The organism is Idiomarina fontislapidosi, assembly GCF_003226255.1.
GTDB classification, from domain to species: Bacteria; Pseudomonadota; Gammaproteobacteria; order Enterobacterales; family Alteromonadaceae; genus Idiomarina; species Idiomarina fontislapidosi.
In genome coordinates this window covers 1-88,476 of the sequence record NZ_QJST01000011.1, presented here as the reverse complement: position 1 = coordinate 88,476, position 88,476 = coordinate 1, and the positions used below count along the sequence as shown (strand labels likewise).

Annotated in this window: 71 protein-coding genes, 2 tRNA genes and 1 other RNA gene; 41 read left to right on the top strand and 33 right to left on the bottom strand. The window is 48.0% G+C overall.

All coding sequences use genetic code 11. The annotated features are described in order from the left end of the window. Positions 1–83: 83 nt before the first annotated feature. Positions 84–1,589: a PP2C family protein-serine/threonine phosphatase gene (locus DFP83_RS11050; protein ID WP_241971631.1), complete on the top strand. Its 1,506-nt coding sequence runs from the start codon at positions 84–86 to the stop codon at positions 1,587–1,589. On the opposite strand, the gene yciH is transcribed toward DFP83_RS11050, so the two are convergent. From yciH to DFP83_RS11035, 3 genes are all read right to left on the bottom strand, one after another. After that, a complete protein-coding gene (gene yciH / locus DFP83_RS11045) occupies positions 1,570–1,905 on the bottom strand; it encodes a stress response translation initiation inhibitor YciH (protein ID WP_110575695.1) in 336 nt (111 codons plus the stop codon). The two genes, DFP83_RS11050 and yciH, sit on opposite strands and share 20 nt — an antisense overlap. A gap of 6 nt (positions 1,906–1,911) precedes the next feature. Then, positions 1,912–2,613, bottom strand: a complete 702-nt coding sequence (locus tag DFP83_RS11040; protein WP_241971632.1) for a hypothetical protein — start codon at positions 2,611–2,613, stop codon at positions 1,912–1,914. An 85-nt stretch (positions 2,614–2,698) separates the two neighbouring features. Beyond that, a complete protein-coding gene (locus DFP83_RS11035) occupies positions 2,699–3,379 on the bottom strand; it encodes a sensor histidine kinase (RefSeq protein WP_110575691.1) in 681 nt (226 codons plus the stop codon). 100 nt (positions 3,380–3,479) lie between these two features. On the opposite strand from DFP83_RS11035, the gene cysB reads away from it, so the two are divergent. After that, complete coding sequence (cysB, locus tag DFP83_RS11030; protein ID WP_110575689.1) at positions 3,480–4,454, top strand: HTH-type transcriptional regulator CysB; 975 nt, start codon at positions 3,480–3,482, stop codon at positions 4,452–4,454. A 25-nt stretch (positions 4,455–4,479) separates the two neighbouring features. Here cysB and DFP83_RS11025 read toward each other — a convergent pair whose 3' ends face one another. From DFP83_RS11025 to pabB, 3 genes are all read right to left on the bottom strand, one after another. Then, the gene (locus DFP83_RS11025) at positions 4,480–5,853 is read right to left on the bottom strand and encodes an L-serine ammonia-lyase (protein WP_110575687.1); all 1,374 of its coding nucleotides are present in this window, start codon (positions 5,851–5,853) and stop codon (positions 4,480–4,482) included. A gap of 124 nt (positions 5,854–5,977) precedes the next feature. Then, positions 5,978–6,589, bottom strand: a complete 612-nt coding sequence (locus DFP83_RS11020) for a CoA pyrophosphatase (protein WP_110575685.1) — start codon at positions 6,587–6,589, stop codon at positions 5,978–5,980. Next, positions 6,582–8,009, bottom strand: coding sequence for an aminodeoxychorismate synthase component I (pabB, locus tag DFP83_RS11015; RefSeq protein ID WP_110575683.1), 1,428 nt, complete (start codon positions 8,007–8,009; stop codon positions 6,582–6,584). The genes DFP83_RS11020 and pabB overlap by 8 nt, the downstream gene beginning before the upstream one ends. 182 nt (positions 8,010–8,191) lie before the next feature. Here pabB and DFP83_RS11010 point away from each other — a divergent pair, with 182 nt between their 5' ends. After that, positions 8,192–9,715, top strand: coding sequence for a fumarate hydratase (locus DFP83_RS11010; RefSeq protein WP_110575681.1), 1,524 nt, complete (start codon positions 8,192–8,194; stop codon positions 9,713–9,715). A gap of 2 nt (positions 9,716–9,717) precedes the next feature. Beyond that, complete coding sequence (gene rmuC, locus DFP83_RS11005) at positions 9,718–11,025, top strand: DNA recombination protein RmuC (RefSeq protein ID WP_110575680.1); 1,308 nt, start codon at positions 9,718–9,720, stop codon at positions 11,023–11,025. On the opposite strand, the gene DFP83_RS11000 is transcribed toward rmuC, so the two are convergent. Together DFP83_RS11000 and cysZ are read right to left on the bottom strand one after the other, a co-directional pair. Then, positions 10,970–11,323: a hypothetical protein gene (locus DFP83_RS11000; RefSeq protein ID WP_110575679.1), complete on the bottom strand. Its 354-nt coding sequence runs from the start codon at positions 11,321–11,323 to the stop codon at positions 10,970–10,972. The two genes, rmuC and DFP83_RS11000, sit on opposite strands and share 56 nt — an antisense overlap. 71 nt (positions 11,324–11,394) lie before the next feature. Continuing rightward, positions 11,395–12,147 carry a sulfate transporter CysZ gene (gene cysZ / locus DFP83_RS10995; protein WP_110575678.1) on the bottom strand — a complete coding sequence of 251 codons (753 nt, stop codon included), beginning with the start codon at positions 12,145–12,147 and terminating at the stop codon, positions 11,395–11,397. A gap of 152 nt (positions 12,148–12,299) precedes the next feature. Between cysZ and smc the strand changes: the two genes are divergently transcribed. From smc to ligA, 3 genes are read left to right on the top strand one after another with little or no spacing between them, the layout of a single operon-like run. Further along, positions 12,300–15,785, top strand: coding sequence for a chromosome segregation protein SMC (gene smc / locus DFP83_RS10990; protein WP_110575676.1), 3,486 nt, complete (start codon positions 12,300–12,302; stop codon positions 15,783–15,785). A gap of 18 nt (positions 15,786–15,803) precedes the next feature. Further along, positions 15,804–16,676, top strand: coding sequence for a cell division protein ZipA (gene zipA, locus DFP83_RS10985; RefSeq protein ID WP_110575674.1), 873 nt, complete (start codon positions 15,804–15,806; stop codon positions 16,674–16,676). Between the two features lie 18 nt (positions 16,677–16,694). Further along, positions 16,695–18,719, top strand: coding sequence for an NAD-dependent DNA ligase LigA (ligA, locus tag DFP83_RS10980; RefSeq protein WP_110575672.1), 2,025 nt, complete (start codon positions 16,695–16,697; stop codon positions 18,717–18,719). A gap of 28 nt (positions 18,720–18,747) precedes the next feature. Here the strand turns inward: ligA and DFP83_RS10975 are convergent, their stop codons facing one another. The 3 genes from DFP83_RS10975 to gloB form a co-directional block, all read right to left on the bottom strand. Beyond that, a complete protein-coding gene (locus DFP83_RS10975; protein WP_241971633.1) occupies positions 18,748–19,269 on the bottom strand; it encodes a hypothetical protein in 522 nt (173 codons plus the stop codon). A 117-nt stretch (positions 19,270–19,386) separates the two neighbouring features. After that, positions 19,387–21,009: a LysM peptidoglycan-binding domain-containing protein gene (locus DFP83_RS10970; RefSeq protein WP_110575670.1), complete on the bottom strand. Its 1,623-nt coding sequence runs from the start codon at positions 21,007–21,009 to the stop codon at positions 19,387–19,389. A 49-nt stretch (positions 21,010–21,058) separates the two neighbouring features. Then, positions 21,059–21,817, bottom strand: coding sequence for a hydroxyacylglutathione hydrolase (gene gloB / locus DFP83_RS10965; protein ID WP_110575668.1), 759 nt, complete (start codon positions 21,815–21,817; stop codon positions 21,059–21,061). A gap of 59 nt (positions 21,818–21,876) precedes the next feature. On the opposite strand from gloB, the gene DFP83_RS10960 reads away from it, so the two are divergent. Then, positions 21,877–22,647: a class I SAM-dependent methyltransferase gene (locus DFP83_RS10960; protein WP_110575665.1), complete on the top strand. Its 771-nt coding sequence runs from the start codon at positions 21,877–21,879 to the stop codon at positions 22,645–22,647. Between the two features lie 2 nt (positions 22,648–22,649). Then, entirely contained in the window at positions 22,650–23,045 is a 396-nt protein-coding gene (locus tag DFP83_RS10955) for a rhodanese-like domain-containing protein (RefSeq protein WP_110575663.1), read from the top strand. Positions 23,046–23,054: 9 nt separating this feature from the next. On the opposite strand, the gene rnhA is transcribed toward DFP83_RS10955, so the two are convergent. Next, the gene (gene rnhA / locus DFP83_RS10950; RefSeq protein WP_110575661.1) at positions 23,055–23,519 is read right to left on the bottom strand and encodes a ribonuclease HI; all 465 of its coding nucleotides are present in this window, start codon (positions 23,517–23,519) and stop codon (positions 23,055–23,057) included. A gap of 53 nt (positions 23,520–23,572) precedes the next feature. Here rnhA and dnaQ point away from each other — a divergent pair, with 53 nt between their 5' ends. From dnaQ to tilS, 9 genes are all read left to right on the top strand, one after another. Then, positions 23,573–24,283 carry a DNA polymerase III subunit epsilon gene (dnaQ, locus tag DFP83_RS10945; protein ID WP_110575659.1) on the top strand — a complete coding sequence of 237 codons (711 nt, stop codon included), beginning with the start codon at positions 23,573–23,575 and terminating at the stop codon, positions 24,281–24,283. Then, positions 24,268–25,572, top strand: a complete 1,305-nt coding sequence (locus tag DFP83_RS10940) for a TIGR03503 family protein (RefSeq protein WP_241971634.1) — start codon at positions 24,268–24,270, stop codon at positions 25,570–25,572. The genes dnaQ and DFP83_RS10940 overlap by 16 nt, the downstream gene beginning before the upstream one ends. Positions 25,573–25,711: 139 nt before the next feature. Further along, a tRNA-Asp gene (locus DFP83_RS10935) sits at positions 25,712–25,788 on the top strand. Positions 25,789–25,814: 26 nt separating this feature from the next. Continuing rightward, positions 25,815–25,891, top strand: a tRNA-Asp gene (locus DFP83_RS10930). Between the two features lie 169 nt (positions 25,892–26,060). Then, positions 26,061–28,250, top strand: coding sequence for a M3 family metallopeptidase (locus tag DFP83_RS10925; protein WP_110575657.1), 2,190 nt, complete (start codon positions 26,061–26,063; stop codon positions 28,248–28,250). 99 nt (positions 28,251–28,349) lie between these two features. Beyond that, a complete protein-coding gene (locus DFP83_RS10920; RefSeq protein ID WP_110575655.1) occupies positions 28,350–29,642 on the top strand; it encodes an NAD(P)/FAD-dependent oxidoreductase in 1,293 nt (430 codons plus the stop codon). Positions 29,643–29,717: 75 nt separating this feature from the next. Next, positions 29,718–33,197 (top strand): DNA polymerase III subunit alpha, encoded by a 3,480-nt coding sequence (gene dnaE / locus DFP83_RS10915; protein WP_110575653.1) that lies wholly within the window; start codon positions 29,718–29,720, stop codon positions 33,195–33,197. Between the two features lie 15 nt (positions 33,198–33,212). Then, complete coding sequence (gene accA, locus DFP83_RS10910) at positions 33,213–34,169, top strand: acetyl-CoA carboxylase carboxyl transferase subunit alpha (protein WP_110575651.1); 957 nt, start codon at positions 33,213–33,215, stop codon at positions 34,167–34,169. Positions 34,170–34,178: 9 nt separating this feature from the next. Next, positions 34,179–35,513 (top strand): tRNA lysidine(34) synthetase TilS, encoded by a 1,335-nt coding sequence (gene tilS / locus DFP83_RS10905; protein WP_110575649.1) that lies wholly within the window; start codon positions 34,179–34,181, stop codon positions 35,511–35,513. Here the strand turns inward: tilS and DFP83_RS10900 are convergent. Further along, positions 35,494–36,426 (bottom strand): GGDEF domain-containing protein, encoded by a 933-nt coding sequence (locus tag DFP83_RS10900; RefSeq protein WP_110575647.1) that lies wholly within the window; start codon positions 36,424–36,426, stop codon positions 35,494–35,496. The two genes, tilS and DFP83_RS10900, sit on opposite strands and share 20 nt — an antisense overlap. A 154-nt stretch (positions 36,427–36,580) precedes the next feature. Between DFP83_RS10900 and DFP83_RS10895 the strand changes: the two genes are divergently transcribed. From DFP83_RS10895 to DFP83_RS10860, 8 genes are all read left to right on the top strand, one after another. After that, positions 36,581–38,545 carry a monovalent cation:proton antiporter family protein gene (locus DFP83_RS10895; RefSeq protein ID WP_110575645.1) on the top strand — a complete coding sequence of 655 codons (1,965 nt, stop codon included), beginning with the start codon at positions 36,581–36,583 and terminating at the stop codon, positions 38,543–38,545. A gap of 150 nt (positions 38,546–38,695) precedes the next feature. Next, positions 38,696–39,961 (top strand): efflux RND transporter periplasmic adaptor subunit, encoded by a 1,266-nt coding sequence (locus DFP83_RS10890; RefSeq protein ID WP_110575643.1) that lies wholly within the window; start codon positions 38,696–38,698, stop codon positions 39,959–39,961. A 12-nt stretch (positions 39,962–39,973) separates the two neighbouring features. Beyond that, a complete protein-coding gene (locus tag DFP83_RS10885) occupies positions 39,974–43,153 on the top strand; it encodes an efflux RND transporter permease subunit (protein ID WP_110575641.1) in 3,180 nt (1,059 codons plus the stop codon). Positions 43,154–43,310: 157 nt separating this feature from the next. Next, positions 43,311–44,030 carry a DUF599 domain-containing protein gene (locus DFP83_RS10880; protein ID WP_110575639.1) on the top strand — a complete coding sequence of 240 codons (720 nt, stop codon included), beginning with the start codon at positions 43,311–43,313 and terminating at the stop codon, positions 44,028–44,030. Positions 44,031–44,034: 4 nt separating this feature from the next. Beyond that, a complete protein-coding gene (gene astE / locus DFP83_RS10875; RefSeq protein WP_110575697.1) occupies positions 44,035–45,066 on the top strand; it encodes a succinylglutamate desuccinylase in 1,032 nt (343 codons plus the stop codon). A gap of 145 nt (positions 45,067–45,211) precedes the next feature. Then, positions 45,212–46,399, top strand: coding sequence for a thiamine pyrophosphate-dependent dehydrogenase E1 component subunit alpha (locus DFP83_RS10870; protein WP_110575637.1), 1,188 nt, complete (start codon positions 45,212–45,214; stop codon positions 46,397–46,399). After that, the gene (locus tag DFP83_RS10865) at positions 46,399–47,376 is read left to right on the top strand and encodes an alpha-ketoacid dehydrogenase subunit beta (protein ID WP_110575635.1); all 978 of its coding nucleotides are present in this window, start codon (positions 46,399–46,401) and stop codon (positions 47,374–47,376) included. Before DFP83_RS10870 ends, DFP83_RS10865 begins: the two co-directional genes overlap by 1 nt. Positions 47,377–47,387: 11 nt before the next feature. Further along, entirely contained in the window at positions 47,388–48,938 is a 1,551-nt protein-coding gene (locus DFP83_RS10860) for a dihydrolipoyllysine-residue acetyltransferase (RefSeq protein ID WP_110575633.1), read from the top strand. A 51-nt stretch (positions 48,939–48,989) separates the two neighbouring features. Here DFP83_RS10860 and DFP83_RS10855 read toward each other — a convergent pair whose 3' ends face one another. Further along, complete coding sequence (locus DFP83_RS10855) at positions 48,990–49,883, bottom strand: DMT family transporter (protein WP_110575631.1); 894 nt, start codon at positions 49,881–49,883, stop codon at positions 48,990–48,992. A gap of 94 nt (positions 49,884–49,977) precedes the next feature. On the opposite strand from DFP83_RS10855, the gene DFP83_RS10850 reads away from it, so the two are divergent. Beyond that, the gene (locus tag DFP83_RS10850; RefSeq protein ID WP_110575629.1) at positions 49,978–50,394 is read left to right on the top strand and encodes a VOC family protein; all 417 of its coding nucleotides are present in this window, start codon (positions 49,978–49,980) and stop codon (positions 50,392–50,394) included. Positions 50,395–50,473: 79 nt separating this feature from the next. After that, positions 50,474–51,778: a methyl-accepting chemotaxis protein gene (locus DFP83_RS13850; protein ID WP_110575627.1), complete on the top strand. Its 1,305-nt coding sequence runs from the start codon at positions 50,474–50,476 to the stop codon at positions 51,776–51,778. On the opposite strand, the gene DFP83_RS10840 is transcribed toward DFP83_RS13850, so the two are convergent. Continuing rightward, entirely contained in the window at positions 51,775–53,346 is a 1,572-nt protein-coding gene (locus DFP83_RS10840; RefSeq protein ID WP_110575625.1) for an AbgT family transporter, read from the bottom strand. The genes DFP83_RS13850 and DFP83_RS10840 overlap by 4 nt on opposite strands. A gap of 98 nt (positions 53,347–53,444) precedes the next feature. On the opposite strand from DFP83_RS10840, the gene rnhB reads away from it, so the two are divergent. The 4 genes from rnhB (at position 53,445) to DFP83_RS10820 (ending at position 58,025) form a co-directional block, all read left to right on the top strand. Beyond that, positions 53,445–54,011, top strand: a complete 567-nt coding sequence (gene rnhB / locus DFP83_RS10835; protein WP_110575623.1) for a ribonuclease HII — start codon at positions 53,445–53,447, stop codon at positions 54,009–54,011. Between the two features lie 66 nt (positions 54,012–54,077). Then, positions 54,078–55,022, top strand: coding sequence for an isopenicillin N synthase family dioxygenase (locus DFP83_RS10830; protein WP_110575621.1), 945 nt, complete (start codon positions 54,078–54,080; stop codon positions 55,020–55,022). Continuing rightward, positions 55,019–56,794 carry a 5'-nucleotidase C-terminal domain-containing protein gene (locus DFP83_RS10825; protein WP_110575619.1) on the top strand — a complete coding sequence of 592 codons (1,776 nt, stop codon included), beginning with the start codon at positions 55,019–55,021 and terminating at the stop codon, positions 56,792–56,794. The genes DFP83_RS10830 and DFP83_RS10825 overlap by 4 nt, the downstream gene beginning before the upstream one ends. Positions 56,795–56,804: 10 nt before the next feature. Next, positions 56,805–58,025: a multidrug effflux MFS transporter gene (locus DFP83_RS10820; RefSeq protein WP_110575617.1), complete on the top strand. Its 1,221-nt coding sequence runs from the start codon at positions 56,805–56,807 to the stop codon at positions 58,023–58,025. Between the two features lie 73 nt (positions 58,026–58,098). On the opposite strand, the gene fadE is transcribed toward DFP83_RS10820, so the two are convergent. Further along, entirely contained in the window at positions 58,099–60,561 is a 2,463-nt protein-coding gene (gene fadE / locus DFP83_RS10815; protein ID WP_110575615.1) for an acyl-CoA dehydrogenase FadE, read from the bottom strand. Between the two features lie 174 nt (positions 60,562–60,735). Here fadE and DFP83_RS10810 point away from each other — a divergent pair, with 174 nt between their 5' ends. Next, positions 60,736–61,470, top strand: coding sequence for a DUF3108 domain-containing protein (locus tag DFP83_RS10810; protein ID WP_110575613.1), 735 nt, complete (start codon positions 60,736–60,738; stop codon positions 61,468–61,470). On the opposite strand, the gene purN is transcribed toward DFP83_RS10810, so the two are convergent. From purN to DFP83_RS10795, 3 genes are all read right to left on the bottom strand, one after another. After that, positions 61,467–62,108 (bottom strand): phosphoribosylglycinamide formyltransferase, encoded by a 642-nt coding sequence (gene purN / locus DFP83_RS10805; RefSeq protein ID WP_110575611.1) that lies wholly within the window; start codon positions 62,106–62,108, stop codon positions 61,467–61,469. The genes DFP83_RS10810 and purN overlap by 4 nt on opposite strands. Positions 62,109–62,118: 10 nt before the next feature. After that, complete coding sequence (gene purM, locus DFP83_RS10800; protein ID WP_110575609.1) at positions 62,119–63,174, bottom strand: phosphoribosylformylglycinamidine cyclo-ligase; 1,056 nt, start codon at positions 63,172–63,174, stop codon at positions 62,119–62,121. A gap of 92 nt (positions 63,175–63,266) precedes the next feature. Further along, a complete protein-coding gene (locus DFP83_RS10795) occupies positions 63,267–64,718 on the bottom strand; it encodes a TrkH family potassium uptake protein (RefSeq protein WP_110575608.1) in 1,452 nt (483 codons plus the stop codon). Between the two features lie 146 nt (positions 64,719–64,864). Here DFP83_RS10795 and DFP83_RS10790 point away from each other — a divergent pair, with 146 nt between their 5' ends. Next, the gene (locus DFP83_RS10790; protein ID WP_110575606.1) at positions 64,865–65,998 is read left to right on the top strand and encodes a peptidase C39 family protein; all 1,134 of its coding nucleotides are present in this window, start codon (positions 64,865–64,867) and stop codon (positions 65,996–65,998) included. On the opposite strand, the gene DFP83_RS10785 is transcribed toward DFP83_RS10790, so the two are convergent. Next, positions 65,995–67,815, bottom strand: coding sequence for a choice-of-anchor I family protein (locus DFP83_RS10785; RefSeq protein ID WP_110575604.1), 1,821 nt, complete (start codon positions 67,813–67,815; stop codon positions 65,995–65,997). The genes DFP83_RS10790 and DFP83_RS10785 overlap by 4 nt on opposite strands. 203 nt (positions 67,816–68,018) lie before the next feature. Between DFP83_RS10785 and DFP83_RS10780 the strand changes: the two genes are divergently transcribed. The 5 genes from DFP83_RS10780 to DFP83_RS13545 all read left to right on the top strand — a co-directional run bounded on the left by DFP83_RS10780 (position 68,019) and on the right by DFP83_RS13545 (position 70,891). Beyond that, the gene (locus DFP83_RS10780; RefSeq protein WP_110575602.1) at positions 68,019–69,131 is read left to right on the top strand and encodes an NADH:flavin oxidoreductase; all 1,113 of its coding nucleotides are present in this window, start codon (positions 68,019–68,021) and stop codon (positions 69,129–69,131) included. A 9-nt stretch (positions 69,132–69,140) separates the two neighbouring features. Further along, on the top strand, positions 69,141–69,794 hold the full coding sequence (gene elbB / locus DFP83_RS10775) for an isoprenoid biosynthesis glyoxalase ElbB (protein ID WP_110575599.1): 654 nt from the start codon (positions 69,141–69,143) through the stop codon (positions 69,792–69,794). A gap of 104 nt (positions 69,795–69,898) precedes the next feature. Next, positions 69,899–70,258, top strand: a transfer-messenger RNA (tmRNA) gene (gene ssrA, locus DFP83_RS10770). A gap of 113 nt (positions 70,259–70,371) precedes the next feature. After that, positions 70,372–70,653 (top strand): hypothetical protein, encoded by a 282-nt coding sequence (locus DFP83_RS13550; RefSeq protein WP_181416407.1) that lies wholly within the window; start codon positions 70,372–70,374, stop codon positions 70,651–70,653. 7 nt (positions 70,654–70,660) lie between these two features. Further along, positions 70,661–70,891 (top strand): hypothetical protein, encoded by a 231-nt coding sequence (locus tag DFP83_RS13545; RefSeq protein WP_181416406.1) that lies wholly within the window; start codon positions 70,661–70,663, stop codon positions 70,889–70,891. Positions 70,892–71,001: 110 nt separating this feature from the next. Here the strand turns inward: DFP83_RS13545 and DFP83_RS10760 are convergent, their stop codons facing one another. Beyond that, a complete protein-coding gene (locus DFP83_RS10760; RefSeq protein WP_110575597.1) occupies positions 71,002–73,593 on the bottom strand; it encodes an Ig-like domain-containing protein in 2,592 nt (863 codons plus the stop codon). A gap of 388 nt (positions 73,594–73,981) precedes the next feature. On the opposite strand from DFP83_RS10760, the gene DFP83_RS10755 reads away from it, so the two are divergent. Further along, complete coding sequence (locus DFP83_RS10755; protein WP_241971635.1) at positions 73,982–74,341, top strand: site-specific integrase; 360 nt, start codon at positions 73,982–73,984, stop codon at positions 74,339–74,341. Positions 74,342–74,378: 37 nt separating this feature from the next. Here the strand turns inward: DFP83_RS10755 and DFP83_RS10750 are convergent, their stop codons facing one another. Continuing rightward, positions 74,379–74,807 (bottom strand): hypothetical protein, encoded by a 429-nt coding sequence (locus tag DFP83_RS10750; protein ID WP_110575595.1) that lies wholly within the window; start codon positions 74,805–74,807, stop codon positions 74,379–74,381. Between the two features lie 161 nt (positions 74,808–74,968). Between DFP83_RS10750 and bamE the strand changes: the two genes are divergently transcribed. Next, positions 74,969–75,337, top strand: a complete 369-nt coding sequence (gene bamE / locus DFP83_RS10745) for an outer membrane protein assembly factor BamE domain-containing protein (protein ID WP_110575593.1) — start codon at positions 74,969–74,971, stop codon at positions 75,335–75,337. Between the two features lie 56 nt (positions 75,338–75,393). Here the strand turns inward: bamE and DFP83_RS10740 are convergent, their stop codons facing one another. From DFP83_RS10740 to DFP83_RS10685, 11 genes are all read right to left on the bottom strand, one after another. After that, on the bottom strand, positions 75,394–76,395 hold the full coding sequence (locus tag DFP83_RS10740; RefSeq protein WP_110575591.1) for an SEC-C metal-binding domain-containing protein: 1,002 nt from the start codon (positions 76,393–76,395) through the stop codon (positions 75,394–75,396). Positions 76,396–76,401: 6 nt separating this feature from the next. Next, entirely contained in the window at positions 76,402–77,160 is a 759-nt protein-coding gene (locus DFP83_RS10735) for a hypothetical protein (RefSeq protein ID WP_126753157.1), read from the bottom strand. Positions 77,161–77,280: 120 nt separating this feature from the next. After that, positions 77,281–78,063, bottom strand: coding sequence for a M48 family metallopeptidase (locus DFP83_RS10730; RefSeq protein WP_110575588.1), 783 nt, complete (start codon positions 78,061–78,063; stop codon positions 77,281–77,283). Positions 78,064–78,066: 3 nt separating this feature from the next. Beyond that, positions 78,067–81,351: a type I restriction endonuclease subunit R gene (locus tag DFP83_RS10725; RefSeq protein WP_110575585.1), complete on the bottom strand. Its 3,285-nt coding sequence runs from the start codon at positions 81,349–81,351 to the stop codon at positions 78,067–78,069. 17 nt (positions 81,352–81,368) lie between these two features. Continuing rightward, positions 81,369–82,385 carry a virulence RhuM family protein gene (locus DFP83_RS10720; protein ID WP_110575583.1) on the bottom strand — a complete coding sequence of 339 codons (1,017 nt, stop codon included), beginning with the start codon at positions 82,383–82,385 and terminating at the stop codon, positions 81,369–81,371. A gap of 42 nt (positions 82,386–82,427) precedes the next feature. Next, positions 82,428–83,159 (bottom strand): hypothetical protein, encoded by a 732-nt coding sequence (locus DFP83_RS10715; protein WP_110575581.1) that lies wholly within the window; start codon positions 83,157–83,159, stop codon positions 82,428–82,430. 43 nt (positions 83,160–83,202) lie between these two features. Then, the gene (locus DFP83_RS10710) at positions 83,203–84,426 is read right to left on the bottom strand and encodes a restriction endonuclease subunit S (RefSeq protein WP_110575579.1); all 1,224 of its coding nucleotides are present in this window, start codon (positions 84,424–84,426) and stop codon (positions 83,203–83,205) included. Between the two features lie 77 nt (positions 84,427–84,503). Beyond that, the gene (gene dinD, locus DFP83_RS10705; protein ID WP_110575576.1) at positions 84,504–85,364 is read right to left on the bottom strand and encodes a DNA damage-inducible protein D; all 861 of its coding nucleotides are present in this window, start codon (positions 85,362–85,364) and stop codon (positions 84,504–84,506) included. 2 nt (positions 85,365–85,366) lie between these two features. Next, on the bottom strand, positions 85,367–86,914 hold the full coding sequence (locus DFP83_RS10700) for a type I restriction-modification system subunit M (RefSeq protein ID WP_110575574.1): 1,548 nt from the start codon (positions 86,912–86,914) through the stop codon (positions 85,367–85,369). 1 nt (position 86,915) lies between these two features. Continuing rightward, positions 86,916–87,284, bottom strand: coding sequence for a restriction endonuclease subunit S (locus tag DFP83_RS13765; RefSeq protein WP_157981550.1), 369 nt, complete (start codon positions 87,282–87,284; stop codon positions 86,916–86,918). 583 nt (positions 87,285–87,867) lie between these two features. After that, on the bottom strand, positions 87,868–88,476 hold a 609-nt coding region (locus tag DFP83_RS10685), incomplete at its 5' end, for an IS30 family transposase (RefSeq protein ID WP_110575568.1).

Sequence of the window (88,476 nt, the reverse complement as noted above, 5' to 3'; positions counted from 1 at the left end):
TTTAAAGCGGCATCCATGTCGAAATTGGTTTTGGTCATATGTCATCTCTTTTTTTGCTTAGTTTAACGAAATGACACAGAATTATGAACACTACCCCACGACTCAAAGCTATGTCTGGCAATATTCACCTGCCTATTATCTTTTTAACTGCGTTGGATTCGCAAGATACGCTGTTACAGTGTTTGAAGGTGGGTGGCGATGATTTTTTGAGTATTCCGTTTGAACCCGTGGTGTTGCAAGCAAAAGTTAACGCCCATGCGCGTGTGCGGGAGCTCAGTTATTCATTGGTTCAAAAAAATCGTGCTTTAGCTTGGCACTCTGCGCGGATGGAGCGCGAGCAAAACGTGGTCCAGCATATGCTAGAAAATGCGTTGGCTGAAAACCAACTGGACTTCCCTTTTATCCGCAGTTATCTGCGGCCAACCAGTAATTTTAATGGCGATGTCTGCCTGGGGCGGGTAGGTCCATTTGGCAACTACTACTTGTTCTTGGGTGATTTTACCGGACATGGCCTTGCGCCAGCAACGGGGGCGCTTCCCGTTGCCCAAGCATTTTTTAGTATGGCTGAACGTGGTTTATCGGTCGGCGATATGGTGACTGAGTTTAATAGTCGGTTGTATAAAGTCCTGCCGGACGATATGTTTTGTGCAGCACTGGTCGTCGAAATGTCTGCAAACGGCGACAGAATTAGCTGTTGGAGCGGTGGTATGCCGGATGCATTATTACTCGATGGACAAGGGCAACTGCAGCACCCTATTAAGCCCCAACATATGGCGCTTGGCATTTTGCCGCGCTCGCAGTTTAATAGCCAACTCGAGCACTATTTTGTCAGTCCGGGTCAACGGCTGGTGATGTTTACTGACGGTGTCGTTGAGGCATGCAACAATCAAGATGAAATGATCGGTGAAGCGCGCTTTGCTGACTGGGTAACCGAAATGCTGGATACAGGTTGCTCTGAGGCGCAATTTAAAGCAATCGTAGAGCGGATTGTCGACTTCACCGGAGAGGTACCGTTAAACGATGATTTATCACTGGTGTGTTTAAAGTGCCAACCCACGCGACTCGAGCCAATAGCTAAACCTTTAAATGACTACCACCTGCCTTTTCAGTTACGAGTGGTTCTGACAGAAGATGACATTCAGAATCGCGATCCGATGCAACGGATGGTGGATTCGCTGACTAAATTGGATGCTTTGCAGCCGCACAAAACGTCGTTATACCTGCTTTTTGCTGAGAGTTTTAATAATTTGCTCGAGCATTCAGTGTTGGGTATGCAATCAAAACTAAAACAGCAAGAGAGTTTTGAACGGTATTACGAGGAGCGGCAATCACGCATTGAGCGCCTGCAAGGGCTCGAAATTTACTTCGATATCAATTATCAACCCGACGTGCAAAAACTGTCGTTTACTTTATCGTCAAACACTGAACATCGTTTTGACGGACGTCACAATGCCAAAGCATCCGAAGTATCAGAGGAGACCTTTGGACGGGGGCTTAACCTTATTACTCAAGTGGCTGATAAAGTCGAATGGCGCGACAATGGCTCGTTGCTGTTCGTAAGTTATACGCTCAGCCGCCCGCTCGCTTAACTCGGTAACCTTGGTCAATGAGCCATGTTTCGATGATGTCACGTTGGTCGCCTTGGAGCTCAATGACATAATCTTTCACGGAACCGCCAACGCCACATTGCTGTTTGAGCTTTTTAGCTATCTGCTTTAGCTCATCGTGCGGAAGGGCAAGTCCTTTAACCAAAGTCACACCTTTACCCTTACGTCCTTTAGTTTCGCGTTGTAACCGCACGATACCATCACCTTCAGGTACCTGTTCAGGCTCTGGCTCAGCATCAATACGTCCTTGGTCGGTGCTATAAACCATTTGTGAGAGTTTGTCTTTCCAATCTGCCATGCCGATCTACCACTTTTTCTTCGGTTGGAATAATTCTTCAAGTTCGTCGCTTTTTCGCTTACGCGCGTCATTACTGTTAGCGTCGCGCAACTCACTAGTAATTTGCTCTAGCGAAGCTTTGATTTTTTCATGTCTTTGCTGGGTATAGTCATCACTGTAGGTATGCTCATCAATAGTGCGCAAGGCTTTTTCATAATACTGACGCGCCGAGCCTAACATATTACTATTGTATGCGTTTTCACCCCGTTTAATTAAGGTTTCTACGCTTATCTTAAGCTGTAATTTTTGTAAGCGCTGATCCTCTAAGTTATATACTTGAGTGTCAACTCGGCCTTTCGCGTGTTCGCTCCGCAATGCACTGCGCAAGCGCTTCAGCGCATTAATCATGGCAATAATTTGTTTATCGTTTTGCGGGAGTTCAAAGTCTTCAGATATAAGCGATGTATCGTTTAAATCGAGTCCCTTCAGGCGTGTTTCATATTCACTGATACGATCTTTAAGTGCATCCGATGGCATGACTTCATTCATGCTTACCAGTAGTTCTTTAGCACGCGTATTCAACAACGCGTAGACAGATTTTCCGATCGGAAAATACCCAGTAATGTTGATGAGGTCCTCGACCTGATCAAGCACTGCGCGAATTTTAGCAAAGCGCTGTCTGCGCTCTAAATTTTGTTTCTGGCGATACTGCTGTACTGCACTGATCATGACGGTCATCAGTACAAGCAATATTATCAGCGATATTATTATTGTATAAACCATAGTTTGAGTCTGTCGCTACTATCTTATGCCATTAGGGTAGGTATAGGGTAAAACGACTACCGCCTAACGAACTAGAGTTCTCCAGTTTAATAAAGCCTTGCTGTCCTTTGTACTCGTGTGCCTCGGCTATTAACTTGGCAAAAAAGAGCCCAAGCCCTGTACGGCTACCTTTCATATCAGAGTAGCGCGGTTGTTGCTCGTTCAACATAAGCAATGAATCGGGGTAACCCGGGCCATTATCCTCTATCGTAATGGAACACCCACGATCTTCAACTCGTTTAGCCTCTATCATAAGCTTATCGGCGGTGTAGCGCATAGCATTAATGAACACATCGTTTAAAACTTGTGTGATTAGGCTTCTATCGCCAAAGAAAAATAAGTCATCTGGAAGGTTAACCGTAACGTCGATACCACGACTTTTGCTGTAAAAGCGGTTGTTCATTACGAGTTCTTCAACCACTTCATCCAGGAAGTTCTGCTCGCTCTCAATTTCAAGCAGGTCTTGTTGGCGATATAAAGCTAGCAATTGTACAAGGTTGGTATTAATGCGCTGTGCTTCATAATGCATATGCGCCAGTTCTTGCTGAGTGTCAGTATCTACTACTTTATGAGAGACGTCCTCAAGCTGTTGTACAAGTAACCCCAAAGAATTTTTCATGTCGTGAACAGACACTGCAAGTAAAGTGGAAAAATCAATGGACGGTTTGGACATGATTGCCTCTATCGATTATTTAAGAATGCGTTTGGCATAGGATTTAAATTTAATATATTATTTTTTTATATTAAACGGCAGCAAATAAGGTCTGCTTACTATGAAGCTACAGCAATTGCGTTACATTGTCGAAGTACTGAATCACAATTTGAACGTGTCCTCCACTGCGGAAAGCTTGTTCACCTCGCAACCGGGAATAAGTAAGCAAGTTAGGATGCTCGAAGACGAACTGGGTGTACAGATCTTTGGTCGTACGGGTAAGCATCTCACACATGTCACGCCTGCAGGTCAAGAAGTTATCAATATTGCGCAACAAGTGTTAGAACAAGTTCAAGCGATCAAAGCGGTTGCTGCTGAGCACACTCAACCCGACTGTGGCAAACTCAATATTGCAACAACGCATACGCAGGCGCGTTATGCCTTACCCCGTGTGATTAAACGCTTTATTGAGCAGTATCCTAAGGTGTCGCTGCATATGCACCAAGGATCTCCATCACAAATCAGTGAGGCGGCAGCAAAAGGTAAGGCCGATTTTGCCATAGCAACTGAAGCGCTACACCTTTATCAAGATTTGATCATGTTGCCGTGTTATCACTGGAACCGCTCTATCATAGTGCCTAAAGACCATCCGCTGGCACAAATCGATAAACTGTCGATTCACGATATCGCACAGCATCCTATCGTGACCTATGTACACGGGTTTACGGGTCGCTCAGAACTCGACAAAGCGTTTAATACAGCAGGTGAAGAACCGCAAATCGTCTTCACTGCGACAGACGCAGACGTGATTAAGACGTATGTCCGAATGGGAATTGGTATTGGCGTGGTGGCAACCATGGCCTATGACGCAGAAGAAGACACTGATTTAATCGCCTTACCTGCGGCACACTTGTTTGATCCAAGTACGACAAAAATCGGTTTTCGCCGAGGTTCGTTCTTGCGCACGTATATGTTTGATTTTATCGAGAACTTCGCTCCGCACCTGACTAAATCAAGAGTCGAAGAAGCGATGCAGTTGCGCAGTCATGAAGAAATTGAGAAGTTGTTTTCTGATATCGAGCTACCGACGTTATAAGTCGGTAGCCCAATAGCCAGTGCGGTTAGCACTCGATAATGTTAACCGCTAAACCACCACGAGCGGTTTCTTTATACTTAGTTTTCATATCATTACCGGTTTCCCACATCGTCTTGATCACTTTATCAAGAGAGACCTTGTGATCACCGGTGCCACGCATTGCTAAGCGTGCGGCATTAATCGCCTTAATTGCACCCATTGCATTACGTTCAATACAAGGCACTTGCACCAAGCCGCCTACTGGGTCGCAGGTCAGGCCTAAGTTGTGCTCCATGCCAATTTCTGCTGCGTTTTCGACATTAAGTGCTGAGCCGCCCATGTACTCGGCAAGACCCGCCGCAGCCATTGAACATGCAACGCCGACTTCACCTTGACAGCCCACTTCGGCACCAGAAATCGAGGCATTTTTCTTATACAAAATACCAATCGCGGCAGAGGTCAATAAGAAGCGCACAACGGAGTCTTCATCTAAGGTTTCGATGAATTTATCAGCGTAGCTCATGACCGCAGGAACGATACCTGCTGCACCGTTAGTTGGTGCGGTGACAATACGGCCGCCCGCGGCGTTTTCTTCGTTTACAGCAAGGGCAAATAAATCCACCCAATCCATAAACTGCATCGGCTCTGTTGATTTCTCTTTCTTCAGGCGCTGATACAAACACGAAGCGCGGCGTCTTACTTTAAGACCGCCTGGCAAGATACCTTCGGTATTAATGCCATTCTCGATGCTTTGTTGCATCGTACGCCAGATTTTCATCAAGCCTGAACGAATTTCATCTTCGCTTCTAAATACTTTCTCGTTTGCCATCATCAGCGAGCTGATGCGCATCCCAGTATCCTTGGTGTGCTGAAGTAACTCAGCAGCCGTATCAAACGGGTAGGGGATGGGCTTGTCCGATTGTTCAATCGCTTCTTCTAGGGTTTCATCAAAATCAGCATCACGGACGATAAAGCCGCCACCAATTGAGTAGTAGAGGTCTTTATAAATGACCTCACCCTGCTTCATTAACCTTAGTTCCATCGCGTTGGCATGCTTGGGCATGGTCTTGCGACGGTGAAATGTAATCGCACCCTCGTTCGGAAAGTACACTTCTTTTTCTTTCAATAGAACGAGCTTTTCCGACTTGCGTGTTTGCTCAAGAAAGTTTTCTACGTTATCGGTATCAACGGTTTCAGGTAGTTCGCCAGCAAGTCCTAAGATAACCGCTTTACCAGTACCATGACCTTTACCGGTTTGTCCTAACGAGCCAAAAAGCTCAACTTCAATGCCATCAGCGTCATTAAGAACGCCTTTTTCCTTGGCTGCTTCTAAAAAATAATAGGCAGCTTTCATCGGGCCGACCGTATGCGAGCTCGATGGACCGATTCCTATTTTATAGATATCAAAAACACTGATCATACATCTGACCCATTGGTTAATTCGAGATTCCACTCATTGTCGCATGCTTGCCACCCACTCTGGCAAGTAAAATCGCGGAATAAGTTAGAAATGAGAAGTATAGCTTAGCTGCCACTGTTTATCGTTAATTGAGTGGACTTACCTGTTGCTTGAGTTCTGGCTGGAGATGCTCGGCAAGTTCACGCAGAATACCGGCTGTCGCGCCCCAAATATTGCGGTGTTGCCAAGGAATGAAGTAAACGCGGTCATAGATAAACTTGCGAATACGATAGGCATAATGGTTGTAAGGATCGAGCACATCGGCAAGCGGAACTTCAAAGATTTCGGCGACTTCACTGGGTTGGCGGCGTAACGCATACTCGACTTTTGCAAAGCCGATGAAAGGGCGAATATTGTAGTAGCTCAGAACGGGGTAGTCTTGTAGGCGCCCAACCACCTCAATATCGTTTCTACTTAAGCCGATCTCTTCTTCAGTTTCACGTAACGCCGTTTCAAGTAAATGTCGGTCCGATTGATCAAAACGCCCCCCAGGAAAGCTTATTTGTCCTGCATGCTTACGCAGTGTTTTTGCGCGCTGAGTGAGCAATAATGATAAGCCATGCGGACGTTCAACCAGTAAAATCATGACGGCTGCAGGTCGTAGCTTTTGTTTCAGAACATTATCGACTCGGCGCTCGATTTTGGGCGAAGGCTGCAAGTTAAAGCGACGCAAGAATTCACTGCGAGTTTTAATCATGCGGAGACTCCAACGTTGGTAGAATACGCGCAACCTTGTCAAAGGTCTCTTGGTACTCTTCTTGCCCATTCGAGTCGTAGACTAAGCCGCCACCCGCCCAACAATGTAAAGTATTGCGTTCAGCGACCAAGGTGCGAATGGTAATGCTGCTATCGCTGGCGCCGGTAATCGATACATAGCCGATAGAGCCGCAGTAGGCATTACGACGATGAGGTTCGAGTTCTTCGATGATCTCCATGGCACGGACCTTAGGTGCACCGGTAATGGAACCGCCGGGAAACGCGCCGCCCCATAATAGGAAGGTATCGCTTTGTTGCTTCAACTGACCCTCAATGGTCGAAACCAAATGATGCACCGCAGGGAAACTTTCAATCGCAAAGAGTTTGGGTACTTTTACTGAGCCTGCTTGGCAGTGTTTACTGAGGTCGTTACGCAATAAATCAACGATCATTAGGTTTTCCGCGCGATCCTTTTCGGCATGCGCAAGTGCTTGGCGGTTAGCGTCATCTTGTTCTGCGGAGGTGCTCCGTGGGCGGGTACCCTTAATCGGTTTAGTCTCCACGTAGCCGGTAGCTGAAACCGAAATAAACCGCTCTGGCGATACACTCAACAAACAGCTTGTTGGTAAACGCATAAATGCGCTGAATGGAGCTCGGTTACTGTCTCTGAGTCGCAGGTAGGCGAGCCACTCTGAGCCAGAGTACTGAGCAGTAAAACGTTGCGCAAGATTGATTTGGTAACAGTCGCCCGCCGCAAGGTACGCTTTAACCGCATCAAAGCGTGCTAAATACTCCTGAGCCGACATGTTGCTTTGCCATGAGCTCATGAGTTTAAATGACTCGGATTGATGACTCACCGGCGTGAGCCAAGCGTGCTGTTGCTCAGCAAACTCCTCGGCGGGTGCGAGTAAAAAGACGCGTTTCTCGTGTTTATCAATAATGAGTGAATTTAGGTAGACCCCAAATACCGCGTCATCGGTTGCATATTCGGCCGCATTGAGTGTGGGCAGGCGCTCCAGTTGACGGCCAAGGTCGTATCCCATTAATCCTGCGAGTCCGCCGCAAAAGGGCAGTTCTGAGCTATCGCCGTTCACCTCAACTTGTTGTTGCAGTTGTTGATGAATCTGACTGGCAGCACCGATGAATGAGTTATCCGTGCAGGCAAGCTCAAGGCGTGTGTTCTTCGCCACTTTACTCAGCGTTGTCGTGTGCTCGCGAGCGGATAAAATATACTCGGGATGTTTCAGCAATAGGTGATAACGACTGTTGGGGTGTTCAAACGCTGCTGAGTCTAACCACAGGCTATAATCGGTCTGCTCTATCGTAGCAAAACGTTGTGTTACCCAATGATCCCACTCTTCAGCGCTTGCAGACTGTTTTGGAATACGTTGATCGGTTAATTCACGAAGTGTCAGTTGCACGGTGTCGTCTACCCCAAAAATTTACGGCTCTAGCTTACTCTAATCGCAGTATACCATAGCCATTAGACCAATCGTCTCTAGTCATGACGATTCGAAAACGCTATTATGAGCGGCACTATTCTGCCGCGTTAAATGCCTGTTTGCGGCGATATTAACATCATAGCTAAGCTGAGGTGCAGTGAATGGCCATCATTCGTCAAAGTGATTTTATCGACAGTATTGCAGACTCGTTGCAGTACATTTCTTACTACCATCCTATCGACTTTATTCAAGCGCTCGATGAAGCTTATCAGCGCGAAAAAAGCGAAGCCGCGAAGAACGCGATTGCACAAGTATTGACGAACTCGCGTATGTCGGCGCAAGGGCACCGTCCGATTTGCCAAGACACCGGTATCGTAACCTGTTTTGTTAAGGTTGGTATGGGCGTGCAATGGGATAAAACGGATATGACGGTGCAGCAAATGGTCGACGAAGGTACTCGCCGCGCGTACACCAATCCTGAAAACCCGTTGCGAGCATCAATCGTTGCCGATCCAGCTGGCGCACGTAAAAACACCGGCGATAACACCCCTGCTGTGGTGCATTTAGATATGGTGCCAGGCGATAAAGTAGAAGTAATGATCGCGGCGAAAGGTGGCGGTTCAGAAAACAAATCAAAAATGGCGATGCTTAACCCAAGTGATTCTATTGCTGACTGGGTTGTTGAAACGTTACCGAAACTCGGTGCGGGTTGGTGTCCGCCGGGTATGCTGGGTATTGGTGTGGGCGGTACCGCAGAAAAATCGGCAGTGCTGGCTAAAGAGTCACTGATGGACCCTGTTGATATCCACGAACTCATTGAGCGCGGCCCACAGAACGCGGAAGAAGAACTGCGATTAGAGATCTTTAACCGAGTGAATGCGTTGGGTATCGGCGCGCAAGGTTTGGGTGGTGTTACTACGGTGTTAGATGTGAAAATTAAATCACTACCGACGCACGCCGCTTCAAAACCCGTGACGTTAATTCCAAACTGTGCCGCAACGCGTCACGCGCACTTTACATTGGATGGCACCGGTCCTGCGGACTTAACGCCACCAAAATTAGAAGATTGGCCACAAGTGACCTTTGAATTGGGCGACGATGCACGCCGCGTCAACTTAGACGAAGTCACCAAAGAAGATATTCAAGAATGGAAGATGGGCGAGACGGTTCTGTTGTCGGGTAAATTATTAACAGGACGTGATGCAGCCCATAAACGTATTAAAGAAATGCTAGCAAACGGTGAAGAGCTACCGGTTGATTTTAATAACCGCTTTATCTATTACGTCGGTCCGGTTGACCCCGTAGGTGATGAGGTGGTGGGTCCTGCCGGTCCGACTACATCAACGCGGATGGATAAATTCACCGACATGATGCTTGAAGAGGCCGGTATTATCGGCATGATCGGTAAAGCTGAACGTGGTCCGGAAGCGGTTGAAAGCATTCGCAAGCACAAGGCCGTTTATTTGATGGCTGTGGGCGGGGCGGCATACTTGGTCGCAAAAGCGATCAAGAAAGCGCGTGTGGTCGGCTTCGAAGACTTGGGAATGGAAGCTATCTACGAGTTTGAAGTCGAGGATATGCCAGTCACCGTGGCCGTCGACAGTGATGGACACAATGCTCACGAGCAAGGTCCTGCGATTTGGAAAGTGAAAATTGCAGAGCTTGATGAGAAGCTAGGAGCGTAATCGTGTTGCACGACATGATGACGATGAGCACCACCATTTGGGTGGTGCTTTTGTTTGTAGTGACGGTAATCGGTGTGGTTTTCGCAGTATTGTGGCGTGCTAGCGTAACGCGTGCCAATACGTTAGCGGACACCCTAGAAACGCAAACAGAGCAACTTGATCAGTTGCGCGAGCGCTTACACTACACCGAGTCGCAGTGGCAAACCCTTCGTGCAACGGCGGCACAGGAACGGCGGGCGAGTGAGGATAAACTGCGTACCTTGGAGGCGGCAGAACAACGCATGTCGCAGCAGTTTGAGAATTTAGCCAACCGGATTTTTGAACAGCGTTCGAATCAAATGCAGCAACAGCACCAACAGAGCCTGCAAGCAACGCTCGCGCCTTTCAAACAACAACTCGAAAGCTTTAAGCAGCAAGTACAGCAACAACATAGCGATGAGACCAAAGAACGCGCGGCATTGCGCAGTGAACTGTTGTCATTAAAGACACTGAACCAACAGATGGCGCAAGAGGCGGATGCACTGACGCGAGCGTTAAAAGGTGATAACAAACACCAAGGCAACTGGGGTGAGGTAGTGCTTGAGCGCATCTTGCAACAGTCTGGTTTGCGGGAGGGACATGAGTACGATACCCAATCGTCGTTTGCGGATGATGATGGCAAGCGGCTGCGTCCCGATGTCATTGTGCATCTACCTAACGAACGCGATGTCGTGATTGATTCAAAAGTCAGTTTATCGGCTTATGAACGCTACTTTAATAGCGATGATGAAGCGGTCCGCAAGCAAGCGCTGAGCGAACATGTGCAGTCGCTTCGGCAACACATCAAGCAATTAGGCAAAAAGAACTATCAGCAATTACAGGGCATCAAGACGCTGGATTATGTCCTACTTTTTGTACCTATTGAGCCGGCATTTTTGTTGGCTGTCGATAAAGACCCTGAGCTAATAAAGCTGGCGCTGGATGAGCAAATCATGTTGGTAAGCCCGACCAACTTACTCGTTGCCTTACGCACGATTCATAATATTTGGCAGTATGAGCACCAAAACCAAAATGCGCAGTTTATCGCCGCAGAGGCCGGTAAGCTGTACGATAAGTTTGTAGGCTTTGTCGAGGACCTCGATAAAATCGGCACAAGTATCCAAACCCTTGAACAGCGTTATCAAGATGCAACCAAAAAGCTGAGCCAAGGGCGTGGCAATCTACTCACACGCGTTGAGAAGTTTCGTGCAATGGGTGTGCAAACCAGCAAACAACTCAGTGCAACGACGCTTCACAAAGACGCGGAAAGTGAGGAGGCAGCGGATGATTAATGGTCACTTGACCACATATCCATTGCTGCCGCTGAAGACGCACTGGCATCAGCACATGTTGTAGGCTGTTCAATTGTAAGCGTACGCACAGCATATCGTGGCTCTGGCTATGTTGTAATAGTTTGATCGCTGACGCAAAGCGTTGCTGATCGATAGGCGAAAATTGCTTTAGCCACTGCGCTGCATCAGCCAATTTAGCGCGATTGCGGCGTTTCGATGAGCCCTCAGCAGGGCTGCTAATCAGAATGATATTGCTGGTTGGCAAATAGAGATAAGTATAAAGTGCGTTGCTATTCATCTGTTGCGGCTCCGAAATAACGTCTCGTTATTGTGACGAAGCCGCACCGCCTTAAACAGACGCGAAAAGTGTTATAAAACGTCCGAATTCAACGCTTTAGCTCGGTAGTGATCAACCCACATAGCGGTCGCCCCAGCGATAGCAACAGGCATGATAACGAGATTGATAAACGGTAGCATGGTGATGATGGTAATCGCCATTCCGAAACTTAATGAGCGGAACTTTTGCGCCCGCAATTCAAATCGCATGCGACCAAAATCGAGTTTGTGATTATCGAACGCGTAATCCATGTATTGAATCGCAAGCATCCAGCACACCCACAAGAACCAGATGATTTGACCTATCACTGGAACAACGAGCGATAATAAAAAGAAGCCAATCGCGCGGGGTAGATAGTAAGCAAGTTTTTGGAACTCTCGACCGACGGTGCGTGGAATATCTTTTACCAACCCCATGACACCCTCATCGCCTAATGGCTGACCCGATTCATACTGCTCGACTTTCTCGGCAAGCAAGCCATTAAAAGGCGCTGCAATGATATTGGTTATCGCCGTAAAAATAAATGCGAATAGTCCGAGTATAAACAATACCGTGAGTGGCCAGATGAGGTATTCAAGCCACTGAAAGTAACTCGGCAATAGCCCCATAAGCTGATCAATCCAACCGCTAGTACGGCTCATTAGCCAGCTAAAGGCAGCGGCAAATAGAACAAAGTTAATTAAAATCGGACCGACCACAAACCGTTTAAGGCCTTTGGTGGTCATTAACTGAAACCCGCGAAGCAAATAGGCGAAACCTGAATCGCTAAAGACTGCTTTTTGCATTGAGTAACCTTTGTAGAGTTGATGTATAGTACTAGGATAATGCTAAAACGCCTGTTTTGCAGTGGCTAAATTGTTACAAAACTCAAATGAATCTGCTAGAGTTTCTCACTCATGCTTAAACGCACTCGCGCGATGGATACAACGACAATAAAATGCGCCTGAAACATATAAAACTGGCTGGTTTCAAATCGTTTGTCGATGCCACCAAAGTACCTTTTCCCGATCAAATGACGTGTGTTGTCGGTCCTAATGGATGCGGCAAGTCGAACGTCATTGATGCAGTGCGTTGGGTGCTCGGTGAGAGTTCGGCAAAAAACTTACGCGGCGACGCGATGACCGATGTCATTTTTAATGGTTCAAATGCCCGTAAACCTGTATCCCAAGCCAGTGTCGAATTGGTATTTGATAATACCAGTGGACGTATTCAAGGTGAGTTCGCATCCTACAAAGAAATCTCGGTCAAACGACAAGTCAATCGAGACGGTCAATCAAACTACTTCCTCAATAACAGTAAATGTCGGCGACGCGATATTACTGATTTATTTCTCGGTACCGGGCTGGGCCCGCGCAGCTACGCCATCATAGAGCAGGGCATGATCTCTCGCTTAATTGAGTCAAAACCGCAAGAGTTGCGTGTGTTTATTGAGGAAGCCGCGGGTATTTCTAAGTATAAAGAGCGTCGTAAAGAGACCGAGAGCCGCATGTTGCACACGCGTGAAAACCTCGAACGAATCAGCGATGTGCGCGAAGAACTGGGGCAGCAATTACAAAAGCTACAGCGGCAAGCCGCTGCAGCGCAGCGCTATAAAGAACTGAAATCACAAGAGCGTGAATTTAAAGCGTTGTTGTTGAGTAGCCGGTGGTGGCAGTTAAACGAAAAGCAAAACCAATTGCGCGAAAAACGAAATCAGTACCGGCTAGAGCTGGATCGTTGGCAAACTGAACAGACCGGCGAAGAAAAAGGCGTTATCACGCTCCGAGAGCAGGCTGAGGAGTTAAAGCAGAGGGTCGAGCACGCACAGCAATCGGTCTATGAGTGCAATCACCAGATCATGCGAATAGAGCAGGCGATGCAACATCAACGGCAACTTGAGCAACAGCGTGAAGCGCGTGTTGCCCAGTTAACACAGGAGCGTGAACAGCTTACTGAACATGATGCCGAGGATAGCCAACGTAAGGAAGAACTGGCACACAGAATTGCTGAGCTGGCGCCAGAGTTGGAACGACTCGAAGCGCAGCTCGAGATCGCCACAACGCGTCACGAAGAAGCCCGTGAACAATTGCAACAGGTTGAGCTGCATGAGCAACACACTCAGCGACAATTGCGTGAGGTCGAACAGCAAAAACAACGCAATGAATTAGCACAACAACAAGCGCAACAGACGATTGACCATAGTCGCGAGACCCTTGCGGAAATTGCTGAACAAAGCGAACAAGTGCGCGAACAAGCGCGCGAGGTCGGTATTCAGCAACAACAGGATGAGCTGGGCGATATTCAGCAACAGATGACGCAAAGTGAAGCCGAACTAAAGCGTGCGGCACACGCCTACGAAGCGGCACAGCAAAGCTTGCATAACTGCCAAACACAGATGCAACGCTTGCAAAGCGAGCAGCAGAGTCTACAAACCCGTGCGGACGTATTGCGCGAGTGGTTAGCGGGTGAAGATGGCACCATCAACGAGCCGGTGCGGCAGTGGGCGGCTGAGCGGCAATTACGCACTGTCGCCGAATTACTCAAAGTCGACCCCGCCTGGCGTGATGCCGCCGAAGCCTGGTTAGCGCCATGGCTTAATAGCTACTGGGCGGAGCATAATGCCGAGGTTGATGACTTGCCCAATGGAGCAATGTTAGCGCTCCCCGATGGTTCTGTACGCCTGCCTTCAGACGTCACCGGGTTAGCGACCTTCGTGTCGGGTACTGTGCGCGATTGGCCACTGGTTCAACGCTGCCTTGTCGGCGACTCGATTGCTCACTGTCAGCAGCTGTTACGCCAACACCCACAGGCAATCGCGGCCCTGACACAAGCGGGTGACATTGTGATGCATGGCTTCGTTCAGCGTGCGGGCGAGCAGAGTCAATCGGGTCTGCTGCATCGACAGGCTGAATTAGCGCAATTAGAACAGGATCATCACAGGCTGGTTGCGCAGGTTAAAGAAGTGGCCGACGAGCACGCTCAATTGGTGCAACAAGTGGAAGCCGCTAAACAAGCCAAACAGATCGCTGAGCAAACCTATAATGAGCAGCGCGAGACATGGGTGCGAGCGCAACAACAGTTGGATAACGCGCAACAGCAACAAGCACGCCTTGATAAAACCTTGCAGCAGCTTGCTGATAAGTCGTCGCAGGTTAACGCGAAGCTCGAGACTGCCGAGCAACAAGCGATGATATGTGAGTCGACAGCCGATGAGCTCGAACTGCAACTCGAACAATTAGCGTCTGAACTTAACCAATCACAACGGAGCGCGGTAGAGCGGCAACAGCGCGAATGTGAGCAGCAAGAACAGAGTGTGCGCACGCAACTGGAACAGCAACGACTGCAGTTAACCAACGCACAAGAGCAACAAACTCAGCTGCAACGAATGGCACAGCGGCAAAGTCAGAGACTCGAGGTTATTGCAGACGAGTTGAAGACGCTGGCTGAACAAAACGCCGATAGCGACGAGCCGCAGCAAGCACAATTAGAAGATTTGTTGGCGCAGCGTGAGGAGCGCAGCGAGGTTCTGCAAGGTACCCGCGATGCGCTCGCCCAAGTTGAGCAAGATATCCACGAATTAAGCCAAGGGCGTTCGCAATTACAGCTTAAAATCGATCGCACACAACAAGCATTACAAGGGATCGACATCGAACAAGCGAAGCTTGAGGAACGCACGCAAAGCGTGCTCGAACAACTGTCGCAAACACAAAAGACCTTGAAAGAAAGTTTGCCTAAACTTCATGAGGCGGTTGATGCGGGCACTTCGATGAGTCAGCTCGAACAGGACTACGCGCAGCAGCTTGAGCGCACGACACAACAAGTCAGTCGTTTGGGCGCTATTAATTTAGCCGCAATTGAAGAAGCGGAAACGCAAAAACAACGTAAAGACTATCTCGACGAGCAATATGATGATTTATCGTCAGCGTTAGAAACGCTAGAAGCGGCGATACAGAAAATTGACCGCGAGACGCGGCAACGGTTTAAAACGACATTCGATGCAGTGAACAGTGATTTACAAAAGTTGTTCCCGAAGGTGTTTGGTGGCGGCTCAGCATCGTTAGAGTTAACAGATAGTGACTTGTTAGAGACCGGGGTGACAATTATGGCGCAGCCACCCGGTAAAAAGAATAGCACGATCCATCTACTCAGCGGTGGAGAAAAAGCGTTGACCGCTTTATCATTAGTATTTGCCATTTTTAGGCTCAATCCAGCTCCGTTCTGCTTGCTTGATGAAGTGGATGCGCCATTGGATGATGCTAACGTGGGGCGATTCTGTCGCCTAGTTAGGGAAATGTCAGAAACAGTTCAATTTATTTATATAAGCCATAATAAAGTTGCGATGGAAATGGCAACGCATTTGGCGGGTGTAACCATGCAAGAAGCCGGCGTATCGCGACTCGTCGCTGTCGATATCGAACAAGCTGTGGCGATGACCGAAGCATAATAATAAAGGAAGTATGACATGAGCAATTTACAGATAACACTCAGTATTATTGGAGTATTGCTGATTGCTGGCATTATTGCCCACGGCTTATGGACGATGCGGCGGAATAACAGCATCTACAAACAAGCGCAAAGCGAGGTTGCAGAAAAACGGCACCAGCAACAGTCGAGTGATGACTTTGATGCGGATGGTATTGGCGCGGTCAAAACCATAAAAGCGACCCGCGATGAGCCTAAAACGACACCGACACAAGCTGCGCAAATGTCAATGGACCTTGATTTAGAGAGTGATGATGAGCAGACGCCACTGCCTTCAATGCGCGTTGACACGCATGATGAACCGGCGCCCGCAGCCGCGTCGCCGGTCACTGAAGACAGTGCACAAGAACTCGATGAGGAAGCGCCCGAATCAGTGGAAGCGCCGACTTCTGAGCCAGTAAACGCCGAAGCCGCAGCGGAAGAAGACGAAACAAAACCACAGCCTCCGCAAGACGTTATCTCGTTGTTCGTGAAAGGCAATGTGCAAGGCGCGCTGCTATTGCAAATGATGACCGAACTTGGGTGTAAGTTTGGCGAGATGGGGATCTTCCACCGTTACGAACACACTAATGGCACAGGTACGTTAATTTTCTCAGTCGCCAACATGTTTAATCCAGGCACCTTTGACCTTGATAACATCGAACAATTTGAGACCGACGGTGTGGCATTGTTCATGACCTTGCCGATTAATTATGACGGCCAACAGGCGTTTAATATGATGCTCAACGCCGCCAAAAAGCTCGCGACAGAAATCCCACAAGGGCAGGTGCTCGATGGTTCGCGTCAATTATTGACACGCCAGTCGATCCAGCAAGCACACCAAAAAGTACGTCAATACGAAACTAAGCATTAAAGAGACAAACAAAAAGATATGAGCCATCCATCGAACGTAGCGCAGCGCATGCGTGAGCTAGAGCAACAGCTTACGCAATATAACAAAGAATATTACGAATTGGATGAACCAAGTATTCCTGATAGCGAATACGATAAATTATTTCGCGAACTGCAGACACTTGAAGCGAATAACCCTGAGTTAAAAAGCGAACACTCACCGACTGAAAAAGTCGGCAGCAAGCCTCTCGATGCGTTCACTTCGGTGACTCATGAACTACCGATGCTGTCGTTGGATAACGCGTTTAACAGCGAAGAGTTTGCTGCCTTTGCTGAGCGTATTCAGCAACGCGTTGATAGCTCGGTGGCATGGGCGTTTTGTTGCGAGCCTAAACTAGATGGTTTGGCTGTCAGTATTTTATACCAAAACGGTAAGCTAGTGAGAGCGGCGACCCGTGGTGACGGCTACTCAGGTGAAGACATCACCGCAAACGTAAAAACCATCAAGAACGTACCGCTGCAGTTGAGCGCAGAAGCGCCTGATCGCGTTGAAGTGCGTGGTGAAGTATTCATGATGACGGACGCATTCGAGCGCTTTAATGAGACAGCACGTAAGCGTGATGAAAAAGTATTTGCGAACCCTCGCAATGCCGCCGCAGGCAGCCTACGTCAGCTCGACTCCCGTATTACGGCAAAACGTCCACTGCATTTTTATGCTTACAGTCTAGGGGTGGTGAGTGAGCACGACCACGATCGTCTCGCTGACTCACATTATGACCGTTTGCAGCAGCTCAGCGAGTGGGGCTTGCCGATCAATGACGAAGTGAAACGAGTCGAGTCGGTTGAGGCGTGTGAAGCTTATTATCAAGCCATGCTCGAGAAACGCGATCGTTTACGTTATGAGATCGATGGCATTGTTTACAAAGTTGATTCGATTCGTATGCAGACTGAGCTGGGCTTTGTTGCGCGTGCGCCGCGCTGGGCGATTGCACGGAAGTTTCCTGCGCAAGAACAACTGACGCGTATTACAGGTGTCGATTTCCAAGTGGGTCGTACGGGGGCTATCACACCGGTTGCTCGTCTTGAGCCCGTCTCGGTGGGCGGGGTCACGGTATCCAACGCAACGCTACACAACGCCGATGAAATCGCGCGTTTGGGCGTCATGATTGGCGACACGGTCAGTATTCGACGTGCAGGGGACGTGATTCCTCAGGTCGTCAACGTGATTGAAAGCGAGCGCCCCGCTGACGCCCAAATCATTCAATTCCCGGCGCGTTGCCCGGTATGTGACTCCGAGGTCGAACGTATTGAGGGTGAGGCGGTGGCGCGGTGCAGCGGAGGATTGATTTGTGCTGCGCAGCGTAAAGAAGCGATTAAACATTTTGCATCGCGTAAAGCGATGGATGTCGATGGTCTAGGCGACAAGCTGGTGGAGCAATTAGTCGATAAAGAGTGGGTGAAGTCACCGGCTGACTTGTATGAATTAAAAACGCCGGTGATAGCATCGCTGCCTCGCATGGGGATGAAATCGGCGCAAAACTTGGTGAATGCTATCGCGAAAACGCGTGAAACGAGCTTACCGCGTTTCATCTATGCGTTAGGGATTCGTGAAGTCGGGGAAGCGACTGCTAATAATTTAGCGCATCACTTTGGTACTTTTGACGCGCTGCAACAGGCAAATGTTGAGGCATTACAAGCCGTTGATGATGTCGGTAAAGTTGTTGCCGAGCATATTGTCGCATTCTTCCGTGAAGCCCATAACCAAGAGGTTGTTGAGCAATTACGTCGGTGGATTAGTTTTCCAGAGGGCGAAGCGGTTGGGCCTAAGAGCGATCGATTAGCGGGACAGACATTTGTGTTAACGGGTACATTGACCGAAATGACGCGAGATGAGGCGAAAAAGGCATTAGAAGCGCTAGGGGCAAAAGTCAGCGGTTCGGTGTCGAAAAAAACATCGGCAGTGTTCGCCGGGGATAATGCCGGCTCTAAACTGGCGAAAGCAGAAAGTTTAGGCGTCCCAGTGAAAACAGAACAAGAGTTGATCGCGCTTATCCAAGCAGGTTAATCAATAGCCCCACGCGAGGTGCGGCGGACTATTGGCTCCGCCGTATGCTCAAATCTTTAATTAAACCGCTTCCCTTTATCTCATTAATACCATTCTCGTCGAACTCGAACTTAAGCGTAGGATGTGTGGTATCAACAATATAAGAACGGTCATCTAGTTCAAATACTAAATGTTTATAGGGCTTGTCGGCATCGAAACTTCCGCGCGGGTAAACACTCAATGTGTGAGTACCTATCGTAAGATCAAACGATTTAAAAAAGCCGTTTGCGAACTCTGCGACGTATATCAGCCCCTCATCATTGACGATTACGTTGAGAATGTAATTGGGGGGCACTTCATTGGTTCGCAGCTGTGCTTCACCCGCTTTAAAGATATGTGTATCGAAATGTTTTACATAGGCAAAACCAAAGTCGATCGACTCTTTGCGACCCGACGGATATGTCAATTCGCCTTTTCCTTCTGCTCGCCAGTCAGCAGCATTAGCTGAGCTCGGAACGGCGGCAAACGACAGGGTTACAACGAACAATAAAGAAAACACAAAACGCATCATTAAATCGACCTATCGAAAAGAATAAGTTGTTAGTATCGAATTAATTGCACAGTGAATCAATACCTCAATATATATAAAATAGGCGCACTTTGAATGCGCCTATGACTATGTAAACATTCAAGAATTTACGTTAACCACGTCAACTTTCAGTGTAAGCCGTTGCCCCGGTTGTAAATAACTGCTGCGGCTGATGTTATTCCACTGCTCGATCTGAGCAATACTCACATTAAAGCGGTTAGCAATGCGTGCTAAAGAATCGCCACTGCGTACTTGATAAACAATCGTGCGAAGTATGCCTGTTGATTTTTGTGCGCTATTACCTTCCTGCCAAATAACCAGTTTTTGACCCGGACGTAAATAATCGCCTGGCGCCATTGAATTCCAACTTGCAAGCTCTCTAACACCGACATCAAAGGCACGCGAAATATCCCAAAGGGTATCGCCTGACTGGACTTGATAGTTCACCTTTGATTTGCCGTATTGCTTGCTTTGTTTGGCGATACGGCGCTGGTTAGATGATAAGGTGTACTGCTCTAAATCCTTTGTCGCAACAGGGATCAGCAAGTAATCACCGCTGCGGATCAGCGCACCATTAAGCTCATTCACACTTTGAATGACATCCACCGAGGTATTGTACTTTTTCGCAATCGTTAACAGACTCTCACCCGAGCGGATTTTGTGTCGTTTCCAACTTAGCCAATCACTTGGATCGGTCTTTTGGATAGCACTTTCAAAGATGCTGGCGTTGGGTTGCGGAAGTAGCAAACGGTGAGGACCATCCGGTGCCGTCGCCCAACGATTATAAGCTGAGTTATAGCGATGTAGGGTTTCCAACGGGAGTTCAGCCATGTCCGCTGCGAGTGCCAGATCAATTTGACCAGGTACCTCGATTACGTTCAGTTGCGGTTGATTCTCGATCGGGTACCAAACGATGCCATATTCATCGGTGTTTGCCAGAATATCTGCTAACGCGAGTAACTTCGGTACATAGGCGCGCGTTTCGCGGGGTAAATCTAAGTTCCAGAAATCCGTTGGTTCGCCTTTACGTTTATTTCGACGAATTGCCGCCGCAACGCGCCCTTCGCCCGAATTATACGCAGCGATGGCGTGTAACCAATTACCATCAAAGTAATCGTGCAGGGCTTCTAAATAATCGAGCGCCGCTTGAGTGGCAGCATAGACGTCTCTGCGACCGTCATACCACCAATCAATCTTAAGACCATAGTGGCGCGCAGTGGAAGGAATAAACTGCCACACACCGGATGCACTGCCGTGGCTGTATGCGAAAGGGTCAAAGGCACTTTCGACAATCGGCAGTAAAGCAAATTCCATTGGCATTCCGCGGCGATCAATTTCTTCCACAATTAAGTGCAAAAAGGGTTCAGCGCGTTTACCAACTCGCTCAAGATACTCGGGGTGGCTGAGAAACCAGTTGCGTTGTGAGTTTACACGCGCATTATCTGGGACTTCAAACGCCAGTTGTAAACGAATGCGTTGCCACAGGTCGTCGATTGGAACTGGCTTCTTTGCTTCCTTTTTGGGCTCATCAGGCGTTACTTCGACAGGAACGGGTTGTAACTCGTCGATGTTAAGCGGTGCCGAGGCAACGACTTCGGCCTGTTGATTATTAACATTCACAGGCTCGTCAGGATTGAATAGCGAGGTCATTTGGCAGCCCGAGAGCGTTAGCAGAGAAGCGCTCAGCACTGAACTCGTTAAAAGTTTATAACGTACATTCATGGTCAGTTTCTTTAATAATGTTATAATATAACGTGGATATACTACGTGACTACGCGTTATCTTTCCACTCTCTGATCACGGCGAAGACATTCTCTGATCCCTCGATATCTTGCTCAGCATACTCACTGGCGGCGCGACGGACCGGTGTTTGGTCAAACCGTAAAAACGGGTTAATTGCTAACTCGAGTTGCAGCGTCGAAGGCACTGTAATTTGGTCGTCCTGACGCATGAGTTTCACTTTTTCTAAATAGCTTCTTAAAACTGCATTATCGGGTTCGACAAGCGTGGCAAAGGTTAAGTTCGCTTGAGTGTACTCGTGCGCGCAAAAAACGCGCGTCTCACCCGGTAGGCGACGTAATTTATCAAGCGAAGCCACGAACATGTCGGGCGTTCCCTCAAACATCCGCCCACAGCCGCCAGAAAACAGCGTGTCGCCGCAAAATAACGCCGTATTGGCATAAAAGCTAATATGGTCAAGAGTATGTCCCGGTGTTGCGAACACATCAAAGGTCAAGCCCGCCAAGTTAACGCGGTCACCTTCTGATACCGCATAGTCGATACCGCCGATAGCCGGGTTATCTGGACCGTAGCATGTAGCCGGATAACGCGCCTTCAAGGCGTCAAGGCCACCGGTATGATCATGATGGTGATGCGTAATGAGGTAGCCAGCAATATGTTTATTATTCGACTCAAGCCACTCGAGGACCGGTTTTTCATCGCCCGGGTCGACGACAATGACACGATCGTCGCTGGATTCAATAAGCCAAATATAATTATCGTTAAACGCTTTAACTGGATGTACTCGCATACTCTTGGTTTCCTCGCTATGATTATGCGTAGACGCTAGCCTAACACAAAGGTCGACCCTTGTTTATTCAACCCGCGTATCGTCGTACGGCGATGCAAGAGCCCGAAAGTTGGCAACAACTCGCAAATGGACACTTAATAAAAGCCTGTGTGCAACAGCAGTTGGATGACTCGCGTAGCCATTGTCTTAACGGCGTTACCCTTACTTTAGGCAACTTAGCGCAACAATTAAATGTGAGCCGTTTTACTCTAGGTAAGCCTCTTCATATTTGCCAAGCCCCCCGACCCGCGATAGAGGGGCGCAAGGTGAGGGCGCATTACACGCACTTGCCGATAAAAAATGAGGCTATCGATACGCTCGTTTGCCCGTTTGTTTTAGATTTTGCCTCCGACCCACATCAAATCCTACGTGAACTATTACGTGTGTTGGCTGATGATGGAACCTTAATTTTGGCGGGCTTTAATCCATTAAGCCCGGCTATATTAAGTGGGTTATGGCGTAGTAAAAGTCACCCGTTTCCGTGGCAAGGGCGTTATTTTAGCAATGCTCGGGTCAAAGATTGGTTATCGTTGCTGGGCTTTAGGGTTGAACGACAACGCTATTTTATTGAGCATTTTTTAACGCAGCAGACGACAGAGACGGGCGGTCAAAGTGAGTGGCTCTGCCAACGTTGCCCTTGGTTAAGCGCTGGGTACTGGCTGGTTGCTAAGAAGTCATGCTATATAAAGCCACAGACCCACAAATTAAAGAAAGAACGACTAAACTTGACACAGGCGCTGCCTGCGGCGAGAGTAAAACAATCTGCAAATTGGCATTTTGAAGAGAGGTAACTATGGTAATCGATGCTAAAAAGCTTTGTCAGACAGCAAAAAACAATGTAAATGAAGTCACAACCGAACAACTGCAACATGCATTACGGGACGGTGCTCGCATCATTGATGTGCGTGAACCCGCTGAATATACACAAGGCCATATTCGTGAGGCGGTTAATATGCCACGTGGTGTATTAGAGATGCAGCTCAATCAGCATCCTGATGTCGCTGGCTACGATGATGCATTAGAGCGTATTGCAGAAAAACCACTGTACTTAATTTGTCGCACCGGTGGACGTTCAGCGCTTGCGGCCGAGAGTCTGCAACGTATGGGCTTTACCCAAGTCTACAGCGTTGACGGTGGCATGAATGCCTGGCAAGAGGAAAAACGTCCAGTCGTGGCCGGAGAAGAATAAGCACCGAGTTTATTCGGCGCTAAAACCTGCATCCACTGAGGTCGGGTTTTGTTCTGCTGCGGCGCGTGCAAGCTCGTCGCAGCGTTCATTTTGTGGGTGCCCCGCGTGACCTTTCACCCATTCCCAAGTGACATTGTGGCGCGCAATTGCCTGATCCAGCTGCTGCCAAAGGTCCACGTTTTTCACAGCTTTTTTATTCGATGTACGCCAACCATTGCGCTTCCATTTGTGGATCCACTGTTCAATACCTTGCTTTACATATTGACTGTCGGTCGTCAGAATAATGTCGCAGGCTCGGGTCAACGTTTGCAAGCCTTTTATGCATGCGAGTAGCTCCATGCGGTTGTTGGTTGTACATTGGAAACCACCGCTCAGTTCTTTATGGTGTTTCCCATATTCGAGTACCACACCATAACCACCTGGACCTGGATTACCCAAACATGAGCCATCTGTGAAAATATGTACTTTAGCCATGCCGCTCACTGTATATTGAACCTAAACCGCGATTATATCAGGAATCGAACACTATGCGTCAGATCGTTTTAGATACGGAAACCACAGGTATTAACCCGGACGAAGGACACCGCATCATTGAGATTGGCTGCGTTGAGCTGATTGACCGAAAGCCAACGGGAAATCATTTTCATGTTTATATTAATCCCGAGCGTGTGGTCGAGGACGAAGCTATTGCGGTACACGGTATTACGAATGAATATTTGGCTGATAAACCCGTTTTTGCGCAAGTCGCCGATGCCTTTATTGATTTTATCAAAGGAGCACAGCTAGTTATTCATAACGCGCCGTTTGACGTAGGCCATATGGACGCGGAATTTAGACGCCTTGGTAAGATGTATGGTAAAACCTATGATTACTGCGATGTGCTGGACTCACTACAATTAGCACGCGAGATGCGTCCTGGCCAGCGCAACAGTCTAGACGCTTTGTGCAAAGCGTTTTATGTTGACAACTCAGCACGTGAGCTACACGGCGCATTACTTGATGCTGAGATCTTAGCCGATGTCTACTTAGCCATGACCGGTGGGCAAACGGCGTTGAAACTGCATAATCAGAACCAAGAGAACGAAAATAAAGAGCCCGGCCAAATTGATCATCAAGCGATAAAAAATCGCCCCGAGCTAAAGGTTTTGCGCGCTTCAGCCGATGAAGAGGAACAACATCAACAACGTTTGGCGATTGTAAAATCTGAAGGTGGCGCTTGCTTGTGGCTCGATTCGTAATAATTGCATTTCTCGGATTCTTATCAGTATTTAGTGATTGTTCGTTAGCACAATCATCGAATGCAAAGGGTCAAACGGCTGAACAAACGTCGCAGCTAAATCTGATAAATGACCCTATGGCGAATCGTCTTCCTATCGAGGGCCAACGGTTTCGTATCGATGAGAATATTGACGAAATCACCTTGTTATTTTTTCGCGAGCGCGGCAGTTCTCCTCTCATCCTAATAAAACCTGATGGCAGTAAATGGTACGAGGCACGTCATCCAATCGAACAAGTGACCTGGTACACCAATGAAAACTTCGACATGATTCGCATCAAAGAACCGATGCCAGGTCCTTGGCAGGTCGCTGGACGAGTAGATGAAGAAAATGATGCGGTTATTGTGTCGGATGTTAAATTTAAAGCTGAACCATTGCCGTCTCCACTATATGAAAACGAACATATTAAGGTCGAGGGCACGCTTTATAATGGTGACTCTCCTGTAAAGACAGCGCGGTTTCATGAGACTGTTATTCTCGAAGTCTTATTTATAAGCACGAATAATGCAGATTTTGATAACTTCGGTGTTGATCCAAAGCGGATTGGTGAGTTCTCTGACAATGGCCGAGGCTATGATGAGTATTCAGGGGATGGTACTTTCACCAGTCGCTTTAAGCTAAATATCACACCAGGTGAGTACCTGCCGACATATGAGCTCACGACGCCGCTCTATGACCGCTCTTATGAAACTGAACCTGTCGTCATAGAGGCAAGTCCGGTTAAATTCGAAATGAAGCTGGCCAAGCAAGCCGAGCAAGATCATAAGTTAATCATCGACATCGATGATCAGCGAGTCGCACTTAAAAGCTTCGCTCTAAATGGTAAGGTCGACTTCCCCAACGGCGAAGAGAGAACATTTTCGTTATCGGAGGTGAACAAGAGTAAAGTCAGTGTGCCGATAGCAAACTTAGATTACGGCAAGCACTTAATCGACATGTCTGTCTTTGCGACTAACCAGCAGGGTCGCGAATTTGAATTGGTGATAGACGATTACAGTTTCATTGCCAACCGACCATCACCTCAACCGCTCTCGCAAGCTGAACAGTTAGCCGCGAAAAGATCAGCACTTGAGCAAGAGCGACTTGAGAAACAACGTCAGCGTGATGAACAAGACTCACAGCTCATAGCCAATATTATCGCGATCGTGTCGATAAACCTTGTTTTAGTGATATTTGGGGTGGGGATTATTTGGTACCTCAGAAAGCGTTCACGGGTTCCAAAGACCCCAAGCAAAGGCAAAAATGATTAAAAAGCGTCTGATTTGAACATTTAACAGTCAAACGAACGGAAAAATACAAAAATCTTTAAAAAAAGGGTTGACTGAATCGGTGGTCACTCGTAATATTCACGCCGCGTTGAGGGGGCAGCCCCCAACACAGTGACTTAGTGGAGCGGTAGTTCAGTTGGTTAGAATGCCGGCCTGTCACGCCGGAGGTCGCGGGTTCGAGTCCCGTCCGCTCCGCCATTAAGTCACGCACACTCTGAGAATGTGGAGCGGTAGTTCAGTTGGTTAGAATGCCGGCCTGTCACGCCGGAGGTCGCGGGTTCGAGTCCCGTCCGCTCCGCCACTTCTCAAAAATTAAAGTCCCATCAGGGGCTTTTTTTTTGCCTAAAATTTGCCTTCCCCTGCGCTAATCGAAAAAAAACGCCTTTTGAGCGTTAGATACTTGCTCCTGTTACAATATAACCATAAAGTAAACGCAATAAGACGACACAATAACAAGTTAGGAGATAACTATGCGTAAAACGCTCGTAGCCGTTGCTATCGGTACAGCGCTATCGCTTGCTGCATGCAGCGATGCTGAACAACAGAATCAGCAAAACACTCAACAAGCCGAAACCGCACAAGCGGAACAAGCGGGTAAAGATGTCAGCCAACAAAACCCATTTTTTGAGGCAAGCCCGCTGCAATATCAAGCACCTGACTTTGACGCAATTAAGTTCGAACATTTCGAGCCTGCGTTTGAGCGTGGCATGAAAGAGCACATGGAAGAAATCCAAGCGATTGCTTCTAACAGCGAAGAGCCGACGTTTGAAAACACGATCGTAGCGATGGAGAAGTCGGGCGCTATCCTTAATCGCGTGAGCGCGGTGTTCTTCAACTTGTCATCATCGAACAGCGACGATCAAATCCGTGATCTGCAAGTAGAGCTTGCGCCGAAAATGTCAGCGCATAGCGACAACATTTCATTAAACGCTGATTTGTTCGCTCGCATCAAGACGCTTTATGACAAGCGCGACTCACTTGATTTAGATACCGCTTCTTTGCGCCTATTAGAAGACACATATAAAAGCTTCGTACGTTCTGGTGCGCAGTTAAGTGATGCGGACAAACAGAAAATCCGTGACATCAACGAACAGTTATCGAGCTTGACCACTGAGTTCCGTAATAACTTGATGAACTTAACGCAAGAGAACGTGATTTACGTTCAAGACGAAGCCGAATTAGCGGGTCTGAGCGACAGTCGCATTCGTTCACTGGCAAACGCTGCTGAGAGCCGTGACCATAAAGGTGAATACGCTATCGTATTAACCAATACGACTCGCCAGTCGATCCTTGCCGAGTTAGAGAATCGCGAGTTACGTCAGCGTGTTTGGGAAGCGTCAGCAAACCGTGGTACCGGCAACACTGAGACGGACCAACGTCCACTGGTTAAAAAGCTTGTTGACTTACGCGCGCAAAAAGCCGATTTACTGGGTTATGACAGCTGGGGTGACTACACCTTAGAAACAAACATGGCAGGTAACCCTGAAGCTGCACAAGACATGCTACGCGACCTAGTGCCAGCGGTTGTGTCTAACGTTGAACGTGAAGCTGAAGAAATACAAGCAGCGATTGATGCCGATGGCAAAGACTTTGAATTGAAGCCGTGGGATTGGTTCTACTACGCTGAGAAAGTACGTGAAGCAAAATACGCAATTGATGGCGACGAAGTAAAACAATACTTCGAGTTCAACCGTGTATTAAAAGACGGTGTGTTCTATGCAATGAATCAATTGTTCGGCATCTCATTCGAAGAGCGTAATGATATCCCTGTATATCACCCAGACGTTGAAGTTTATGAAGTGTTCGACGTTGATGGTTCAAGCATTGGCTTGTTCTACGCTGATTACTATGCACGTGACAGCAAACGTGGCGGTGCTTGGATGAGCTCGTTCCGTAGCCAATCTGAGTTGCTTAATCAAAAGCCTGTTATTTTGAACAACATGAACATCACCAAGGCACCTGAAGGTGAACCGACCTTATTGAGCTTTGATGAAGTTTCGACCATGTTCCACGAAATGGGTCACGCGCTGCACGGCATGTTCTCTGATGTGAAATACCCATCACAAGCTGGTACCAGTGTGCCACGCGATTATGTTGAGTTCCCATCAACGTTCCAAGAAGACTGGACATTGAACCCGAAAGTGATTGCTAACTACGCAAAACACTACGAGACGGGTGAGCAAATCCCTCAGGAACTGCTCGACAAAGTATTGGCAGCACGTAACTTCAACCAAGGTTTTGATACGTTAGAATACGTCGCGGCTGCGTTGCTTGACCTTGAGTACCACACGGTATCAGCAGGTGATGATATTGGTGATGTCGTTGAGTTTGAGCAAACTGCGTTGGAAGAAAACGGTGTTGCAGTTGAAGCGGTGCCACCACGTTACCGTTCAACCTATTTCGCGCACGTTTTTGCAGGCGGCTACTCTGCGGGTTACTACGCGTACATGTGGAGTGAAGTGTTGGCGGCTGATGCATTCAAATACATGAATGACAACGGCGGTTTGTCACTCGAAAATGGTCAAGCCTTCCGTCGTGAGATTTTGTCACAAGGTAGCAGCAAAGATCCGATGCAGCAGTACATCGATTGGCGCGGTCAAAAACCAACCGTTGAAGCATTGCTTGAGCGTCGTGGTTTGACGGAACCAAAAGTTGACTAAAAACATTTAGTAAATCTTTAATCGATTGCTGTAAATAAAAGCCACTAGCGTTATCATCGCTGGTGGCTTTTTCATTTATTGGCAAGGACATTACACGCGATGGCAGAGAAAATTGTCGTAGTCGGAGGCGGTGCAGGTGGTTTAGAGTTGGCAACCCAATTAGGCAAGCAGTTGGGGCGCTCGGGAAAGGCAGAAGTTTTGCTGGTCGATAGGAACAGCACTCATGTATGGAAGCCGTTGTTACACGAAGTGGCTTCGGGCGCACTGGATTCTCGGTTAGCAGAATTGGATTACCGCGGACAAGGCGCGCGCTCAGGTTTTCGTTTTATCGTCGGAACCATAGCGTCGGTGGATAAAGAGAGCAAAACCATCACGCTCGCCGCGATAGAAGAAGAGGGCGAAGAAGTACTTGCCCCGCGCACCTTAAAATACGACAAACTCATTTTATCGGTCGGTAGTGTCACCGCTGATTTCGGCACGCCGGGTGTGTCCGAACATTGTTATTTCCTTGATTCAACGGCGCAAGCCGATGCCTTCCATCATCACCTACTCAATGAATTCTTACGCGTGAACCAAGCGCTTGAAGACGGCCATGACGTTACGCTTGATGTCGCTATTGTCGGCGGCGGAGCCACGGGTGTCGAGCTCGCAGCGGAACTTGTGCACTCAGTCTCACTGCTATCCATTTATGGGTTAGGGCACTTAACCCGTGAACGGCTTAATATTACCTTAGTCGAAGCAGGCAAGCGGTTGTTGCCGGCGTTACCGGAGCGTTTATCGCAGTCGGTACATAAGAAACTGAACAAGCTCGGGATTAAGGTCGTATTGGGTAATCCTGCAAAAGAGGCGCAGAAAGGGCAACTGCTCCTTAATGATGGCGAAACGATTAAAGGCGATTTGATGGTTTGGGCTGCGGGGGTTCGTGCACCGGACTTTTTATCGAAACTCGGGCTACCAACGCGCAAGAATAATCAGGTCGAAGTCGATAAATTCCTACAAGCAAAAGGTGCAGACTCAATCTACGCGATTGGTGATTGTGCCGCCTGTGCGTTGGATGACGAGCGTTTTGTACCGCCGCGTGCGCAGTCTGCACACCAAATGGCAGAATGCTTAAATACGAACATTCGCCGAATGCAAAAAGGCAAAGCCCCTAAGCCTTTCAAGTATAAAGATCGAGGCTCGCTGGTGTCATTAAGTCGCTTCTCGGCAGTAGGTAACTTAATGCAAAGTAAGAGCTTATCGATGTCAATTGAGGGAACCCTAGCGCGCTATGCTTACGCAAGTTTATATCGCATGCATCAGCGCGCTTTACACGGTTGGTGGAAGATGCTGTTGATTATCGCGGTAGATAAGCTGAATCATGCAGTGAAACCGCGTTTAAAACTGCACTAAGCATGTACTTGGCTAGCACGATAAGGCAGAATATTGGCTTAATGTTTAGCATGCAGTTTATCAATTAGGCGTTTAATGGCAGCAGATACCCCTTTTGTTCATTTAAGAATTCACAGTGATTTCTCGATGGTGGATGGGCTTACTAAAGTGAAGCCCATTTGTCAGCGTGTGGCTGATATGAATATGCCCGCGATGGCGCTCACCGACCAAATGAACTTTTGTGGGTTGGTACAATATTACGGAGCCGCTCATAGCCAAGGACTGAAACCGCTGATTGGCGCGGACTTGTGGGTGTGGGGTGAGTATCCCGAGGGTGAAATCTTTCGCCTGACCGCGCTCGCAATGAATAATGAGGGTTATCAGCAGATCATTCAATTGATCTCGAAAGCTTACTTACGGGGTCATGTACAGGGCAAACCCGTCATTGATAAAGCCTGGTTAGCAGAACATAACGAAGGCATTATTCTGCTTTCTGGCGCGCGCGAGGGCGATATTGGTCGCGCTTTATTAAAAGGGCATCAAGGGCCTTTAGAAGAAAGCCTCGCGTTTTATAAGCGGTATTTTCCCGATCGTTTTTACCTCGAGTTGATTCGCACTGGACGAGCCGAAGAGGAAGCCTACCTTCACAGTGCCGTGGTGTTGGCTGCCGAGCATGAGTTACCGGTAGTAGCGACTAACGAAGTCGTATTTCTAGAAGAAGAAAATTTCGAAGCCCATGAAATCCGCGTTGCAATTCATGATGGTTATCAGCTGGGTGACAAACGACGTCCGAAAAAGTATTCGCCGCAGCAGTACTTGCGCAGCGCCGAAGAAATGCACGAGCTGTTTGCCGACTTACCCGAGGCGCTAGAAAATACTGTTGAAATTGCTAAGCGCTGTAACGTGACTATTCGCTTGGGCGAATATTTCCTGCCCGAGTTTCCAACCGGTGACTTAACCGAGGGAGACTACCTCGTTAAGGTTTCCCGTGAAGGCTTAGAAGAACGGCTTGAGTTTTTATTTCCAGACGAAGCAGAGCGCCAAGCAAAACGCCCACCCTATGATGAACGTCTACAAACCGAGCTCGATGTTATCAATCAAATGGGATTCCCTGGCTACTTTCTTATCGTCATGGAATTTATTCAATGGAGTAAGGATAACAACATTCCAGTAGGTCCGGGACGAGGTTCGGGTGCCGGCTCACTGGTTGCTTACGCACTCAAAATCACCGATCTGGACCCACTCGAATTCGACTTACTCTTTGAACGTTTCTTGAACCCTGAGCGGGTATCCATGCCCGACTTTGATGTCGACTTTTGTATGGATCGTCGAGACGAGGTGATTGATCACGTTGCCGAACTCTATGGTCGCGATGCGGTATCACAGATTATTACCTTTGGTACTATGGCGGCTAAAGCATCGATTCGAGATGTTGGTCGTGTGCTGGGTCATCCTTATGGGTTTGTTGATGGGATCTCGAAGTTGGTGCCTGGCGATCCAGGTATGACCTTGGCAAAAGCCTTTGAACAGGTGCCTGAACTCGGCGAACGTTATGATGCCGATGAAGAAGTCAAAGAATTAATCGATTTCGCCCGTATTCTCGAGGGCGTGACACGTAACGCAGGTAAACACGCCGGCGGCGTAGTGATTTCGCCAACCACCATCACTGATTTTGCCGCATTGTACTGTGATGATGAGGGTAAAAACCCGGTTACCCAGTTTGATAAAAACGACGTCGAGTCGGCCGGTCTAGTAAAGTTCGACTTCCTCGGTTTGCGCACCTTGACCATTATTCAGTGGGCACTGGATATGGTCAACGCTCGCAAAAAAGAGGCCGGTGAGCCGCTAATCGATATTAATGCGATCAGTCTGACCGACAAAAAATGTTTTGATGTGCTGAAACGCGCCGAGACAACGGCGGTTTTCCAGCTTGAATCGGCAGGTATGAAAAAGCTGATTTTGCGGCTGTTACCGGATAGCTTCGAAGATATTATCGCTTTGGTTGCTTTGTTCCGTCCCGGTCCACTTGAATCGGGCATGGTTGATAACTTTATCGACCGTAAGCACGGACGCGAAGAAGTATCCTATCCCGATGCAACGTACCAACACGAGTGTCTTGAGCCTATTCTTGAACCGACTTATGGTGTCATCCTCTACCAAGAGCAGGTAATGCAGGTGGCACAGGTGATGGCTGGCTACTCATTAGGTGGCGCCGACTTGTTACGCCGTGCCATGGGTAAGAAGAAGCCAGAAGAAATGGCGAAGCAGCGTGAAGTGTTCCGTGAGGGCGCGCACAAGAACAATATTGATCCCGAGTTGGCGATGAAGATCTTCGACTTGGTAGAGAAGTTTGCGGGGTACGGTTTTAACAAATCGCATTCAGCCGCATACGCTTTGGTGTCATACCAAACGTTGTGGATGAAAACGCACTATCCTGCCGAGTTTATGGCTGCCGTGATGTCGGCGGATATGGATAACACGGACAAAATTGTTACCTTAGCCGATGAATGTGAACGCATGGGCTTAGTGTTACTGCCGCCGGACGTGAATAAAGGGGTGTACAAGTTTACAGTCGATGATGAGCAGCGCGTAGTCTATGGTATTGGTGCCATTAAAGGGGTCGGTGAGGCGCCAATTGAAGCCATTCTAGAAGCGCGTAACGAAGGTGGGCCATTTACCGACCTGTTTGATTTCTGCTGCCGTGTCGATTTAAAGAAGCTTAATAAACGCGTGCTTGAACGTTTAATTCGTGCTGGCGCACTCGATAATTTAGGTCCGCACCGTGCGAGTTTAATGGCATCGCTCGACAAAGCGATGCGTCAAGCGGTTCAGCACCGTCAAGCCGAGAGTATCGGACAAGCTGATATGTTCGGTGTGTTAACCACTGAACCTGATGCGGTTGAACACGAATTTGAGAGAGTTCGACCATGGCCAGAAGCCGTGTGGTTAGAAGGTGAACGTGAGACGTTGGGATTATACCTGACCGGTCACCCAATTAATCGTTTTAGAAAAGAGTTGCAGCATTATGTGGTGGGAACGCTGGCAAACGTTAATGAAACCCGCAAGAATGAATACGTGGGGGTCGCTGGGTTGGTGATCGATGTGCGTGTGATCACTAATAAGCGTGGTCAGCGGTTTGCGATTGTTACCTTAGACGATAAAAGCGCACGTATGGACGTGATGCTGTATAGTAACGAATACGAAAGTCATCAACATTTGCTCGAAAAAGACAGAATTTTGTGGGCAAAAGGTGAGGTACGATTTGATAACTTCTCTGGCAGTAATAGAATGGTCGCTAGAGAAGTAATGACAATTGAGCAGGCACGTGCCAGTTTCGTAAAATATCTGGCGATCACCGTGACCGGTGAGCAGATTGAAAAGGGAATGATCAAGCGTCTCAGCGAAGTGATGCGTCCCTCTGCACAAGGCACTTGCCCAGTAAAAATTCATTACCGAGGTGAACATGCGTTCGCATCGATGAACGTTGGGGCTCAATGGTATGTTGAGCCAACCGATGAACTGATACATCATTTACAGGATCTACTGGGTGAACAGTGGGTCACGCTCGAGTTTTAGAGGAAACATTAAATAATGAGCCTAAACTTTTTGGATTTTGAACAACCGATAGCCGAACTCGAAGCCCAAATTGAAGAACTAAAAAATGTTGGCGAACGTGGTGAGCTCGATATAAATATCGAAGAAGAGCTCAAAAGGCTTAAGCAGAAAAGCAAAGAGCTGACCGAAAAGATATTTTCGGAGCTTGGCGCTTGGCAAGTCGCGCAATTAGCGCGTCATCCGCTGCGTCCTTATACCTTGGATTACATCAAACGCATTTTTACTGAGTTCGATGAAATGGCGGGCGATCGTGCTTACGCTAACGACGAAGCTATTATTGGTGGTGTCGCGCGTCTTGATGGCAAGCCCGTGATGGTCATTGGTCAGCAAAAGGGGCGCGAGACTAAAGATAAAATCCGCCGCAACTTTGGTATGCCAAAGCCAGAAGGGTACCGTAAAGCCTTGCGCTTAATGGAAACGGCAGAACGTTTTAATATGCCCATTATTACCTTCATCGATACACCCGGGGCTTATCCAGGTATCGGTGCAGAGGAACGCGGTCAGAGTGAAGCGATTGCACGTAACCTTAAAGTGATGGCGCGATTGAGCGTACCTATCGTCTGTACGGTAATTGGTGAGGGCGGTTCCGGCGGTGCACTCGCAATTGGCGTGGGCGATCGGGTAAACATGTTGCAGTACAGTACCTATTCAGTAATCTCGCCAGAGGGCTGTGCCTCGATTTTGTGGAAGAGTGCTTCGAAAGCACCATTGGCTGCAGAGGCGATGGGCGTGACCGCAGATAAGAGTAAAGCATTAGGTTTGATCGACACCATCATTCCAGAGCCGTTAGGCGGCGCGCATCGCAATATGGATGAAATGGCTGCGCGCTTAAAAGCGCAATTAAACTCGGACTTAAGCGATCTGATCGGTCTTAACAAAGAACAACTGCTCGACCAACGCTATCAGAAGCTTATGTCATTTGGTTATTGCTAATCGCTGACTATGATCACCGAAACGCTGTATTCTAAATTTCAGCGCAGTATACAGCGACTTAATCTAACGCCTGGGCAGCAACTGGTTGTTGCCTTGGGCGGCGGTGCCGACTCTCAAACGGTACTCGATTGTTTGAACCGCTTTCGGCAAAACAATCCCCAATACCGCTACTTTGCGATCCATCTTGATCACCATTTCCATCCTGATTCACCGGCGTGGGCAAAGACCATTAAACAGAGTGTCGAAGCCTATGGCATTGCTGGGCACTTTGAAGATCTGACCTTTGCGCCGCAAAGCCGTGTATCTAAAGAGGCGATGGGGCGTGAACGCCGCTATCAACGTTTAGCCGAACTGACCGACGACAATGCGGTGATTTTGTTGGGCCAGCATCGCAACGATCAGATCGAAACGTTTCTACTGCAACTCAAACGTGGCAGTGGTCCGCGTGGGCTTGCCTCAATGGCAGAAGTGCAACCCTTCGTTGGCCAACGCAAGTTAGTGCGACCACTACTCGAGGTTAGCAAGAATGAGATCCTCGCATATGCTCATGCGAATCAGCTGATTTGGATCGAAGACGATACTAATTATGATACCCAGATTGAGCGCAATTATTTACGTCACGAGGTGGTGCCTCAACTCGAGCAACGTTGGCCACAATTTGGTCATAGCGTTTTACGCTCAGCATCACTGTGTGCCGAGCAAGATGCTCTGCTCGATGAGCTGTTAGCGGGGCGACTCAAACAGGCTTGGGTTAGGCACGCATGGTTGGGCACCGGGCTCGATTTGACCGAATTGAGTGGTTGTTCGGAGCCGTTGCAGCGTGCTGCCATACGGTATTGGCTTAGTTACTATACTGAATGCTCACGGATGCCCACGCAGGCTCAACTCAAAGAGATTCGACAGCAAGCGCTTTATGCAGCAATCGATGCTAACGTGGAGGTATGCTTGGGTTCTGCGAGTGTGTACACCTTTGACAACGCATTATGGTGGTTTCAGCATAGCGCCCAAGCCTCCGTGCTATCAGCCAGTGGTGCTTCGCTTGCTGAACCCTGGGGCTGTGTAAGATGGCAAACGCGAGAGAATGGCAAAATCGATAAGCCGATTGAATTGACGGATGTTGCCCAATTACTGACCTCACTTAAGTCAACAAAACTCTACCAGCCAAAAAGGCAGGGTGGAAAACCGTTACGCGCCTGGCTCAAGCAATCGCGAGTGCCTTGGTGGTTGCGCGATACGCTTCCCGTGCTTATCTGTGCCGAGTGGCTTTGGCTACCCATGTGTGGTTGGTTAACGGATTCAGCAACCAAAGACAACCCGCCGCTCACTATAACCGTTGATCATTAGGTAGATTGACCTGAGCGTCTAGACTGTCAAAAATATGTCGAGCGCCGCCAGCGTGTTTGGCAATGTACATATTGTCATCGACCTGATTTAATACCTGCTCAACACTCAAGTAAGGTTGCAAACGCACCGACCCCGCACTGAGTGTAATACCGTACTTACTTATCAATGAGTGATTACAGAGGCGTTGTTGCATGCGCTTAAAAATATCATGCGTAAGGCGCAGCTCGGTGTGCGGCATAATGAGCAAAAACTCGTCGCCGCCAAACCGTATTACGAAATGATCCGGATCAACTTCTTCGCTTATAAGCGATGCGATTTCCTGTAAAATTTCATCACCCACTTCGTGTCCTTCGCGGTCGTTGACGTGTTTAAAGTTGTCTAAATCAACCATCATCACTGTATGCTGCTGTTGATGTGCCGATTTAATTAGCTTAGTCAGTCGTGGTTCTATAATGGTTCGGTTATATAGCTGTGTCAGTGGATCGCGCGATGCGAGTTGGCTCATATGTTGAAATGCCAACAAGTTACGCAACGGAAAAACCAGATGCGCGTGCACTTTTTTAAGTCGCAGTTTTTGTAGAAACGATAACGGCTGTAAAAATGTGTAGGTAACTTGGCCAAGCAGTTGCTCATCCGCATAAACCAACACGGCATGTTCAGTGGCGGTCGGCCCGTCTTGGATGAGTACACGGTGGTTTAATGACTCACTCTCAAAGTGAATTTGCTTGATGGGTATGCGTGTATTTAAGTGTGAGGCGTACAACGCAAAAAACTCGCCTACATCCAATGTGGTTTGTAGACGTTCAGCGAGTGAACGCGATCTTTGCCAGTCTTCACGACGGGACAAGTGACTCGATAGCTTTTGTGGCATGCTACATTTAACACTGCTTTTGAAATTCGTTTTACTTAACATGTCGACACTTTATTTTTAATAATGTTTTATTAAGCAAGACTTGTGCCAAAAAATAAAAAATCAACGGATAACAAGAACTTAAATCAGTAAACTGATTGTCATCTAAACAGTGTTATTATTTTGACAGGATCCGCACACAAATAAGGAGATATCTATGTACGGCACTTTTGCCAGTCTACTGATGTTACTCGCAGTGGCCGTTGTCTTGGTATGGGCGTTTCGCCGTATCAAATTACCTGCAATTTTAGCGTATTTAACCGCTGGTGTGATTGCTGGACCCGATGTGATGGGGTGGATCGCTGATCCGAACGAGTATCATCTGATCGCAGAACTTGGCATTGTGTTGTTGCTCTTCTCTTTGGGGTTAGAGTTCTCCTTACCCAAAATGTTAGCCATGCGGCGCTGGGTATTTGGTTTAGGCTCCGCTCAGGTGTTGGTGTCACTTGCACTCTTCATGGGGCTTGGACTCTGGTTGTTGGACAGCTCAACAGCGGCGCTTGCGGTCGCAGGAGCGTTGGCGCTGTCGTCAACGGCCGTGGTGATTAAGCAATTAAGCGAGAGTTCACAAACAGCAACCCGACGCGGTCAAATGACAGTGGCGGTGTTGCTGTTTCAAGATATCGCCGTGGTGCCATTGCTGATTGCGATCCCGTTGCTGGCAGGTCAAGGCAGTGAGAACATTGTGTATAGCTTACTGTTTGCGCTTCTCAAAGGCGCCGCGGTCATCACCGTGTTGATGCTGATAGGCAAGTGGGTGCTTCCTTTTCTGTTCCGCGAAATTGCGCGCCAACGCACCGATGAGCTGTTTGTCTTAGCAACCTTATTAGTTGCGCTCGTGGCGGGCGGTTTGACCCATTTGTTTGGTTTATCAATGGCGCTTGGCGCGTTTCTCGCTGGCATGATGCTGGGTGAGAGTAAATATAAACACCAGCTCGAGGCGGATATTCGCCCGTTTCGTGACATCCTGATGGGCTTATTCTTTACAACTGTTGGCATGCAACTATCACTGCATGCGGTGGTGTTTGAGTTTCACTGGATAGTCGCCACCTTGGTGGTCATGGCACTGGTTAAAATCACCTTAATTCAAGCGGTCGCGCGTGCAATGGGTGAGCATCGCCGCGATGCCTGGGCGAGTGCGGTATCACTTTTCCAGATGGGGGAGTTTGGCTTTGTATTGGTGTCATTGGCGGCATCATACGGCCTATTAGAGCCCAGAATTAGCTCGATCTTGATCGGTGTCGGTGTGTTGAGTATGGCGATGACCCCGTTAGTGATTCAGAAGTTACAGCCATTAGTCGCTTTCCTCGCACATGATGAGGCTGACTCTTCGGGAATCCATACGGATCCCTCGGATGAGCCACAAGCCCCTCCAGCACTGATTTGTGGCTTCGGGCGTGTCGGTCAAACCGTATCACGCTTCTTAGAGGCTGAGGGTATTAAACACGTGGCTATCGATAATGACCCGATGCGCGTGCAAGAAGCTGTGGCCGGGGGCGCTAAAGTGTACTTTGGTGACAGTGCGAAACGCGATATTTTGCGCGCCGTGGGTGCGCAACACGCACCGCTGATCATTATTAGTTACGCCGATGATAATTACGCGATAAAAACTCTAAAAGAAATTCGAGCAATGAACGAAGATGCCTTTATCTTGGTTCGGAGTCGCGATGATAGTCGCTTAACCGCATTACAAGATGCGGGAGCCTCGCAGGTCGTACCCGACACCCTTGAGGCGAGTTTGATGTTGATTTCACATGTATTGAATCGCTCAGGTGTGCCAATCCGTCGTATTCTGACTCGTTTAGAGCAAGAACGTCGCAACCATTATGGTGACATGCACGGTTTCTTTCCCGGCTCGCATACCGATATGGACCCCGAGCGACTTGAGAAACTCCAGTTCTTACATGCAGTACCGCTGCCACAGCATGCGTGGGCAGTGGGTAAATCGGTCGAAGACTTGGACTGGAGCCAACGCAATGTCGAGCTTAAGGCAATACGCCGCGATGATGTCGAAGTGACTGATTTAACCGATCAAATTGAATTGGCTGTTGATGACGTGGTGTTACTGAGTGGGAAACCGGCTGCCGTTGAGGCGGCGGAACGTTGGTTACTCGAGGGGTAACAAGGGCTGCCCCGATGTTTGTAATAGTCCGTTACAACTTAGGGGCCGAAACTCATAAATAGCAACACATCTGTGCTAACAATTTACATTTATTACGGCGATAATAAGGCTATAACAAAATATTCTTAACCAATTGACTGAGCGACAATTATGAAGATTAAGAAAAGAGCCCTTGTCCCACCGATGATTATCGTTGTGTTTATCGCGCTGGCCGTGCTAGCAGGGATGTCAGGTAAACCCCCAGAGAAGAAGCAAAATATGAAACCTGCACCGATGGTGGAGGTGAAGCAAGTCCAACCCGAGAACATGACGTTTATTGTCGACTCGCAGGGCACCGTGCGACCAAAGCACAGTACCCAGCTGTTGTCAGAGGTTAATGGTCAAATTATTGAAGTTGCCGATAACTTTAATGCGGGTGGCTTTTTCAGTAAGGGCGACATGTTGTTACAAATCGACCCGAGTGATTACAAAGTCGCGGTGCAGCAAGCACAAGCACAGCTGTTGCAAGCGCAGGCTGCACTTGAGGAAGAAAAAGCACGCGCACGAGTCGCCGAAGAAGAATGGGCGATGTTTAAAGATGGCGATGCGCCTGCGTTAGGTTTGCGTAAGCCACAATTAGCCAGCGCCTTATCAGCGGTTGAATCTGCAGAAGCGAATTTAGCCATGGCAGAACGCAACTTAGAGCGCACCACTATCCGTGCACCGTTCGACGCTATCCTACGTTCTAAGCAAGCGGATTTGGGTCAGTTTGTTGGCTCGGGTAGCCAAATTGCGATGTTGTTCAGCACCGGCACGGCTGAAGTTCGTTTGCCGTTGAGTGACTTAGATACCACCTATCTTGAAATGCCGAGTGAAGGCAAGCAGCCAAAGGTTTACTTGCAATCTATGGTCAACGGTATCAGTACCGACTGGCAAGGGCGTTTGGTTCGCACCGAAGGCGTATTGGATGAGAACAGTCGTGTAGTGTATGGCGTTGTCGAAATTAACGATCCGTATAACCTTCAAGGCAACACCCACAACGCGCCGTTGCGTTTTGGTCGCTTTGTCGATGCCAAAATTGAAGGTCAGTCAGTCTCGAATGTCATGAGCGTACCCACCTACGCGATCAACCAAAATAGCTCGGTATGGGTTGTAGATGACGAACGTGTCCTCAAACAACGCAAAGTGCAAGTGATTCGCACGCAGAGCAATGATTCCATTATTAGCTCGGGTCTCGAGCGAGGCGACAAAGTGGTGTTGACGCAGCTAGCCAATCCGCTTCCGGGTACGCCTGTGCGTCTTGAAGGTGACCCATTGCCGTCGCAAATGGAATCGACCGCACAAAAACAACAAGAAAATGGCGAAAGCAAGCAGTCTGCTGAATCAGAAAGCAGCGAAGCTGGTGATGAGCAAACTGCGAGCAATGCGAACCGCTAAGAGGTCATGACAATGAGTACTGAAGATACTAATAAAGGTATTATCGCATGGTTCGCGCGCAACTCGGTTGCCGCTAACCTGCTGTTATTCCTGATTGTTGTTGCGGGCGTAATGTCGATATTTAGCGTTCGCAAGCAAATGTTCCCAGAAATTACCCTCAATGTGATTAGCATTCAGGTACCTTTCCCTGGCGCGGCGCCGCAGGAAGTCGAGCAGGGCGTTATCATGCTCATCGAAGATGCGCTTGAAGATGTCGATGGCGTTGAAGAGATGACATCACGCTCGCAAGAGGGGTTAGGCTCGGTAACGATTGAAGTGGAGCCCGATTACGATGTTCAGGTCGTGATGGATGAAGTTAAAATGCTGGTTGATGCCATCCCTAACTTCCCACAGCAAATTGAAAAGCCGAATATCTATCGTGTTCGCCCCAATCGTGACGTAATTTGGATGACGGTTTACGGTGATGTCACCGAGCGTCAGCGTAAAGAACTCGCGAAAGAAGTGCGTGACGACCTCAAGCAAATTGGTGGTATTACTAAAGTTGAAGTGGTTGGTGCACGCGGCTATGAAATCGCGGTAGAGATATCGCAAGAAGACCTTGAGCGCTACGGCTTAAGCTTTCAACAAATTGTTAATGCAGTACGTGGTACCTCACTCGATGTGGCGGGTGGCTCAATTAAAACCCCTAACGGCGATATCTTGCTACGTGCAAATAACCAAGCCTACGTAGGCGATGAATTCGAAAAAATCGTGTTGATTAGCCGTCCTGATGGCACTCGATTGACGTTGGGCGACATTGCTCAGGTCAGCGATGGTTTTGTCGAGACCGAAGCGTTTACGCGTTTTGATGGCAAGCCAGCGACCTTTGTGCGTGTTAACTCCGTTGGCGATCAGAACGACCTTAAAATCGCTGAGGTGGTAAAAAACTATGCGGATCGCAAAAACGCCTCGCTGCCTGATGAAGTGAACGTTGCCTATTGGGGTGATTCATCATATTACCTGCAAGGCCGTCTTGACCTCATGTTAAATAACATGTGGATGGGTGGTTTGTTGGTGTTCCTGATGCTATCGCTGTTCTTACAATTGCGCTTAGCCTTTTGGGTGATGATCGGTATTCCCGTGTGTTTCCTTGGCACGATCGCGCTGATGCCGTTACCGATGTTCGATGTATCGATTAACATGATTTCGTTATTCGGCTTCATATTAGTGCTCGGTATAGTCGTGGATGACGCCATCGTAATAGGCGAGAGCGCCTATACCGAGATCGAGGAAAAAGGTAAATCGATAGACAATGTCGTGCGTGGCGCGAAGCGCGTTGCGATGCCAGCGACCTTTGGTGTACTGACCACCATGGTTGCCTTTGTACCGATGCTGATGGTTGATGGCGGTATGGGCGCTATTTGGGAGTCCATTGCCTGGGTTGTCATTCTGTGTCTTATGTTCTCATTAATTGAGTCTAAGCTGATATTGCCTGCGCACATCGCCAATATGAAGTACTCAAAAGATGGCACCGAGAAGCCGAATGCATTCCAACGTTTCCGTAATCGTTTTGCATCGTCTATCCAACGGTTTGTGCAAGGGTATTACCGTCCGTTCCTGAAAAAGTGCTTGCACTATCGTTACACGACATTAGCGACCTTTTTCGGTATGTTGATTTTGATGATTGGTCTGATTAACGGCGGTATCGTGCGTTGGGTATTCTTCCCGGACATTCCGAGTGACTTTATCCAGGCAAATATTGAAATGCAGCCGGGCACCTCGGAAGAACGCACCATTGAAGTATTAAAAGCAGTCGAGAACGGTCTCAACACCGTCGATGAAAGTATTGCTAATGAAGAAGGTTCAGGGGTTGTTCGTCATACCAATATCTGGATGAACGGCAACACGGGCGGTACTATCTTCGCAGAGCTCAAGAAAGGTGAAGAGCGTGAAATCGACGGCTATGCGATTGTCAATAAATGGCGCGAGAACGTGCCAGAGTTGGCGGGGGTTCGTACCGTTAACTTCCAAGGTGGTATCGGTGGTGGCAGCGGCTTCGACATTGAGTTTCAGCTAACAGGTCAGAATCTTGACCAGCTGAAATCTGCAGCAGATGAGCTCAAGCAAGTCATGTCGACCTACGATGGTGTGTTTGATATCGAAGACACTTTTGGTGATGGCAAAGACGAGATCTTGCTAAAAACCAAGCCGCTTGCAGAGGCGATGGGTATTGACTTAGGCGAGCTAGCGACGCAAGTACGTTATGCGTTCTATGGCGCCGAAGCGCAGCGTATCCAGCGCGGTGACGAAGAAATAAAAGTCATGGTGCGGTATCCGGAATCGCAACGTCAGTCGGTGGGTAACTTGCAGGACATGAAGTTACGCACAGCGGATGGCGGCGAGATACCCTTTACCGAACTTGCCGAAATCGAGTACTCGAAAGGCTATGACACCATTACACGTATCGATCGTCAGCGTTCAGTTAACGTCAGAGCGCGGGTTAACAAAGATGAAGTAGAACCCTCGAGCGTCGTACAAGAAATCCGCGATGTGAAGTTACCGGAAATCTTAGAGCGTCACCCGAGTGTTGGCTTTGGCCTGCAAGGTGCAACGCAAGATGAAGCTGAAGCAACCAGTTCACTGGCGGTCGGCGGTGTTGTAGCGATGTTCGCCGTGTATGCTCTGATGGCAGTTCCATTGCGGTCATACAGCCAGCCATTGATCATTATGTCAGTGATTCCATTTGGTGTGATTGGTGCCGTACTGGGTCACTGGATTCTTGGTATGCCAGTGAGTATCTTGAGTTTGTTCGGTATTATCGCCTTAGCGGGTGTTGTGGTGAACGACTCCCTCGTTATGGTGGATTACGTAAACCGTGCGCGAGAAGCGGGTACTCAGCTCCGTCATGCGGTGCTAGACGCTGGCTGTCGTCGTTTCCGAGCCATTACACTGACTTCACTCACCACGTTCTTTGGCTTGTTACCAATCGTGTTAGAGAAGTCACTGCAGGCGAAGATCGTGATCCCAATGGCTATCTCTTTGGCGTTCGGTATTATTTTCGCAACGATTATTACACTGTTGCTGATTCCATGTCTGTATCTCATCTTGGATGATGCAAAACGTAATACGCAAACCATGCTGTCTTGGTATGGGCTGGCAAAGCCGCCAGAGCCTAAACAAGAAACAACCGAAGAAGCACTGAAAGATTACTAAATCAGTGCCTGTTAGAAAGCCGAGCCTCAGCGCTCGGCTTTTTTATGTCAGTCACTCCAATCAACGTGAGTAAATTTAAATTGCGCTCATAAATATTGTCATAAACTGTTAACATAAGGTCATTAAGGTAGGCACAATCAACGGGCGTGGGGATGCTATGCTGTTATCAGTGATCGACATCATTGTTTTGCTGTTCTTTTTTACTTGCTGGGTCGGCTACTCTCTATTTGCACGCAAACGCGCACGAACCACCCATTGCTTATCGAGTATTTTGTGTGAGCTACGTATCGATTGGATGCGCAACGTGATGCACAAGGATAACCAAATTGCCGATGCGTCATTGATTGGTAATGTCGAACGCACTGTCACCTTTTTTGCTTCCTCAACCATTTTAGTTTTAGCCGGTGTGATCACCGTGCTGGCGCACGCTGATCAGGTCGTGAACGTGCTGAACGAATTGCCTTTGACGCCCGCTACCCACGTCAATATGGTGCAATTTAAACTGGCGGTATTAGCACTTATTTTTATCTATGCCTTTTTTAAGTTTACCTGGTCAATACGGCAGTTTGGCTTTGTGTCAGTGTTGCTGGGTGTAAGCGTAAATTACCAACAAAATCAACGCCCGGAAGAAGAGCGCGAAGAGTTTGCTCGTCATGCGGCGAAGGTACTCGACCAATCGGGCCATGAATACAACAAAGGCCTCAGAACCTATTATTTCGCGCTTGCTTATATGTCGTGGTTTTTACATCCCATCATGCTGGTGTTATCGAGCGCGATCGTCGTATGGGTGTTGTACCGCCGCGAATATAAATCACGGGTGTTACGTGATTTGCTAGCAACAAAAGGGTTTGTCCCCGGGAAAAAAGTGAAGGAGTAAGATGGTGGACCAAGTGTTTAGCAATTTTCTTAACTGGACTCGAGAACATGAATGGGGCTACCCCGAGCAATTTAATAAGACATTAGACAACGGCACGCGCTTGACGGTTTGGGACAGTGGTGTGCTGGTAGTCGAGCCGGAACAACCCGGCGACAAAGATATTATTATTTCATGTGCCGTGCACGGTAACGAAACCGCGCCGATTGAGATTTGCAGTGATATCATTCAAGACATTATTTCGGGTGAGCAGACAGTGGCTCACCGTGTTCTTTTTTTAATTGCTAATCCAGCTTCAATTAATATTGAACAGCGATTTGTCGAAGAAAATATGAACCGTTTGTTTAGCGGCGCGCATAGCCAAGGCGATAAACAAAACAAAGAACGCGAGCGTGCGAAAGAAATTGAAGGCTATTGCGAGCGTTTTTATGAGTCGGCTCCAAAGGGGGAGCGTCGCCGTTATCACTATGATTTGCACACGGCGATTCGTGATTCACAGCGCGAAAAATTTGCGGTCCACCCGTTTACGGATGGCAAGCCGTACCATCGCGAGCAGCTGCAATTCCTGCTTGCCTGCGGTGTGGATACAATTTTATTGAACCAGCAATCGACGACAACGTTCTCTTACTTTTCCTACAATACCTTTGGCGCTCAAGCATTTACCGTTGAGTTGGGTAAAGTGAAAAAGTTTGGCGAGAACAATCGTGCAGATTTTCAAGCCGCAGAAGATACCTTGCGTCGTTTGGTCGGAGAGTCTGAACTGAGCTTTCCACCGTTCGACCCTGAGCAGCACTTCATGTTTGCCGAAGCACAAACGATCAATCGTCAACATGAAGATTTTGAACTTAATTTCGCCGATGACGTAGCTAACTTTACTGCGTTCGATAAAGGTGACTTACTGGCAATTGACGGTGGTGAACACCGCTACGCACAGCACGATGGCGAACATATTATTTTCCCTAATGCGCAGGTGGCATTAGGGCAGCGCGCTTTGTTGACCGTTATCCGAGTACCAACAAACTCACTCGATCTGGTCTAATCTCCGCATAATATTTGTTAAAACTGTTCGTTTCCATTTACACTTAGCCCACTGGATATTCTCCCGTGGGCTGTTTGCATGACACTTTACGTAAAGGTAAAGTAGCGGCAACTTTACACCCTGCTTACAACCGAAAGAGAAGGTTATGGCCAAGGATAAAAAACACAATACAGAAATAGTGACACAGTCACAGTGGTTTGACGGTGACTCAGTAACTATTCCCATGTTGCAGCTTCTAAAAGAAGACGGCAGCTTACACAAAGGCGTTGAGATGCCAGAGTACGACAAGGATCTCATCGTTAAAATTCATGATACCATGCTGTTTATCCGCACGTTGGATGAGCGCATGATTGCCGCACAACGCCAAGGTCGTATTAGCTTCTACCTTGCTTCGCGTGGCGAAGAGGCCGAGAGCGTTGCTTCAGCAGCGGCGCTTGACCAGGGCGACATGATCATGGGGCAATACCGTGAACAAGGCGCATTGGCATACCGTGGCTTTACCGTTGAGCAGTTCATGAATCAATTGTTCTCGAACGAGCAAGATTTGGGTAAAGGGCGTCAAATGCCGGTTCACTACGGTTGTCGTGAACTCAACTTTATGACCATCAGCTCACCTTTGGGCACGCAAATCCCTCAAGCAACGGGCTACGCGTTTGGTCAAAAGATGGATAAAACCGGTAAGTGCACCATTTGTTACTTCGGCGAAGGTGCTGCATCTGAAGGTGACTTCCACGCTGCATTGAATATGGCGTCGGTCTATAAAGTGCCAGTTATCTTCTTCTGCCGTAATAACGGTTATGCGATCTCTACACCTTCACAAGGCGAACAATACGGCGGCGATGGTATCGCACCTCGTGGTATTGGTTACGGCATTAAAACAATACGCGTTGATGGCAACGATGTGTTTGCTGTCTTAAAAGCGACACAAGAAGCGCGTCGCTTGGCTGTTGAAGAAAATGAGCCGGTGCTTATCGAAGCCATGTCCTATCGTATGTCGGGTCACTCGACCTCGGATGACCCAACAGGTTACCGTACTCGTGATGAAGAAAACGAATGGAAAGTGAAAGATCCGCTCGAGCGTCTGCAAAAATGGATGCTCAGTGAGGGTTGGCTGACCGAAGAACACATCACCAGCCAGCACGAAAAAGTCAAAGCCAGCGTACTTGCCGCGCTTAAAGAAGCCGAGAAAGTGCCCGCACCGCACATTGATGAACTGATCAACGACGTTTACGACACGCCAAATGGCTTGTTGAAAGAGCAGCTTGAAGAGCTCAAAGAACACATTCGCAAATATCCGGATGCCTATCCGAAAACGTCGGGGAGACTGGACTAATGGCTAAAATGAATTTACTACAAGCCATCAACAGCGCCTTAGACCTGGCGATGGCTAAGCACGACAACGTATACAGCTTCGGCGAAGATACTGGCGGTTTCGGTGGTGTATTCCGCGCGACCTCAGGCTTAACCGAGAAATATGGTAAACACCGTAACTTTAATACGCCGCTCGTTGAGCAGGGTATTATTGGTTTCGCGAATGGCTTGGCATCACAAGGCAGCTACGCCGTCGCAGAAATACAGTTCGGCGATTATATCTTCCCAGCGTTTGACCAAATCGTTAACGAATCAGCTAAATTCCGCTATCGCTCAGGTAACGAGTTTAACGTCGGTGGTTTAACGATTCGCACGCCGTATGGCGGTGGTATTGCAGGGGGTCACTATCACTCGCAATCTCCGGAAGCCTACTTTGCACATACGCCGGGCCTAAAAATCGTCATGCCACGTAACCCATACGAAGCAAAAGGGTTATTGCTGAGCAGTATTTTTGATCCAAACCCGGTTCTGTTTATGGAGCCTAAGCGTTTGTATCGTGCTTCGACAGGTGAGGTACCTGAAGAAGAGTACACGATTCCGTTAGGACAAGCGGAAGTGGTTAAAGAAGGCGCTGATATCACGTTATTGGCGTGGGGCGCACAAATGGAACTGACCGAGAAAGCTGCAGAGTTGGCAGAAAAAGACGGTGTTTCATGTGAAATAATCGATCTGCGCACGATTTTGCCGTGGGACGTAAAAACCGTCACTGAGTCGGTGTTGAAAACGGGACGTTTAGTTATCAGCCAAGAAGCGCCGATAACCAGCGGCTTTGCGAGTGAAATCGCAGCGACAGTGCAAGATAAATGCTTCTTGTACCTTGAATCGCCAATTGCGCGTGTATGTGGTTTGGATGTTCCTTATCCATTGTGCCATGAGAAAGAATATATGGCCGATCATCTGAAGATCTACGAAGCCATTAAACGCACGATGAATTACTAAGGGTCAATGTCATGAGTAAAGATTTTATTCTGCCGGATATTGGTGAAGGCATCGTCGAGTGTGAAATTGTTGAATGGCTTGTAGCCGAAGGCGATACCGTAAAAGAAGACCAGCCGGTTGTTGAAGTAATGACCGACAAGGCGATGGTTGAAATTCCTGCGAAGGATGATGGCGTTGTTGAGAAGCTGTATTACCAGAAAGGTGATATCGCAAAAGTTCACGAGCCGTTATTCCGCATCAACGCCGAAGGTGATGCTTCTGATGATGCTGCACCGGCATCTGACGATGCTGCACCTGCTTCTTCGGATGCTGCTGAAACCACTGACTTCATTCTGCCGGATATCGGCGAGGGTATCGTTGAGTGCGAGATTGTTGAGTGGCTTGTCAGCGAGGGTGATGAGGTCAAAGAAGACCAGCCCGTTGTCGAAGTCATGACTGACAAAGCGACGGTTGAAATCCCTGCTAAAGAAGACGGCAAAGTGGTTAAGCTTTATCACAAGAAGGGTGATATTGCCGAGGTGCACAAACCGTTATTCGCACTGCAACCCGCCGGTGGCGTTGAGCCAAGCCAGCAGGCAAAAGATTCAGCACAAGCGCAGCAGAAGAACACGCCAAGTCAGTCGGCTGATGGCGGGGCAGAACCTGCGCAACCAGCGCGTCAAGGTAAGGCCGTTGCGAGTCCTGCGGTGCGTCGTTTAGCGCGTGAAAATAGCATTAACATCGCGGACGTGCCAGGTTCGGGTAAAAAAGGTCGAGTGTTAAAACAAGATATTAAAGACTTTGTTGCAGGCGATAAGCCATCGTCGGCATCAAGCTCACAGACACAGACCACGGCGGCTCCTGCGCAACAGAGTGGTGGTACGCGTACCGAAGCGATTCGTGGCGTGAAAGCCGCGATGGCGAAGCAGATGATGAACTCTGTCAGCACGATTCCGCACTTTACGTACTCGGATGAATTCGATCTGACGAACTTGATCGCATTGCGTGAGAAGCTCAAAGAGCAATATAAAGAAAAAGGTGTGCGTCTCACCGTCATGCCATTCTTTATTAAAGCGCTTTCGTTGGCGTTGAAAGAATTCCCGATTATGAATGCGCAAGTGAACGATGATTGCACGGAAGTCACCTATTTTGATGATCACAACATTGGCATGGCAGTCGATACCAAAATCGGCTTGTTGGTACCTAATGTAAAACAGGTACAAAACAAGAGTATTATCGATGTGGCAAATGAAGTGACACGTCTGACCCAAGCGGCGCGCGAGGGCAAAGTACCACAAGCCGATATGAAAGGCGGAACCATCAGCATTTCAAATATTGGCGTTATTGGTGGCACGGTGGCAACACCGATTATCAATAAGCCGGAGGCGGCTATTGTCGCGTTAGGTAAAGTACAAGAGTTGCCACGTTTTGATGAGAATGGTCAAGTCGTTGCACGTAAGATGATGACGGTGAGCTGGTCAGGCGACCACCGTATTATCGATGGTGGCACGATTGCGCGCTTTAACAAGCGCTGGCAGGAATTCCTTGAGGATCCGACCAGCATGCTGGTGAATATGGTCTAATAAGGCTAGACAGCAAAAAGGCGCTCCACAGAGCGCCTTTTTTAATGGTCATTAACCAAGAGGTTTCTTTTTAATGCGAATGCGCTGAAAGACTAACCCGGTGATAATCAGCACTAAGCCAGCAATCGTGCTCATGTGTATGGTTTCGCCAATGATCTGGTTGAGTAAAATCAGCGAAATAAACGGCGATAAAAATATCAAATTACTAATAAGTGATGTATTGGTTGCGGTTTTCATAGCGCTCATCCACAACAAAAAGGTAATCCCCATTTCGAATAAGCCAACATAGCTGACAGCGAGCCACCCCTGCCAAGGAATGCCACTCCAGTCGTCATACCAAACCGATGCTAGCCATAAAAATGGCAGTGATAAGCCGAACGCCAACACCAATTGCACAACAGAATCGGCATTACGCTTCGTATTAATAATCCAGTATAACGCCCAAAGGAAGGTGGACAATAACGCCCATAAAACACCCTCTAGATTACTGAATGAAAGTCCTATAATATCTCCTCGCGTTGCAATTACGAGCACACCTAAGTAACCCAAAGCGCTGGCAAACCAATCGCGTTTGCGGATTTTTTGTTTGAGTAGCACGGCGGCCATAAATGTCAGCGCAATCGCCCACGTATAGTTAAGCGGTTGAGCCTCTGAAGCGGGGAGTAACGAGTAGGCTTCGAACAACACCAAGTAATACACTGTGGGGTTGAGCACGCCAATCAGTAGGTAGTACAGCGGCATCCGCCGAAGCTCAAGTAGTAGTTGCGCTTGTTTGCCCTGAATAAAGGCAACTAGGGTTAAAACTAAACACGAAACGGCACTTGCAGCGGTCACCATTTGCAAGGGGGATAGGTAGTTAAGCGTGATCTTGAACGCTGTCGCAACCGTAGACCATAACAGCACAGCGGAAAGCGCAAAAAGAAATGCTTTTTTATCGTTGTCCATGATCCCCCTCACCGCAAATCAAATAATTGGCGCGGAGAATAGCGCACTTTGAGATAAGTGCCTAGTTTAGTTTAAGCGGAGTTTTAAAGGTCGTATGAGTGGATATTTGAGCGTCATAACGCTAGTGGTCGATGACCTCAATCGAAGTTTTGAATTTTACAATCAGGTGTTTAATTGGCCTAATAAGGGGTTACAAGGGCATCGCGAAGACGATACACAGGTTGCATTCTTTTCACCGTTAGGTGGCGTTAAAATCGCTTTGTGGCCGCGTGAGAGCTTTAATCGTCAGTTAGAAACAAACAGTGTGCATTCACCGTGTATGGGCACAACGATGCAAAGCCTCAATGTCGAGTCTGAAGCAGCCGTAGAAGCCTTGTTTGACCGAGCAATGCACGCTTTTGCTGAGTCCATCAAGCCCCCCCATTGGCAACCATGGCATTGTTACGGTGCTTATTTCAAAGACCCTGACGGTCATTTATGGGAAATCACCTTTAATCCTTCCAAAGCCTAAGCGATAAACGCGTCATTGAGTTGCGAGGATAAAAGTACGTTATTTTTAGAGCATGCGCTCTAAAACGCCGGGAGGAAAGATGTTTAATCGGCAATTGAAACAACAGTTAGTAGAAGCGCAACAGTCCGCTGCGCAGTTGCAAGCAACATTTGATGCGATAGATAGTCATGTCGCGCGTATCGATTTTACTCCTGATGGCATCGTGTTGGCTGCCAATACGGTTTTTGAAAAAGCCATGGGGTGTCAATTACAGGCGATAAAAGACAAACATCATCGCCAATTTTGCAGTCATGCGCATGCGTCTTCAAATGAATATAAGACGTTTTGGCATGATCTAGCAAAGGGAGTGGCGAAAAAAGGTCGGTTTAAGCGTGTGCGTCCCTCGGGTGAGATTATTTGGTTAGAGGCCACTTTTTTTCCTGTTCGTGATTCAAAAGGTAAGGTATCGCGGATTATTAAAATTGCTTCGGACGTGACCGCGGAAGTTGAACAGTTGAACCGTCAGCGCTCGATAACCGAAGCGATTAGCCGCTCAATGGCTGCTATTGAGTTTGATACAAACGGCTACGTACTGTGGGCTAATGACAACTTCTGCCGAGCTATGGGGTATCAACTTAAGGAGCTAAAGGGTCAACATCATCGTATATTCTGTGATGATAGCTTTTATCAGAAGCACCCGAACTTTTGGCAAACTTTAAGTCGTGGACAGATTGAAGCCGGGCAGTTTAAGCGTCATCGCAAAAACGGTGAGACGATTTATTTAGAAGCCACCTATAACCCCATCAAGGATAACGATGGCGAGGTGACCTCGATAATTAAGTTTGCCACCGACATTACTGAGCGCATGATTGCTTCGCAACAAGCGGCTGAGGCCGCCGAGATTGCACAAAGTACCTCATTACAAACGGCACATATTGTGAAAGATGCCATGCACGGTATCGAGCGCAATACTTCGACCGCATCGGACATTGTAAAACGCAGCGAACAAGCGGATTCGGTCGTAATGGAACTTAAATCACAATCGGTGAAAATTAGCGACACGGTCAAAACCATTAACGCATTGGCGGATCAGACCAACCTGTTAGCTCTGAATGCAGCGATCGAAGCGGCACGGGCGGGTGAACATGGACGGGGCTTTGCTGTGGTGGCGGACGAAGTACGGCAGTTGGCAAACCGGACAACGCAGGCAACCGCTGAGATCAGTCAAGTGATGACCATGAGTGAGGGCGTTTCTGCCCGAATTTCTGAAAATATGGCGGCGATCCAGCAGGTCGCGCAAACCGGCGAAGAACAGATGCAGGAGATTCGTGCCATTATGGAGGAAATTGATCAAGGGGCGAACAACGTAGTGAACGCTGTCGCCCGCTTGAACGTGGGTCATTAGCCGGCTGCTGGGTAAGCGTAGCTTGAGCCAAAGCCCAGCGGAATGCCAAGTGTCCAGTAAAGGACCAAGAAAATAGACCAAATAACCAGTAACGCAATCGAGTACGGTAGCATCATGGATACTAAGGTACCAATGCCCGTACTCTTAACATAGCGCTGACAGTACAACACGATCAGTGGGAAGTAGGGCAATAACGGCGTAATAATGTTACTGCTTGAATCCCCGACTCGATAGGCGGCCTGCGTCAAATCAGGCGAGTAACCGAGTTGCATCAACATCGGTACTAAAATCGGCGAAATCAGCGCCCATTTAGCGGATGATGAGCCAACAAACAGGTTGATAAACGCCACTAGAAAAACAATACCCACCATGGTCACCCCACCAGACAACTCCAATGAAGCGAGGAAGGTGGCACCTTTGACGGACAGCAACGTACCTAGCTGTGAATCGCCGAATGCTTTAATAAACAGCGCGCAGAAGAATGCCATGACAATGTAGTACGCCATACCTTCCATCGCGGTCGACATCGCCTTGATAACATCCTGTGAGTTAGTAAAGGTCTTGGCGACAAAGCCATGCACAATGCCAGGTATAACAAAAAACAGGAAAATCAGCGGCACAATCATGCCAAATATCGGCGCCGTCACACTGGCAAGATTGCCTTCGCTGTCGGCGAGTGGTGATTGGTCTATGACTGCAAGATAGGTCAGCAGGGCGGCACCCGCGACCATGGTCATCACCGCGGTCTTAAACGCTTTTTTATCTTGCGGCGTGACATCATCGAGTTGCGGCATATCTTCTTGATCGCCATCAATGGGCACATTCTTGAGACGTGGCTCAATGACTTTGTCGGTTAAAAACCAACCAATCGCAACCACAACTAATGAAGAGGCGGCTGTGAATGCGTAGTTGTTAAGCGGGTTCAGCTGTACTGAAGGATCGATAATATGTGCGGCGCTCTCGGTAAAGCCTTGTAGTAAAGGGTCAATCGCCGAGGGTACAAAGTTCGCACTAAAGCCGCCCGAGACGCCGGCAAATGCTGCAGCGATACCCGCGAGCGGATGACGTCCTGCTGCGTAAAAGATAACGCCGCCTAACGGGATAACCAAAACATAGCCTGCGTCTACCGCAGTATGACTGACAATGGCGACCAAAATAAGCATGGGGGTTAATAGCATTTTGGGCGTAACACGCAGCATCAATTTGATACCCACGTTAATAAAGCCCGAACGTTCTGCTACGCCGACACCCAGCATTGCAACCAATACCACACCGAGTGGTGCGAAGGTCATAAAGGTATTGACCATACCCGTGAGGAACGAGGTCAGTTGATCGCTCGCTAATAAATTGGTGATAGAGATGGCATCACCGGTGACGGGGTGGCGTTCGGCAAAGTCGACATACGAAAGTCCCCACGAAACAAAGGCGACAATAATCAGTAAGCCAAAGAACATCACTGCCGGGTCCGGTAGCTTATTACCGACTTTTTCGATGCCATCTAGGAACCTGTTCAGCAATGTATTCGGCGACTGTTTTGCCGTTGGCGTAGGCGTTTCAGAATCGCTCATGATATCCTCTTAATAACGTTATAATGGTGAAATTAAATTAAAAACACTGTCCAAAATGTTATCACAGTGTTATTCGATAAAGGTAGAGACTTTAACCGATGATTTGTGGAGTAGATGAAGCGGGCCGTGGTCCCATTGCAGGCCCTGTTGTTGCCGCCGCGGTAATTTTGGATCCGAATCAGCCTATCGAAGGCCTGAATGATTCTAAGAAATTAAGTGCAAAAAAACGCGAAAGGCTCAGTGCTGAAATTAAAGAGAAGGCACTGTACTGGAGTATTGCGCAAAGCGATGTGGATGAAATTGACCAACTGAATATCTTGTGGGCATCGATGCTGGCAATGAAACGCGCCGTTGAAGCGCTGCCTGAAGCACCGAGCGAAGTGCTTGTCGATGGCAACCGTGTGCCTGATCTTGCGGTCCCCGCGCGGGCTGTGGTGGGTGGCGATGCGAGTGAGCCAAGCATTGCTGCGGCATCGATTCTCGCCAAAGTGGAGCGTGATAGGCAAATGCTTGAGTGGCACCAAACCTATCCACAGTATGAATTTGATCGCCACAAAGCCTATGGCACCGCGCGTCACCTTGAACTCCTGAAACTACACGGTCCTAGCGTTATTCATCGACGCAGTTTTAGGCCGGTACGCGAAGCCCTCAACGCTTGTGATTAAAGCGGTTTCTTTTTAAACTATACGGCCTTTTGTTTTGCTGTTTTTCGACAATTTACGGATGTACCCATGCAATCAACCAATCACTCGATTCCCCACGTGGATATGCGTCGTTACGACGAAGATTTTCAAGCATTTACCAAGGATGTCGGTAACGGCTACGAAGAATATGGATTTATAGCGCTGACAAATCATGGTGTTGATACACAGTTGATTGAACGAGCATTAGATACTTGTCGCGATCTATTTGCGCTTCCAGAAGATGTGAAGATGAAATATCACCGCCCGGGCCAAGGGGGCGCGCGTGGCTATACGCCGTTTGGTACCGAGATTGCAAAAGATGCAAAACACGTCGATTTAAAAGAGTTCTGGCACGTGGGGCGTGAGCTGGAAGGCGAGCCGCCATATCCACAGTTGTTACCTAACGTGTGGCCCGAGGAACTGCCAGAGTTTAAACGCGATATGACCTTGGTCTACCAAGAACTCGATAAACTGGGTAACAAAGTATTAGACGCGTTAGCGGTGTTTTTAGAGCAACCGCGCGATTTCTTCCGCGACAAAGTGAACTTGGGTAACTCAATCTTACGTCCGCTGCATTATCCGCCGATCATCGATGAGGGTACACCATCGGTGCGCGCTGGGGCGCACGAAGATATTAACGTATTAACCTTATTAGTGGGTTCACGTGAGCCTGGTCTCGAAGTGCTTGCAAAAGACGGTACCTGGGTACCGGTGACCATTATCGAAGGTGCAATTATTTGTAACGTAGGGGATATGTTGCAACGTTTGACGAACCACAAGTTGCCATCAACGACCCATCGCGTGGTGAATCCACCGATGCCTTACAGTGCTAAGTCGCGTTACTCGATCCCATTCTTCCTGCACTTTAATCCCGATGTGTTGATCACACCGTTGTCATCGTGCATTTCTGAAGAAAATCCACAAAAAGATGAACCTATTACCGCTGATGACTATCTGATGGAACGGTTACGCGAAATAGGTTTAGTAAAATGAAACAGGTCGTTATTTCGTCGCTGGCACTGGCATTGCTAAGTGCCTGCGCTTCGACGCCGCCGCAGCCCGCGGCGCCACAACCTTTTGAATTGACCATTGCTCATATCAATGACCACCATTCGCATCTCGCGCCGAGTGAGTTGAGCTTTGATTGGGCAGGGCAAGCATGGCAAGTTGAAGCCGGTGGCTTTCCTCGTATGACGGCGATGATCGATCAGATCCGAGTCAATAACGATAACGTGTTGACGCTTCATGCAGGTGATGCGATGACCGGTAGCGTGTTCTTTAAACGCTTGGGAAGTGCCGCCGATGCGCGTTTTATGAACGATACCTGCTTTGATGCCTTTACCATTGGTAACCATGAGTTCGACACCGGCGATGCAGGATTAGATACCTTCCTTGATCAACTTGGCACCGCGAGCTGTGATACCGCGAAATTATCTGCCAATATCGCGCCAGAGGTGGGAGTATCACCGTTAACACCACAAACTCAAACGGACTCGTTTCAGCCGTACACTGTTGTGCAACGCGGTGGTGAACAGCTAGGAATCGTTGGCTTAACGATTGCAAAGCGCACGATGCAAACTTCAAATCCGGATAAGACCACGCGTTTGACCGATGAATTAGAAGCGGCGAAGCAAGCGGTGGCCGAATTACAGACGCAGGGCATCGAGAAGATTATTCTATTAACGCATGTGCAATACCAAAATGATATCGACTTTGCGGCAAAACTGCCGGGCGTCGATGTTATTATTGGAGGTGACTCGCACACCTTACTCGGGGATTTCAGCGAGTTTGGTCTCGACGCGGCCGGTGCTTATCCCACGCAAGTGACAAACGCAGAGGGCGATCCGGTGTGTATTGCGCATGCGTACAAATACAGCCAAGTGGTCGGCGAGTTGCAAGTTACCTTTGATGGTGACCGTATCGCTGATTGCGGCGGACGTCCGCATTACCTTATCGGCTCCGATGTGCAGCCGAAAGCGGGCGCAGTGACAACTGTACAGCCGGTGTTAGATGCACTGGACCAGTCAGGTGTGTTTACACGAATAGCGCCCGATACACAGCAACAGGCGTGGTTAGATATCTATCAACAGCAGATTGATGCGTTTGCTAATGAAGTCTTAGCAAAGGTGCCGCAACGCATTTGTACGCAGCCTATCGGCACGCCTCGTCGAGCCGAGTGCGGACAGCAGCAAAGTTCAAGTTTACAGCGCTTAATCGCTGAATCCTTTCTAGCCGCGGTGCCGGAAGCTGATTTTGCGATTCAAAATGGCGACGGTTCACGAGGCGATATCGAGCCTGGCGCGTTTACTGTGGGCGATGCATACAAGTTGTTGCCGTACGGAAACACGCTCATGAGCATTGAGATCAGCGGCTCAGAGCTCAAGCAAGTATTAGAAGAAGCACTGAATTTCGCCGTCGCGGATGCCGGTAGTATGGGTGCCTATCCGTATGGTGCACACATTCAGTATTCAATTAATTTACAGCAAGGATTTGGTGATCGCATCTCGGATATCAAAGTGTGGGATGACGAGCAGCAGACCTGGAAAGCAGTACGACCACGGGATACCTATCGCGTGGTGACCAATAGTTACATTGCTGGCGGGCAAAGTGGTTACAAAACTTTCCTCACTTTGTCAGACCGTGGTCGCGCCCATAATACCGGTATCGACTACGCACAAGCCTTTGCAGACTATGTGCGTCAATTTAATCAACTCAAGCGTCCAACACAGTTTGCTACGCAGGAGTTTGTACCCGCAAAAGAATAGGAGTTAACACATGAGTGGAACGCAGCGCGATTCCTTTACCGTATCTGATTCAGCACGATTTGATTTCGTTGTTATTATTCTTGCGTTGCTGACAGCCTTCGCGCCGCTTTCCATCGACATGTATTTGCCAGCATTTACGGCAATTGCGGCAGATTACCAAACCGACACCCATCGCGTTGAGCTCTCGCTCAGCGCGTTCTTTTTTGGATTATTCATAGGGCAACTCTTATACGGTACCGCGACCGATAAATTCGGCCGCAAAAAGCCGCTGTATGTGGGGCTTGCCATCTACGTTGTGACCTCTATTGCCTGTGCGTGGGCTCCGGATATCGAATGGTTAATCGTGCTACGTTTCTTTCAAGCGATTGGCGCTTGTGCCGGTATTGTGATTGCCCGTGCGGTGGTGCGCGACCTCTACACCCCTCAGGCTTCAGCGCGAGTGTTCTCATTTTTAATTTTAGTGATGGGTGTAGCGCCTATCCTGGCACCCTTATTTGGTAACTACGTAACCGAGTGGTTTGGCTGGCGGGCGATTTTCTGGATTGTGAGCGTGCTCGGAGTCGCCTGTGCCTTTGTGATTCACTTGGTGTTGCCCGAAACCCGTGGGCGTCGCTACGATGTGCGGATGCGCAATAGCGGACGCACTTATTGGGATGTACTGAAAGATCGTAGCTTTCTGCGCTATTCACTGACGGGGGGTATTGCGCAAGCAGGGTTATTTGCTTACATCACAGGTTCACCGTTGATGTTTATCGAGCTCTTTGACTTCACGCCATCGGCTTACAGTTGGCTGTTTGGTGCGAATGCGATCGGAATTATCGGCTTTTCTCAACTGAATGGTTGGCTATTAAAATACTACTCAGCGCGAAAAATCCTCAATGTTTCGTTACCGATTCTTGCAGTGGTCTCTGCGGGCATGGCGGTCGCCGCATATGTAAAAGCGCCGGTGTGGGGCATTCTAGTGCCATTATTCGCCTACATATCAACGCTGGGCTTAGTGTTCCCGAATGCCATGGCAGGTGCACTGGCTAACCAACAAGAGCGCGCAGGGTCCGCCTCGGCAGTGACTGGAAGTTTACAGTTTTTAATTGCTGGCTTAGTTTCTATGGGCGTTAACTCTGTCAGCGGCTTAACCGATTATGCAATGGCATGGGTAATTGGAACGACGGGTATTATTGCGGTTATCACATACCGGCTCATGCGCTATGAAGAGCCCGAGTCAGAGGTGTAAGGTATTGGCACATTCAGGCAATAAAAAAGGCGCTCATAGGAGCGCCTTTTTTGTGTAGAGCGAAGCGGCTGAATTAAGCGGCTTCACCTTGCTTCTTACCAGCCAGGTTGTTCAGCGCGTAATCAAACGCTGCCTGACCTGCAAGTAAATCGGCTGGGTCGAAGTCATCAACGTTGATGGTGCGTAAACGACCTTCTTCAGTGCGTTTCATCAACTCCGCTTCTTCCTCGTTGATAACGCCCAGTTCAAGACCGCGCTCTGCCAACGCGTCGAGCTGAGTAAAGCTGAAGCGTTCGCCAGCGGCTTTACAGATCTTCGCATGCAGCGGCTCACACTTAATCATGTTGACCAAGGTTTCTTCTAAGAAGCCAAAGTGACCTTCGGCACTCAAGAACTGACCTTCGCCTAAACGTGAGCGTGCTTCGTTCGGCTCCATCAAAATACGCGCCACTTTGTGGTCCGCCTTATCGCTTGGACGGTGTGCAATGCGACCGAATGGGAACATTACCACACGCATCGCTGTACCGACGCCACCCATGTTACGCAACAACTCGATTTGCGCTTCTTGTAGCTTGTACAAGGTATCTTGCATTGCCCAATGCATGAGCGGTAAATCGTCTTTTAAGCGACCTTGATCATGGAAGCGCTTCAGTACCGCCGAACCAATGAACAAGTAGCTCAGCATGTCACCTAAACGAGCAGAGATACGCTCTTTACGTTTTAGGTTACCGCCGTACATACCCATCGCAACGTCCGATAACAAGGCTAAGTTAGCACTGAAACGGTTCATTTGCTGGTAGTACTGCTTGGTCGAGTCGGTTGCCGGTACAGAACTTAAACGGTGACCGCCAAAGCCATAGAAGAAAGAACGGACAAAGTTGCTGGCGGCAAAGCCGATATGGCCAAACAAGGCTTTATCGAATTTGTTCAAAGCATCTGGACCGCTTTCAGCAGAAGCGTTCATTTCCTCAAGTACATAAGGATGGCAACGGATAGCGCCCTGACCGTAAATCATCATGCTACGAGTCAGAATGTTTGCACCCTCAACGGTAATCGCCACCGGTACGCCTTGGTAACCACGACCCAAATAGTTGTTTGGACCTAAGCAGATACCTTTACCACCGTGGATATCCATCGCGTCATCCATGCAGGCACGCAACTTCTCGGTCATGTGGTATTTAGCGATAGCCGAGATAACCGATGGTTTCTCACCTAAATCGATACCCGCAGTCGCTAAGGTTGTTACCGAATCCATTAAGTAGGCGTTACCACCAATACGAGCCATCGGCTCTTCAACACCTTCCATTTTACCGATAGGTAATTTGAACTGACGACGGATGCGAGAGTATGCACCGGTTGCCAATGCCATTTGTTTGATACCACCGGCACTGTTTGAAGGTAGGGTAATACAACGTCCCACGGACAAACACTCAACCAGCATACGCCAGCCTTTACCTGCGTTTTTCGCGCCACCGATGATGTAATCAAGCGGTACGAACACATCTTTACCGCGAATCGGACCGTTTTGGAACGGTACGTTAAGCGGGAAGTGACGACGACCGATTTCAACACCGTCGGTATCACGAGGAATCAACGCACAGGTAATACCTAGTTCTTTCTTGTCGCCCAGTAAACCGTCTGGATCGTACATTTTAAATGCAAGACCAATGACCGTCGCAACAGGGGCAAGGGTGATGTAGCGTTTGTTGAAGTTAAGCTTGATACCGACGATCTCCTCGCCGTTCCACTCACCTTTACAAATCACACCCGAATCAGGAATCGCGCCAGCATCAGAACCCGCCTCTGGACTGGTCAAGCCAAAGCATGGGATCTCGTCACCTTTTGCAAGGCGTGGCAAGTAATGATCGTGTTGCTCTTTAGTACCATAGTGCTGCAGCAACTCGCCCGGACCTAATGAGTTAGGTACACCTACGGTGGATGCCAATACCGTACTGACACCCGCAAGCTTCTGCAAAACGCGTGACTGCGCATACGCAGAAAACTCAAGACCGCCATACTCCTTCTTGATGATCATCGCGAAGAACTTGTTGTCTTTGAGGTATTGCCATACATGCTCAGGCATGTCAGTCAGCTCATGCGTGACCTGCCAGTCATCAAGCATCTTGCAAACTTCTTCACAAGGACCTTCTAAGAACGCTTTTTCTTCAGCAGTCAGCTCAGACTTAGGAATGTTGTGCAATTTACTCCAGTCTGGGTCACCACCAAAGACTTCGCCTTCCCACCAAACGGTACCCGCTTCTAACGCGTCACGCTCAGTGTCTGACATTTCTGGCATTACTTTGCGGAATGCCGTTAGAATAGGCTTAGTGAGTAAGCTTTGGCGGATTGAAGTAATGTTCAATGGCACCAAAATAACGGCAAGAATGACCCATAGAACAGGGCCAACGATGCCAGCTAAGCTGCCAACGGCAAACATCGCGACGAGGCCGGCGCTAAAAGCAACCAGGCTGGCGCGTTTGTAAGTTAATACACCGGCAACCAGAAGGGTTGCGATGATCCAAAGTGCGACACTCATATAAATCACTCCAAGTTAGAGGTCTGACCAGTAATATGTGCAAATTAGATCAGACGGCTGTGTTTTTCAAGAAAAATTTGAACACCTGTTTGAATCTTTTGTCATAGAGTGTACAGGCAAGCTGCCAGTAGGGCGGTTATATAGATACGGAGTTAACGCAAAAAGGAGTCTCCGATGGCGAAAAATTTAATCACCTCAATGGTATGGGCGGCGGCCGCGCTGACCAGTGTGGCAGTCTCGGCAGAGCCTGTTGAGCTGGTGCCTTATAAAGCAGAGTACAGTATCACCCGCGGCGGCAGTGATTATGGAACAGGGCAGCGTTATCTGAGCCAAACCGATGCGGGCGCATGGCAGTTATACGGCCACACGGATATTTCTTGGTTCATTTTATCCGATGAGCGAACCACCGAATCGGTGTTTTGGGTGAGTGATGAACAAGGTTTTATTCCAGTCGACTTCCAATATAAGCGCGAGGGCACAGGATCAGACCGTGCGTTTCATGCCCGCTTTGATGCCGATACACATCAAGCCGTCAATGTCGCATCTGGCGAGGCTATCGATATCGCTTGGCAGGGCGCGTTATATGATGAAGGTTCGGTTGCCGAAAAGTTACGTCTCGATGTGGCTGCTGAGCGTGACCCGTTAAACTACGCGGTGATGGATGAAGAGGGCAATAGCAAAACATACCGCTTTCAACGACTGGGCGAGGAACGTATCAATACGCCGTATGGAAAACTGGATACGATTAAAGTAGAACGCGTGCGGGATAATAAAAAGCGCGAAACCTATTATTGGTTCGCGCCCGAAATGGATTACTTGCTGGTGCAACTACAACAGTTTAAAGAGGGCGACGAGCAAGCCACTATGTCATTGACCGAGGTGACCTACCCCAAGCCAAGCGAGGATTAATCCTCGCTGGCGTAGCCTTGCGGCCCGAGCGGCTGGTTATCAAGCTCAACGCCTTGTGCACCGAGTGCAAGGCGGTCATCACAAAACCATTTAACCACTAACGGGTAAATACGATGCTCCTGCTCGTGCACGCGCGCCTGCAAGTCATCGCCCGTGTCACCCTCAAATACTGGGACTTTCGCCTGTAACACCACAGGGCCGCCATCAAGCTCTTCGGTCACGAAGTGAACACTAACACCGTGTTCTTTATCGCCTGCATCTAATGCACGTTGATGCGTGTTAACACCCTTATATTTAGGTAATAACGACGGGTGGATATTTAACATGCGACCGGCAAAGTGGCGCGTAAAGTCAGCCGTGAGAATGCGCATAAAGCCAGCTAAGATCACTAAGTCAGGCTGATAGGTATCAATCAGTGCTTGTAATTCAGCATCGTACGCTTCTCGGCTATCAAACGCTTTGTGCGACAAAGCATGCGTAGCAATGCCGCGATCCGCTGCTTTGCCAAGCCCTTTGGCGGTCTCTTTGTTAGCAATAACGGCGACAACTTCGCCGTTAATCTGTTGTTTTTCGCAAGCATCAACAATCGCTTGCATGTTCGAGCCGGTGCCCGAAATCAGCACTACAATACGTTTCATGAGCCGTCCACTAGCGGGTTTCGTCAGCTAAAATCTCAACTTGCTCGTCGTTTTCAGCCGCGTCAGCGATACGACCAATGACCCAAGCGTCTTCGCCTTGCTGGTTAAGTAGTTCAACGGCTCGCTCTGCTTCAGCGTTTGGTACTGCGATGACCATGCCCACACCACAGTTAAAGGTGCGGTACATTTCGCGCATGCTGACATTGCCGTTTTCTTTTAACCAGTCAAAGATCACCGGCCATTCCCAGCTATTACCGTCGATAACGGCTTTAGCGCCTTTTGGCAGTACGCGTGGAATGTTTTCCCAGAAACCACCCCCGGTGATATGCGACAACGCGTGTACAGGCACTTGCTTAATCAGTTCTAACACTGACTTCACGTAAATGCGTGTCGGCTCAAGTAAGTGTTCAGCGAGCGTACGATTCTCGAGGTGTGACTCCAAATCCGCTTCGCTGACTTCAATAATCTTGCGGATTAACGAATAGCCATTGGAGTGAGGGCCGCTTGAAGCCAGAGCAATCAGCGCGTCACCTTCGGCAACTTTAGTGCCATCGATGATGTCATCCTTTTCGACAACACCAACACAGAAACCCGCTAAATCAAAATCACCGTGCTCATACATGCCAGGCATTTCTGCCGTTTCGCCGCCAATCAATGCACAACCTGACTGCTCGCAGCCATCGCCAATACCGGTCACCACATCCGCAGCCACATCAACGTCGAGTTTGCCAGTTGCATAATAGTCGAGGAAGAACAGCGGCTCAGCACCCTGTACAATGAGGTCGTTGACACACATCGCGACCAGGTCAATCCCCACGCCACGGTGTTGTTTTAAATCAATCGCCAGACGCAGCTTAGTGCCTACGCCATCGGTGCCCGAGACCAGCACCGGCTTTTTGTAGCCTTCAGGAATCTCGCATAATGCACCAAAACCACCGATATTGCCCATGACTTCGGGGCGACTGGTCCGTTTGGTGACACCTTTAATACGATCAACAAGCGCGTTGCCAGCGTCGATATCAACGCCTGCGTCTTTGTAGCTTAACGAGGGTTTATTGTTACTCACGAGCAGTTCCTAAGCGGCAAAAAATTTGCGCGCAAGTTTAGCATGAAAAACCACCGAATAGGTACTCCCATTCGGTGGTTTTACGCGGAAAACTAATCGCGCCAGAACTTGGGCAACAATAAGGTCAGTACGGTAAAGTACTCTAGGCGACCTAAGATCATGGCAAAGGTCAGCAACCAAGTGCCGCTATCGGTGACAGGAATAAAATTACTCGATACTTCGCCAAACCCAGGACCTAATACGTTAATACACGCCGATACCGCGCTAAACGCACTGAAAAAGTCTAACCCCGTCATCATCAGTAAAACCGTAAGCATCATACTGCAAATACCCACCAGCAGTATAAAGCTGGTGACCGCCGCGAGCACAGGCGTGCGCACCACCTTATGTTGGTAACGAACATGAATGACCGCACTGGGGTGGATTGCTTGCAACATATGATGCTTTATCGCACGGAAAGTAATAATGTTGCGGATAAACTTATTACCGCCTGCCGTTGAGCCGGCACAGCCACCGAGATAACTCGCAATAATCAAAAAGCCCGCGGTAGCGGCAGGCCACGCGGATAGATCATCGGCGCCAAAGCCGGTACTGGTCATAAACGAAATGACGTGAAACACCGCCTGCGAGACCGACACCCAGAATGAAGGATGGGTATGATTGACCACCGCCATCGCCGTTAAAATGGCAGAAATTGTGAGGATCGCTAAGATAAAGTAGCGTGTTTCCTCGTCCTGCCAGTACCCTTTAAGTGAGCGTACGGTAAAGTTTTTGTGGTGCAACGCAAAACTGATGGCACCGAGCGCCATGAATACATCGGCAACGCCCAAAATCGTATGACTATTGAAATGACCCATACTGGCGTCATAGGGCGAGAAGCCACCCGTAGATACAGTAGAAAACGAATGAGCAATGGCATCAAACGCACTCATACCGGCAAGCCAATAGCTCAAGGCACAGGCGAGGGTTAAACACAAATAAACCAGCCATAAATAGCGACTGGTTTTGGCGACACGAGGAGCAATCTTATCGTCTTTAATGGGGCCGGGGGTTTCCGCCTTAAGCAAGCGCATACCACCGACGTTGAGCATGGGCAAAATAGCGACCACGAAAATAACGATACCCAAGCCCCCCATCCATTGCAGAAACTGTCGATACAGTAGGAAGCTTTTGGGCATATGATCGAGCCCGGTCAAGATCGTGGCACCTGTGGTGGTCATCGCGCTGACTGATTCAAACACTGAATCGGTGAAACTGACACCTGTGATGAACATGATAGGTAGGGCACCGAGCACGCCCATAAAAAACCATGTCATGGTGGCAAAGGCGAGCGCTTCGCGGTAGTACAAACGCGCCATACTGACCTTGCGATAACGCAAATACACCAACAACGAAAGGGAAAAGCAAATAAGTGAGCCATCTAAAAACTGAGTAAAGGTCTTATCCCTAAACACCAGCATCGATAGCACTGCAAAAACGAGCTGAATAGTGCCTATCCACAGAAATGGCCACGCCAACAGCCGCAAGGTTGCATGTATATTCAATGGTTAACCCTTTGTAGAAACACAAAAAAATACATAAATAATCATTTCAAACGGGCAAAGATCGTACGATAATAGTCAAGAGCCGATGCGCTGTTGCATTCTTTTGGGCTGATGCCCACACCGGTTAAGGATACCCATAGACAAGTATGATGAACCTTGTCCCTGCAAATGTCACCCATCTTGATAGTGTTGTGCAATTAGAAAAGGCAACTTTTCCAGACGATGCCATCAGCAAGCGTAGTTTTCGCCGGTTTATCGAGTCGAACACGGCGGACTTTTTTGTCATGCTCAACGATAAACGCGTGGTGGGCTATTACGTGGTGTTGTTCCGTAACAACACCAATCTGGCGCGGCTGTATGCCTTAGTGCTCAGTCCACAGTTTCGTGGCAAGGGTTTGGGTAAGCAATTACTGCAGCACGCCGAAGATAGAGCTGATTTAAGGCACAGTTTGTTCTTGCGTACCGAAGTTGCAACGTCAAACCAAATTGCGCAACAGCTGTTTATTAATGCAGGTTTTCGTGCCGTCGAATTACGCGAAGCGTACTTTCCACCCAGTACCAGTCAATCGCAGGATGCGCTAATACTGCAAAAACTATTACCGCGCTATGAGCTGGGTGAGGACAATAGCGTCGGCGCAACCGAGCGTTACGTCCCCATGATGACACAGTCGACCGAGTTCACCTGTGGACCAGCAAGCTTACTGATGGCGCTGGATTACTTTGGACGTCCGACTGCGGATGCCTCACAAGAAGAGCTCGAAATTTGGCGCGAGGCGACAACTATTTATATGACATCGGGTCATGGTGGCTGCGGACCGCACGGACTTGCGCGAGCGGCATTTAAGCGCGGGTTGTCAGTACGCGTTGCGGTGAATACCGATGATGCACTGTTTATTGATTCGGTGCGGCAAGAGCAGAAGAAAGAGGTGATGCAGCGGATACAACAAGCCGATATTGATTATTTGCACCGCCACGGAGTCACCATAGATGTGTGCGACTATGGTGTAGCCGAGCTCAAAGCCGATTTGGGCGCAGGTAAGTTAATATTGGCGCTTATCTCAACCTACCACTTTGATGGGGTGCGAGCCCCGCATTGGGTGTTGATCTGTGCCGCAGACGATGACTTTATCTACATCAATGATCCGGACTATGACACCTTACCCTGGGAGTCACCGACTGAACGTCAGTATTTGCCGATTCCAATAGCGACCTTTAACAAGGCGTTTGGATTCGGCGGCCGTAAACAAAAGGCCGCCGTGATTGTGGGACGCGTCGATTAGTCGACGCTACTAATTTGCCAAATCGACACACTGCCACTGACTTCGTTACCGACCACCAACAGCGGTTTGCCTGTCGCGCTGTCGGCGGCAGGCACAAACACCATACCTTCAGGCGCGAGATCACCGATACCGTCATCCACTGATAAGCCATCCGTTAAGTCACGGTTGATCACATAATCAACGAACTGGGCGTTGTACGGGTTGGTCACATCATAAACCATGATGCCGCCCATACGCTCCAAGCCAATAAACGCATAGGTACGAGAACCAATTTGACCCACGGTCAACGCTTCTGGCTCGGGACCTTTATTTGAAGAGCGCGAGTCGCCTTCGTTCTCGTCGTCGTTATTGTTAAACGCATCGCCATGCACTGAAGCCGTGATCCGTTCAAAATCGTCACCGCTGTCAAAGACCGGTAAACCATTCTGGTCCCAAATGGTGAATGAGCGTGAACCATAGGCATATAGGGTTTCATATTCACCGTTATTATCGGTATCGCCAAGTGCTTTAGTGACGGTAAGACGACCTAAAGGGAAAGCCGTGAAGTTAACGTCTTCAGGATCATCACCGGCTAGGGTTTCGAGCTCGCTGCCGGCTGCGTAATCTAAATCACGCGCCTGCGCTTCATCAGTGTAGGCTAAACAGCCATCGTCACTGTCATAGTCCTCGCCACCTGCTGCAGTACAGGCTGCTTCGTCCGCCACATCAAAGAAATACTCACGCGCATCACCCTCGTTAGCGGTGACCAGGAACGTAGCATTGTTCCATTGATAATGAGCGATCGAATCAGGCATATAGACACCTTTTAGGTTGTCATATTGGCCAAAACTCACGGTACCATCTTCCATGGTGTCAATCTGGTACGAGCCCCAATCCTTAAAGCCCAAGCCGACAATCTCAATTGAATTATCGGATAAATCAACCACCGCAAGGCCGTTGTTTTCTTGTAACGTGACATAGGCGCGGTCGTTAGTCGCAGTGATGTATTCAGGCTCTAAATCTTGCGCGACCGTGGTTTCGATAAGGTTGCCATTAATGGTGCGACCCGACGGGTTAGGAAAGTGCATACCCAGCGCTGCTAGATCCGCCTGTTGACCATTAAAAGCCTGAAAATCTAACTGCGCCACAGTGGCATCCTCGAGCCCTGAGTCTGCAAGTGTAATGACCGTAATAGAACCCTCCGGGTCGACTGAGTAGTCGCCATTAGGCTCACCTTCATTAGCAACGAGAACGCGGGTGCCATCTGGGGTAAAGGTGACCATGTCGGGTAAAAAGCCCGCCTCGATCGAACCGCTGTACGTTGCCGTACCTTGCGCTAACTCATAAAACAAGATTTCGCCACGCACGCCATGATCCGCCTCCATCGCGACGGCTAACCAATCGCCATGAATCGCAATACTGTTGGCACCTTGTAACGTTTTACCATTAACGTCGGTTTCTAGCGTTAATGCTGTACTGGTGAGATTATCGAGCGTAAGTGGGGTGTCGCTCGCTGTCGCCGGAAGCTCTGCGGCATCAATGATTTCAACCGTCGGCGTAGCGGCGGCACTGTTAATCGCAAGAAACTGCTGGCGCGCTGTATCGTACTGCACGATCTCAGCCGCACCTTCAGGATCCTCTGGATTTAAGACCGTACGCGCAACTAAGCTCAGTGAAATGCCGTTAGCCGCGTTTTGACCATCCTCACCTGCGGGACCTTGTGGACCTTGAGCGCCCGTCGCACCGGCGTCGCCGTCGTCACCCTCAAGCGCGCAGCCTGAAAGCGCAATGATTAAACAGCTGGCAAGTAATGTATATTTTGTTTTAATTGTCTTCATACGATGTTCCTAGCAAGGGTTAAAAAGCACCCTTACGCTAGGCATGTTGTGTGACCCGTTAACGTCAGTTGTGCGACGCTTTGGTGACAGTTCAGCGAACAGTTAAGACAAGGTTAAATTGAAGGTCAAACTGATCGGTTTTACTTTATAGATGCGTAGCCCTTTACTATATAAGAAACAAACACTGGGAAAAGGAAGGTCTAATGAGCTCTGCATTTGATGATTTTGAACTGAAAGGACACAAACTCGAAAATCGTTTTGTTGTCGCACCTATGACCCGCACCAGTGCGGATAAAAAAGGTAAGCCCACCGAGCTGATGGGTGATTATTATGAGCGCTTTGCCAAAGGCGGCTGGGGCGTGGTCATCACCGAAGGTATCTACACCGACCAGCAAGCGAGTCAGGGCTACGAAAACCAACCCGGGCTGACCGATGCACCTCAAACCGATGCATGGAAAGAGATTGTCGAACGTGTTCATAAACACGACTGCGTGTTTATTGCTCAATTGATGCACGCGGGTGCACAAATGCAGCACAACGAATTTACTGACGAACCTATCGCACCGAGCGCAGTGAAGCCGAAAGGCGAACCGCTCGATCTGTATGGCGAGAGCGATGGTTGGAAAGAGCCAAAAGCGATGGGTGAAACCGAATTTGATGCTGCTATGCAAGGTATCATCGGCGCCGTTAACCGTGCTAAAGAAGCCGGTTTCGACGGTATCGAGTTGCATGCGGCTAATGGCTACCTACTCAACGAATTTTTAAGCGACCACTTTAACCAGCGCGAAGATCAGTGGGGCGGTGGCATGGCAAAACGGCTGAAGTTTGTCGAAATGGTCGTCAAAGCCGCAAAATCAGCCGTCGATGACGACTTCATCGTGGGCATTCGTGTGGGTCAAATTACTGTGACCGATCCCGACTACCAGTGGCCAGAGGGCGAAGACGGTATGATCCGTATCGTGAAGGGCTTGAAAGAAGCCGGTGTCGACTATATACATACCACAGATACCAGCGTTGACCGTAAACCGTTCAAAGACGGCAGTAACAGTACGCTTGCAGAAGTGGTGCAAGACTTTAGCGACATTCCGGTTATCGTCAATGGTGGTATTGATGAGAGCAATTACGAACATATTGCAGCGCATTACGAAAACGGTTTGCTCGCTATTGGTAAAAAGGCGCTGGCGAACCCCGACTTACCGCATCGGTTAAAGAAAGGGGAAACCATTGAGGATCTCGACTTTGCCATGTTGCAACCCATTGCAACACTCGAAAACGAATGGAAATGGCGCGACGAGCACGATAAGCACGTCAAGTAAGGAGAAATGATGAAACACGTAGCGGTTATCTTATCAGGTTGTGGTGTCTTTGATGGCGCCGAAGTCAACGAAGCCGTACTGACATTGTTGCACTTAGAGAAGCAGGGCGCTAAATATTCAATATTCGCACCCGATGTGCAACAAATGCATGTTGTCGACCACCTAAAAGGCGAAGCCAGTGGCGAGCAACGCAACGTATTGACCGAGTCGGCTCGCATTGCGCGCGGTGACATTAAGCCACTTTCAGAGCTAGACGCGGCGAACTTTGACGCATTGATTCTGCCAGGTGGGTTTGGCGTTGCGAAGAACCTATGTAACTTTGCCGAGAAAGGCGCCGACTCAACCGTTAACGCCGAAGTACTTGCGGTGGGTAAAGCCTTTAAAGACGCTAAGAAACCCGCAGGCTACATGTGCATTGCACCGGTATTGCTGCCGCACGTTTACGGTAAAGGCGTGAAAGGCACCATCGGCACTGATGCCGATACCGCCAACGCATACAACCAGATGGGCGGCGAACATGTTGACTGTCAGGTGCGTGATATCGTAGTGGACGATGCACACCGAGTGGTTACAACACCAGCTTACATGCTGGCAGAATGCCTGCTCGATGCCGATGAAGGCATCAAAAAGCTGGTTGAAAAAGTGTTGTTTATGGCCGCATAACGCGGCACTGTAAAATAAATTTGTTAAGTGCTTAATATTTCGGCGTTTGCGCTGTCTAAGAGATAGCGCAATACGCGCGAATCAGTTACAATGTACTTTGCTTTGGGGCTGATTTGGATTCGACGGGATACACGAAACCCAAGGTGCATGCCGAGGTGAGGCTGGCCTCGTAAAAAGCCTCAACGTTATAGTTGCAAACGACGACAACTACGCTCTAGCGGCTTAATAACCCGCTAAGCCCGTCCCCCAGCGCTTTGTCTACGAGACTGGATCAGGATGGCTCGACCTAAGGTAGACTCGCGTGGATGCTTTGTCCGGAGCTGAAGCGTTAAACTTAATCGGACTCGCCAGTAGTTGAAGCCTGTCAGTCGGCGTCATGCTGGTTAATAAAAAGACTGAATAAGCATGTAGGACCGAGGATGTAGGTATTGCGGACGCGGGTTCAACTCCCGCCAGCTCCACCAATTCCATAAAAAGCCGCTCATTTGAGCGGCTTTTTTTATGCCCGTTCGTTGGAATTGTGCTTTGGGCATATTCTGATTTCGGGTATCTCCCGGCTTTTCGGAATCTCCCGCCTTTGGGCCTCCCGCGTTTTTGGATTCTCGAGCCTTTGGGTAGCTCGCGCCTTTGGCGCGAGGAAGGGGCTAAATGTTACGCACAATGGCTTGATGACGGCCAAGCTAATTGGCTGATTCCGGATGAACGGATGAAAAAGCGTCGCCAGCATACCGTCCCCCTGTGTGAACAGGCATTGAAGGTACTGGAGGACATGAAGAGCAGCGAGCAGTATGAGCACATATTTATCTCACTGCGGAAGCCTCAAACGCCATTAACAGCCAAACTGCGAATATGGCGTTAAAAACCGCATGGGTTACCAGGATAAACTCGTTAGCGATGGTTTACGGGCTTTAGCCAGCATCATTATGAATGAAGAGGGCAAAGACCCCGATCTTATCGAGTCAGCGCTGGCGTGTGGCGACCCTAACCAGGTACGTAGTGCTTATAACCGTGCGGATTATTTAGAACGTCGTCGTGAGTTGATGCAGTGGTGGGGGGATTTGGAAGAGGCTTACAAGAGAGTATTCTCCAATTGGTAACAATTTAAATTGAGTAAGAAACTTTAATGTGGATCGCTAGATTGCTCAAATAAATGAGCCCGCTTAAAAAGAGCGGGCTCATTTCAGCTTATCTCTAGCTTTGTTTATGTTTATTTGTAGGTGTAGTCCGCATTAAATTGAATTCCAGTCACGGGGTCTTCAAAGACAAATCGGAAATCCAATGGGGTGGTAACCCCCGAGCTCTGTATTGTAACAGTGAGCCCGTGAGACTCACCGTTAGCCAGTGTGCCTCCGTTTAAGTTACTAGAGTCAGATGTTTGTTCAACCGTAGAGTCAGGGTCTTGTACTATAAACTCGACAAGATTTAAATTAACCCCGGTCCCGTTAGTTACAGAATAACTGAATTGAGAGCCTGGTTGAATAACACCGTTAATTATTGATACAGCTGCACTGATGCTCTTACTGATTGAAGACGCCATGCTCTGAATTGACTTAACTTCGACATCCTTTTCAATTACCGAAGAGAAGCCCAGCGTTGATGCATCAAAAGTTACTTGAGTGTTGCCGCTGTTGTTCGCAGAAAATAAACCAGAGTTTGTAATCGAACCTACATTTGCGGATTTAATTGCCCAATTACCATCGTTGGTGATATCGCTTGTATCGCCATTACTCATAGTCGCTGTTGCTGCATACTGAATGCTTCTACCTACGTATACAGAGCTAACGGACGCCTCTATATCAATGGCTTCAATGACGTTCGCAGTAACTGTAATGTTTGCGGTAGCCTGCACTCCATCAAATGATGCGGTTAACGTGGTTGTCCCAGCATTGACAGCAGTTACTAAGCCGCTATTCGAGTTGCTGACGGTTGCAACAGAACTGTCCGCTATTTGCCAGCTAACCTGGCTAGTCAAATCTTGTTCGGAACCGTCGGAATAGCTTCCGTTAACAGTTGCTTGCCGCATATCTTCTTCGAAGAAATCAGATGAGCTGAAACTTATGTTAAGAGATTGTAAAATAGCATCCGTAACAGTTATTGATTGAGAAGCTGTTACACCAGATAAAGTTGCGCTTATATCTGCTGCTCCGGGAGCAATACCGGACATAACTCCAGGACTACTGGTAGGATTACTAAACTCTACTACTGAGGAGTCAGTGCTTTGCCAGTTAACGTCGGATGTTATATCCGAAGTGTCACCGTTATCAAATGTACCTAATGCGAAGAGCTGCAAGTCATAACCAGCTGGTAAATTATCTACAGTTGGATCAACAGCTGTGGGTTCAATGTTATTGGATAGAACCCCTGGTTGTAACGACATGGCTGATGGCTGAGTTGTTGTGATACTGATATCTGTCAACACAACGTCATTTACCGTGACAGAAAAGCTACTCTCCTGACCGTTTTGAGCTGCTGTAACAGTTGCTGTACCAGGCTCCAACGCTGTTATAAGACCAGGGGACGAGGAGTGATTGCTAACAGATAATACAGTTTCGTCGTTTGAGCTCCAAGTAACGCTAGATGAGATGTCCGAAGTTGAACCATCTGAGAAATGACCCGTTGCGGTTGCTGTCGTTTGGGCTTCTTTATAAACTTCAATACTGTCCGATGGAGAAGTGCTGATGGACTCCAAAATCGCATCAGAAACGACCACGGTGACAGAGTTTGAAAAACCGTTATAGCTAACATCAACTGTTGTGGAGCCTTGAGTTAATGACTCAATTACACCAGATTCATCCACTGTAGCTATGGCTGAATCTACGATCATATAAGATGCTTGTGTAGTAACATCTGATACTGAACCATCAGAATAATAAGCTTCTACATTTAATGTTTCGGTTAACCCAAGCGGGATGTCGACGTCACCATTTGTTACTTCCAAGGACGTAACTACAGCAGGAGTCACTTCAACTTCTTTAGTATCTTCAAGACCGTTAACAGCTCCAGTTACTGATGCTGTACCGGTCGAAATACCTTGAACGGAATTACCTGTCACAGCTAAGACGGATTCGTTACCCGACGATAATTCAGCTTGGCTTGTCAAGTCTGAAGTTGTCTCGTCACTGTAAATGCCACTGACAGTTACTTCTGTTTGTTGACCTTCAGCGATGGAGCTATCTTCAACCGCTAACACAATGCTATCTAATTCAGCGGCGTTCACTGTGATACTTAACATGGCAGTTAGTGAATTGGCCGTGACTTCAATATCGGTTTCGCCCTCAGCTTCAGCAATAACTACTCCACTTTCAGAGACGCTTGCGACCGATTCATTTGCGGAAGAGTAAGAAATATTGTCCGGGGAAGTCGTCGAACCGTCACTGTACAAAATTGATGTTTCAATTTGATATTCGCGACCGTTTGATAGTTCAATAGAATTATCAGAAAGAACGACTTCTCGTGGTTCAGCTGGTCTTATATCTAGATCTACGCTCTCGCTATAATTTTCGTAAGTTGCAGTTATTGACACTGAGCCGGAAGCGATGGCGTTTACTGATGTTCCAGACGAAGAGTTTATTTCTACTAACCCTTCAGGGGAAGCAGACCAAGTTATATCAGCCGACGGTAAAACTTCACCTGAGTTGTCAGTATATAAAAGTGAGGTCTGAATTTCGGCAGTGTCTCCAACGGCTATTGAAGTTTCACTGACGTCTAGTTGAATAGAGTCGATGTCGGGGCCGTCATCCGACCCGCCACACCCATAAAGAAAGAGAGCCGTAAAGGCCGCAAATATTAGTCTGTACATTACAAAGTCCTTTTAAAGTTAAACAAATTGCGAATCCATTGCTACGAAAATAATAACGATTTAATATGACAATCGTATCATTAGAGTAGCAGTGATGGAAACATTTCAGTTGATAGAAGGCTCGGGCCATCAATTGCTGTCGCTTGGTAATGCATTACTGTCGGTTTGGCTTTTGAGACATATATCATCTGGCTGAAATAGTTCTGATGAAATATTGATGCAAGGGGTGGCGATTTGTGCAGGCTTGTTCCCAAAATATAATAACGGGAACAAGCGACCCTACTAAAAACGGGCTATTTTCCCCTTTTATACCTTCTTAAGTACTCAAAATCACGTTTTACAACAAAAAAGGAAATTGATCATGGCCTAGGTACAAGCGGTTAAAGATCTGGATACCGTAAGGCTGATTAGCTACCTTCTCAAACGAACATACGGTCAGCAAATCGCCGACGTTTGGGATGTCGGCTTGAACCTAACGTTAAGGATCTCAGATTTACTATCTATCAAGTTTGAAAACATACACGACGAGCGTCTGACTCTGATTGAAGGGAAGACGTCGAAACACGCAACCATTAAACTGGGAACTCATTCAATGCGAAAGACCCGAGGTTATCACCTTTATAAGAACACCAACGACATTGCCAGGGTAATGAAGATGCTGCGTCATAGCTCGGAAGCTGTGACGTTGCGTTACATAGGAATAACCCAAGAAGATGTTGATCGCGACTTTGTCGAGTTAGAGTTGTAAGTTAATAGGGGTGGCGCAGAATCTCTGTGCCATTTCATTAATTTTTTGTTTCGGTTAAGACGGCTAGGCCATATGGTGACTCATAACCATCAATAACTCGGCTTAGGTCATATACAGCTGTCTTGAGGTCTGGGCTGATTGTTTCGAAGTGACAATTTATGAGTTCACCTTGTCTCTGGCTAATACCGAATACTCTTGGCTCTGGGTCGCCAGAAATCGCCCGCACTTCGGATAGGTAAGTACCCAGCACTGACTCCAGAAATAAACGGATACCAGGAGACGCCCCATCATTCTGGTCGTTGCTGAATAAGGTTGTAAACGGGCGCTGCATTCCAGCTTGAAGCAGCTGTTTATTAAACAGCCAAGCTAACCGAGTAACTTCAGCTATGCTGCATTCATGCCCCATAATCTCGTAGCGTCTAATACTTTCAAGAAACGCTAAGGTGCATGGCGATAGCTGCGTCATATTGAGATACCGTTTCGAATGTCAGTTTTGTGATTAGATTATCGGGGAAGCTAATAAATAACAAATGTTCATTGAAGCCTTTGCTGCTTACTAGACTTTTATGCATTATTCATTCAAGCTCGATTTCGAACCCTTCAGGATCTAATGACAAGGAGAGTAATATGAGATGGTTAGTTTGGGCTTTTATGGCTTTGCTGATTAGTGGTTGTGCGTCGTCAGGAACACCCATAGATTTGAGTGCGGTTGAGCAAATGCAGAAAGGAATAACGACCAAGAACCAGGTCAGAAGTGAATTAGGCTCGCCGACATCGGCGGGAATAACATCTGAAGGTGAGTCGTATTTCATGTACGTTTTCAGCAGAACTCAGGTGAAAGGCGAGTCTTTCATCCCGATTGTAGGAGCTTTTGTTGGCGGCGCTACTTCTGATATTCAAACTCTGCAAATGTGGTTTACTGAGGATGGCGTTCTTAAGAATTATCAGTTCAACGAGACCACGCAAGATGTGAGCAACGGGTTCAGTTCAAATTAGGTTTAAGAGGCAACAGGCGAGGAAAGGGTAATTCTCGCCTGTTAGGTTTCTTTAATTTAACTAACTGCAAACTCAAACGTTTCATGAAATAAACGCAGGCAGGTGACTTGGGGAGCGACCCTTTTACCATCAAGGAACCGCCTAGGGTCAACCATGACAAATCCAAAGAATTGCAGAAAGCGATGAATAAAGCGTGACTCAATCAAAACTGCGAACTTGTCTCCATCCGACATGTACTCTTCCTCGTTGAGTTCATTGAGCAAATCAGGGAATGCCTGAATCATCTCATCCACCAACCGTTCGTGAGACTCATGATGCTGAAGTCGCCAAACCATGAATAGCCAAAATTGCTGTAGCGGAATTTCGTCTTCCCAAAGGTCAAAATAACCCCAATTGTATTTGTAAATGGCTGTTTCTAGCATGATGGGGAAAAACGATTCCAGGCCAGCTTGCTGGTATTGCCGTTTAGCCCAGGCTGAGACGTGAAATTTATTGCTTTTTAGCTTAAAAATACCTGCTATTTCTGCAAGAACACGGCAGTAATGCAGTGCGTTAAACTTGTCTTCATTGGCACCTGCGAATTCACTAATGCTGATGGCCCGCTCGAATGGAGCAACAGCAAACTCGGGTAAAAATGCGCTGGCTTCTTTCACTAGCGCCGCCGGGAGGTTCCCTTTGGCGGTCGCCTTAATCTGCCCACCGTTAGCTAATGCGGTCTCCAACATCAGTTCTAAATAACGCATGAACGGACTGGTGCTTAAATCAGGGGGCGTATTTACCCTAACGCCGTCTAACTCGGAAAAAGGCGCATAGAGCCAATTATTGATTTGCCCAGGCGTCAGGCCACAGAAGTCTTTGTGAGGCGTGTTATTAATTTTATTGGATTGGTGCTCGGCGATAACATTCAGCTCGTCCATTGAAAGATCAGGATTCATTGCTAACATCTGCTCGATGCTATCAACAAAGTCAGCATGCTGCTTACCAACAGCACTCATGCAACAACGCTTATATTTTTTACCGCTGCCGCAGGGGCAGGGCTCATTGCGACCGATTTTCATATAGAGCTACTTCTTATTTGAGGTAAGTTTAGCTTTTAACCAAAGCATTAAGTTGTGTCTCAGATTAAATAGTGCATGCGTTCGTTTCGGAGTTTTTATGTCTCTAACCCTAATAGCTTTACCATCGTAACTTATAAAGTCATTACTCAAATATCGATAGGGGTTTTGCTCAGTTATTCCGAGCGCACTAACCAACCCACTAGGCAAGACTGGTTGGGATTTTAATTGAAATCGCTTAGGCTTGGATTTCGTCATTGCATTCATGAATTTTTTATCGACTGTTAAAAAGTAATGCATCCCGTTTACCTCCGCAGTCCATAGATGAAAAGCGTCTTGCCTCTGTTCATGCGAGAGACCCGCACATATCTCTTTAAACCTCTTTAAGTCATTTAGGGATTGCTGGGTGAGGATGGGAAATGTGTGTCGCGACTGCTCGAAGATAGTTTGTCGGGTATCTGCCCAATCGAGCAATTTCTGACAAAAACTCATTTTTTCTTCTGCTTTAGCATGCTTCAATAAGTCTTGGGCAACAAAACATGATCTTTCAATCGCTGGTTCAACAAATGAAACAGAACAACCTGAAAAAATATTGCCAACGCGGGGCCTACCACCCCTAAACAAGCTTTCGTATTGAAGTTCCTTGTAAGTATATAAAGCGATTTCATCAGATTGACTTAGTTTTGCTAGCGTTGGAAGCCAATCTATTTCTTCTTGTTTCCACTTTTCAGAACCGAGCAGTGGCTGCTTCCTCATGTATCCTGACATTGTCTCCGTGGGTTGGTCTTTTAACTCAGAGCTAACTGATATAGTCACGGGATCAAGTATGTTCGCCCAGTCCCAAACGGCATTATCGACGAGCACCCGTATCATAAATTGACCTTTAGCCTACCCATTAAAAATCCGCCCAGCCATCTGGTCCAGCCGAGCCTTAACACGCTCCCAATTCGGCATAACCTGTCCCATTAGCCGATAAAACCGTTCGCTGTGGTTGTGTTCAGCGATATGGCAAAGCTCGTGCAGTATGACGTAGTCAATGCATTCGCGGGGTGCTTTAACCAGCAGAGGGTTTAAGGTGATTCGCCCGTTCGGTGAGCAGCTGCCCCATTGGGTTTGCATGGTGAGTATTCGCAGAGGAGGGCGCTTATCAACCCACAGTGCTTGCTCTAAAACGGCGTCTAAACGCTTGTGGAAGACGTCTTTGGCTTTCACCTTATACCAGCTTTCTAATGCTACCTTTACACGCTCAGTTGTATACTCACGCACGTTGACTTCAAGCTGGCCTCGCAACAGCTTAACACCGGCTGCTTGGTCGGGTTTTATCAGCACTTTGAGTACGTATTGCTTGCCCAGGTAGTAATGGCTTTCACCGCTGACATAACGGCGTGGGGTAATATGCGTGAGTTGTTTACGAAACTCTCTCAGTTGCTGGTAAATCCAGCGCGCACGTTTTTTGGCCGCACGCAATACGTCGTCATCAGAGCTATCAACCGGTGCGGCGACTTTCACCGAACAATCCGGCAACACTTTGATTTTGATTTTACGGTCAGGGCTGTTGGCGGCAATGCGCTCAAACTCAATCAACTCGTCAGAGTAATAAAAGCCAAGCTTATTACTATACCGTTTGTGCTCTTCGCTAACCTGCCCAGCAAAACGTATCGCAACGCTCATGGCTTAATGGCCCAATTGTCCAACACGAACCACCTGTACAATGGCTTCGACAATCTTTTTCGCCTGTTCGATACCGCCGCCGACGGCTTTGCATTCCGCGAAAATCTTCGGCAGTAGTTTTTTACGAATATCAGCTTCAATGTTATTCGGGTTAATCGAATTTTCCGCAACAGACTGACTGACGATATTATCGACATCGAACGCAATCTTTACCCACTTATCCTGCGCCTGCTCATCCATCACCGTAAACGCCTCGGGCAGGTGTTTCTTGAACACACCGTAGTAGGCCTGTGCATGATGATTGCCGTTTAAGCGTTCTGGGATACCGTCGAGGCGGCGCTCATTAACCTGCTCCTCAAACTCGCGGAACAACATGTATTGTTTCAGCGGGTGATCAAACAGCTTTTCCGCTTCTTCGATGGCTTCACGCAATAGTTTAGAAAAGGCTTCCTGAGCGTAAGGATCGTCACCGAGCTCTTGTTCAATCATTTTAGTGACGCGGGTTTTAATGATATCGGTTTCGTTACGGGTTTTATCTTCGCTCCAGTTTTCTGGTGTTTGTTTCTGGCCCATTTTACCTACTTCGTACACGCCCTCAGAATCACGTACTTCGACACCAACGACGTGTTTATTCAGCAATTTTTTCACCTCGTGAGCGTACTCGTCGTAACTGACACGCTCGCCGGAATCCTGTTGCACGGTTTGACGAAGACTGGACAGTTGTTTCACTGTCTCTTTGTATTGTCGACGGTCTTTATCGGTAAAGCTCTTATCTTCAAAGAAGGTAGCCGACTGCAGTGCAACTTTAAGGCAAGTGGCAAAGGCTGTGAGTGCTTCGTAAAAGTCTTCGCGGCGTTTCTGATTTCTATCGACCATCTCGCCGTTCATTTCTTCCATGCGCGGTAACAGGGCATGACGCAGCGCTTCGGTGTCTGATTTATTCTTAACACCGTCAAATATCGCCCAGAGCTCTTTATAAAGCTGGGGTAGGCGTTTGTACTCGGTACTCATTTGCTGGTAAAGGCCATCAATATCATCGATGTCGTAACCGCCCTGTGTACGTGAAGCAAGATCCTGATATTCCTTTATGGTGGTATCCAGTTCGGACAGAATGCCGCGATAATCAATCAGCAGACCAAATTTCTTGTCGGGGTGCAGGCGGTTAACCCGAGCAATCGCCTGAATGAGGTTGTGTCCCTTTAGTGGCTTGTCGATATAGAGTACGGCGTTTTTAGGCTCATCAAAGCCGGTTAAGAGCTTATCAACCACAATCAACAGCTTCAGCTTAGGATCTTTATCAAATCGCTCAACCAGCTCTTTGGTGTAATTCTGTTCATCTGATGAGCCGACATGATCCTTCCACCACTTAGTGACTTCCGGCATGGTTTTCTCGTCAACCGAGGTATTGCCTTCACGGGTATCGGGTGAACTCATGACTACGGCTGATTCAAACAGGCCGACTTCATCCAGGTATTTTTTGTACTTAATGGCCGAGGCTTTGCTATCGCAGCAAAGCTGGCCTTTTAAACCTTCATCGATGTTTTTGTCAAAGTGATGAGCAATATCGTACGCGATCAGCTTAATTCGTTCGTCGGTGCCATACACCTGACCCCGGCGGCTGAACTTTTTCTTTAAATCACCTTTTTGCTCGTCACTTAAGCCGTCCGTCATACGCTCAAACCAGGCGTCGATAGCGCGTTCGTTCACATCCAGGTCGGGTATACGCTCTTCGTAGAGCAGAGGGGTGACGGTTTTATCTTCGACCGCACGCTGCATGGTGTAGGCGTGAACAATAGGTCCGAATTTATTCGTGGTTTTATCGTCCTTTAATAGCGGTGTACCGGTAAAGGCTACAAAGGAGGCGTTTGGCAGTGCCTGGTTCATGCGAATGTTGTTCTCGCCGCCCTGACTGCGGTGGCCTTCGTCAATCAGCACGATAATATTCGGGCTGTCGTTATGGCACTCGGGCAGTTTGGTGGCGGAGTTAAACTTCTGAATGAGCGTGAAGATAATGCGCTCATTACCTTTACCAATCTGCTGAGCTAGGCGCTTACCGGAAGTAGCCATTGCCGCTTCTTTGTCTTTTTTACTCGACAACTCGCCACCGGAAGTAAAGGTCTTCGAGAGCTGGTTTTCTAAATCAACACGGTCGGTCACAACAATCACCCGGCATTGTTTTAGCTCGTCGTGCAGAATCAGCGCTTTGGATAAAAACACCATGGTGAAGGACTTGCCCGAGCCGGTAGTATGCCAAATAACGCCGCCTTCTCGACCACCTTTACTGTTGCGTTTTTGAATACGCTCAAGCAAACGTTTGATGCCAAACACTTGCTGGTAGCGGCCTACAATCTTGCCGATTTTTTTATCAAAAATAGTGAAGTAGCGCACCATATCGAACAGGCGCTCTTTCGACAGTAGGCTTATCAGCAGTTTATCCTGGCCCGTTACCATGAGCTCACCACCGGCAATCAGGTTTTGATACCAACTGAGGTCGCGCTTATCACGGTGGTCGAATAGATGTTGAAGGGTGGCATCGTCCAGCGGCTTATTCTTTAGCGCCAACATTTGAGTATCGCTGATGTCCTCTTCTTTCCAGGCGGCCCAGAACTTTTCCGGTGTCTCTACGGTGCCATAACGCCCATCAATGCCATTAACCGACAACAACAGTTGCGAATACGCAAACAGGTGAGGGACTTCGTCAGGGCGCTGGTTACGCAGGCTCTGTGAAATGCCTTCGTTTATCGTTGGGCCTTTTTGCGCGTTACCGTCCGGGCGTTTGGCTTCAATGACCACCAGCGGCAGACCATTAACAAAACAAACCAGATCCGGTCGGCGGCTGTCAAAGCCACCGGCACGCGCTACTGTGTATTCTTCGGTGAAATGGAATTGGTTGTTGTCTGGATTCTGCCAGTCGATGATGGAGACCGTCGGCGTGACCTTTTTTCCGTCGACAAACTCTGTCACCGGAATGCCGTACATTAAATGGTTATAAATGGCTTCGTTGGCGTGGCGTAGCCCTTCATTAAGGGCCGGGCTGCAAAGGTGTGAGACGATGTTATCAATGGAGTTTTCGGACAGCGGGTAGCGTTTACCGGCATAATGAAAGGTACGCTTGCTCAGTACATCGCGTAAGACTTCTCGCAGCACCACACGGTCCTGTTTACCACCACGCAACGCCAGCGCTTCCTGTGGCGACAAAAATGACCACCCCAAACCGGCCAATAGCGTCATGGCCGGTATTTTAGCGGCGTATTCTTCCTGAAATTTTGGGACGCTGCGTACATCCATTTAACACGGTTCCTTTATTATTTTTTCTTATCACTACCAGAGTGCTGCTTTTTCAATCGAGCTTCAAGCTGTTTCAACTCTTCCATCTCTTGATGATCGGCTTCAAGTGCTTCCTGTTGTTTACGGCTGCTGTCAAACGCATCGTAGCGTTGGTGGACTATACGCTCCATATCGCTTCGGCTGAGCTGGCCAGCACCACTTAACAACGGTTGTTCATTAAAGTCTAAGAACTTGTTGACGAAAGCTCGCCAGTCATCCAATCGCAGGTGTTCTTTGTTTTTGGCTCGGAATTCAGCAAAATCAAAAAACATGGTAACTAACCGATTCAGCTGTTCGAGTTCGTTTTGGTGTAGGTAGTTCTTGGCAATCACTACGTCGGCCTTGCGTACACGGCTGCCAGAAAAGCTTGTTAGGTTCATGTTAGGTTGATTGGCGTCAGCCCTTGCTACGATAAGCTCTGCAGCCGTTTTTCCGGTTACCGCGAAGAACAGCTTATTCTGCACCTCGGCGAATAATAACTGGGTGTCTTTGGTATTGGCTTGGTAATCTTCAGCCAATGTAAATAAGTCGCGAACCTGCTGGTAAAAACGTTTTTCAGATGAGCGTATATCGCGAATACGTTCAAGCAGCTCATCAAAGTAATCCCATTTGGGATCTTTGAGGCGCTCATCGTCCATCGCGAAACCTTTTGCAAGGTATTCAGTTAAGGTTTGGGTTGCCCATTGGCGAAATTGCGTACCGCGAGTGGATCTTACCCGGTAGCCAACTGCAATGATCATGGGTAGCGAGTATAGCTGTGTCAGGTACTCTTTGCCATCGCTGGCAGTTGTCAACTTAGAGTTGACAACTGCCTCTTCAGCCAGCTCTCCTTCTGACAATATGGTTTTAATATGCTTACTAATATTCTGCTTCGACGTTTGATAAAGCTCAGCCATTTCAAGCTGAGAGAGCCACACTTGACCATCGATCTCTTTTAATATCAGACGCGATTTTCCATCTTCAGTGGTATACAGAATTAAATCGTTTTCACTCATTAAACCGCTCCTTGGTTGCTTATCTAGATTCACGAGCTGACCTTAGTTACCCAGTAAACTTGACAGCTCATTAGCTGTCACAACGCGTATGGCAAACTTATCTGAGAGTAGCCCGATGTTATCGCGGTGAAAAACAGATTTAGTTCCAGCACTCTTACCCTGATCGTTAGTGCAAAAATAGTCGTTGTTATAAGCATAATGTGCAGCAAGAGAATCTCCGTCAGCCCATTCGGCAACAGCATTTGAAAATGCTTTCTTATCTTTAGTACTTATAAACTTCTCAAGCTTAAACACGGGGATTCTAAGTCCTAGTTTTTTGACTAATAAATTATAGTTATAGCGTCCACATTCCAGTGACTCGATGAAATCGGAGCATTCTGAAAGCCTCTCAGCGTATTCCCAATAATCGTCAGGTATCACTATGGCAGATTCGGGCACGTCCCTCACCCTTGGAGTACCAAAGTTTGTCATAGCTAGGACCTTGAATCCGAGTTTATACGCTAGCTCAAATTTACGGGATAACGGTTCTGTCATGGTTGGCCTAGATGACTCTTCTGGACCAACAGCTACTCTCATTTCAACTTTTGACGTATTGGTTGATATATCTGAAAACTGTAAATCGAGAGAATAGTTTGCTCTATGTTCTAGACGCTCTTTTTTCCCAACTGTCTCTAGTGTTAGAGCAATCATGCAAATATAAGGCTCGACTGTACCATCAGTAATTTTTTTCAGAAGGTTGGCATAGACTGATTTATCGGCTTTATCTGCCGTCACTATGTTTTCCCAAACGTTTGAATCGAAAGTTACCTTCAACTACCTAGCTCTCTATTTTGACCCTACGCTTTCCAGTTAGAAGCTGTTGCATGAGTGCTTTTTTCTCTTGCTGCAGTTTCTCTAGTTTTATTTCCAAAATAGAAAGCTCTTTATCTACTTGCCATAATAACTCTGCCACTTTAGCTTGCTCTTTCACCGAGGGCGGGATTTTTACTTTGAATGTCTTCAGGTAGTCGGTCGAAACTCGTTTTTGACCTGCAGAACCTTGCATATTAGCTTCTCCTCGGATGCGAAATTCTGCTGTATTTGTCAAATAGTACAAATACTTGGAGTTTGACCTTTCAGTGGCACGTAAAACATGAAATTCAGTGCTCCCAAACCCTATTCCATTGACTAAGCCGTAAACGTAAGCACCTTTACCATTTTCGAAGCAGGGAGTGATTTTAGCTACCAAAACATCGCCGTTCTTGAACGAGGTGAAGCCTTTGGAGACCTCATTATAATGTTTGGTTGTTGTATATATGAGTCTTGCTTCTTCAGAAACGCTATCCATACCGACAAAGGAAACTTGGCTACCTTCAGGTTCCGTTGCTTTCTTGGGATTTACGGTGCATATATCTCCTAAATGAGCAGTCTTCCATTCCCCACTAAACCGCACACCATTTTCATCCAGCAGACGTTTTTTGCCGGTGAGCAGTTGTTGCATGAGGGCTTTTTTCCGATGCTGGCTGTTGGCGAGCAGTTGCTCTGTGGTGGTGATGGCCTTATCCCAAGTTGAGAGGATTTGGGCTATTTTCTTTTGTTCCTTTAGTGGAGGAATAGGAACATGAATGCCTTTAATAATCGCTGCGCTCAAGTTCTGCTGCCCACCACTGTTTGCTAAATCTCTTATATTTTCATATTGACTAACTAAATATTGATAATAGTAATCAACTTCAAATCCATCATTTACCTGTAGAGCAGCGCACGCTTGATTTGTGGAAGCTTCAATGCCCAATTTCGCAACTTGACCACGAGTTTTACCTTGCCCATACATAGCTATTAATACGGTATCTTTAGGGAAGAGCTTTGCTGATGAGTTTTTAAGGCCGTCTTCTGTTATTTTTTGTTCTGTACTGGTAATAACACCAAACTTGACCTCAGCTGTTGTCACCCAGGGAATTTGCCCATTAAGCCAATATGAGTCATTTTTCCTGCTTGGCGTGCCACCAGAGCTTACTTCGGCAATATCCTCGACAACACCTTTTTTCCACCCTTCAGGCACCATAACAGCAATCTCCATAGCAATTCAGAGAACAACAGTACGGCTTAGAATTTGTAGAATACACCACTAATTTAATGACTTTACTCATCATCGTTTTCCTCGATATCCAGTCTATCCGGATTTTTTAGCGACTTTTTCTCCGCTGACGCAAGTCGGCGCTCTACCTTCTTTACATCTTCAGCGGCGGGCAGATGTTCTGGCCGAATGCCTCGGTCGAGTAATGTCTGACGTACGGCTGAGTTATTAGTCACATGCTCACTCGATATTTCAGTTTCGCGCTGCATGTTTTTAGTGCGAGCGTTGTGGATGGTTATTTCTGTGGCAAAGTCTTTCGCTTTAAGAATAATGGTGGGTGCAAAATCGGCTAATGGGCGACTATCTGGAACCTGCCATTGCGCTTTCATCGATTTAGTATTGCGCCCATATAAAGCGGTATCGCCTTTACTTCGAATTAAGGCAAAGTTTTCGTTCCCACCAGTTTGTTCGTAGATAAGGTTTGAAAGCTCTTTTTCGGTTGCTGACAGTTTTTGTCGTGCCTGCACGCGTTCCGCCTCTAAAAGGCGTTGCTCAATGAGTTCGGCTTTTCGAGTTTGCATTGCAAAATATGTCTGTGCAAAGGCTATTTCTTGCTTTCTCGAGTCACCATTTTGGGCAATGAGGTAACAGGCGTAGCGGGTGAGCATCACGTCATCAATCTCGCGCTGTCCACCTTTACCTAGCTCTATCATTTTCCCGACGTCGGCAAAATGATCAGAGATCCCGTGACCGCTCACCTCACAGGCAGTTTTGGCCTTGGAAATAACACTTTGGAAATTATCCCATTTACCATAGCCAAGCAGGTGTTGCAGATCCCTGGCTAGCCAATATTCGACGCCATTTTCCGTTTGTTGTGCGTGACCTTCAAATGTGGTTGTCAGTAATTGTACTTGTTGCTGTTCCATAGCTACTGTCCTTGGGTTAAAGTGCTTTGATATCCCAGTTCTTCGAGATATTTCTCCATCTGGCTTTCGAGCTCATCTAGTTCGGCTTTTAGCTTTTGGCGTTCAGCTCGCACTGCCATCAAATCGATTTCTTCTTCCTCTTCGAAAGTATCGACGTAGCGGGGGATGTTCAGGTTGTAGTCGTTTTCCTGAATTTCTTCGAGTGTTGCCAGGTACGAGTATTTGTCGATGGTTTCACGGCTGCGGTATGTATCTACGATTTTCTTAATGTTGTCGTCGTTTAGCTGGTTTTGGTTTTTACCTGATTTAAATTCACGAGAGGCATCGATGAATAATACACTCTCGTCCGACTTGGATTTTTTAAAGACCAAAATAGCGGCTGGGATGCCGGTGCCGTAGAAAAGCTTCTCCGGTAGACCGATAACGGCGTCTAGCAGGTTCTCATCAATCAGTTGCTGACGAATTTTGCCTTCTTTGGAGCCGCGGAACAATACGCCATGTGGAACCACCACACCCATACGCCCACTGCCGGGCTTCAGCGTTTCTATCATGTGGAGGATAAACGCGTAGTCGCCTTTGGTTTTTGGTGGTACGCCACGACGGAAGCGACTGAATTTGTCATTCTCCGCGTCGTCATGGCCCCATTTATCCAAGCTGAAGGGTGGGTTGGCGGTCACGATATCAAACAGCATGAGGTCGCCGTTTTTATCCAATAGCTTAGGATTGCGAATGGTATCGCCCCATTCAATTTTGTGGTTGTCCTCGCCATGCAGAAACATGTTCATTTTGGCTAACGACCAGGTGGAGCCGATAGCTTCCTGACCGAACAGGGCATACTCTTTACTGTCGTGATTTGAGACAACTTTACGGCCGCACTTCATCAATAAAGAGCCAGAGCCACAGGCCGGGTCACAAATGCTGTCTCCGGGTTGCGGGTCGAGTAGCTCGGCAATTAAGTCGGATATTTCGGGTGGGGTATAAAACTCACCGGCTTTTTGGCCACCGCTAGCGGCAAAGTGTTTAATCAGATATTCGTAGGCGTTACCGATAACATCCAGCGAGCCAACGCGGCTTGGTTTTAAATTCAGCTCTGGTTTGGCAAAGTCTTCCAAAAGATGACGAAGGATGTCGTTTTTCTGCTTTTCTTCGCCTAGTTTATCGGTGTTAAAGCTGATGTCCTGGAACACACTTTTACCGGCATCTTTAAGCTTGGTGCCGTTGGCTTCCTCGATAGCATGCAATGCTTGGTCAATACGTTCGCCATTACCCGGCTCGTAGCGACGGTCATAGAGCGCATAAAAGCTGGCGTCGCGAGGCAACACAAAGCGCTCGTTCTTCATCATTTCTTCGATGAGCTCAGGCTCATCACCATACTGTTCTGCATATTGGTCGTAATGGTCCTGCCATACATCAGATATATATTTGAGGAAGAGGGTGGTCAGAATAAAGTCTTTATAGGTGTCGGCACTGACTGTACCGCGAAAGGTGTCACAAGCGTTCCAGAGTGCTTTATTGATGCTGTCCTGGCTAATTGCTTTTTCGTGAGTCATTTTAATTCGTCTCCTTGAGTAACTGCTGAACTGTCCCTTGAACCATTTTTTGGCGGTTAATCAGGAGTTCATTAATCAGCTTTTGTTCCTTTTCCCACATCTCGTTAAGATGCATTACTTTTGTCTGGGTTTCCAGCGATGGAATTTTAATCGTTACATCTTTCACTGCTTTAGCACTGAGCATCATAATCTTGGTGCCTTGACTAGATTCAGCGAGAAGCCTTTGGGTTTCAGGCTGATTCAATACCCAACATAAATAGTCAGAGTGAATATGCTGCTTAGCGCTGTCTTTAACTTTCAATGTCAGAAATTGCCCACTAACTACAGTAGGCAAACTGTCCTGATTTGATACAAGCTTTGATGCTCTCAAGTAGCTCCCCTTAGATGGGAGCAAAATACTGTTAGGCTCGGCGAACGCTTTACTTTTTCCATCCCAAAAGATTCTGGGTAGCTTGTCGACGTTAATCGTAGCCGAGTTTGTTTGTTCCCATATCTGCCTAGCATCTTTGAGTTGCAGAACATGAGCATTACCGTGTTTGTTCTCACTTATGCGTTCTCTAAACGTATACCCAGTTCGTACGTCGGCAATGCTGCTAATTAGGGCTGTTTGTGTCGTTTGAGTCATAAAGTTTTGAAGTCCGTGATAAGAGAGCCGTCCCTGGCTCTTTGCTGTTCTAATATTTAGATTTTATTTGATGCTCCCAAGAAGAGATATCGTAATCAAGCGCTTGATGCTCAATCTCTCGCGAGGCCGATGTAATAATTAGGCCATCGTCTGGATCGATTACCCGTAATAACTGCTTCTTAATTGCGGCGGCTGACTTTGGAGTAGCCACGAGCCAAGTTGAGTCGAGTATATGTAAATTTGCACCAATAGAAGTCAACTCTTTGGTCAAGTTCTCGTAGTTTTTTTCTTTATTACGTAAATCGTAACTTATATGACCTAGATTCAACTAATAACTGCAACACTCGCTCTTAGCGTGTTGCAATTGCTCTTTAAAAATTATGTCTGGCTGAATAAAGCCCAGTGTTTTCCTGGGACGTAAATTCAAGCGCTGCTGGTATTTAGCCATCAGCTCGTTGGTTACAGTGCTCAAATCAGTACCTTTTGGCACGTATTGACGCAATAAGCCGTTCGCATTTTCGTTCGCGCCGCGCTGATAAGAAGCATACGGGTCAGCAAAATAAACGTCGGTCTCGAGCTCTTTTGCAATTCGTTCATGACCCGCGAATTCTAAACCGTTGTCGGCCGTAATGCTGTGAACCAGAGCTTTAAAGGGCTGCAGCATTTCTATAGTCGCGTCAGCAACGGCATCAGCGTGTTTACTTGTGACTTTTTTCACGAGATAAAATCGGCTTTTACGCTCTAAAAGCGTAACGATAGCTCCGGTTCCGCGCTTGCCGATAACAGTATCAATTTCCCAGTCGCCGTAGCGTTCTCGGTCATCAATAATTGCAGGCCGATCGTGTATCGAGCGGCGGCCTAAAATGCGACCACGCTGCTTGTGCAGGCGTTTTCTATAGCGTCTTAACCGGTGGCGAAGGTGAGTAAATAAACCACC

What these genes read in the sequence shown, in the direction of transcription:
- DFP83_RS10850 (WP_110575629.1), top strand. Translation starts at nt 49,978, where the DNA reads ATGAGTGGATATTTGAGCGTCATAACGCTAGTGGTCGATGACCTCAAT.
- DFP83_RS10885 (WP_110575641.1), top strand. Translation starts at nt 39,974, where the DNA reads ATGAGTACTGAAGATACTAATAAAGGTATTATCGCATGGTTCGCGCGC.
- DFP83_RS11035 (WP_110575691.1), bottom strand. Translation starts at nt 3,379, where the DNA reads ATGTCCAAACCGTCCATTGATTTTTCCACTTTACTTGCAGTGTCTGTT.
- DFP83_RS10830 (WP_110575621.1), top strand. Translation starts at nt 54,078, where the DNA reads ATGCAATCAACCAATCACTCGATTCCCCACGTGGATATGCGTCGTTAC.
- DFP83_RS13545 (WP_181416406.1), top strand. Translation starts at nt 70,661, where the DNA reads ATGGGTTACCAGGATAAACTCGTTAGCGATGGTTTACGGGCTTTAGCC.
- DFP83_RS10860 (WP_110575633.1), top strand. Translation starts at nt 47,388, where the DNA reads ATGAGTAAAGATTTTATTCTGCCGGATATTGGTGAAGGCATCGTCGAG.
- DFP83_RS10710 (WP_110575579.1), bottom strand. Translation starts at nt 84,426, where the DNA reads ATGGTGCCTGAAGGGTGGAAAAAAGGTGTTGTCGAGGATATTGCCGAA.
- bamE (WP_110575593.1), top strand. Translation starts at nt 74,969, where the DNA reads ATGAGATGGTTAGTTTGGGCTTTTATGGCTTTGCTGATTAGTGGTTGT.
- DFP83_RS10970 (WP_110575670.1), bottom strand. Translation starts at nt 21,009, where the DNA reads ATGAATGTACGTTATAAACTTTTAACGAGTTCAGTGCTGAGCGCTTCT.
- DFP83_RS10825 (WP_110575619.1), top strand. Translation starts at nt 55,019, where the DNA reads ATGAAACAGGTCGTTATTTCGTCGCTGGCACTGGCATTGCTAAGTGCC.
- DFP83_RS11000 (WP_110575679.1), bottom strand. Translation starts at nt 11,323, where the DNA reads ATGAATAGCAACGCACTTTATACTTATCTCTATTTGCCAACCAGCAAT.
- yciH (WP_110575695.1), bottom strand. Translation starts at nt 1,905, where the DNA reads ATGGCAGATTGGAAAGACAAACTCTCACAAATGGTTTATAGCACCGAC.
- purN (WP_110575611.1), bottom strand. Translation starts at nt 62,108, where the DNA reads ATGAAACGTATTGTAGTGCTGATTTCGGGCACCGGCTCGAACATGCAA.
- accA (WP_110575651.1), top strand. Translation starts at nt 33,213, where the DNA reads ATGAGCCTAAACTTTTTGGATTTTGAACAACCGATAGCCGAACTCGAA.
- DFP83_RS10735 (WP_126753157.1), bottom strand. Translation starts at nt 77,160, where the DNA reads ATGTCAGGATACATGAGGAAGCAGCCACTGCTCGGTTCTGAAAAGTGG.
- smc (WP_110575676.1), top strand. Translation starts at nt 12,300, where the DNA reads ATGCGCCTGAAACATATAAAACTGGCTGGTTTCAAATCGTTTGTCGAT.
- DFP83_RS10900 (WP_110575647.1), bottom strand. Translation starts at nt 36,426, where the DNA reads ATGTTAAGTAAAACGAATTTCAAAAGCAGTGTTAAATGTAGCATGCCA.
- DFP83_RS11025 (WP_110575687.1), bottom strand. Translation starts at nt 5,853, where the DNA reads ATGATCAGTGTTTTTGATATCTATAAAATAGGAATCGGTCCATCGAGC.
- DFP83_RS11020 (WP_110575685.1), bottom strand. Translation starts at nt 6,589, where the DNA reads ATGATTAAAACTCGCAGTGAATTCTTGCGTCGCTTTAACTTGCAGCCT.
- DFP83_RS10865 (WP_110575635.1), top strand. Translation starts at nt 46,399, where the DNA reads ATGGCTAAAATGAATTTACTACAAGCCATCAACAGCGCCTTAGACCTG.
- DFP83_RS10780 (WP_110575602.1), top strand. Translation starts at nt 68,019, where the DNA reads ATGAGCTCTGCATTTGATGATTTTGAACTGAAAGGACACAAACTCGAA.
- DFP83_RS10790 (WP_110575606.1), top strand. Translation starts at nt 64,865, where the DNA reads ATGATGAACCTTGTCCCTGCAAATGTCACCCATCTTGATAGTGTTGTG.
- DFP83_RS13850 (WP_110575627.1), top strand. Translation starts at nt 50,474, where the DNA reads ATGTTTAATCGGCAATTGAAACAACAGTTAGTAGAAGCGCAACAGTCC.
- gloB (WP_110575668.1), bottom strand. Translation starts at nt 21,817, where the DNA reads ATGCGAGTACATCCAGTTAAAGCGTTTAACGATAATTATATTTGGCTT.
- cysZ (WP_110575678.1), bottom strand. Translation starts at nt 12,147, where the DNA reads ATGCAAAAAGCAGTCTTTAGCGATTCAGGTTTCGCCTATTTGCTTCGC.
- DFP83_RS10725 (WP_110575585.1), bottom strand. Translation starts at nt 81,351, where the DNA reads ATGGATGTACGCAGCGTCCCAAAATTTCAGGAAGAATACGCCGCTAAA.
- DFP83_RS10840 (WP_110575625.1), bottom strand. Translation starts at nt 53,346, where the DNA reads ATGAGCGATTCTGAAACGCCTACGCCAACGGCAAAACAGTCGCCGAAT.
- DFP83_RS10785 (WP_110575604.1), bottom strand. Translation starts at nt 67,815, where the DNA reads ATGAAGACAATTAAAACAAAATATACATTACTTGCCAGCTGTTTAATC.
- dinD (WP_110575576.1), bottom strand. Translation starts at nt 85,364, where the DNA reads ATGGAACAGCAACAAGTACAATTACTGACAACCACATTTGAAGGTCAC.
- DFP83_RS10740 (WP_110575591.1), bottom strand. Translation starts at nt 76,395, where the DNA reads ATGAAAATCGGTCGCAATGAGCCCTGCCCCTGCGGCAGCGGTAAAAAA.
- DFP83_RS11040 (WP_241971632.1), bottom strand. Translation starts at nt 2,613, where the DNA reads ATGATCAGTGCAGTACAGCAGTATCGCCAGAAACAAAATTTAGAGCGC.
- DFP83_RS10760 (WP_110575597.1), bottom strand. Translation starts at nt 73,593, where the DNA reads ATGTACAGACTAATATTTGCGGCCTTTACGGCTCTCTTTCTTTATGGG.
- ligA (WP_110575672.1), top strand. Translation starts at nt 16,695, where the DNA reads ATGAGCCATCCATCGAACGTAGCGCAGCGCATGCGTGAGCTAGAGCAA.
- DFP83_RS10880 (WP_110575639.1), top strand. Translation starts at nt 43,311, where the DNA reads ATGCTGTTATCAGTGATCGACATCATTGTTTTGCTGTTCTTTTTTACT.
- DFP83_RS10975 (WP_241971633.1), bottom strand. Translation starts at nt 19,269, where the DNA reads ATGATGCGTTTTGTGTTTTCTTTATTGTTCGTTGTAACCCTGTCGTTT.
- elbB (WP_110575599.1), top strand. Translation starts at nt 69,141, where the DNA reads ATGAAACACGTAGCGGTTATCTTATCAGGTTGTGGTGTCTTTGATGGC.
- tilS (WP_110575649.1), top strand. Translation starts at nt 34,179, where the DNA reads ATGATCACCGAAACGCTGTATTCTAAATTTCAGCGCAGTATACAGCGA.
- DFP83_RS10750 (WP_110575595.1), bottom strand. Translation starts at nt 74,807, where the DNA reads ATGACGCAGCTATCGCCATGCACCTTAGCGTTTCTTGAAAGTATTAGA.
- rnhA (WP_110575661.1), bottom strand. Translation starts at nt 23,519, where the DNA reads ATGGCTAAAGTACATATTTTCACAGATGGCTCATGTTTGGGTAATCCA.
- DFP83_RS11050 (WP_241971631.1), top strand. Translation starts at nt 84, where the DNA reads ATGAACACTACCCCACGACTCAAAGCTATGTCTGGCAATATTCACCTG.
- rnhB (WP_110575623.1), top strand. Translation starts at nt 53,445, where the DNA reads ATGATTTGTGGAGTAGATGAAGCGGGCCGTGGTCCCATTGCAGGCCCT.
- DFP83_RS10855 (WP_110575631.1), bottom strand. Translation starts at nt 49,883, where the DNA reads ATGGACAACGATAAAAAAGCATTTCTTTTTGCGCTTTCCGCTGTGCTG.
- cysB (WP_110575689.1), top strand. Translation starts at nt 3,480, where the DNA reads ATGAAGCTACAGCAATTGCGTTACATTGTCGAAGTACTGAATCACAAT.
- dnaE (WP_110575653.1), top strand. Translation starts at nt 29,718, where the DNA reads ATGGCAGCAGATACCCCTTTTGTTCATTTAAGAATTCACAGTGATTTC.
- DFP83_RS10920 (WP_110575655.1), top strand. Translation starts at nt 28,350, where the DNA reads ATGGCAGAGAAAATTGTCGTAGTCGGAGGCGGTGCAGGTGGTTTAGAG.
- DFP83_RS10720 (WP_110575583.1), bottom strand. Translation starts at nt 82,385, where the DNA reads ATGAGTGAAAACGATTTAATTCTGTATACCACTGAAGATGGAAAATCG.
- DFP83_RS10820 (WP_110575617.1), top strand. Translation starts at nt 56,805, where the DNA reads ATGAGTGGAACGCAGCGCGATTCCTTTACCGTATCTGATTCAGCACGA.
- fadE (WP_110575615.1), bottom strand. Translation starts at nt 60,561, where the DNA reads ATGAGTGTCGCACTTTGGATCATCGCAACCCTTCTGGTTGCCGGTGTA.
- DFP83_RS11010 (WP_110575681.1), top strand. Translation starts at nt 8,192, where the DNA reads ATGGCCATCATTCGTCAAAGTGATTTTATCGACAGTATTGCAGACTCG.
- DFP83_RS10730 (WP_110575588.1), bottom strand. Translation starts at nt 78,063, where the DNA reads ATGAGCGTTGCGATACGTTTTGCTGGGCAGGTTAGCGAAGAGCACAAA.
- DFP83_RS10870 (WP_110575637.1), top strand. Translation starts at nt 45,212, where the DNA reads ATGGCCAAGGATAAAAAACACAATACAGAAATAGTGACACAGTCACAG.
- DFP83_RS10955 (WP_110575663.1), top strand. Translation starts at nt 22,650, where the DNA reads ATGGTAATCGATGCTAAAAAGCTTTGTCAGACAGCAAAAAACAATGTA.
- DFP83_RS10700 (WP_110575574.1), bottom strand. Translation starts at nt 86,914, where the DNA reads ATGACTCACGAAAAAGCAATTAGCCAGGACAGCATCAATAAAGCACTC.
- DFP83_RS10895 (WP_110575645.1), top strand. Translation starts at nt 36,581, where the DNA reads ATGTACGGCACTTTTGCCAGTCTACTGATGTTACTCGCAGTGGCCGTT.
- DFP83_RS10890 (WP_110575643.1), top strand. Translation starts at nt 38,696, where the DNA reads ATGAAGATTAAGAAAAGAGCCCTTGTCCCACCGATGATTATCGTTGTG.
- DFP83_RS10810 (WP_110575613.1), top strand. Translation starts at nt 60,736, where the DNA reads ATGGCGAAAAATTTAATCACCTCAATGGTATGGGCGGCGGCCGCGCTG.
- DFP83_RS10925 (WP_110575657.1), top strand. Translation starts at nt 26,061, where the DNA reads ATGCGTAAAACGCTCGTAGCCGTTGCTATCGGTACAGCGCTATCGCTT.
- dnaQ (WP_110575659.1), top strand. Translation starts at nt 23,573, where the DNA reads ATGCGTCAGATCGTTTTAGATACGGAAACCACAGGTATTAACCCGGAC.
- zipA (WP_110575674.1), top strand. Translation starts at nt 15,804, where the DNA reads ATGAGCAATTTACAGATAACACTCAGTATTATTGGAGTATTGCTGATT.